The 111775-nt window shown below is 68.3% G+C and carries 109 protein-coding genes and 1 riboswitch (2 of these 110 only partly in view); of the genes, 67 read left to right on the top strand and 42 right to left on the bottom strand.

Going from position 1 to position 111775, the window contains the following annotated elements:
* Together recQ and AC07U0_RS08040 are read right to left on the bottom strand one after the other, a co-directional pair.
* On the bottom strand, positions 1–771 hold the 5' end (the start) of the coding sequence (gene recQ / locus AC07U0_RS08045) for a DNA helicase RecQ (protein ID WP_494719510.1). 1110 nt of this gene lie to the left of the window's left edge; the window shows 771 of its 1881 coding nt (coding positions 1–771); its start codon is at positions 769–771; the stop codon falls past the left edge of the window.
* Between the two features lie 54 nt (positions 772–825).
* Positions 826–1962: a zinc-dependent alcohol dehydrogenase family protein gene (locus AC07U0_RS08040; RefSeq protein ID WP_494719509.1), complete on the bottom strand. Its 1137-nt coding sequence runs from the start codon at positions 1960–1962 to the stop codon at positions 826–828.
* 197 nt (positions 1963–2159) lie between these two features.
* Here AC07U0_RS08040 and AC07U0_RS08035 point away from each other — a divergent pair, with 197 nt between their 5' ends.
* On the top strand, positions 2160–2594 hold the full coding sequence (locus AC07U0_RS08035) for an acyl-CoA thioesterase (RefSeq protein WP_494719508.1): 435 nt from the start codon (positions 2160–2162) through the stop codon (positions 2592–2594).
* A gap of 7 nt (positions 2595–2601) precedes the next feature.
* On the opposite strand, the gene AC07U0_RS08030 is transcribed toward AC07U0_RS08035, so the two are convergent.
* Complete coding sequence (locus AC07U0_RS08030; RefSeq protein ID WP_494719507.1) at positions 2602–2805, bottom strand: hypothetical protein; 204 nt, start codon at positions 2803–2805, stop codon at positions 2602–2604.
* Between the two features lie 251 nt (positions 2806–3056).
* On the opposite strand from AC07U0_RS08030, the gene AC07U0_RS08025 reads away from it, so the two are divergent.
* The 4 genes from AC07U0_RS08025 (at position 3057) to AC07U0_RS08010 (ending at position 6523) form a co-directional block, all read left to right on the top strand.
* On the top strand, positions 3057–3830 hold the full coding sequence (locus tag AC07U0_RS08025; protein ID WP_494719506.1) for a YebC/PmpR family DNA-binding transcriptional regulator: 774 nt from the start codon (positions 3057–3059) through the stop codon (positions 3828–3830).
* Complete coding sequence (locus AC07U0_RS08020; RefSeq protein WP_494719505.1) at positions 3827–4408, top strand: energy transducer TonB; 582 nt, start codon at positions 3827–3829, stop codon at positions 4406–4408. The genes AC07U0_RS08025 and AC07U0_RS08020 overlap by 4 nt, the downstream gene beginning before the upstream one ends.
* Before the next feature lie 183 nt (positions 4409–4591).
* Positions 4592–5935 carry a hypothetical protein gene (locus tag AC07U0_RS08015; protein ID WP_494719504.1) on the top strand — a complete coding sequence of 448 codons (1344 nt, stop codon included), beginning with the start codon at positions 4592–4594 and terminating at the stop codon, positions 5933–5935.
* A 69-nt stretch (positions 5936–6004) separates the two neighbouring features.
* Positions 6005–6523: a hemerythrin domain-containing protein gene (locus AC07U0_RS08010; RefSeq protein ID WP_494719503.1), complete on the top strand. Its 519-nt coding sequence runs from the start codon at positions 6005–6007 to the stop codon at positions 6521–6523.
* Positions 6524–6535: 12 nt separating this feature from the next.
* Here AC07U0_RS08010 and AC07U0_RS08005 read toward each other — a convergent pair whose 3' ends face one another.
* Positions 6536–8218, bottom strand: a complete 1683-nt coding sequence (locus AC07U0_RS08005) for a M20/M25/M40 family metallo-hydrolase (protein WP_494719502.1) — start codon at positions 8216–8218, stop codon at positions 6536–6538.
* Between the two features lie 101 nt (positions 8219–8319).
* On the opposite strand from AC07U0_RS08005, the gene ruvC reads away from it, so the two are divergent.
* The 19 genes from ruvC to folP all read left to right on the top strand — a co-directional run bounded on the left by ruvC (position 8320) and on the right by folP (position 24713).
* Positions 8320–8850 (top strand): crossover junction endodeoxyribonuclease RuvC, encoded by a 531-nt coding sequence (gene ruvC / locus AC07U0_RS08000; protein ID WP_494719501.1) that lies wholly within the window; start codon positions 8320–8322, stop codon positions 8848–8850.
* Positions 8847–9464, top strand: coding sequence for a Holliday junction branch migration protein RuvA (gene ruvA / locus AC07U0_RS07995; RefSeq protein WP_494719500.1), 618 nt, complete (start codon positions 8847–8849; stop codon positions 9462–9464). The genes ruvC and ruvA overlap by 4 nt, the downstream gene beginning before the upstream one ends.
* Positions 9461–10495 (top strand): Holliday junction branch migration DNA helicase RuvB, encoded by a 1035-nt coding sequence (gene ruvB, locus AC07U0_RS07990; RefSeq protein WP_494719499.1) that lies wholly within the window; start codon positions 9461–9463, stop codon positions 10493–10495. The genes ruvA and ruvB overlap by 4 nt, the downstream gene beginning before the upstream one ends.
* Entirely contained in the window at positions 10492–11379 is an 888-nt protein-coding gene (locus AC07U0_RS07985) for an FtsW/RodA/SpoVE family cell cycle protein (protein WP_494719498.1), read from the top strand. Before ruvB ends, AC07U0_RS07985 begins: the two co-directional genes overlap by 4 nt.
* Positions 11380–11433: 54 nt before the next feature.
* Entirely contained in the window at positions 11434–11814 is a 381-nt protein-coding gene (locus AC07U0_RS07980) for a hypothetical protein (RefSeq protein ID WP_494719497.1), read from the top strand.
* The gene (gene ybgC / locus AC07U0_RS07975; protein ID WP_494719496.1) at positions 11811–12257 is read left to right on the top strand and encodes a tol-pal system-associated acyl-CoA thioesterase; all 447 of its coding nucleotides are present in this window, start codon (positions 11811–11813) and stop codon (positions 12255–12257) included. Before AC07U0_RS07980 ends, ybgC begins: the two co-directional genes overlap by 4 nt.
* Positions 12258–12426: 169 nt before the next feature.
* On the top strand, positions 12427–13197 hold the full coding sequence (gene tolQ / locus AC07U0_RS07970) for a protein TolQ (RefSeq protein ID WP_494719495.1): 771 nt from the start codon (positions 12427–12429) through the stop codon (positions 13195–13197).
* Between the two features lies 1 nt (position 13198).
* On the top strand, positions 13199–13657 hold the full coding sequence (gene tolR / locus AC07U0_RS07965) for a protein TolR (protein ID WP_492948727.1): 459 nt from the start codon (positions 13199–13201) through the stop codon (positions 13655–13657).
* A gap of 1 nt (position 13658) precedes the next feature.
* Complete coding sequence (tolA, locus tag AC07U0_RS07960) at positions 13659–14483, top strand: cell envelope integrity protein TolA (RefSeq protein ID WP_494719494.1); 825 nt, start codon at positions 13659–13661, stop codon at positions 14481–14483.
* 115 nt (positions 14484–14598) lie between these two features.
* Complete coding sequence (tolB, locus tag AC07U0_RS07955; RefSeq protein ID WP_494719493.1) at positions 14599–15972, top strand: Tol-Pal system beta propeller repeat protein TolB; 1374 nt, start codon at positions 14599–14601, stop codon at positions 15970–15972.
* 166 nt (positions 15973–16138) lie between these two features.
* Complete coding sequence (gene pal, locus AC07U0_RS07950) at positions 16139–16693, top strand: peptidoglycan-associated lipoprotein Pal (RefSeq protein WP_494719492.1); 555 nt, start codon at positions 16139–16141, stop codon at positions 16691–16693.
* 114 nt (positions 16694–16807) lie between these two features.
* Positions 16808–17650: a tol-pal system YbgF family protein gene (locus AC07U0_RS07945; protein WP_494719491.1), complete on the top strand. Its 843-nt coding sequence runs from the start codon at positions 16808–16810 to the stop codon at positions 17648–17650.
* A gap of 5 nt (positions 17651–17655) precedes the next feature.
* The gene (gene tilS / locus AC07U0_RS07940; RefSeq protein WP_494719490.1) at positions 17656–18993 is read left to right on the top strand and encodes a tRNA lysidine(34) synthetase TilS; all 1338 of its coding nucleotides are present in this window, start codon (positions 17656–17658) and stop codon (positions 18991–18993) included.
* Positions 18994–19021: 28 nt separating this feature from the next.
* Positions 19022–20962 carry an ATP-dependent zinc metalloprotease FtsH gene (gene ftsH, locus AC07U0_RS07935; protein ID WP_494719489.1) on the top strand — a complete coding sequence of 647 codons (1941 nt, stop codon included), beginning with the start codon at positions 19022–19024 and terminating at the stop codon, positions 20960–20962.
* Positions 20963–21076: 114 nt separating this feature from the next.
* Complete coding sequence (locus AC07U0_RS07930) at positions 21077–22297, top strand: acyltransferase family protein (protein ID WP_494719488.1); 1221 nt, start codon at positions 21077–21079, stop codon at positions 22295–22297.
* A 75-nt stretch (positions 22298–22372) separates the two neighbouring features.
* Positions 22373–23005 carry a hypothetical protein gene (locus tag AC07U0_RS07925; protein WP_494719487.1) on the top strand — a complete coding sequence of 211 codons (633 nt, stop codon included), beginning with the start codon at positions 22373–22375 and terminating at the stop codon, positions 23003–23005.
* A gap of 3 nt (positions 23006–23008) precedes the next feature.
* Positions 23009–23311, top strand: coding sequence for a winged helix-turn-helix domain-containing protein (locus AC07U0_RS07920; protein WP_494719486.1), 303 nt, complete (start codon positions 23009–23011; stop codon positions 23309–23311).
* Positions 23311–23910 carry a YdeI/OmpD-associated family protein gene (locus tag AC07U0_RS07915; protein ID WP_494719485.1) on the top strand — a complete coding sequence of 200 codons (600 nt, stop codon included), beginning with the start codon at positions 23311–23313 and terminating at the stop codon, positions 23908–23910. The genes AC07U0_RS07920 and AC07U0_RS07915 overlap by 1 nt, the downstream gene beginning before the upstream one ends.
* On the top strand, positions 23907–24713 hold the full coding sequence (gene folP, locus AC07U0_RS07910; protein ID WP_494719484.1) for a dihydropteroate synthase: 807 nt from the start codon (positions 23907–23909) through the stop codon (positions 24711–24713). Before AC07U0_RS07915 ends, folP begins: the two co-directional genes overlap by 4 nt.
* Here folP and AC07U0_RS07905 read toward each other — a convergent pair.
* From AC07U0_RS07905 to AC07U0_RS07885, 5 genes are read right to left on the bottom strand one after another with little or no spacing between them, the layout of a single operon-like run.
* A complete protein-coding gene (locus tag AC07U0_RS07905; protein WP_494719483.1) occupies positions 24697–25077 on the bottom strand; it encodes a VOC family protein in 381 nt (126 codons plus the stop codon). The two genes, folP and AC07U0_RS07905, sit on opposite strands and share 17 nt — an antisense overlap.
* 3 nt (positions 25078–25080) lie before the next feature.
* Positions 25081–25524, bottom strand: a complete 444-nt coding sequence (locus AC07U0_RS07900) for an SRPBCC family protein (protein WP_494719482.1) — start codon at positions 25522–25524, stop codon at positions 25081–25083.
* Positions 25521–25988 carry an SRPBCC domain-containing protein gene (locus tag AC07U0_RS07895; RefSeq protein WP_494719481.1) on the bottom strand — a complete coding sequence of 156 codons (468 nt, stop codon included), beginning with the start codon at positions 25986–25988 and terminating at the stop codon, positions 25521–25523. Before AC07U0_RS07895 ends, AC07U0_RS07900 begins: the two co-directional genes overlap by 4 nt.
* A complete protein-coding gene (locus tag AC07U0_RS07890) occupies positions 25985–26581 on the bottom strand; it encodes an SRPBCC family protein (RefSeq protein ID WP_494719480.1) in 597 nt (198 codons plus the stop codon). Before AC07U0_RS07890 ends, AC07U0_RS07895 begins: the two co-directional genes overlap by 4 nt.
* Complete coding sequence (locus AC07U0_RS07885; protein ID WP_494719479.1) at positions 26578–26889, bottom strand: ArsR/SmtB family transcription factor; 312 nt, start codon at positions 26887–26889, stop codon at positions 26578–26580. Before AC07U0_RS07885 ends, AC07U0_RS07890 begins: the two co-directional genes overlap by 4 nt.
* 82 nt (positions 26890–26971) lie before the next feature.
* On the opposite strand from AC07U0_RS07885, the gene thiD reads away from it, so the two are divergent.
* The 3 genes from thiD to AC07U0_RS07870 are packed head-to-tail and all read left to right on the top strand — an operon-like array spanning position 26972 to position 29185.
* Positions 26972–27799 (top strand): bifunctional hydroxymethylpyrimidine kinase/phosphomethylpyrimidine kinase, encoded by an 828-nt coding sequence (gene thiD / locus AC07U0_RS07880; RefSeq protein WP_494719478.1) that lies wholly within the window; start codon positions 26972–26974, stop codon positions 27797–27799.
* The gene (locus AC07U0_RS07875; RefSeq protein ID WP_494719477.1) at positions 27796–28368 is read left to right on the top strand and encodes a nucleotidyltransferase family protein; all 573 of its coding nucleotides are present in this window, start codon (positions 27796–27798) and stop codon (positions 28366–28368) included. The genes thiD and AC07U0_RS07875 overlap by 4 nt, the downstream gene beginning before the upstream one ends.
* 4 nt (positions 28369–28372) lie before the next feature.
* Positions 28373–29185, top strand: coding sequence for a PhzF family phenazine biosynthesis protein (locus AC07U0_RS07870; RefSeq protein WP_494719476.1), 813 nt, complete (start codon positions 28373–28375; stop codon positions 29183–29185).
* A gap of 65 nt (positions 29186–29250) precedes the next feature.
* On the opposite strand, the gene AC07U0_RS07865 is transcribed toward AC07U0_RS07870, so the two are convergent.
* Positions 29251–29646, bottom strand: a complete 396-nt coding sequence (locus tag AC07U0_RS07865; RefSeq protein ID WP_494719475.1) for a hypothetical protein — start codon at positions 29644–29646, stop codon at positions 29251–29253.
* A gap of 237 nt (positions 29647–29883) precedes the next feature.
* Here AC07U0_RS07865 and AC07U0_RS07860 point away from each other — a divergent pair, with 237 nt between their 5' ends.
* From AC07U0_RS07860 to AC07U0_RS07785, 16 genes are all read left to right on the top strand, one after another.
* Positions 29884–30183: a hypothetical protein gene (locus AC07U0_RS07860; protein WP_494719474.1), complete on the top strand. Its 300-nt coding sequence runs from the start codon at positions 29884–29886 to the stop codon at positions 30181–30183.
* A 26-nt stretch (positions 30184–30209) separates the two neighbouring features.
* Positions 30210–30890: a response regulator transcription factor gene (locus AC07U0_RS07855; RefSeq protein ID WP_207870583.1), complete on the top strand. Its 681-nt coding sequence runs from the start codon at positions 30210–30212 to the stop codon at positions 30888–30890.
* Complete coding sequence (locus AC07U0_RS07850) at positions 30887–32365, top strand: sensor histidine kinase (RefSeq protein WP_494719473.1); 1479 nt, start codon at positions 30887–30889, stop codon at positions 32363–32365. Before AC07U0_RS07855 ends, AC07U0_RS07850 begins: the two co-directional genes overlap by 4 nt.
* A gap of 82 nt (positions 32366–32447) precedes the next feature.
* Entirely contained in the window at positions 32448–33803 is a 1356-nt protein-coding gene (locus AC07U0_RS07845) for a hypothetical protein (RefSeq protein ID WP_494719472.1), read from the top strand.
* 56 nt (positions 33804–33859) lie between these two features.
* Entirely contained in the window at positions 33860–34690 is an 831-nt protein-coding gene (ccmI, locus tag AC07U0_RS07840) for a c-type cytochrome biogenesis protein CcmI (RefSeq protein WP_494719471.1), read from the top strand.
* A 70-nt stretch (positions 34691–34760) separates the two neighbouring features.
* Positions 34761–35243 carry a cytochrome c maturation protein CcmE gene (gene ccmE / locus AC07U0_RS07835; protein WP_494719470.1) on the top strand — a complete coding sequence of 161 codons (483 nt, stop codon included), beginning with the start codon at positions 34761–34763 and terminating at the stop codon, positions 35241–35243.
* Complete coding sequence (locus AC07U0_RS07830; protein ID WP_494719469.1) at positions 35240–37225, top strand: heme lyase CcmF/NrfE family subunit; 1986 nt, start codon at positions 35240–35242, stop codon at positions 37223–37225. Before ccmE ends, AC07U0_RS07830 begins: the two co-directional genes overlap by 4 nt.
* The gene (locus AC07U0_RS07825) at positions 37222–37719 is read left to right on the top strand and encodes a cytochrome c-type biogenesis protein (protein ID WP_494719468.1); all 498 of its coding nucleotides are present in this window, start codon (positions 37222–37224) and stop codon (positions 37717–37719) included. The genes AC07U0_RS07830 and AC07U0_RS07825 overlap by 4 nt, the downstream gene beginning before the upstream one ends.
* A 114-nt stretch (positions 37720–37833) precedes the next feature.
* On the top strand, positions 37834–39399 hold the full coding sequence (locus AC07U0_RS07820) for a Do family serine endopeptidase (RefSeq protein WP_494719467.1): 1566 nt from the start codon (positions 37834–37836) through the stop codon (positions 39397–39399).
* A 67-nt stretch (positions 39400–39466) separates the two neighbouring features.
* Positions 39467–40138, top strand: a complete 672-nt coding sequence (locus tag AC07U0_RS07815) for a response regulator transcription factor (RefSeq protein ID WP_207870588.1) — start codon at positions 39467–39469, stop codon at positions 40136–40138.
* A 9-nt stretch (positions 40139–40147) separates the two neighbouring features.
* Positions 40148–41554, top strand: a complete 1407-nt coding sequence (locus AC07U0_RS07810) for a sensor histidine kinase (protein WP_494719466.1) — start codon at positions 40148–40150, stop codon at positions 41552–41554.
* A complete protein-coding gene (locus tag AC07U0_RS07805; RefSeq protein WP_494719465.1) occupies positions 41551–44454 on the top strand; it encodes a bifunctional [glutamine synthetase] adenylyltransferase/[glutamine synthetase]-adenylyl-L-tyrosine phosphorylase in 2904 nt (967 codons plus the stop codon). Before AC07U0_RS07810 ends, AC07U0_RS07805 begins: the two co-directional genes overlap by 4 nt.
* A gap of 49 nt (positions 44455–44503) precedes the next feature.
* Entirely contained in the window at positions 44504–45178 is a 675-nt protein-coding gene (locus AC07U0_RS07800) for an EF-hand domain-containing protein (RefSeq protein WP_494719464.1), read from the top strand.
* A gap of 65 nt (positions 45179–45243) precedes the next feature.
* Entirely contained in the window at positions 45244–45831 is a 588-nt protein-coding gene (locus tag AC07U0_RS07795; RefSeq protein ID WP_494719463.1) for an RNA polymerase sigma factor, read from the top strand.
* A gap of 5 nt (positions 45832–45836) precedes the next feature.
* Positions 45837–46262, top strand: a complete 426-nt coding sequence (locus AC07U0_RS07790) for a hypothetical protein (protein WP_494719462.1) — start codon at positions 45837–45839, stop codon at positions 46260–46262.
* Positions 46259–46849 carry a periplasmic heavy metal sensor gene (locus AC07U0_RS07785; RefSeq protein ID WP_494719461.1) on the top strand — a complete coding sequence of 197 codons (591 nt, stop codon included), beginning with the start codon at positions 46259–46261 and terminating at the stop codon, positions 46847–46849. Before AC07U0_RS07790 ends, AC07U0_RS07785 begins: the two co-directional genes overlap by 4 nt.
* Before the next feature lie 14 nt (positions 46850–46863).
* On the opposite strand, the gene AC07U0_RS07780 is transcribed toward AC07U0_RS07785, so the two are convergent.
* The 3 genes from AC07U0_RS07780 to AC07U0_RS07770 all read right to left on the bottom strand — a co-directional run bounded on the left by AC07U0_RS07780 (position 46864) and on the right by AC07U0_RS07770 (position 50509).
* A complete protein-coding gene (locus AC07U0_RS07780) occupies positions 46864–49311 on the bottom strand; it encodes a PAS domain-containing sensor histidine kinase (protein ID WP_494719460.1) in 2448 nt (815 codons plus the stop codon).
* A 126-nt stretch (positions 49312–49437) separates the two neighbouring features.
* Positions 49438–50010 carry a hypothetical protein gene (locus AC07U0_RS07775; RefSeq protein WP_494719459.1) on the bottom strand — a complete coding sequence of 191 codons (573 nt, stop codon included), beginning with the start codon at positions 50008–50010 and terminating at the stop codon, positions 49438–49440.
* 85 nt (positions 50011–50095) lie between these two features.
* A complete protein-coding gene (locus AC07U0_RS07770) occupies positions 50096–50509 on the bottom strand; it encodes a CBS domain-containing protein (protein WP_494719458.1) in 414 nt (137 codons plus the stop codon).
* Between the two features lie 108 nt (positions 50510–50617).
* Between AC07U0_RS07770 and amaB the strand changes: the two genes are divergently transcribed.
* Positions 50618–52117 (top strand): L-piperidine-6-carboxylate dehydrogenase, encoded by a 1500-nt coding sequence (amaB, locus tag AC07U0_RS07765; protein WP_494719457.1) that lies wholly within the window; start codon positions 50618–50620, stop codon positions 52115–52117.
* Here the strand turns inward: amaB and AC07U0_RS07760 are convergent, their stop codons facing one another.
* Genes AC07U0_RS07760 through AC07U0_RS07740 form a run of 5 tightly spaced genes read right to left on the bottom strand, consistent with a single transcriptional unit; the run spans position 52118 to position 55393 of the window.
* The gene (locus AC07U0_RS07760) at positions 52118–52606 is read right to left on the bottom strand and encodes a VOC family protein (RefSeq protein WP_494719456.1); all 489 of its coding nucleotides are present in this window, start codon (positions 52604–52606) and stop codon (positions 52118–52120) included.
* 52 nt (positions 52607–52658) lie between these two features.
* Entirely contained in the window at positions 52659–53108 is a 450-nt protein-coding gene (locus tag AC07U0_RS07755) for a DMT family transporter (RefSeq protein ID WP_494719455.1), read from the bottom strand.
* Between the two features lie 57 nt (positions 53109–53165).
* Positions 53166–54008 carry an alpha/beta hydrolase gene (locus tag AC07U0_RS07750; protein WP_494719454.1) on the bottom strand — a complete coding sequence of 281 codons (843 nt, stop codon included), beginning with the start codon at positions 54006–54008 and terminating at the stop codon, positions 53166–53168.
* Between the two features lie 51 nt (positions 54009–54059).
* Positions 54060–54539 carry an NUDIX domain-containing protein gene (locus tag AC07U0_RS07745; RefSeq protein WP_494719453.1) on the bottom strand — a complete coding sequence of 160 codons (480 nt, stop codon included), beginning with the start codon at positions 54537–54539 and terminating at the stop codon, positions 54060–54062.
* Between the two features lie 32 nt (positions 54540–54571).
* Entirely contained in the window at positions 54572–55393 is an 822-nt protein-coding gene (locus tag AC07U0_RS07740; RefSeq protein ID WP_494719452.1) for a sulfotransferase family protein, read from the bottom strand.
* 276 nt (positions 55394–55669) lie between these two features.
* On the opposite strand from AC07U0_RS07740, the gene AC07U0_RS07735 reads away from it, so the two are divergent.
* The 5 genes from AC07U0_RS07735 to AC07U0_RS07715 all read left to right on the top strand — a co-directional run bounded on the left by AC07U0_RS07735 (position 55670) and on the right by AC07U0_RS07715 (position 58681).
* Positions 55670–56431, top strand: a complete 762-nt coding sequence (locus AC07U0_RS07735) for an SDR family oxidoreductase (protein WP_494719451.1) — start codon at positions 55670–55672, stop codon at positions 56429–56431.
* Complete coding sequence (gene folB, locus AC07U0_RS07730) at positions 56428–56829, top strand: dihydroneopterin aldolase (RefSeq protein WP_494719450.1); 402 nt, start codon at positions 56428–56430, stop codon at positions 56827–56829. Before AC07U0_RS07735 ends, folB begins: the two co-directional genes overlap by 4 nt.
* A 125-nt stretch (positions 56830–56954) precedes the next feature.
* On the top strand, positions 56955–57848 hold the full coding sequence (locus AC07U0_RS07725; RefSeq protein WP_494719449.1) for a DUF4870 family protein: 894 nt from the start codon (positions 56955–56957) through the stop codon (positions 57846–57848).
* 16 nt (positions 57849–57864) lie between these two features.
* Complete coding sequence (locus AC07U0_RS07720) at positions 57865–58251, top strand: hypothetical protein (protein ID WP_494719448.1); 387 nt, start codon at positions 57865–57867, stop codon at positions 58249–58251.
* Positions 58252–58393: 142 nt separating this feature from the next.
* Positions 58394–58681, top strand: a complete 288-nt coding sequence (locus AC07U0_RS07715) for a GNAT family N-acetyltransferase (RefSeq protein ID WP_494719447.1) — start codon at positions 58394–58396, stop codon at positions 58679–58681.
* Here the strand turns inward: AC07U0_RS07715 and AC07U0_RS07710 are convergent.
* The gene (locus tag AC07U0_RS07710; protein WP_494719446.1) at positions 58678–59664 is read right to left on the bottom strand and encodes an SDR family oxidoreductase; all 987 of its coding nucleotides are present in this window, start codon (positions 59662–59664) and stop codon (positions 58678–58680) included. The two genes, AC07U0_RS07715 and AC07U0_RS07710, sit on opposite strands and share 4 nt — an antisense overlap.
* A 123-nt stretch (positions 59665–59787) precedes the next feature.
* On the opposite strand from AC07U0_RS07710, the gene AC07U0_RS07705 reads away from it, so the two are divergent.
* Positions 59788–60411, top strand: a complete 624-nt coding sequence (locus AC07U0_RS07705; protein WP_494719445.1) for a DUF4126 domain-containing protein — start codon at positions 59788–59790, stop codon at positions 60409–60411.
* 7 nt (positions 60412–60418) lie between these two features.
* Here AC07U0_RS07705 and AC07U0_RS07700 read toward each other — a convergent pair whose 3' ends face one another.
* Both AC07U0_RS07700 and AC07U0_RS07695 read right to left on the bottom strand, forming a co-directional pair.
* Positions 60419–60739: a hypothetical protein gene (locus tag AC07U0_RS07700; protein ID WP_494719444.1), complete on the bottom strand. Its 321-nt coding sequence runs from the start codon at positions 60737–60739 to the stop codon at positions 60419–60421.
* Between the two features lie 127 nt (positions 60740–60866).
* A complete protein-coding gene (locus AC07U0_RS07695; RefSeq protein WP_494719443.1) occupies positions 60867–62720 on the bottom strand; it encodes a monovalent cation:proton antiporter-2 (CPA2) family protein in 1854 nt (617 codons plus the stop codon).
* 162 nt (positions 62721–62882) lie between these two features.
* Between AC07U0_RS07695 and AC07U0_RS07690 the strand changes: the two genes are divergently transcribed.
* The 3 genes from AC07U0_RS07690 (at position 62883) to AC07U0_RS07680 (ending at position 68059) form a co-directional block, all read left to right on the top strand.
* On the top strand, positions 62883–64823 hold the full coding sequence (locus AC07U0_RS07690; protein WP_494719442.1) for a vWA domain-containing protein: 1941 nt from the start codon (positions 62883–62885) through the stop codon (positions 64821–64823).
* A gap of 187 nt (positions 64824–65010) precedes the next feature.
* On the top strand, positions 65011–67296 hold the full coding sequence (locus AC07U0_RS07685; protein ID WP_494719441.1) for a TonB-dependent receptor: 2286 nt from the start codon (positions 65011–65013) through the stop codon (positions 67294–67296).
* Between the two features lie 79 nt (positions 67297–67375).
* Complete coding sequence (locus tag AC07U0_RS07680) at positions 67376–68059, top strand: Fe2+-dependent dioxygenase (protein WP_494719440.1); 684 nt, start codon at positions 67376–67378, stop codon at positions 68057–68059.
* A gap of 704 nt (positions 68060–68763) precedes the next feature.
* Here the strand turns inward: AC07U0_RS07680 and AC07U0_RS07675 are convergent.
* The 8 genes from AC07U0_RS07675 to AC07U0_RS07640 form a co-directional block, all read right to left on the bottom strand.
* Entirely contained in the window at positions 68764–70122 is a 1359-nt protein-coding gene (locus AC07U0_RS07675) for a sulfite reductase subunit alpha (protein WP_494719439.1), read from the bottom strand.
* Position 70123: 1 nt separating this feature from the next.
* Positions 70124–71116 (bottom strand): FAD:protein FMN transferase, encoded by a 993-nt coding sequence (locus AC07U0_RS07670; RefSeq protein ID WP_494719438.1) that lies wholly within the window; start codon positions 71114–71116, stop codon positions 70124–70126.
* Between the two features lie 98 nt (positions 71117–71214).
* Positions 71215–72129 carry a DUF4198 domain-containing protein gene (locus tag AC07U0_RS07665; RefSeq protein WP_494719437.1) on the bottom strand — a complete coding sequence of 305 codons (915 nt, stop codon included), beginning with the start codon at positions 72127–72129 and terminating at the stop codon, positions 71215–71217.
* 15 nt (positions 72130–72144) lie between these two features.
* A complete protein-coding gene (locus AC07U0_RS07660) occupies positions 72145–72660 on the bottom strand; it encodes a DUF2271 domain-containing protein (protein ID WP_494719436.1) in 516 nt (171 codons plus the stop codon).
* 36 nt (positions 72661–72696) lie between these two features.
* Entirely contained in the window at positions 72697–73386 is a 690-nt protein-coding gene (locus AC07U0_RS07655; protein WP_494719435.1) for a PepSY-associated TM helix domain-containing protein, read from the bottom strand.
* 76 nt (positions 73387–73462) lie between these two features.
* Entirely contained in the window at positions 73463–75511 is a 2049-nt protein-coding gene (locus tag AC07U0_RS07650) for a TonB-dependent receptor (protein ID WP_494719434.1), read from the bottom strand.
* Between the two features lie 47 nt (positions 75512–75558).
* Positions 75559–77175, bottom strand: a complete 1617-nt coding sequence (locus tag AC07U0_RS07645) for an ATP-binding protein (protein ID WP_494719433.1) — start codon at positions 77173–77175, stop codon at positions 75559–75561.
* 109 nt (positions 77176–77284) lie between these two features.
* Positions 77285–78694: a UDP-N-acetylmuramate--L-alanine ligase gene (locus AC07U0_RS07640; protein WP_494719432.1), complete on the bottom strand. Its 1410-nt coding sequence runs from the start codon at positions 78692–78694 to the stop codon at positions 77285–77287.
* Positions 78695–78765: 71 nt separating this feature from the next.
* On the opposite strand from AC07U0_RS07640, the gene AC07U0_RS07635 reads away from it, so the two are divergent.
* From AC07U0_RS07635 to AC07U0_RS07605, 7 genes are all read left to right on the top strand, one after another.
* Positions 78766–79338 carry an isochorismatase family protein gene (locus AC07U0_RS07635; RefSeq protein ID WP_494719431.1) on the top strand — a complete coding sequence of 191 codons (573 nt, stop codon included), beginning with the start codon at positions 78766–78768 and terminating at the stop codon, positions 79336–79338.
* Positions 79335–80165, top strand: a complete 831-nt coding sequence (locus AC07U0_RS07630; protein WP_494719430.1) for an LD-carboxypeptidase — start codon at positions 79335–79337, stop codon at positions 80163–80165. The genes AC07U0_RS07635 and AC07U0_RS07630 overlap by 4 nt, the downstream gene beginning before the upstream one ends.
* A gap of 55 nt (positions 80166–80220) precedes the next feature.
* Positions 80221–81255 (top strand): alpha/beta fold hydrolase, encoded by a 1035-nt coding sequence (locus tag AC07U0_RS07625; protein ID WP_494719429.1) that lies wholly within the window; start codon positions 80221–80223, stop codon positions 81253–81255.
* An 8-nt stretch (positions 81256–81263) separates the two neighbouring features.
* Positions 81264–83771, top strand: a complete 2508-nt coding sequence (locus AC07U0_RS07620) for a spermidine synthase family protein (RefSeq protein WP_494719428.1) — start codon at positions 81264–81266, stop codon at positions 83769–83771.
* A complete protein-coding gene (locus tag AC07U0_RS07615; protein ID WP_494719427.1) occupies positions 83768–84766 on the top strand; it encodes a protein-L-isoaspartate O-methyltransferase family protein in 999 nt (332 codons plus the stop codon). The genes AC07U0_RS07620 and AC07U0_RS07615 overlap by 4 nt, the downstream gene beginning before the upstream one ends.
* 171 nt (positions 84767–84937) lie before the next feature.
* The gene (locus AC07U0_RS07610) at positions 84938–88477 is read left to right on the top strand and encodes a TonB-dependent receptor (protein ID WP_494719426.1); all 3540 of its coding nucleotides are present in this window, start codon (positions 84938–84940) and stop codon (positions 88475–88477) included.
* Positions 88478–88587: 110 nt separating this feature from the next.
* Positions 88588–89121 carry an AAA family ATPase gene (locus AC07U0_RS07605; protein ID WP_494719425.1) on the top strand — a complete coding sequence of 178 codons (534 nt, stop codon included), beginning with the start codon at positions 88588–88590 and terminating at the stop codon, positions 89119–89121.
* Positions 89122–89128: 7 nt separating this feature from the next.
* On the opposite strand, the gene metB is transcribed toward AC07U0_RS07605, so the two are convergent.
* Both metB and metX read right to left on the bottom strand, forming a co-directional pair.
* Positions 89129–90319: a cystathionine gamma-synthase gene (gene metB / locus AC07U0_RS07600; protein WP_494719424.1), complete on the bottom strand. Its 1191-nt coding sequence runs from the start codon at positions 90317–90319 to the stop codon at positions 89129–89131.
* On the bottom strand, positions 90316–91401 hold the full coding sequence (gene metX, locus AC07U0_RS07595) for a homoserine O-succinyltransferase MetX (protein WP_494719423.1): 1086 nt from the start codon (positions 91399–91401) through the stop codon (positions 90316–90318). The genes metB and metX overlap by 4 nt, the downstream gene beginning before the upstream one ends.
* A 67-nt stretch (positions 91402–91468) precedes the next feature.
* Positions 91469–91580: riboswitch (SAM riboswitch) on the bottom strand.
* A 440-nt stretch (positions 91581–92020) separates the two neighbouring features.
* On the opposite strand from metX, the gene AC07U0_RS07590 reads away from it, so the two are divergent.
* Both AC07U0_RS07590 and thrB read left to right on the top strand, forming a co-directional pair.
* The gene (locus AC07U0_RS07590) at positions 92021–93766 is read left to right on the top strand and encodes an amino acid kinase family protein (RefSeq protein ID WP_494719422.1); all 1746 of its coding nucleotides are present in this window, start codon (positions 92021–92023) and stop codon (positions 93764–93766) included.
* A 3-nt stretch (positions 93767–93769) separates the two neighbouring features.
* Positions 93770–94720 carry a homoserine kinase gene (thrB, locus tag AC07U0_RS07585; RefSeq protein ID WP_494719421.1) on the top strand — a complete coding sequence of 317 codons (951 nt, stop codon included), beginning with the start codon at positions 93770–93772 and terminating at the stop codon, positions 94718–94720.
* Here thrB and AC07U0_RS07580 read toward each other — a convergent pair.
* On the bottom strand, positions 94717–95829 hold the full coding sequence (locus AC07U0_RS07580) for a helix-turn-helix domain-containing protein (protein ID WP_494719420.1): 1113 nt from the start codon (positions 95827–95829) through the stop codon (positions 94717–94719). The genes thrB and AC07U0_RS07580 overlap by 4 nt on opposite strands.
* 50 nt (positions 95830–95879) lie before the next feature.
* Complete coding sequence (thrC, locus tag AC07U0_RS07575; protein ID WP_494719419.1) at positions 95880–97283, bottom strand: threonine synthase; 1404 nt, start codon at positions 97281–97283, stop codon at positions 95880–95882.
* Positions 97284–97422: 139 nt separating this feature from the next.
* On the opposite strand from thrC, the gene AC07U0_RS07570 reads away from it, so the two are divergent.
* Positions 97423–98361, top strand: coding sequence for a retropepsin-like aspartic protease (locus tag AC07U0_RS07570; RefSeq protein WP_494719418.1), 939 nt, complete (start codon positions 97423–97425; stop codon positions 98359–98361).
* Here AC07U0_RS07570 and gluQRS read toward each other — a convergent pair.
* On the bottom strand, positions 98358–99212 hold the full coding sequence (gene gluQRS, locus AC07U0_RS07565; protein WP_494719417.1) for a tRNA glutamyl-Q(34) synthetase GluQRS: 855 nt from the start codon (positions 99210–99212) through the stop codon (positions 98358–98360). The two genes, AC07U0_RS07570 and gluQRS, sit on opposite strands and share 4 nt — an antisense overlap.
* An 87-nt stretch (positions 99213–99299) precedes the next feature.
* On the opposite strand from gluQRS, the gene AC07U0_RS07560 reads away from it, so the two are divergent.
* From AC07U0_RS07560 to AC07U0_RS07545, 4 genes are all read left to right on the top strand, one after another.
* On the top strand, positions 99300–99965 hold the full coding sequence (locus AC07U0_RS07560) for a DNA-3-methyladenine glycosylase family protein (RefSeq protein WP_494719416.1): 666 nt from the start codon (positions 99300–99302) through the stop codon (positions 99963–99965).
* Complete coding sequence (locus AC07U0_RS07555; protein WP_494719415.1) at positions 99962–100642, top strand: trimeric intracellular cation channel family protein; 681 nt, start codon at positions 99962–99964, stop codon at positions 100640–100642. Before AC07U0_RS07560 ends, AC07U0_RS07555 begins: the two co-directional genes overlap by 4 nt.
* Before the next feature lie 158 nt (positions 100643–100800).
* On the top strand, positions 100801–101361 hold the full coding sequence (locus AC07U0_RS07550; protein ID WP_494719414.1) for an HNH endonuclease: 561 nt from the start codon (positions 100801–100803) through the stop codon (positions 101359–101361).
* 90 nt (positions 101362–101451) lie between these two features.
* Positions 101452–102024, top strand: coding sequence for a putative colanic acid biosynthesis acetyltransferase (locus AC07U0_RS07545; protein ID WP_494719413.1), 573 nt, complete (start codon positions 101452–101454; stop codon positions 102022–102024).
* Between the two features lie 21 nt (positions 102025–102045).
* Here the strand turns inward: AC07U0_RS07545 and AC07U0_RS07540 are convergent, their stop codons facing one another.
* The 8 genes from AC07U0_RS07540 to AC07U0_RS07505 all read right to left on the bottom strand — a co-directional run.
* Positions 102046–103212: a glycosyltransferase gene (locus tag AC07U0_RS07540; protein ID WP_494719412.1), complete on the bottom strand. Its 1167-nt coding sequence runs from the start codon at positions 103210–103212 to the stop codon at positions 102046–102048.
* Positions 103213–103359: 147 nt separating this feature from the next.
* Complete coding sequence (locus AC07U0_RS07535; protein WP_494719411.1) at positions 103360–104679, bottom strand: lipopolysaccharide biosynthesis protein; 1320 nt, start codon at positions 104677–104679, stop codon at positions 103360–103362.
* The gene (locus AC07U0_RS07530; RefSeq protein ID WP_494719410.1) at positions 104679–106172 is read right to left on the bottom strand and encodes a hypothetical protein; all 1494 of its coding nucleotides are present in this window, start codon (positions 106170–106172) and stop codon (positions 104679–104681) included. The genes AC07U0_RS07535 and AC07U0_RS07530 overlap by 1 nt, the downstream gene beginning before the upstream one ends.
* A 3-nt stretch (positions 106173–106175) precedes the next feature.
* Positions 106176–107117 (bottom strand): GDP-L-fucose synthase family protein, encoded by a 942-nt coding sequence (locus AC07U0_RS07525; protein WP_494719409.1) that lies wholly within the window; start codon positions 107115–107117, stop codon positions 106176–106178.
* A 120-nt stretch (positions 107118–107237) separates the two neighbouring features.
* A complete protein-coding gene (locus tag AC07U0_RS07520; protein ID WP_494719408.1) occupies positions 107238–108011 on the bottom strand; it encodes a class I SAM-dependent methyltransferase in 774 nt (257 codons plus the stop codon).
* A gap of 134 nt (positions 108012–108145) precedes the next feature.
* A complete protein-coding gene (locus AC07U0_RS07515) occupies positions 108146–109375 on the bottom strand; it encodes a glycosyltransferase (RefSeq protein WP_494719407.1) in 1230 nt (409 codons plus the stop codon).
* A gap of 7 nt (positions 109376–109382) precedes the next feature.
* On the bottom strand, positions 109383–110372 hold the full coding sequence (locus AC07U0_RS07510; RefSeq protein WP_494719406.1) for an NAD-dependent epimerase/dehydratase family protein: 990 nt from the start codon (positions 110370–110372) through the stop codon (positions 109383–109385).
* A gap of 302 nt (positions 110373–110674) precedes the next feature.
* On the bottom strand, positions 110675–111775 hold the 3' portion of the coding sequence (locus tag AC07U0_RS07505; protein WP_494719405.1) for a M28 family metallopeptidase. Its footprint extends 273 nt past the window's final position; 1101 of the gene's 1374 nt are visible here — the last part of the coding sequence; the start codon falls outside the window, past its right edge; it ends in the stop codon at positions 110675–110677.

The raw sequence follows: 111775 nt of genomic DNA, 5'->3' as shown, positions 1-111775 counted from the left end.
GCGCGAGCCGCAGTAGACGACGCCCGACTTGCCGCGCCGCTGACGCACCAGATCGATGACGGCGGCGTCGGTGCGGGCGCGCGACGCATTCTCCTTGCGCACGGCCGAGAGCTGCAGGTTCGGGCGGGCGAAGCTGTCGACGAAGACCTCGGCCGCGTCGAGGCGCAGGGAGCGGACGATGTCCTCGCGCGTGCGGGCGTCGGCGGTGGCGGTGACGGCGATGCGCGGCACGCCAGGGAACAGCTCTGCGAGCTTCCCCAGCGTCCGGTAATCGGGACGGAAGTCGTGGCCCCACTGGGACACGCAGTGGGCTTCGTCGATGGCGATCAGCGACAGGGGCAGCTCATGCAGCCGGTCGATCAGGTGCGGCTGGGCCAGACCTTCGGGGGAGACGTAGAGCAGGTCCAGCTCGCCCGCGCGGGCGGCGCGCCAGATGGCCGAGCGATCGTCCATGGAGACGCCGGAATCGAGGCGGGCGGCGGCGACGCCCTGCTGTTTCAGCGCCTCGACCTGATCGGTCATCAGGGCGATCAGGGGGGAGACGACGAGGCCGAGGCCGGGGCGCAGGATGGCCGGGATCTGGTAGCAGACCGACTTGCCGCCGCCGGTCGGCAGGACGGCGAGGACGTCGCGCCCGGCCAAGGCCTCGGCGACGACATCGGCCTGAAGCCCGCGAAAGTCAGGGTGGCCCCAGACGCGGTGCAGCAGCTCGCGCGCGTCATCCATGCCCGCGGATGCAGGTTTGGCGAGGGAGGCGGATTCGGCGGGCATCGGGCGCTTGTGCCCGATCCGTTCCGGGGTGTCACGCCGGGACTGAGCGCGGGATCAGGGCTCGAAGGTGACGATCTGGCGCACGACCTGACCGGCGTGCAGGCGGTCGAAGCCTTCATTGATCTGCTCCAGCGGAATCTTGCCGCTCATCAGCAGGTCCACGGGCAGGCGGCCCTGACGATAGAGGGCGACGTAGCGGGGGATGTCGCGGCTGGGGACGCAGGTGCCGATGTAGGAGCCCTTCAGCGTCCGCTCCTCGCCGACGAGCGACACGACATTGACGGGCAGGGCGGCGTCGGGCGGGGGCAGGCCGGCGGTGACGGTGGTTCCGCCGCGCCGGGTCATGCGCCAGGCGGCGTCGAGCGCCCGGACCGAGCCGGCCATTTCGAAGACGAAGTCGGCGCCGCCGTTGGTGAGCTTGCGCACCTGTTCGACGGCGTCCGGATCGGCGGCGTTGACGGTCTGGACGGGCCCCAGGGTGCGGGCCAGCGCCAGCTTGTCCTCGGACAGGTCCACGGCGACGACCGGCGAGGCGCCCGAGGCCAGGGCGCCGAGCACACTGGCCAGACCCACGCCGCCGAGACCGACGATCACGGCGCTCTGGCCCGCGCGGATTCCCGCCGTATTCACGACAGCGCCCACCCCGGTCAGGACCGCGCAGCCGAACAGGGCGGCCTCATCCAGCGGCAATTCCGGATCGACCCTGACCAGCGACCGGCGCGAGACGACCGCGCGGTCGGCGAAGGCCGAGCAGCCAAGGTGGTGGTTCAGCGCCTCGCCCTCATGGTGGATGCGCTTGCCGCCGGAGAGCAGCTCGCCCTTGCCGTTGGCGACGGCGCCGGGTTCGCACAGGGCCGGGCGGCCCTCGGCGCAGGGGTTGCAGTGGCCGCAGGACGGCATGAAGACCATGACCACATGATCGCCGACGGCGAGATCGGTGATCCCGTCGCCGAGCGCCTCGACGATCCCTGCGGCCTCATGCCCGAGCGCCATGGGCAGGGGGCGAGGGCGGTCGCCGTTGATGACGCTGAGATCGGAGTGGCACAAGCCCGCCGCCTTGATCGCCACCAGCACCTCGCCGGAGCCGGGCGGGTCAAGGGTCACGGTTTCGACCGACAACGGACGACTGTCGGCATAGGGATGGGCGGCGCCCATGGCGCGGAGAACGGCGGCTCGGGTGGTGATCGTCATCTGGCGGCCTCGTGATCGATGACCTCTCGATAGGCGCTTGACGCGACGTCGGCCAAGCCCGAGCGTCGTTCCGCGAACAGCTCCGCTGGCAGGGCGTCCCCCGGTTTGTCCCGCCAGAGGCAAGAAACCCCCTGCGCTCAAGTAGCGAGGCCCCGCGGGCCGAGCGCTGGCGCACTAAAAAAGAGGACGAGGAACCTATGGCGATCCGGGAAGAAGGGCCTCTGGCCGATCGGGCGACTTACAAGGCCTACCACACGGTTTCGACCCGCTGGGCCGACAACGACCAGTACGGCCATATCAACAACGCCAAATTCTATGAGTTCGTCGACTCGGCGGTGAACGCCCATCTGATCATCGCCGACGCCCTGACGGAATCGATCGGCCTGGTGGTCGACAGCGGCTGCCGGTACACCTCGTCCCTGGCCTTTCCGGACGTGATCGAGGTCGGGATCAAGGTCGACCACGTCGGCACCTCGAGCGTGAAATACGGCTTCGCCGTCTTTCGCCGCGGCGTCAGCGTTCCTGCGGCCATCGGTCATTTCGTCCACGTCTACGTCGACGCCGAGACCCGCCGGCCCAAGCCGCTGCCGCCCAAGCTCAAGGCCGTGGTGGACAATCTGAAGGCCGACTGAGGCGGTCTCAGTCCTCGTCGAGGTAGCGCGCCAGCAGCACGGCGCCGGCGGCCGTCACGACGCCGAGCGCGAAGGCGGCGACGATGGAGCCCGTAGCCACGGCGGTCGAGACGGTGACGGGCCGCGCCTCATACCATTCGATGATGTCGGCTTCGTCGAGATCGTCGTCTTCGTAACCGGCGGCTTCGGCGGCGTAATCGGGTCCGGTCATGGGAAAGAGCTCTTCTTTGTGGGCGCTATCGCTCGGCTCGCGGAGCCTCGCTACTTGAGCGCCAGTGCCTGAATGCGTGGTGATGCCTAAATCCGTGTCTGACTTGGCGGTTCCGTGGTTCGCGCGCAACGGGGTCTGTCGTGACAGTCGGTCGCGCATCGGCTAGACGCGCCGGTCAGAACCAACGCCACCGGCGCTCAAGTCGCGAGCGACCGCGTTGCGAGCATAGCGCCCACTACCAAGAGACTTTCATGGCCGGCCATTCCAAGTTCAAGAACATCATGCACCGCAAGGGTCGCGCCGACGCGGTGCGCTCCAAGCTGTTCTCCAAACTGTCGCGCGACATCACCGTGGCGGCCAAGAACGGCATGCCCGATCCGGCCCTGAACCCGCGCCTGCGTCTGGCCATCAACAACGCCAAGGCGGAAAGCCTGCCCAAGGACGTGATCGCCCGCGCCATCAACAAGGCCGCCGGCGGCGACGTCGATACGATGGAAGAGGTCCGCTACGAGGGCCGGGGCCCCGGCGGCGTCGGCATCATCGTCGAGGCCCTGACCGACAACCGTAACCGCGCGGCCTCGAACATCGGTGCGGCTTTCAAGAAGAACGGCGGCGCGCTGAGCGAGATGAACTCGGTCGCCTTCATGTGGGACAAGGTCGGCCAGATCATCTACCCGGCCGAGGCCGGCACCGAGGATGCCGTCATGGAGGCCGCCATCGAGGCCGGCGCCCAGGATGTCGAGAGCGACCTGGTCAAGCCCGACATCTATGAGGACGCGCCGGGCCACACCATCTGGACGACCTTCGAGGACCTGAACGACGTCGCCGAGGCGATGTCCAAGGTGCTGGGCGACGCCAAGTCGACCGCCATCGTCTGGAAGCCCCAGTCGGAAGTGCCGGTAACCGGCGAGGCCGTCGGCACCCTGATGAAGCTGCTCGACGCGCTGGACGCCGAGGACGATGTCTCCTCGGTCTATTCCAACGAGGACATCTCGGACGAAGACCTGGCGAAATACGCCGGGTGACGACGCCGGGGGGCGACATCGCGGAGCGGGAGGCGCCGGAGCCGCAAGGGCCGGGCGCCGCCGCACGACGAGGCTTCGACTGGGTCGGGCTTCTGGCCTGGTGCGGGGCCATCGCCTTTGCCGTGGCTCTGGCCGGGCTGCCGATCCTGGTGCTCCGATTCGGCCCGCTGGGGCATGTGCTGGACAAGTGGTGGAAAACGACCGTCGTCGTCGACCTGCCCGAGGCGAACGAAGAGCCTGTCGCGCCCCTGCCGGGGCAGCCGCCGGAGACGTCGGGCCGCAGGCTGGCCCGTGAGGGCGCGGTCGTCGTCAATCCGGCCTGGATCGTCCATCCTGAGCCGTCCTTTCCGCGTCTCGCCATGGAGAAGGGCGTCAAGGCCGGACGGGTCGAGCTGCAATGCCCGGTGTCGGCCGAGGGTATTATCGAATCCTGCTGGATCCGGAGCGAAACGCCGGCCGGCGTCGGCTTTGGTCAGGCGGCCGTGACGGGCGCCGCCCGCGGGCGCCTCCGGCCCCGGACCATCGATGGCGTTCCCACCGCAGGCATGGTTCGGTTCTCGGTCAATTTCCGCCTGTGATACGGGGAGCGGACTGTCCAGTCCTGCGTCCGATTGTCCCCAGACGCGCGGGGTTCCCCGTATCGACTCGTCGGAAGGCGGAAGTTAACGTTTGGTTGAAGGGGGCGCCGGGAGTCCGATTCGTTTGAAGGCCTTGTCAGGAGGCCGCCTCCCGAAGGTTGTCCACCAATCGGAGTGCAGACGATGCTGTCCAGGATCGACCGGGTTCTGTCGCGTAACGGCAAGGGCGAACGCGCCACTGCGACCAATCAGACCGAAGCCGCCGTGGGCCAGGACGCCGCCGGGGTCATCGGCGAACGGTTCGAAACCATCCAGGACAGCCTCGACCAACTGTCGGACATGGCCCAGAAGTTCGGGACGTTTGAAAGCCTGCTGGTCCAGCTGCGCGATCCGCTGGAAGCCGAGTTCCGCTCGCGCCGCGATAATCACGTCGAGCTGATCAATCTGCGCGTCGCGCACGGCGAGGCCGCCGAGCGTCTGGAAACCGCCAGCGCCGAGGCCCGCAAGCTGGCCGCCGCCCTCAGCGAGGCCGAGGCCAGGGTCGAAGACCTGACCGCCCGCAACGGCGAACAGTCCGCCTCGCTGCAGGAAGCCCGCATCGAGACCGACCGCCTGCGCAGCGACCTGTCGCTGGCCACGTCGAAAGTCGATGCGCTGGAGATCGCCGAGCGCGCAGCGACCCAGCGCATCCGCGAGCTGGAACAGGATCAGGACTCCCTGCGCACCCAGCTGAAGCAGGCCGAGACCCAACGCACCGAGTCCGAGAACGGCCGCGCCCAGACCCAGCGCGACCACGCCCTGGTGCTGGAGGAAAACACCGTCCTGCGCCGCCGCATGGAAGAGGTTTCAGCCGAGGTCGCATCCCTGGCCCGCTCGTCCGCCGCCAGCGAAGGCCTGCTGGCCACCGAACGCGCCCGCGCGGCGTCGGAACAGAGCGAGACGGCCCGCAACATGCGGGTGCTGGAAAACCAGACCGAGACCGCCCGTGCCGAGATCGCTTCGCTGTCGTCGCGTCTGGATACGGCGACCGCCCGCGCCAACGGGCTGGAGGTTCTGAATACCGAACAGGCCTCTCGCCTGAGCGAGCTGCAGGCCGGGTCGCACGGCGCCGAGCGCAAGGGCGAGCAGCTGCAGATCAGCCTGGATCGCGCCCTGGAGCGCATTCGCGGTCTGGAAAGCGAAGTCGAGGACACGCGCCAGCGTCTGGCCGGGATGGAGGTCGCCCGCCTCGCCGCCGTGGATCGCGCCGAGACCCTGACCAAGGCCGCCTCGACCCACGACAAGGCCATCGCCCGCGCCGAGGACCGGATGCTGAAGATCCAGGCCAAGCTGGCGGCGGTTCAGGAAGACCACCACACCAAGGCCGAGGGCTGGCTGCAGCAGATCACCGCCCTGCGCGCGGACGTCGAAGGCGCCCGCGCTGAGGCCGCGATGTCGGCGGCGGCTCTGGATGCAGCCCGTCGCGAGCGCGGCGGCCGTCCGGCGGCGACGGAAAGCCACGGGTCGGTTCAGGCCCTCGTCGGCTGAGACCATCGGGGCGGGAACCGTAGAGCTTGGCCCGGGTTAAAGCCGGGCTCTGACGCAAGGACCCCGCCCATGGACATCACCCAGCTGATCCTCGACGACCACGCCGAGCAACGGCGGCTGTTCGCCATCCTGGAACAGATCGACCCGAAGGACATCGACGCCCTGACCAAGGTCTGGGGCCGGCTGTCGGCCTTTCTGGACGTCCATGCCGAGGCCGAGGAGCGGTTCTTCTATCCCGAGCTTCTGAAGCGCGGCGAAGGCGCCAATGACGCCGAGGACGGCACGGTCGAGGGCGAGACCGAGGACGCCATCGAGGACCACAACAAGCTGCGCGACGCGGTCAAGGCGGCCAACAAACTGACGATCGGCACCGCCGAATGGATCGAGGCGGTCGGCAAGGCCAATATCGTCAACTCAAAGCATATGGGCGAGGAGGAACGTCAGGGCCTGACCGACTTCCGCCGCAACGCCCCGATCACCAAGCGGCATGAGCTGGCCGTCCAGTTCGCCGCCTTCGAGGCCGATCACCTGATGGGCATCAAGCCGGTCAACAAGGACCCCGAGGCCTACATCGAGAAGCACGGCTGAGCCGCGTCTCTCCTATTCCTGCACCGCATAGAGCTTGATCAGCTCGAACAGGAAGTCGCGGCCTTCGTAGAGTGAGCGGACTCGCAGTCGCTCGTTCAGGCCGTGGACGCCGTTGCCATCCGGATCGGTGAACATGCCGGTGACGCCATAGGTCGGGATTCCCGCCGCATTGGTGAAGCGGCCGTCGGTGGCCCCCGTCGACAGGGTCGGGACAACCGGCACACCGGGCCACAGCTTCGCCGCCGCCGCCTTGATCGGATCGAGAATGGCGGGGGTCAGGGGCGGAGCCGGCGCGGTCGGGCTGGGCTCGCCGATGGTCTTGATGGTGATGGCCGGATTGGCGAGGGCCGAGGCGATCTCGGCCTGCGTTTCGGCGATCGAATGGCCGGGCAGGATGCGGCAGTTGACGTTGACCGTGACCTTCTGCGGCTGGGCGTTCGGCGCATGGCCGCCGTTGATCAGGGTCGGGATGCACGTCGTGCGCATCATGGCGTTCCACACCGGATTGGCGGCCCCGAGCCGGGCGGCTGCCGCCGCGTCTGGCACGTGGCTGGCCGTCAGGGCGTGCAGGTCGGCGGCGCTGGCGGGGGTGGTCTCGGCGATGGCGGTGAAATAGGCGCGGGTGACCGGTGACAGCTCAAGCGGGAAGTCATGCTGCACCAGCCGGTCCAGCGCGGCGCCCATGGCCCCGATGGCGTTGTCTTTCCTCGGCCGGGCCGAGTGGCCGCCGGGGTTGGTCAGCTCCAGCGTATAGTCCTGATAGACCTTCTCACCCGCCTGGACGTTCAGGGCGATGCGGTTGGCGTTGGCGTCGAGCTGGCCGCCCGCGCCCTCGTTCAAGGCAAAGCCGGCCTGAAGCATCCCGGGATGGTGCTCGAGCAGCCACTGGACGCCGTTCCAGTTGTCGTTGGTTTCCTCGCCGCAGGTCAGGGCCATCTTGATGGTCCGGCGCGGCTGGAAACCCTGCTGCTTCAACCGGATCAGGCTGTCGACCCAGACGGAGGCCTCGGCCTTGTCGTCCGAAGCGCCGCGCGCATAGAAGAAGCCGTTCTCCTCTACGAGGACGAAGGGATCGCGCTCCCAGTCGGCGCGCCGCGCCTCCACCACATCGATATGGGCCAGCAACAGCATGGCGGGCGCCGAGGCGTCCGTGCCGGGCAGGGTGGCGATCAGGGAGCCGAATTTGGGCTGGTCCTCGGGGATGACGACGCGGGCGTCGGCCTCGGAATAACCGGCGGCGACCATGCGTGCGGCCATGCGCTGGGCGGCCAGGGTGCAACTGCCCTCGGACAGGGTGGTGTTGGTCTCGACCAGCTCCTTGTAGAGGCCACGGAACTCGACCTGATCGGGACGCAGCGCCGGGGTCTGGGGCGTATCGGCCTTGGCGATGGTCACGGTGGCCAGGATGATCAGAAGGGCGGCGAGGCCGAACATCGTCAGGATGATCCGGCTGGTGCGCAACTTTCTCATCTCGTCATAGGCGGCGTCGTCGAGCCAGAAGGTGTTCGGCGCGGCCTCGATGACGGCGTTGCGCTTGATCAGACGCCGCAGGGCGCCGCGCTGGATCAGACGGCCTTCGGCGAGGGCGACGGCCGTCTCGGGCGAGGTCGCATTGGCGTTGCGAAGCGTCTGGACGATGCGTTTCTCGGCCCGCATCGAAGCGGCCACCGCCGCACTGGCGCCTGCACTGCTCATGATCCCCGTCTCCCTGTTTCCGGTGACAGTAGCGGGTCCCTAGGCCAGCGCCAGCATCCAGTCATTGTTCGGTAACTCCGTTTGAGGCATGAACGGAACGAATGACGAACGCGATGATTCAGAACGGCCCCGTCCGCATCCTCGGACTCGACCCCGGCCTGCGCCGGACGGGGTGGGGGGTGATCGTGTCCGAGGGTTCGCGGCTGCGCTGGATCGCCCATGGCGTCGTGGCGCCGGACGAGCGCGCGCCCTTCGCCGAACGGCTGCTGCATCTGCTCGAAGCGGTGGGCGAAATCTGCGCCGCCCACGCCTGCGAAGAGGCGGCGATCGAGGAGGTCTTCGTCAACGTCAACCCGGCCTCGACCCTGAAACTGGGCCATGCCCGGGCGGCGGTCATGTTGGCCCCGGCCCGCTGCGGCCTGCCGGTCGCGGAATATTCGCCCAATCTGATCAAGAAGGCCGTGGTCGGCGCCGGCCATGCCGACAAGGGCCAGATCGCCTTCATGGTGAAGCGGCTGATGCCGGCGTCCGGCGATGTGAAGGCCGATGCGGCCGATGCGCTGGCGGTCGCCATCACCCATGCGCAACTGCGCAAGCGAACCCTGCTCGAAAACCTGAGGGGCGCAGCATGATCGGTCGTCTGAGAGGGGTTCTGGCCGAGGTCGAGGAGGGGCACTGCCTGATCGACTGCGCGGGTGTGGGCTATGTGGTGGCCTGTGGATCTCGGACGCTCGGGCGGCTGCCCGCGCCAGGCGACGAGGCGACCCTGCATGTGCATTCGCAGTGGAGCGAGGATGCGGGACCGCGCCTCTATGGCTTCCTGACCCGTGACGAACGCCGCGCCTTCACCACCATGCTGGCCATCCAGGGCGTGGGCCCCAAGGCGGCCCTGTCGGTGCTGGACGTCCTGCCGCCGGGCGAGCTGGCGAGCGCCGTGGCGCGCGAGGACAAGGCGGCGATCGGCCGGGCCAACGGGGTCGGGCCGAAACTCGCTCTGCGTATCGTCACCGAGCTCAAGGGCAAGCCGCTGGGCGACGTCACCTTCACCCCGACGGCGCCCGGCGTTCACGTCGAGGTCGCGCCACCGACGCCCAGCATCGCCGGCGAGGCCGTCTCGGCCCTGCTGGGTCTGGGCATCGCCGAGGTCAACGCCCGCCGCGCCGTCGATCAGGCCCTGATCCGTCTGGGCGAGGATGCTGATCTGTCAGCCGTGATCCGCGCCGGGCTGCAGGAACTCGGCCGATGACCGACGACCGCATCATCTCGCCCCAGCCCGCGCCCGGCGAGGCCTATGACCGGGCGCTGCGGCCCCAGACGCTGGCCGAGTTCGTCGGGCAGGAGCAGTCGAAGGGCAATCTGAAGGTCTTCATCGACGCCGCCCGAGCACGCGGCGAGGCACTGGACCACGTCCTGCTGTTTGGGCCTCCGGGTCTGGGCAAGACGACCCTGGCGCAGATCGTCTCGAAGGAGCTGGGCGTCGGCTTCCGCGCCACCTCGGGGCCCATTCTGGCCAAGGCCGGAGACCTGGCCGCCATCCTGACCAACCTCGAACCGCGCGACGTCCTGTTCATCGACGAGATCCACCGGCTGGCCCCGCAGGTCGAAGAGATCCTCTATCCGGCGATGGAGGACCATGTGCTGGACCTGATCATCGGCGAGGGGCCGTCGGCGCGTTCGGTGCGCATCGATCTGGCGCCCTTCACCCTGGTCGGGGCGACGACGCGAGCCGGGCTGCTGGCTACGCCTCTGCGCGACCGGTTCGGCATTCCGCTGCGGCTGGAATTCTATACCCCCGAAGAACTGGTGCGGGTCATCACCGGGGCGGCGCGCAAGATGGGCGTCAGCATCGACGACGAGGGCGCGCGAGAGATCGGATCGCGGGCCCGGGGCACGCCGCGTGTCGCCGGTCGTCTGCTGCGCCGGGTGCGCGACTTCGCCGAGGCCGAGGGCGCGAAGACGGTCACGAAACTGGTGGCGGCGCGGGCGCTGGCGCGGCTGGAGATCGACGAGGCAGGGCTGGATTCCAACGACCGCCGCTTCCTCAAGGCCCTGATCGAGCACTATGGCGGCGGGCCGGTCGGGATGGACACCCTGGCCGCCGCCATCGCCGAGGCGCGCGACGCCGTCGAGGATGTGATCGAGCCCTATCTGCTGCAGCAGGGCTTCATCCAGCGCACCCCGCGGGGCCGGATGGCCTGCGCCCGCGCCTACAGCCACCTCGGCCTGACCGAACCGCCGAAGCCGCCGGTTTCGGGCGTGGGTGATCTGTTCGAGTGAGCGGCTCTCCTCTGGATCACGCGCGGTCGGTCGGTGCTGTGGCCGCTCAAGCGGTGGTGACCGCCGTCGTCGGCTTGGTCGCGATCCGGCTGGCGGGCGGTCCGCCCTCGGCCCTGATCATTCAGGCAGGGGCGCTGGCCGTCGGCGCCCTGATCGCCTTGGGGCTGGCCTTCAATCCCTGGCGGCCGGGAGCGAAGGCGGCGGCGGTGCTGATCGGCGTCTGTCTGGCCCTGCTGTTCGCAACGCTGGGAGACGCCGGACCGGGCGTGCATCGCTGGATCGCCCTTGGACCGGTCGTGCTTCAGCCGGCCTCGATCGTCCTGCCGTTCGTGGTCTGGGCTCTGGCCGCCACGCGGACCAACTGGTGGGCGGGAGCCCTGACCGGGGCTTTTGCGGTGGTGCTGGCGATCCAGCCGGACGCGGCCTCGGCGACGGCCTTGCTGCTCGCGCTGATCGCATTGGCTGTGGTGCGAGGCAGGGTCGCGGCGCCCGATGTCACGGCCCTGCTGATGGCGCTGGCGGCCGCCGTCTGGAGTTGGACCCGCGCCGATGCGCTGCCGGCCGTGGCCCATGTCGAGCGCATCGTGCCCGAAGCGTTTGCGGCCAATCCCGCCGTCGGTATCGCGGCGGGTCTGATGTTGATCCTTCTGCCCCTGCCGTTCGCGATCAGGGCTGCGAAGGGCGGAGAACACGCTGTGGCGACCGGTCTCGCGGGCCTGTGGATCGGACTGGTCGCGGGCAATCTGTTCGGCAACTATCCGGCCCCGGTGGTCGGGTACGGCGCCTCCCTTGTTGTCGGTTGGCTGGTGTCGCTGGGCCTGGTCCTGTCGCGCGCCCGGGCCACGCCTGCGCCGAACTGGACGATCGTTTCGCGGGTGCGATAGCGGACGCTTCCCCTCGCCGCCGAACCCCTGCATTCTGGCGGGGTTGGAGGGCGAATGACGCGCAAGCTGTCGGTTCAGAAGGTGATCGGAGGTCTGGGCGTCGTGGTCATCGCGCTCGGCGCGCTGAGCCTGTGGGCGATTTCGCAGGGCGCCCGGCCCGGCTTCGCCCAGGAACCGTCCTCCGAGCGGGTGTTGCGTCAGGCGCGCGAACAACTGGGGCCCCGCGCCGAAATCCGGCTGATCGAGGCCGGAAACGGACGGGTCGTCTGCGGCTATCTGGCGGCGGATCGTGCGGCGCCCGCGACTGGCTTCGTCTCGCGCCCGAACCGCCTGCTGCTCAGTGACGACCCGTTGAAGGGCGAATTCCAGCAGATGGTGAGCCAGGACTGTCCGCAGTTTCCTGCCGCTCCCTCACCGCCCGGACCGACGCCATGAGCCCCGACGCCCCTACCGCAGGCCGCTTCGAGGGCCGGGACCATCTGCTGCCGGTCCGGGTCTATTACGAGGACACCGACTTCACCGGTCTGGTCTATCACGCCAACTATGTCCGCTATTTCGAGCGTGGGCGGTCGGACTTCATGCGGCTGACGGCCAAGGGCCATGCTGAACTGCTGGATGACGCGGAGCCCATGGCATTCGTCGTCGCCGAGATGAACATCAAATATCTGAAGCCCGCGCGGATCGACGACGCCCTGGTGGTGCGCACCACCTATGATGCGGTGAAGGGGCCCCGGCTGATCATCTCCCAGAGCGTAGAACGGGACGGGGAGGTGCTGTGCCGGGCCGAGGTGACGGCCGTCTGCATCCATCTGGACGGACGGCCACGGCGGCCGACCAAGGCTCTCGTCGACAGCGTTACGCCCTGGCTGAAGAGCTGATCCGGCCACTTTCCTGCGCGGATATATGGAAGCCATGCTCACGCACCGGTGAGGGGAGCGTTAGTGACCTTGTCACGTCTGGCCGCTAGAGCCGGACAAGCGCCACACTATGGTCACGCCGGCCCGCACGATAGGCCGGACGCCATTGCCTCCAAGGACCCGCCCGACGATGACAGTCCCCGCCGCCGCAACTGCCGCCGCTGACGCCGGAATGTTGAACCCCGTCACCCTGTTCATGACCGCCGACTGGGTCGTGAAGCTCGTGATGCTGGGTCTCGCCGGGGCCTCGGTCTGGTCCTGGGCTATCATCATCGACAAGGGCTTCCGCTTCACCGCCCTGAACAGCCAGGCCGACACCTTTGAGAAGGCGCTCAGTTCCGGCCGATCGCTGGAGGACGTCGCGGCCGAAGCCGGACCCCAGCCGAACCACGCCCTGCCGCGCATGCTGGTCACGGCCCTGGCCGACTGGCGCGAGACCCGCGCGCGCGGCGCCCTGACGGAACAGCAGGGCAATCTGCTGATCAGCCGTATCGACCGGTCGCTGGATTCGATCATCGCCCGCGAGGGCCAGCGCGTCGAAAACGGTCTGGGCGTGCTGTCGGTGGTCGCCACGGCCTCGCCTTTCATCGGCCTGTTCGGCACGGTCTGGGGCATCATGAACGCCTTCGGGCGCATCGCCTCGGCGGGCAATACCAATCTGACGACGGTGGCCCCGGCCATTTCGGAAGCCCTGTTCGCCACGGCCGTCGGTCTGGCGGCGGCCATCCCGGCCTATATCGCCTACAACAAATTCTCGATCGACGCGGGCAAGTTCTCGGGCCGTCTGGAGAGCTTCGCCGACGATCTGCAGGCCGCCGTGGCCCGCCGTCTGGGCGTGCCGAGCGCCCCGCCGCCGCCGGCCCCGCCGCCGTCCGAATTCTCCATCCGCCGGGCCGACTGACATGGCCATGGGCGGAGGGGCCGGACAGGGCCACGTGCGCGGACGCCGCCGCGCCAAGAAGCGGCCGCTGAGCGAAATCAACGTCACGCCTCTGGTCGACGTCATGCTGGTGCTGCTGATCATCTTCATGATCTCGGCGCCCCTGCTGACGGTCGGGGTGCCGGTCGAGCTGCCCAAGACCGAGGCCAGCGCCGTGCCGACGGACAATACGCCAATCACCCTGTCGATCGACCAGAACGGGGCGATCTTCCTCGACAAGACTCCGACCGAATACGACCAGCTGACGGCGCGTGTCGCCGACGCCGTGGGCGACGCCAAAAAGGACGAAAAACCGATCTTCGTGCGCGCCGACGGCCGGGCGCCCTATCAGGCGGTCGCGCGGGTGATGGCGCGTCTGTCCGCCTCGGGCTTCACCAAGCTGAACCTGATCACCGACACGGCGCCGGATTCCGAAGGCTGACGTGAACAGACCGAGCCCCGCCATTCTGGGATCGATTGCGCTGCATGTCGGCGTGCTGGCGCTCGCCTTCGTGAGTTGGCCGAAGAAAGACCTGCCCGTGCCGATGCCGTCGTCAGTGCCGGTGTCGATCCTGTCTTCGGAGGTCATTGAGGCCGCGCCTGCCGACAATCCGTCCGAGGAACTGATCACCGAGGACGGCGCCAGCGCTCCGACCGAAGCCGTGGAAGCACCGCCGGCGCCCACGCCCGCTCCGACGCCGCCGCCGACGCCCGCGCCGCCGACGCCGCGTATTCCGCCCAAGGTCACGCCGCCAGCCCCGACGCCGCGCCCCACACCGACCCGTCCGACGCCGCCGGCCCCCGCGCGGCCGACGCCGCCCCGCAACACGCCCCCCGCTGCGACACCGCGTCGCAACGAGCCCGCACTGGACCTCGGCGCCCTGCAGCAGGGGCCGCGCCGCCCCAACAACAATCCCGGCCGGCCCTCGACGGGGCAGCAAGGGACGGGTGCGGCGCCCCAGGCGTCGGGACCGCAGCTCAGCGCTTTGGCGCGTCAGATCACGCCGAACTGGAATGTGCGGGTCGTCTGCGACCTGCCGGGCGGCGACGAGATCGTGATCCGGGTGCGGGTCCGGCTTGACGCGACGGGCCGTATCCAGGGTACGCCGGTCGTCGAGGGCGCTCGTAACGATCCGGCGTGGCGGGCGGCCTCCGACAGCCTGCTGCAGGCCTTGAGGGCGACGTCTCCGTTCGACGTGCCGGCGGGCTTCACGCCCCAGGAAATTCCGTTCCGGTTCGAGACCGCGCGCCAATGCCGCAACCTCTGAGCTGTCGGGCGGTTCAAGCTTCGCCAAACGGTCGCCCTATTCCCGGGCAAGCTGGCCGTGGGGGCGACGGTTGCGCTAGATCAGGCGCGCCGCAAGGTAAACGAGGGAGCCGTCCATGCGTCTGAAAACTCTTCTGGTCACCGTCGCCGCAGTGGCGATGTCGGCCCCGATGCTGGTTCAGGCCCAGGTTCCCGGCCAGGGCCCCGCCGCCGCCCCGACCCAGGACGTCGTCGTCGACGAGGGCGTTCTGAAACCCTTCCAGATCGCCATCGCGCCGTTCAGCGGCCCCAATGGTTCGGAAGTCTCCGGCGTTTTGACCGGCGACCTGACCCGCTCCGGCTATTTCGAGGCGATCAATCCGCGCAGCTTCATCGAGACCGGGCTGACGCTGAACAATGCGCCCAACTTCCCGCAGTGGACCCAGATCGGCGCCCAGGCGGTGCTCTACGGATCTGTGACGCCGCGTCCGGACAACCGCAACGACTACGGCTTCCGCCTGTACGATCCGTACCGGCAGTGCCAGCTGGTCAGCTACAACTTCACCGCCACGCCCGAGCAGTGGCGTCGGGTCGCGCACAAGATCGCCGACGTCGTCTATCAGCGCATGACCGGCGAGAGCGGCTTCTTCGACACCCGCATCATCTATGTCGCCGAGAGCGGCACCGAGCTGAACCGCCTGTCGCGGCTCGCGATCGTCGATCAGGACGGCTACAATCCCGTCTTCCTGACCGGGGGCGAGGAGATCATCCTGACGCCGCGCTTCTCGTCCAACCCGGACGAGATCACCTATATGGCGCTGGGCAAGGACTACAGCCGCATCTACCTCTACAATCTGTCGACCGGCCGCCGCGAAAGCCTCGGCGAGTTCGACGGTCAGGCTCTCGCGCCGCGCTATTCGCCCGACGGGTCCAAGGTGGCCTTCTCGATCATCCGGGGCGGCAATACCGACGTCTATGTGATGGATCTGCGCAGCCGTCAGCTCAGCCGCCTGACCTCGGATCCGGGCATCGACACCTCGCCGTCCTTCAGCCCGGACGCGCGCCAGATCGTGTTCAACTCGGACCGGTCGGGCACGCCGCGCCTCTACATCATGAACGCTGACGGCTCGGGCCAGCGGCCGATTTCGCGCGGCGGCGGCAGCTATACGGCCCCGTCCTGGAGCCCGCGCGGCGACCTGATCGCCTTCACCAAGTCGTCGGGCGGCCGGTTCTCGATCGGTGTCATGGGGACGGACGGCTCGGGCGAGCGCAGCCTGTCGTCCAGCTATTTCGAGGAAGGCCCGTCCTGGGCCCCGAACGGCCGCTACATCATGTTCTCGCGCCAGACGCGGGGCGGGAACACCAATCTGTGGATGGTCGACCTTTCGGGCCGGGTGATCGCCCAGTCGGGCTATCAGGGCCGGGGCTCCGACCCCGCCTGGTCGCCGCTGCTGGACGCGGCTCCCGTGAACCTCGGTCGCAGCCAAGGTCCGGACAGCTGCCCGTCCTAGGTTCGGACACCTCCGTCAGGTGAAATCAGTTCACGGGCGGAGCCGAACCCCTCAACAGTGCGTTACCCGAACCAGAAGCGCCACCATTTCGCCACCTGCCCCGCTAAAGGCAGAGCTTGAAGCGCCGATCCGGCGTCCGAGGGCAAAACCAAGGAGACGACCCGCGATGACGACCATGACCAACCTGATCAAGCTGACCGCCGTCGGCCTCGTGATGGCCTCGATGGCCGCCTGTACGCCGAAGCGTCCTGTCGAAACGGCTGTCCCGAACCAGCCGACGGGCCCGAGCAACCCGATCTATCCGGGCACGGGAACCGGCAACATCGGCGGCTCGAACACCGGCGCCGCCCGCCCGGGTTCGGAACAGGACTTCGTCGTCAACGTCGGCGATCGCGTCTATTTCGACCTCGATTCCTATCAGGTCTCGACCGAGGCCTATCCGCGTCTGGACGCCCAGGCCCAGTGGCTGCTGCGCTATCCGCAGATCACCGTCCGGATCGAAGGCAACGCCGACGAACGCGGCACCCGCGAGTACAACTTGGCCCTCGGCGCCCGCCGTGCGGAATCGGTGCGCAACTACCTCGTGCAGCGCGGCGTGCCTGCCGGCCGCATCGACACCATCAGCTTCGGCAAGGAGCGTCCGATTGCTCAAGGTTCGAGCGAGGAATCTTGGGCCCGCAACCGCAACGGCCATACCGCGATCGTCTCCGGCGGGATGTAATCCCCTGAGGATGTGACGACATCGGGGGCGCTCGCGACGCGGGCGCCCCTTTTCGTTCCGGGACGCCCCGGCCCGGCCTTGCGAAGGCCCCGAAACGGTGAAACCACTAGAGCCATGATGAAGCCCTTCCATCGCAATCTTCTGCTCGCCGCCACGGGTCTGTGCATCGTGGGCGGCGGCGTCGCCGTATCCCAGGTCCAGCCCCTGGCGCCCGTCGAATGGGACAATCGCCGTCTCGACACTCTGGACCGCAATGTGCGCCGCCTCGAGCGCGCCGTGACCCAGAGGAACGCCGTCGGCCAGCCCGTTCTGGTCGAGCCCGATCCCGAGGTCGTCGCCCTGCAGGGGCAGGTTGGAGAAATGGACCGCCGTCTGCAGGATCTGGAGGCCAGCCTCCAGCGGCTGACCCGTGACGGCGAACAAACGGCCTTCAAGCTGGACGAGGCGACACGGGACAACGCCGCCCTGCGCACCCGGTTGAACGCCAGCGACGCTCGCATCAAGGCGATCGAGGACCGGGCCGCCGCCGCTGCCGCCGCCGCCGCCGAGGCCGAACAGGCCGGGCGGTCGCCGACCGGCAACGCCGCCGGCGATCTGGCCGCCGCCCGCGCCCTGACCGATGCGGCCGCGCAAGGTCAGGCCTATGAGGTGCTGATCACCAACTGGCCGTCCACGCCCCAGTCGGCCGAGGCCGGCTATCGCCTCGGCGACCTGCGCCGCGCCGGCGACGACATGAACGGCGCGGTTCAGGCCTATGCCGGCGCCCTGAACGGCTGGCCGACGACGCCCTGGGCCGGCGAGACGACGCTGAAACTGGCCCGCGCCCTGGCGTCGACCAACCGCAATCCACAGGCCTGTGCGGCGCTCGGCGAGTTCAACCGGCGCTATGCCGCCGCGGCTTCGGCCCAGCTGAAGACCATCGCCGGTCAGATCCGCACCCAGGCCCGCTGCACCTGACCGCCGTGGCCGCGCCGGACCCAGGTCTGGCGGCGCGGGTCGAGACCCGGCTCGACGCCCGGCTGATGGGTGAGGTGGAGCCTCCCATCGTGCTGGGCCTTTCGGGCGGCGGGGATTCCCTTGCCCTGCTGGAGATCGCCGCCGACTGGGCGGAGCGCAGCGGCCGGCGCCTTGTGGCCGTTACGGTCGATCACGGCCTGAACCCTGACAGCCGCGACTGGAGCCGGTTCTGCGCCGAAGCCTGTGCGCGTCGCGGCGTCGACTGGATCGAACGGCGCTGGGAGGGCGGCAAGCCCGTGACCGGCCTGACGGCGGCGGCGCGGTCGGCGCGGCATCGGCTGATCGCCGAGGCGGCGCGGGCGGCGGGCGCCAGGGTCATCCTTCTGGCCCATACCGCCGACGATATCCTTGAGAGCGACTGGATGCGCTCGCGTCCGGTCGAGGCGGGCGGCTCGACGCTGGGGCGGCTGCGCGAATGGTCGCCGTCGCCGGTCTGGCCCGAGGGGCGTAGCCTGATGCTGCTTCGGCCGCTGCTCGGTGAGCGTCGCGAGGCTCTGCGGGACTTGCTGCGGGGCAGGGGGCTGATCTGGATCGAGGATCCGGCCAATGCCGATGCGCGGTTCGGGCGCAGCCGGGCGAGGCAGGCGCTGGCGGCCGGGGAGGGGACCTCCGACGGCGGAACCGCTCACCCTCCCGTCGCCTGCCGCGCCAGGCCTCTCCCTCTTCCGCTAGGAGAGGGGTTTCAGGTCTGGAGAGGAATTGGGCCGACGGTTCTGGCCGCCGCCCTTCTGTCCGCCTCCGGGACGTCTGCCCCGCCTCACCGTGACAGGCTTGAGCGCCTGATCGTGCGCCTGCAGTCAGGAGAGGACTTCGACGCGAGCCTGGCCGGGGCTCGTATCGAGGCGCACGGCGACAAGATCCTTGTCGGTCGCGAGCCGGGAGAGTTCCGTCGCCGGGCGTCGGACGATGCGCTCCTGACGCCGGGGCGGGCCGCTGTCTGGGACGGGCGATACGAGATCGTGATCGCAGAGGCCGGCTGGACGGTCACGGCCGCGGCAGGGCGACTGAATGGGCTGTCCGACGCCGATCGGACCGTCGTGGCAGGCGTTCCGTCCTGGGCGCGGGGAGCCCTGCCCGTGCTGATCCGGGACGATGGCGCTGGTCTGGTTCTGGCATGGCGCAAGGCCGAGGTCCGGGCCCTGTCGGCGCGCCGTCTGGCGTTGTTCCTCGGGACGATGTCGGGCGAAACGACGCAGGAGGCCGACCTCTTTCGAACGATCCATGGCGAAACGCCGCCCGCTGACCTATTTTCACACAAAGACCACCATCGCGGCTTAGGCTGATCGCCTTGCCGAAGGACCGAGAACGACAATGAACCTGCGTAACCTGGCGATCTGGGGCTTGATCCTGCTGGCGCTTGTGGCGGGATACGCCGCCCTGAGCCAGAGCGGCGGTCCACTCGCCGCGGCCAAGGGCGGCCCGGCCGCCGCCGCCGCGAGCCGGCCGGAGATGATCACCTATTCCAAGCTGGTGAACGAGGTCGGGGCCAAGAACGTCAAGGCGGTCGTGGTCAAGGGCGATCAGATCAACGGCGAGTTCCAGAACGGCTCCCGTTTCATCGCCACCACCCTGCCGCAGAACGAGGCGCTGATCGAGGCGATCCGCGAGTCGGGCGCCCAGGTCGACGTCAAGACCACCCGCCAGTCGTGGTGGCAGGCCCTGCTGATCGGCATCCTGCCCATCCTGCTGCTGGTCGGCGTCTGGGTCTTCTTTATGCGCCAGATGCAGGGCGGGGCGCGCGGCGCCATGGGCTTCGGCAAGTCCAAGGCCAAGCTGCTGACCGAGCACAAGGGCCGCAAGACCTTCGACGACGTCGCCGGTGTGGACGAGGCCAAGGAAGAACTGCAGGAGGTCGTCGACTTCTTGAAGGATCCAGGCAAGTTCCAGCGTCTGGGCGGCAAGATTCCCAAGGGCGCCCTTCTGGTGGGCCCTCCCGGTACGGGCAAGACCCTGCTGGCCCGCGCCGTCGCGGGCGAGGCGGGCGTGCCCTTCTTCTCCATCTCCGGCTCGGACTTCGTCGAGATGTTCGTCGGTGTCGGCGCCAGCCGCGTGCGCGACATGTTCGAACAGGCCAAGAAGAACGCCCCCTGCATCATCTTCATCGACGAGATCGACGCGGTCGGTCGTCACCGCGGCGCCGGTCTGGGCGGCGGCAATGACGAGCGCGAGCAGACCCTGAACCAGCTGCTCGTCGAGATGGACGGCTTCGAGGCCAATGAGGGCATCATCCTGATCGCCGCGACCAACCGTCCCGACGTTCTGGATCCGGCCCTGCTGCGTCCCGGCCGTTTCGACCGTCAGGTCGTGGTGCCCAATCCCGATGTGAACGGTCGCGAGAAGATCCTGCGCGTCCACATGAAGGACGTGCCGCTGGCCGCCGACGTCAACGTCAAGACCCTGGCGCGCGGCACCCCGGGCTTCTCCGGCGCCGACCTGGCCAATCTGGTCAACGAAGCCGCCCTGATGGCCGCCCGCAAGGACCGTCGCATGGTCACCCACCGTGACTTCGAGGACGCCAAGGACAAGGTCATGATGGGCGCCGAGCGCAAATCCATGGCCATGAACGAGGAAGAAAAGCGCCTGACCGCCTATCACGAGGGCGGCCACGCCATCGTGGCCATGAACGTCAAGATGGCCGACCCGGTGCACAAGGCGACCATCGTCCCGCGCGGCCAGGCCTTGGGCATGGTCATGCAGCTGCCGGAAGGCGACCGCTATTCGATGAAGTACCAGCAGATGGTCGATCGCATCGCCATCATGGCCGGCGGCCGCGTCGCCGAGGAGATCATCTTCGGCAAGGAAAACATCACCTCCGGCGCCTCCTCCGACATCACCCAGGCGACCAAGCTGGCCCGCCGCATGGTCACCCAGTGGGGCTTCTCGGACATCCTGGGCACCGTGGCCTATGGCGAGAACGAGCAGGAGGTCTTCCTCGGCCACTCCGTCGCGCGCAGCCAGAACATCAGTGAAGAGACCGCCCGGATCATCGATTCCGAGGTCAAGCGTCTGGTCACCGAAGGCTGGGACGAGGCTCGCCAGATCCTGACCGACAAGGCCGAAGATCTGGAGAAGCTGGCCCAGGCCCTGCTCGAGTACGAGACCCTGTCGGGTCAGGAGATCAAGGACCTGCTGGAGAAGGGCGCCGCGCCGAACCGCGACGAGAACAACTTCCCCAACTCCGGCCCCTCCGTCTCCGTGCCGGTCACTCCGGTCGCCGACGGCGTCACGGTCGACGTCCCTACCGTCCACTAAAGCCTTCCAGAACCCGTCGATGGCTCCAGCCTCGGCGGGTTCTTTCTGATGGACATGTTTGCATTATAAACAAGTCTATGAGATACGACCTCGTCCGAAACGGGAGGGGTCGCCATGTCGGCATCCGAAATCGATCGATCCGAGCGCCTGCATGGCCTCGATGCGTTGCGGGGCGGAGCCCTGCTTCTGGGCGTGGTGCTCCACGCCTCCATGTCCTTCATTCCGGCGCCGATCTGGATCGTCAGTGACGATCAGCAGTCGGTCGGGGCCGGGGTGCTGTTCTTCGCCATCCACATCTTCCGGATGGCGACCTTCTTCCTGCTGGCCGGCCTGTTCGCCCATCTGATGCTGGGGCGACGCGGCGTGGGCGGCTTCCTCAAGGACCGCTTCATCCGCATCGGCGGGCCGCTGGGCGTCTTCTGGACCCCGGTGATGGCGGCGATCATCGCCGTGCTGATCTGGAATGCGATCCGTCAGGCCGCCGGCGCTCCGATGGGCCCCCCGCCTCCGCCGCCGACCTACACCTGGCTGACCATCCCCCTGACCCATCTCTGGTTCCTGTGGGTGTTGATGCTGCTCTATGTCGCCGTCCTGATCCTGCGCGCGCCCTTCGCGATGCTGGACCGCGACAGCGGCTGGGGGCGGACGGTCGACGGGTTGATGAGCGGACTGGCCACGCCCTGGGGCGCGGTTCTCCTCGCCGCGCCTCTGGCGGTCGCCCTGTGGTTCGAGCCGAACTGGGTCCCCTTCTTCGGCATCCCGACGCCCGATCGCGGACTGGTTCCGAACCTGTCCGCCTCGGTCGGCTTCGGCACGGTCTTCGGTTTCGGCTTCCTGCTGGACCGTCGTCGGGATCTGCTGGCGAAGCTACAGGGCTGGGCGCCGGTCAACCTCGGCCTCGCGGTCGGAGCGGGCGCGACCCTGCTCATGCTGGCCGGTGGTCCCGCGCCGTCCATCGTCCCGGTCACCGATCCGGCGACCAAGGCCATGGCCGCGGCGGCGCTCGGCGTCGCCACCTTCGCCTCGGCCTTTGCTGCGGTGGGGCTGGCGCTGAAGTTTTTCTCCGGCCACAGCGCCCTGAGGCGTTACCTCGCCGACGCCTCCTACTGGGTCTACATCGTCCATCTGCCGCTGGTCATGGCCGGACAGGTGCTGATCCAGGACTGGGCCGCGCCCTGGCCGATCAAGCTGACGGTCGTGGTCGCGGGCGTCATCGCCGTCAGCCTCGCCAGCTACGAGCTGCTGATCCGCCACAGCTTCATGGGGCGCTGGCTGAACGGACGGCGCGTGCCCTGGCGGCGCAAGCCCGACGCCGAACTGGCGCCCGCCGAATAGGCGGCTCAAGAACTTGCCAACCCCGGCCGGCGCGTCCATCCGATGGAGGCGCCGGCCGCATCAGGAATCGCCCTCATGTCAGACAAGTCTACGCCCGAAGCCGATCTCGCCTTCCTGCGTTCCGTGGTGACGGGCGGAGGGCCGGGCGGGCATCTGACGCTGGGCGTCGCCTATCTGGCGGGGGGCTTGCTCTACGGCGCCCAGTGCCTGTTCCACATCGGTCAGATCGCCGGCTGGATCCGCTGGCCGGACCTCGCCAATCTCGCTGTTGTCGTCGCGGTGCCGGTAGCCTTCTTCGTCGTCCTGACCTGGGCGATCCTCGAGGACCGCAAGATCCCCAAGCCGGGTCCGATGGTCACCCGCACCCTGAACGCGGCCTTCAGCGCCACTGGCATGGCCAATCTGGCGATCATCATCGTCTTCGGCGTCGGGTCCGCGCGCGATCACGACTTCGCGGTGTGGCTCTACTATGCGGCGGTGATCTTCGCCCTGCAGTCTGCGGCCTGGTTTGTCGCCTTTACCCTGAAGCGGACGCCGTGGATGCTGGCGGTCTCCATCGGCGGCTGGCTGACAGCGGTGGCGCTGGGTCTGACGGTGCGTCAGGCTCCGATCTATCTCGGTATCTGCACGGTCGCCCTGTTCCTGCTGTTCGCTCTGCCCGGCTGGGTCATGCTGCGCGGCGCCCTCAATGCGCGCAAAGCCGCCTGAACCATGGGGCTGAACGATCTCGGACGGATCGACGAGGTCATCCACGGCCGCATGCGGCTGGGGATCATGGTCTATCTGGCCGACGCCGAGGTCGCTGACTTCACCGAGCTGAAGACGGTGCTGGAGGCGACCCAGGGCAATCTTTCTGTCCACATCAAGAAGCTGGAGGAAGCCGGCTATGTCGCCGTCGCCAAGAGCTTCGTGAACAACAAGCCCCTGACCCGGGTCTCGATCACCGACGAGGGCCGTCAGGCCTTCGCCGCCTATCTGGAGGCGTTGGGCGGGCTGATCGGCGGGCGCGGCTGATGGCGGCCGTCGTTGTCGATCCCAAGCACGTCCACGCCTTTGTGGACGAGGCCGCTTTCGAGGCCTGGCTGGCCAGGAACCACGACCGCGAGACCGAGGTCTGGATCCGGATTTACAAGGTGAAGTCCGGCGTGGCCTCGATCACGGTGAAGGAGGCCATCGACGTCTGCCTGTGCTGGGGCTGGATCGACGGGATCAAGAAGAGCTTTGACGAGGCCAGCTTCCTGCAGCGCTACACCCCGCGCGGGAAGAAGAGCGTCTGGAGCCAGGTCAATGTCGACAACGTCGCGCGCCTGACCGAGGCGGGGCGGATGACCGGTCACGGCCAGACGCACATCGAGGCGGCCAAGGCCGATGGCCGCTGGGAGGCCGCCTATCGCATCAAGGGTTCGACCCTGCCTGACGATCTTCTGGCGGCGGTCGAGGTCGTGCCCGAGGCGAAGGCCACGCTTGAGAGCCTCAGCGCCCAGAACCGGTTCGCCCTGATCTTCCGGCTTCAGGCCCTGAAGACCGAGGCGGGAAGGCAGAAGGCCATCGCACGGTTCGTCGACATGCTGGCGCGCGGCGAGACCCCTCATCCGCAAGGAAAAGCCCAATGAGCCGCCCCCAGGTCATGGGCATCGTCAACGTCACGCCCGACAGCTTCTCGGACGGCGGGCGGCTGGCGACGGTGGAGGCGGCTGTGGCGCATGCCTTGTCGCTGGTCGAACAGGGCGCGGACATCCTCGACATCGGCGGGGAGAGCACCCGGCCGGGCGCCGAGCCTGTCAATGTCGCCGAGGAGATCGCCCGCACCCTGCCGGTCATCGCGGGCGTCCGCGCGCATTGGGCCGGACCGATCAGCATCGACACTCTGAAGCCCGAGGTGGCCCGCGCGGCGGTCGGCGCCGGGGCGACGATGTGGAACGACGTCTCGGCCCTGAGCTTTTTGCCCGACAGTCTGGCGACGGCGGCGGCCCTGCGTTGCGACATCGTCCTGATGCATATGCAGGGCGAGCCGCGCACCATGCAGGCGGCGCCCGTCTATGACGACGTGGTCGGAGAGGTCGTCGGTTATCTGGCCGGGCGGGCGAAGGCGGCGGTGAAGGCCGGGGTGGCGCGCGAGAAGATCTGGCTGGATCCCGGCATCGGCTTCGGCAAGACCACGGCCCACAACCTGACCCTGACGGCGCGGCTGGAGGCCTTGGTCGAGCTGGGCTATCCGGTGCTCTACGCCGCCAGCCGCAAGCGGACGATCCTCGGCGTCGACGAGACCGCGACCGATCCCGCCGACCGGCTGGGCGGATCGCTGGCTATGATGCTGGAAGGCGCGCGGCGGGGGGCGAGGATGGTCCGCGTCCACGATGTGCGCGAGACGGTTCAGGCCTTGAAGCTGTGGTCGGCCGTCAGCTCGGCAGGTTGATCTGCCACGACACCCCGAACCGGTCCTGCACCCAGGCGAACCGTTTCGAGAAGCCATAGTTTCCGGCCGGCATCATCGTCTTGCCGCCTGCGCCGAGCGCCTCGGCCAAGGCGTCGACATCGGTTTCAGCCTCCACCGTCAGGAAGGTCGAGGTGGACGGGGTGAAGGTGAAGTCGTGCATCGGCGGGGAATCATTGGCCATGATCTCCAGCCCGGCGATCGTCAGTCGCGCCATGGCCACCTTGCCGTCCGGTCCCTTGTGCAGGGCGGCGATGGCGGCGCCGGGAATGGCGTCAGCGTAGAAGGTCAGGGCCTCCTCGCAATCGCCCTGGAACATCAGGAAGGGGGCGGCGGCGGTGATCATGGGTCAGCTCCGGTTGGCGTCGGCGACGGCCGAGAGGTTGTCGAGGATCATGGACCAGCCGGCGGCCGACCGGTCGGCGTAAGCGGCCCAGGCGGGGGCGAGGTCGTGGCTGAGGACGACGACGCAGCCGTCTCCCTCGGCGGCGAAGGCCACGGTGACACGCGTCGGCTCCTCCGGAGCCTCATCGACCCAGAAATTGAAGACGATGCGGTTGGGTCTTTCGATCTCTACGAACCGGCCGAAGTGGCGGGCAAGGTCTTCGCCGCGCCGCTCGAAGATGGCGAAGGCGCCGCCGACGACGGGGTCATAGTCGGTATTCTCCATCACGCCCTCGGGCGTATGGAATAGCCACAGGCCGACGGTCGCCGGATCGAGAAAGGCGTCGAAGACCCGCTCCGGCGAATGACGGAAGCGCTTCTCGACGTGCACCTCGACCGGCGTGCTCATTCGCTCCAGCCTTCCGCGTGATGGTCGGGATGGCGATCCACGACGAAGCGCGGCTCGATTCCGTACTCGAGCCAGATCTTGGCGCCGCCGAGAACCAGGGCGAAGCCGCCGGTGGAATCCAGAGCTTTGGCGACCCCCTCGGCGTCGTCCGTGAAGCCCCGGTTCTCGACCGTGACCCAGGTGTGGTCTCCGCGCGCTTCGAACAGCCATTCGACCTCGGTCGGGGTGGAGCGGTTGTCCCAATCGATCAGGATGCGACGGTCGGTCTCGACGGCCTTCACGATCACCTCGGTCGAGGCGCCGTACATGGCCCACGTCCAGTCAACCGCGGCGCCGGGCTCAAGCGCGCCGGTGCTGTCGGTGAACCAGAAGCGAGTGGTTACCGCCGGATCGGCGAAGGCCCGAAACACCTCTGCGACCGGGCGGCGGATCAACATACCGGCGCTGGCGATCGGCGCGGTCATGCGGTGCGCCAGTCGTTGGAGTAAGGCTTGTCGTCGCCCGCCTTCGGGTTCTCCAGTCGTGCCTGATAGGCGTCGCGCAGGGCGAACCAGCGGTCCCAGCTCCACGGATGGCGCACGCCTTTGATGGCGTCTTCCAGCCCTTCCATATGGTGCTGCCAGCCGGCGAGGACGTTCTTTCGCCCGCTCTCCCAGGTCGAGGGTACGCGGTGGGCGAGTATCAGGTGGGTGCCGTCGCCGTCGGGCTCCAGCCGCCAGGAGACGACCGAGTCCGGGTTGCTGCCGAAGGTGTGCTCGAACAGGGTGTAGGGCCGCACGGTCAGGACCTCGTTCAACTGGCGGCGCTTCTCCGGCACGTCGGGCATGAAGTCGTTGTCGGGCTGGCGGAAGTTCAGCTCCATCCTGCCACCCGGGACGGTCTCCATGTCCGCCTCGGCCAGCCAGCAGGCGAGGCCTTCCGGCGTGGTCAGGGCCTTCCAGACCCGCTCGGGCGAATGGCGCAGGCGGCGCTCGAAGCCGATGATCCAGCCGTCGCCGTCCTCGCGGATCGTGCCGCCGTCGGGGCCGGGAAGCGTTTCAACGAGAGTATCAGTCATTGCGGAAACTCCTTGTCCAGGTGCGCTTCGAGGGCGTCGAGCTTGTCGGTCCAGAAGCGGCGGTAGGGGGCGAGCCAGGCGTCCAGCTCGGCCAGGGGGGCGGGGTTGAGGCGATAAAGGCGGCGGTTGGCGTCCTTGCGCACGGTCACCAGTCCGGCGGCGCGCAGCACGCCGAGGTGTTTCGACACCGCCGGCTGGCTGATCGGCAGGGCGGCGACGAAGTCCCCGGCGGGACGTTCGCCGTCGCGCAACAGCCCCATGATGGCCATGCGGTTCGGTTCGGACAGGGCGAGAAGGGCGTCGTGCATGTGAATAGCTAATCAGCTATATAGCCATAATGCAATATATGATTTTCTTGCCCTTGGTCTGGGGCTGACGCATCAGGACGGCATGACCGCCGAATCCTTCCAAAAGCCCGCCCAAGCAGGACCGGGGCGCGTCCTGATCATCGCCGGCTCGGACTCGGGCGGCGGGGCCGGGATCCAGGCCGACATCAAGGCCGTGACCATGCTGGGCGCCTATGCGGCGACCGCCATCACGGCCATCACGGTCCAGAATACGCTGGGGGTGACGGGGGTTTTCCCCCTGCCGCTCGATCTGATCGAACAGCAGGCGCGGGCGGTGCTGGACGACATCGGCGCCGATGCGATCAAGACCGGTATGCTGGGCACGGCCGAGACGGTCGAACGCGTCGCCGCCATCCTCGATACGTCGGCCGCCGCCGTGGTCGTCGATCCGGTCATGGTGGCCAAGGGCGGGGCCTCGCTGCTGGCCAATGACGCGGTCGAGGCCGTGAAGTCGCTGATGATCCCGCGCGCGACCCTGCTGACCCCCAATGCGCCGGAGGCCGAGGCCCTGACCGGGCTGACGGTCACCGATCTGGACGGCCAGCGCCGCGCCGGCGAGGCTCTGCTGGCCATGGGGTCGAAGGCCGTGCTGATGAAGGGCGGCCACGTCGATGGGCCGACGGTGATCGACGTCCTGATGACCGCGTCCGGCGAGACCTTGCTGGAGGGGCCGCGCATCGACACCAGCTCGACCCACGGCACCGGCTGCACCCTGGCCAGCGCCTGCGCCGCCGGTCTGGCCAAGGGCCTGCCGCTGGAGGTCGCGGTCGCCGAGGCCTGGGCCTATGTCGCCGAGGCCATCCGCCGTGCGCCCGGCCTGGGTCACGGACACGGACCGCTCGATCACGGCTGGCCGGTGAGGGGACGATGAGCGATCTTGAACAACGGCTGATCGAGATCGTCCGCGGCTATCCCGACCTGATGCGGGTCATGACCACGGTCCGCGACCTCGACCTTCCCGACTGGCTGATCTTCTCCGGCTCGGTCTATCAGAGCGTCTGGAACGCGCAGACGGGCCGCGAACCGGGCTACGGCGTCAACGACTTCGATCTCGGCTATTTCGATCCGGACACCAGCTGGGATGCCGAGGACGTGGTCATCAAGCGCGTCGCCGCCGCCTTCGAGGAGCCGCTGCGCAGCCGGGTTGAGGCCCGCAACCAGTGCCGGGTGCCGATCTGGTTCAAGGGCAAGTTCGGCGAGGACTACCCGCCGATCGCCAATACCGCCGAGGCCCTGCCGCGCTTCGTGGCGCCGGCCTTCGCTGTCGGCGTGCGGCTGGAGGCCGATGACAGCATCACCGCCGTCGCCCCCTTCGGTCTGGAGGACGCCTTCGATCTGATCGTTCGCCCCAATCCTGACCGTCCGCTGGCGAAGGATTGGGCGAAGGTCGCGACCAAGATCAGGACCCGCTGGCCCGAGGTGGTGGTGGTCGAGGGCTGACACGATGCGCCAGTGGACTATCGACGCCTTCGCCGACCGACCCTTCATGGGCAATCCGGCCTGTGTGGTCGAGCCGTTCGAGGTCTGGCCCGCCGACGGCTGGATGCAGGCTCTGGCCATGGAGAACAACCAGTCGGAGACGGCCTTCCTGCGCCAGACGGCTGATCCCGCCCGTTTCGGCCTGCGCTGGTTCACCCCGGCGATGGAGGTCGATCTCTGCGGTCATGCGACCCTTGCCTCCGGCGCGGCCCTGATGACCGAGATCGACCCGGAACTGGCGGCCGTCAGCTTCGATACCCGGTCGGGGCGGCTGGGCGTGCGAAAGGTCGCGGGCGGTTTCGAAATGGATCTTCCGGCCGATCCGCCGCGCCGCACTGGTCCCGTCGAGGGGCTGGCAGAGGCCCTGGGCGTCGCGCCGGTCGAGATCTGGGCGGGCCGCTATCTGGTGGCGCTTTTGACCGACGCGGCGGCGGTGCGGGCGTGCGCACCCGACTATAAGGCCCTGGCGCGGTTGCAGGGCGAGGCCGGGGAGGGCGGTCAGGTCGTGATCGCGGCGATGTCGGATCGGGATGACGTTGATGTCGTCGACCGCTTCTTCGGGCCCGGATGCGGCATCGATGAGGATCCCGCGACCGGCTCCGCTCACTGCATTCTCGCGCCCCTCTATGCCGAGCGGCTGGGGCGTCCGGGCGTCCGCTTCCGGCAGGTCTATCCGGGCCGGGGCGCCCTGTTCGAGACCGAGGTCGCGGGCGACCGTGTGCTGATCCGGGGGCAGGCGATCACCGTGATCGAAAGCCGGCTGCGGCTACAGCCCTGACCTCATAGCGAAAGGGCGCGATCCTTTCGGATCGCGCCCTCTGATTCCAGACCGGATGGTCCGGATTAGCCGCGACGGTTATCCCGGTCGTGGCGCTCGTAGCGGATCTGGGCTTCGAGACGGTCGAAGCGACGGTCCAGATCGGCGCGTTCCCAGCTCGACAGGCCACCGCGGCGGTAGTTCGCCTCCAGACGGGCCAGGCTGTTGAACTCGCTGCGCAGGCGGCTGGCTTCACGACGGCTCAGCGAACCGTTGCGGACGCCCTGGTCGATGCGGCGGTCCAGCTGGACCTGGCGCTGGTTGATCGACTGCCAGTTGCCGTAGCCGGTGGAGACGACGGGCGGGCGGTTCGGGCCGTGGTTCGAGCCGTACGGGCCGTGATAGGACTGGGCGGCGGCGGGGATGGCGGCGGCCGACGTGGCGGCCAGAACCAGGGCGGGGACAATCATCTTCTTGAACATCGGATCACTCCTCGGTGTTTCTGTTCGTCGGGGGCCGGGGTGGCCAGCGATGACTGCAGATAACCACCCCCCGGCTGAGCCCGACCTGAACAGCCCTGGTCAGGTTCGGTTCATGTGCATGACAAATGCGCAAGACGGACTTTGGTGGGATGCGCGAACCCCTTCGACATCGCGGAAAACCGCCTTACAGTGCCGTTCAGGCCTCGTTCAGGGCCATTGACGCATAACGCCTTCATCATGACCCGCGCTCTCGCCATCACCCTGGCTCTTCTTGTCGCCGCCGCGCCCTTCAGCGTTGCGTCCGCGCAGGACCGTGGCCATCGCGGCGACGACCGTGGCCCGCGTCAGGAGCAGTCGCGCGATCAGGGCCGGGAAGGCCGTCAGATCAGCGAGGCCCAGGCCCAGTCCATCGCCCAGTCCCGCGCGCGCGGCGCCCGCTTCGTTGGCTCTCGCGGGATGCAGGGCGGCTCCTATGTCTTCGTCTTCGATGACAATGGGCGGATCTTCCAGATCTCCGTCTCGGCCAGCGGAAATTGAACGTAAGGCTTTCGGGAGCTAACTGAATGCGCATTCTTCTGGTCGAGGACGACGTCGATCTGTCGCGTCAGCTGAAGCAGGCTCTTGGCGACGCCGGCTATGCGGTCGATCACGCCGCCGACGGCGAAGAGGCCCACTTCCTCGGCGACACCGAACCCTATGACGTCGTGGTGCTGGACCTCGGCCTGCCCAAGATCGACGGCGTCTCGGTGCTCGAGCGCTGGCGCCGTGACGGCAAGACCACCCCGGTGCTGATCCTGACGGCGCGCGGCGCCTGGTCGGACAAGGTGTCGGGCTTCGACGCCGGCGCCGACGACTATTTGACCAAGCCCTTCCACACTGAGGAACTACTGGCGCGTCTGCGCGCCCTGCTGCGCCGCTCGGCGGGCATCGCCTCGGCGACCCTGTCGTGCGGCGGCCTGCGTCTGGACCCGCGCGCGGCCCGGGCCACCGTCAACGGCGAGCCCCTGCGCCTGACCTCGCTGGAGTACCGCCTGCTGCACTATATGATGATGCATCAGGGTCGGGTCATCAGCCGGACCGAGCTGGTCGAGCACCTCTACGATCAGGACTTCGACCGCGATTCCAACACCATCGAGGTCTTCATCGGCCGGGTGCGCAAGAAGGTCGGGTCTGACCGGATCGAGACCGTGCGCGGCCTCGGCTATCGCCTGACGCCGCTTGCCGGCGAATCCGAAGCGGCGTGAGCGAAACGCCTGCTGAACCCTCCGTAGAGCCCTCGAAGCCGTCGATCTTCGAGGACTGGGGCCGCTGGTTCGGCCGCCCCGGCCGCAGCCTGACGCGTCGTCTGATCCTGCTGGCCTGCGGCTGGATTGCGCTTGCCCTGATCCTGACCGGCGGGGTCCTGACCAGCCAATATCAGGAAAGCGCCCTGCGCCGGCTCGGCTATATGCTGGGCGACACCATCGATGAAGTTGTGCTGGCCACGACCGCCACACCCGGCGGCGGTGTTCATGTCGACGAAATCAAGGACGCCCCCACGCTCCGGGGCCTGTCCGGCAAATACTGGATGATCGCCGAGTTCGACGAACAGGGCGGCCTGCGCGTCGTCGAGCGGTCGCCTTCGCTGGCGGGCGAGACCCTGTTCATCGACCCCGAACTGCCGTCGCGGCTGAAGTCCGAGTTCGGCATCCTGATCACCTACAACGATCTGAACGGGGTGTTGCGGCCGTCGCACAGCCAGCCGCTGCGGGTCGCGGCCAGTCTGAAGTCGATCCCCGACCGCGCCGCGCCCCTGGTCTTCATGGCCGGCATTGACCGGTCCGACATCGACCTCGATACGCGCCAGTTCGCCACCTTCACCTGGACGGCGTTGCTTATCCTCGGCCTCGGGCTGGTGATCGCTGTCTTCCTGCAGGTCCAGATCGGCCTGCGCCCCCTGTTCGGGCTCAGGAACGAGATCGCCAATGTCCGCAAGGGCAAGGCGGCGCGCATCGAACGCTCCTACCCCGTTGAAATCGCGCCCCTGGCTGAGCAGGTAAACCAGCTTCTGGATCACAATCAGGAGGTCGTGGAGCGTCAGCGGACCCACGTCGGCAACCTGGCTCACGCCCTGAAGACCCCGCTGTCGGTGATGCTGGCCGAGGCCTCGGACCCCCAGAGCGACCGCGACAGGCTCGGCGACCTCGTGCGTCGCCAGACCGAGGTGATGAAGGGCCAGGTCGATCACCATCTGCGCCGCGCTCGCGCCGCCGCCCGCGCCGCCCATGGCCTGGGCGAACGCACCCCCGTGGGCGAGGTCATCGACGAACTGGCGGTGATGCTGGAGCGAGTCTTCCAGTCCAAGGACGTCGAGATCGACTGGCGTGCGCCCGACGAACTGGGCTTCCTCGGCGAGCGTCAGGACCTGCAGGAAATCCTCGGCAACCTGATCGAGAACGCCTGCAAATGGTGCAAGCGCCGGGTCCGGGTCTCGGCCGGTCCCAGCGGTCTGGGCCAGATGATCGTGGTGGTCGAGGACGACGGCCCCGGCCTGCCCGAGGACCAGCGCGAGACGGCCATGAAGCGCGGCCAGCGGATGGACGAAGGCGCGCCCGGCTCGGGTCTGGGCCTGTCGATCGTCGACGACCTGACCCGCGCCTACGGCGGCCGGCTGACGTTGTCGTCCAGCGATCTGGGCGGGTTGAAAGCCATCCTTGAGTTGCCCGCGGCTGAGGCCTAACCCGTTAAGGTTCCTACGTAATCCGTTAACCCGCTAACCCTATTCTGGACGCGTACAGGCGTTTACGTGGGGTAGAGGCTGGATGACCGAACTTTCGGTCGCGCATCGCATGGCTCTGGCCCAGGTGGTCGAAGGCGTTCCTGACCGGACGCTGCGCCAGCTGACGCTCGCCGTCTCGGGCATGCCGGGCGGCAAGGCGCGCGCGCTCGAAGAGATGCTGGCCGCCGAAACCATCGATCGCGTGCGTCGCGCCCGGGGATTCGCCGCCCTGACGCCCCTGTTCCGTCCGCGCGCCGACGGGGTGGAGGCCACCACCTTCCCGCCGGGCGTCCTGCCACGTCTGTGGAAGATCGCCTCGAGCCGCGAACCCAATATCCTGCCGCTGCTGGATGACGACGACGAGCGCGAGGCCGCCCGGACCGCTGCCGTCTGCGCCCGGCTGTGCGCCACGGCCGCGGCCGCCGTGCGCGACCGCCCCGACGACGTCTGGCCCCTGTCGCTCGGCGATCCCGCCGCACGGGAACAGGGGCTGGAGGATCTGGCCCATTGCTGTGACTTCGGCGGACTGGTCTATCGCGCCCTGCCGTCGCTCCAGGCCTGGGTTGGCCGCCCGGACGGAGACCAGGTCGCCGAGTTGAGGCTTCTGGTTCGCGACGCTTCCGAAATGTTGCCGGACGGCGCAGAGCGGCTGATGGACATTCTGTTCGCCCACCTGGCCGACGCCTCGCTGATCCTCAGGCTGATGGTCCACACCTCCACCGCTGCGGCGCGCGGGGCTTTCCTGTCCGAGAGCGAACTGGCGGTCTTCGTCGACCGGCTGGTCGTCGGGATGGAGGCGCGCTGCGCCCGCATCGTCGCCTTCAAGCCCGGGGGCGCGATCGAGGGCCTTTGCGCCGATCTCCAGTGGTGCGCCGACGTCCTGAAAGAGCTCGAAGCCACGGTCCAGGTCGACCGTGAGGGAGACTGGGGCAAGCGGTTGCGCGAGGTGCGCGTCCGCGTCGGCAAGCGGTTGGGCGAACTGCTCAGCGGCGTGAGCAAGCTGGTCGACAAGGCTGTGCCCATGCACAAGGTCCAGACCTCGGGCCGGATGACCCGCAATGCGCCCAATCTGGAGGTCGTGCTGGATCCCGCGATCGTGCAGGCGGCCCATGACGCGGTGAAGATGGTGGGCATGGTCCGCAATCTGGCCGGACCGTTCGGCTGCGAAGCCCAGCGCTCGGCGCTGATCCAGAGCCTGACGGTCCAGTTGAGCAGCTATGCCGACCTGATCATCGAGGACGTCAACGCCGGCGATGCGCCGGACGAGACGGCGGCCATCGACCGGGCCGGTATGGCGGCCGACTTCCTCGAACAGATCGCCGCCTTGACCGAGGCGCGGGCCATCCGCCGCCGTACGGCCGTCGCGGGCGGTCCGGCGACGATGAAACTCTCCGCCTGAATCTGCGGCTCTCTGTGCCTCTCGCCGCCGGTCGTGCGATCCGCTAGACCGGCTCCATGACGGCCTTCTGGATCATGACCGCACTGGCGACTGCGATGGCGGCGCTGCTGGTGCTGACCGGCGCGCGGCGCGGCGTGGACGCCGTGGTCGATGTCGAACCGGACGCGGCGGCGCGTGAGCTGGCCGAGCTGGACCGGTTGAAATCCCGCGGCTTGCTGACCGAAGAGGCCTGGATCGCCGCTCGCGCCGAGGCCGGCCGTCGCCTTCTGGCCACCCGTAGCGGGCCGGTCGAACTGCGCGCCCGGCCAAGTGACCGGCGCTGGGTTCTGGGCGGAGTCGCCCTGACGGCTGTCGCGGCGCTCGGCCTCTACTGGGGAATCGGCAAGCCGGGTTATGGCGACCAGACCTACGACCGCCGCGTCGACGCCTGGGGCGCCTCGGCCGAGCCGCTGGAGGCCGAACAGGTGGCGGCGGTCCTGACCCGCGAGGCGAAGCTGCGCCCCGACGACCGCCAGATCCTGACCATGCTGGGCGCGGCCCGTTTCGCCGCCGAGGACCCGGTCGGCGCGGCCTCGGCCTTCCGTCGGGCCCTGGCCCTGAACCCCGACGATCCCCGCACCTGGTCGCGACTGGGCGAGAGCCTGGTCCGGTCGCAGGACGGGGCGGTCGGCGCCGACGCCGAGGCGGCATTCCGGGAAGCCCTGAGACGCGATCCGGGCCAGTTGGGGGCTCTCTACTTCCTCGGCGACGCGGCCCTGACGCGCGGCGACCGGGCGGGAGCGCTGACGCTCTGGACCCCGTTGATCAAGGCTCTGGACCCGGCCGATCCGCGCCGCGCCGAGCTGGAGAAACGTCTGGCTGCGGGCGGTACAGGCGCGGCCCGATGACCTCTTTCGGCCCCTGCCGCGCCCCGCTATACGGCCGCGAGTTTTCCTCCGCGCGCGGACCCTCCCGGACATGAGCTGGCTTCCCCGATCACCGAAGGCGCGCCGTCGCCTGTGGGTCGTGGCGGCCGTGGCCCCGATCCTCGCCCTCGCCGTCGGCTTGTCCCTGTGGGCGATGAACGACAGCGTGACCTTCTTCTTCACCCCCTCGGAAGTGACCGCCGAAAAGGCTCCGGCCGGCCGCGACATCCGTCTGGGCGGTCTGGTCGAGGCCGGCAGCGTGCAGCGCCACGGCGCCGATGTCAGTTTCGCCGTCACCGACAATATGGCCACGACCCGGGTGATCTATCACGGCGACCTGCCAGACCTGTTCCGCGAAGGGCAGGGGATCGTGGCGCAGGGGGCGTTCCAACCGGACCGCACCTTCGTCGCCCATCAGGTCCTCGCCAAGCACGACGAGAAATACATGCCGCGCGAAGTGGCCGACAAGCTGAAGGCCAAGGGCGAATGGCGTCCGGCGCCCTCCACGGCCTCCACTGGAAACGCCGCCCTGTGATCAGCGAATTCGGCGCCTACGCCCTGATCCTGGCCCTCGTTCTGGCGGTGCTGCAGACCGCCATGGCGACGGCCGGACGCATCCGTCGTTCGCCCGTTCTGGCCGGCGCGGCGCAGGGCGCGGCCATCGCCTCGGCCTGTCTGGTGGCGCTGGCCTTCGCGGCCCTGATCTTCGCCTTCATGACGAGTGACTTCTCGGTCGCCAACGTCGCCAACAACAGCCACACCGACAAGCCGATGCTCTACAAGGTCGCCGGCGCCTGGGGCAGCCATGAGGGCTCTCTGGTCCTGTGGTGTCTCGTCATGACCGGCTTCGGCGCCGCCCTTGCACGGGCGAGCGGCCTGCCGTTCGGGCTCAAGACCTCGGCGGTCGGGGTGCAGGGCGCGCTGGGCAGTCTGTTTCTTGCCTTCGCCGTCTTCACCTCCAATCCGTTCGCCCGTCTGGACCCGGCGCCGTTCCAGGGCGCGTCCCTGAATCCCCTGCTTCAGGACCCGGCGCTCGCCTTCCATCCGCCGCTTCTTTACGCGGGCTATGTCGGCTTCTCGGTGACCTTCTCACTGGCGGTCGCAGCCCTGATCGAAGGCCGCGTCGATCCGGCCTGGGGCCGCTGGGTTCGGCCCTGGGCCCTCGCGTCCTGGGTGCTGCTGACTATCGGCATCACCCTCGGCTCCTTCTGGGCCTATTACGAACTCGGCTGGGGCGGCTGGTGGTTCTGGGACCCGGTCGAGAACGCCAGCTTCATGCCCTGGCTGGCGGGCGCGGCTCTGTTGCACTCGGCGGTGGTCACCGAGCGGCGCGGAGCCTTGGCGGGCTGGACGGTCTTTCTCGCCCTTCTGGCCTTCACCTTCTCCATGCTGGGCGCCTTCCTCGTGCGCTCCGGCGTCCTGACCAGCGTTCACGCCTTCGCCGTCGATCCGGAGCGGGGGCTGATGCTGCTGGGCATTCTCGGCGTCACGGCCGGCGCCGCCTTCGCCCTGTTCGCCTGGCGGGCGCCGAAGCTGACCGGAGGCGGCCTGTTCGCCCCGATCAGCCGTGAAGGCGCGCTGGTGCTCAACAATCTGTTCCTGACGGCGGCGGCGGCTACGGTTCTGCTGGGGACTCTCTATCCCCTGATCCTGCAGGCCGCGACGGGCGCCACCATCTCGGTCGGCCCGCCCTATTTCGCCCTGACCTTCACCCCCCTGATGGTGGTCGCCTTCTTGATCCTGCCCGCCGGGCCGTTGCTGGCGTGGAAGCGCGGCGACCTTAAGGGCGCGGGGCAACGGCTGGCGGTGGCGGCGGGTCTGGCGCTGCTCTGTGCGCTGGCCGGCTGGACGGCGTTCGAGCCCCGCAAGGCGATGGCCGCGGGCGGGATCGCCATCGGCGCCTGGTTGATCCTCGGCGCCTTGGCCGAGGTGGTCGAGCGGGTGCGGCTGTTCCGCGTTCCCCTGGCCGAGGTCGGGCGCCGGGCAAAGGCCCTGCCCCTCGGCGCCTGGGGCATGACCCTGGCCCACGCGGGGCTCGGCCTGTTCGTTCTCGGCGCCGTGATCGAGACCGGCTTCAAGGTCGAGGCCGCCGCGCCTCTGGGTCTCGACGGCAGTGTGACCGCAGGCCGCTACTCCGTGCGGCTGGACGACGTCCGCATCGTCGAGGGGCCCAACTATCTGGCCGAGCAGGGCCATCTGACCGTGACGCCGACCGACGGTGGTCCAGAGCGGACCGTCATCGCCGAGCGCCGCTTCTTCCCCGCCGGCGGCCAGACCACGACCGAGGTCGGGCTCGATTTCCGCGGTCTGGACGACGTCTATGTCGTGCTGGGCGAGCGCCGGTCGACGCCTCAGGCCGCCCGCGCCTGGACCGTTCGGGTCTACTGGAACCCGTGGGCGCGGTTGATCTTCGTCGGGCCTCTGGTCATGGCTCTCGGCGGGGTCCTGTCCCTGCTCGATCGTCGTCTCCGCATCGGAGTCGCGGGACGCAAAAAGGCCGTGGAGAGCGCCGCGTGAGAACCGCCGCGATCGCCTTCGTTTTCGCACTTCTCGCCAGCCCCGTTCTGGCTGAGCCCGCTGCCGCGCCCGACCAGCCGCTGCCATCCCCTCCGCAGGAGGCCCGGGCCCAGGCCCTGTTTCAGGACATTCGCTGCGTCGTCTGCCAGCACGAATCCATCGCCGACAGCCCCGCCGGTATCGCCGCCGACATGCGCCGCCTCGTCCGAGAGGAGATCGCCTCGGGGGCCACGGACGAATCGATCCGCGAGGACCTGGTCCGCCGCTGGGGCGACTACATCCTGTTCAGGCCGCCGGTGAAGGCCGCGACCTGGCTGCTGTGGTTTGGGCCCCTGATGTTGGTGCTCGTCGCGGGTGCGGCCTTCATCGCCCTGTCGTTGCGCAAGAAGCCCGTGACGGCCCCGCTTTCGCCCGATGAGGAACGGCGTCTGGAGGAACTTCTCCACACGGAAGGAGTTCGCCCCGATCCTGACGCAACTTCGTCCCACGACTGACGTCGGGCGCGATCAACGATCCGTTCGGCGGCGTTGTGGCTTCGGCTGGAACGGGCCTATATCTCAACGCGAAACGGTCTCCACACGAGACCGAAAGAGGATCGCAAGACGACGATGCTGAAGCGGAAAGAGTTCATTCTGGGGGCTGCGGCCGGCCTGATCGTTGCGGCGGGCGCCACCGCCGGCGGCGTCATTTCATGGCCCGGCGCGCATGCCGAGACCCGTCCTGGGCAGCTGGTGGCATCGGCGGGGGCAGCGGGCCTCGCCTTCGCCCCGCCGCAGGGCGCGCCCCTCAGCTTCGCCGACATCGTCCAGCAGGTCGCCCCGGCCGTGGTCCAGATCGAGGTCGAGACCCCGGTTGAACGGCCGCAGGGCATTCAGGGCTTCCAGATCCCGGGCCTGCCCGGTCTGGTCATTCCCGGCCCCGGTCAGCAGCAACAGCAGGCCGAGCCTGATGCCGAGCCGCAACTGGCCCAGGGCGCCGGCTCCGGCTTCTTCATCTCGCGTGACGGCTATATCGTCACCAACAACCACGTCGTAGCCAACGCCAAGTCGATCAAGGTCAAGATGACCGACGGCCGGACGCTGGACGCCACCCTGGTCGGTCGCGACGAAAGTACCGACCTCGCCGTGATCAAGGTCGACGGTTCGGACTTCAATTTCGTGAGCTTCGAGGAACAGGCCGATCCGCGCGTCGGCGACTGGGTCGTGGCGGTCGGCAATCCGTTCGGTCTCGGCGGCACGGCGACGGCCGGCATCGTTTCGGCCCGCGGCCGCGACCTGCAGGACCGCTCCAGCGCCTATGTCGACTATCTGCAGATCGACGCCGCCATCAACCGGGGCAACTCGGGCGGCCCGACCTTCGACATCTACGGCCGCGTCATCGGCGTGAACTCGGCGATCTTCTCGCCGACCGGCGGCTCGGTCGGCATCGGCTTCGCCATCCCGGCGGCCACGGCCAAGAGCGTCACCGACCAACTGATCCGCAGCGGCGCCATCGAGCGTGGCTATATCGGTGTCCAAATCAGCAACCTGTCCGACGATCTCAAGGCCGCGGTCGGTCTGCCGGCCGACGCCAAGGGGGCGATGGTCCAGGCCGTCACTGAGGGCGGACCCGCCGAGCGCGGCGGCGTGCGTGAAGGCGACGTGATCATTTCGGTCAATGGGCAGGCGGTCGAGACCAGCAATGCCCTGACCCGCGCCGTCGGCGCCGTCTCGGTGGGCAGCGATCTGCGCATCGAGCTGTTCCGTGACGGCCGTCGTCAGACGGTGACGGTCAAATCGGCCAAGCGTCCGTCCGAATCGGAGCTTTATCCCGAGGACGATGAAGGCAATCCGCGCGCGCCGACGCCGGGGCCGACCGCACCATCCGGCCTGACGGTCGAGGGTATCAACCTCTCGCCCCTGACCCCTGCGCTGAAGCGTCGCTATTCCCTCGCCGATGACGTCACCACGGGTCTGGTGGTCACTGAGGTGGCGCCGCGCTCCAAGGCCGGCGAGCTCGGCATGCCCGCCGGCACGGTGATCACCAAGGCCTTCGGCCGCAACGTGAACACCCCGCAGGACTTCAAGGCCGCAGTCGACGCCGCCCGCGCCGCCGGCCGCACCCACGTGCTTCTGACCGTGGTTGTGAGCGGCTCGTCGCGCCTCGTGCCCCTGGAACTGTCCAAGGGTGAATAAGGCTTAACTGACAGGATCGTCACGGATGCGCTAACGTCCGTGACGATTCTGAATTCAGGAGGGCTTCATGCGTGTTCTGGTGGTCGAGGATGACGCCGAGGCGGCGACCGCGATGGTTCGCGGCCTGACCGAGGCCGGGCACGAGGTGTCCCACGCCATCGACGGCGCCTATGGCCTGCTTGAGGCCCAGCGCGGCGGCTATGACGTCTATGTCGTGGACCGGATGATGCCGCGCCTTGACGGCATCGGCATGGTCGAGACCCTGCGCAAGGACGGCGACCAGACTCCGGTCCTGTTCCTGTCGGCGCTGGGCGAGGTCGAGGACCGGATCACGGGCCTCAAGGCCGGCGGCGACGACTATCTGGTCAAGCCCTATGCCTTCGGCGAGCTGATCGCCCGGGTCGAGGCCCTGGCCCGCCGTCGCGAGACCGGCGGCGTCCAGACCGTGCTCAAGGTCGGCGACCTGGAGATGAACCTGATCGCCCGCACCGTGCATCGCGGAACGACCGAGATCGATCTGCAGCCGCGCGAGTTCCAGCTGCTTGAGTTCCTGATGCGCCACGCCAACCAGTCGGTGACCCGCACCATGCTGCTGGAGAAGGTCTGGGAATATCATTTCGACCCCCAGACCAACGTCATCGACGTCCACATCAGCCGCCTGCGGTCCAAGATCGACAAGGGCTTCGACAAGGCCATGCTGCAGACCGTGCGTGGGGCGGGATACCGGCTGGAGGCGTAAGACGCCTCGATGAAGCTGCCGTCCCTCTTTCGCCGTACGCCCTTTCGGCTGACGCTGCTGTTCCTGGCGCTGTTCGCCGCGGCGGCCAGCGCCATCCTGGCCTATGTCTATTTCGCCTCGGCGTCCGAGGCGCGTGCGCGTTCGCAGAAGGACGTGGTGGTCGAGTTGACGGCGTTGCAGGCCATCTATCGCACGAGAGGCGTCGACGCCCTGAACCAGGCCCTGGTCGAGCGCATCGTGCGGGGCGGGCCCTATCTTTATGTCCTGATCGACGCCAGGGGCGAGCAGATCAGCAGCAACCTGTCGAAATCGCCTGTCGATCCGAAGCAGCCCGCCGCCGCCGGCGAATGGGAGCCCTTCCCCCTGACCTCCACCGACGCCGAAGGCCGCGTCCAGAAGCGTCAGGGCATCGGGCAGGAGGTCCTGCTGTCGGGCAAGGAGCGGCTGTTCGTCGGCGAGGACATCGGCGACATCGAGGAATCCCTGTCGCGCCTGACCCAGGCCTTGTGGATGGCCATGGGCGGGGTGCTACTGCTCGGCGCCACCGGCGGCCTGATCATCAGCCGCAATGTCGAACGGTCGATGGGGCGGTTGAACACTGTCGTGGCGGCTGTTCGCGACGGGGACCTGAAGGCGCGGGCGCAGGTCCGTGCATCGGGCGACGAGTTGGACGAATTGGGTCGCGGCCTGAACGGGATGCTGGACCGGCTGGAGTCCTCGATGGCCTCGATCCGCCACGCCGGCGACGCCATCGCCCACGACCTGCGTTCGCCCCTGACCCGGATGCGGGCCAAGCTGGAGGTCGCGCTGATCGATGCCGAGGCGGGCAAGGTCTCGGGCGTGGAGGCGCTGGAAATCGCCCTGACCGAGGCCGACCACCTGCTCAAGACCTTCAACACCGTCCTCGCCATTGCGCGACTGCAGGCGGGCGGGGCGCCGGACCCACAGGTCTTCGACGCCGCCGACCTGGCCGCCGACATGGCCGAGCTCTATGAGCCCGCCGCCGAGGACAAGGGGCTGGAGTTTTCCGCCGAGATCGAGCGCGGCCTGATGATCGAGGGCAACCAGCCCTTCCTCGCCCAGGCCTTGGCCAACGTCATCGACAACGCCATCAAATACACCCCGACCGGCGGGGCGGTGATGCTGCGCGCGCGTCGGCGGTCATCGGGCGAGATCGAATATTCCGTCACCGACACGGGTCCGGGCGTGCCGGCCGAGGACCGCGAGCGGGTAGTCCAGCGCTTCGTGCGACTCGACAACAGCCGCAGCGAAGCGGGCTCGGGTCTGGGCCTGTCGCTGGTCTCGGCCGTGCTGGAGGCCCACGCCGGGCGGGTCCAGCTGGACGAAGGTCCGGGCGCCTATGGCGGCTTCGGGCCGGGCCTGCGCGTCGCCCTCGTCCTGCAGCCGGCGCCGTGACCGATCCTGTCCTCGGCGACCGCATCGGCCCTTGTGGTCCGGTCGTGGACGCCGCCGCTGCTGCACGCTGGCTGGAGCGGCTCAGGCCCGCGGCGGAGGAGGGCGGCTGGAGCGCCTGTCTGGACCACGCCTGGCCCGCTCTGGCGCCTGTCTTCGCCGCCTCACCCTATCTGGCCGGACTGGCGCGGCGGGCGCCCGAACGGCTGCGCGCGACGCTGGAGACCGTGCCCGAGGCCCGGCTGGAAGCCATTCTCGCCGAGACCCTCGCCCTGACCGGGCCGCCTGACGAGGTCAGGGCGCCGCTGCGGGGATTGAAGGCCGATCTGCACCTGCTGACGGCGCTCGCCGACCTCGGTGGGGTCTGGGACCTGACCGCCGTCACCGCCGCCCTGTCGCGCTTTGCGGACGCGGTGACGCACACCGCCCTGGTCTCGGTCGCGGGCGAACAGCGAGCCAAAGGCAAGCTGATCTCGGCGGCCGACGATCCCGCCGGCCCCGTTCCCGGCCTGTTCGGTCTGGCCATGGGCAAGCACGGCGCCTTCGAGCTGAACTATTCCAGCGACATCGACATCTCGCTCTTCTTCGATCCCGACCGGCTGGCGCCCGCGCTCGCGCCCGGCGTGGAAGCCCAGCCCTTCGTCGACCGTCTGGCCCAGGCGACGGCGACCTTGCTGCAGGAGCGGACCGCGGACGGATACGTCTTCCGTGTCGATCTCAGGCTACGGCCCGACCCCTCCTCGACCCCGCCGGTCGTGGCCGTGCCCATGGCCCTGTCCTATTACGAATCCGTTGGCCAGAACTGGGAGCGGGCCGCCTTCATCAAGGCCCGGGCGATCTGCGGTGACCCGGAGGCGGGGGCGGAGTTTCTTGAGGCGCTCGTCCCCTTCGTCTGGCGGCGCAGTCTCGACTATCAGGCCGTGCTCGATATCCAGTCGATCAAGCGCCAGATCCACGCCCACAAGACTGGAGACGGCCTGGTCGCCATGGGCGCCAATCTGAAACTGGGCCGGGGCGGCATCCGCGAGATCGAATTCTACGCCCAGACCCAGCAGTTGATCCTCGGCGGTCGCGACAAATCCCTGCGCGCGCGCCGCACCGACGAGGCCCTGGCGGCGCTGGCGGCGGCGGGACATATCCCGACCGAGGTCGCCGTCGACCTGACCGCCGCCTATGCCGAGCTCAGGGCCCTGGAGCACCGGGTCCAGATGCTGGACGACGAACAAACCCACACCCTGCCGGTCGACGCCGACCGCCGCATCGCCGTGGCGGCCCTGTCCGGAGAGACCAGCCTGGCCGAGTTCGACCGTGGTGTGGAGGTCTTGCTGCTGGGCGTGAACCGCACCTATGGCCAGCTGTTTGAGGGGGAAGAGGACCTGTCGTCCCCTTGGGGCAGTCTGGTCTTCACTGGCGTCGACAACGATCCGGAGACGCTGGAGACCCTTAAGCGCATGGGCTTTTCCGAGCGCGCCACCGTCGCCGACACGATCCGCAGCTGGCACCACGGCCGCATCCCGGCGACGCGGTCGGCGCGCGGGCGCGAGCTGTTCACCCGGCTGGCGCCGCGCCTCCTGACCGCTGTGGCCCGGACCGGTTCGCCGGACGCCGCCTTCAAGCGGTTCGCGGTCTTCTTCTCGGCCATGAATTCCGGAGTTCAGGTCCAGGCCCTGTTTCTGAACCAGCCCGAGCTGTTCGGCCTGATCGTCGGGGTGATGGCCTTCGCGCCTCGGCTGGCGCGGACGCTGGGCCGCTATCCGGCGGCGCTCGACTCCATGCTGGACGCCCGGTTCCAGATCCCGGTCGGGCCCAACACCGGCCTGTTTGCCCAGATGGAGGCCGAGGCGCGCGAGGCGGGGGATTTCGAGGGGGCGATGAACGTGGTGCGCCGCCTGCACCGCGAACAGGCCTTCCGTATCGGCATCCAGACCCTGACAGGGCGGGTCGGCCCGGGCGCGGCGGGGCGCGCTTTCACCAATCTGGCCGATGCGGTCATGGGAACGCTGGCCGAGGCGGCGCTGGTCGAGACCGTGCGGATGGGCGGGGCGATGTCGGGCGCGGTCGCGGTCATCGCGCTGGGCAAGGCGGGATCGCGCGAGATGACGGCGGGTTCCGACCTCGACCTGATGACCGTGTATGAGGCGCCGCCCGAGGCCGTTTCCGAGGGCAAGGGCTGGACCGCCGACGTCTTCAACGTCCGCTTCACCCAGAAGCTGATCACGGCCCTGTCCACCCATACCGCCGAGGGCGGTCTCTATGAGGTCGACATGCGCCTGCGGCCCTCGGGCTCCAAGGGGCCGGTGTCGGTCCGGCTCTCGGCCTTCGAGGAGTATTACGCCGCCGAGGCTGACACCTGGGAGTTCATGGCCCTGACCCGCGCCCGGGTGGCTTGGGCGAGCGACGAGGGTTTCGGTCGGCGGGTGACCGAGGCCATCGAGGCGGCGCTGCGCCGCCCGCGCCCCGGCGTTGACGTGGCCCGCGACATTCGCAGCATGCGCGACCTGATGGACCGGGAGCGGCGGGCACAGGGGTTCTGGGACCTGAAGCTGTCGCGCGGCGGTCTGGTCGACGCCGAGTTCGTGGGCCAGTTCCGTCAGCTGACGGCGGCGCCGCAGGGCGGTCCCCTGTCGGTCTCGACCGTGGTCCAGCTGGGCGAGGATACGCCCATGGCCGAGGCCTGGCGGCTGCAGCAGCGGATCGGACAGCTGTTCGCCTGCGCCTTCGACGAGCGGCCTGACCCGGAGGAGGAACCCCTGGCCTTCCGCCAGCGTCTGGCCGAGGGGGCGGGGGCGCCCGATTTCGAGACCCTGATGGCGCGGCTGAAAGAAGTTCGGGCCGAGGCGCGCGCGGCCTTCGACAGGGCCCTGCCGCCCGTCAGCGACGGAGAGTCGTCTCCCTCGCGTTGAAGCTTTCGACGGGGGTCATCCGGGCGTTCAGCCCAGACGGAGACGACGTATGAAGAAGACCATCATCGCCGGCGGACTGGCCGCCGCTTCCCTGGCCGTTCTGGTCGGCGCGGCAGCCCCGGCCCCGCAAACGGCCGCTCCGGCGACGACGGTCGCCACGACCGCGCCCGCCGCGCGTCACGCGCGCATGGAAGCGCGCCGCGCCCAACCGGTCAGCCAGGCCGAGTTCGTTCAGGCCCGCGTCAGCCGTCTGACCGCGCTCGATACGAACCACGACGGCACGGTCACGGCCGAGGAAATGCGCGCCGCCGGTCAGGCCCGCCGCGCCGAACAGGCGACGCGGCGTTTCGACCGCCTCGACGCCGACAAGAACGGCCAGATCAGCCGCGCCGAGTTCGACGCCGCCCGTCCCGGACACGGCGCCCATCGCGGCCCTCGCGGTGAGCATGGCGGCTCGCGCATGGCCCATCGCCGCGGCGGCGAAGGTCATGGCCCGGGTCAGCGCGTCGCCCAACATGGCCCCATCGTCATCGCCGACGTCCAGACCAGGCTGACCGAAGGCTTCGCCCGGCTCGACACTGACCATGATGGCGTCCTGAGCCCGGCCGAGCGTCAGGCCGGCCGCGCCGTGATGCGTGAGCGCTTCCAGGAGCGCCGCGTTAACCGACAAAACCGTGCGCCTGCCGTCACTTCGGCGTCGCCCTCGGCCCCGGCTTCGGAGTAAGACCGTGTCGGGGAAGGCCGTGATGGTTCGGTCGGCCCGCTCTGTGAGCAAGGGAGCAGGCCGGCTTGGCATCGATCGTCGACCCCGACGAGGAACTGGTTCGCCGCGTGGGTCAGGGCGACCCGGCGGCGATCCAGGCCATGGTCGCGCGCAAGCTTCCGCGCATGCTCGCCTTGGCGCAGCGGATGCTGGGCGATCCGGTCGAGGCCGAGGACGTGGCCCAGGAGGCCATGTTGCGGGCCTGGAAGCAGGCGCCGCGCTGGCGACCGGGCAAGGCCAAGTTCGACACCTGGCTGCACCGTGTGGGTCTGAACCTCTGCTACGACCGGCTGCGGCGACGGCGCGAGGTGCCGACCGAGACGCCGCCCGACCGGCCGGACGACGGTCCGGCGCCCGATCGGGGCCTTCTGGCCGCCGAGCTGGGCGTTCGGGTCGATGCGGCCCTGAGGCGACTGCCCGAGCGGCAACGCGAGGCCATCGTCTTGTGTCACTACCAGGAGCTGTCCAATATCGAGGCGGCCGACCTGATGACGATCAGCGTGGAAGCGCTGGAGAGTTTGCTGTCGCGGGGCCGAAGGGCGCTGCGGCAGGCGTTGGCGGATATGGCGCCCAATGCCGAGAGGCACACCGGTGGACGGGGGGCTGAAGGATGACGACGATGAACGCCGAAAGGCTGAAACAACTGGCCGAAGCCTACGGCGCCGACAAGCGGCGCTGGCCGGAGGCCGAGCGCAAGGCGGCGGAGACCCTGATCGCCTCTGACGGGCCGTGGGCCGAACGGATGCTGTTCGAGGCGCGTCAGACGGACGCCGCGCTCGACGCCTCGGCGCGGCCGATGGTGTCCAACGCCCTGCGCGACCGGGTCATCGCCTCGGCCATGGCCGCCGGTCTGTCGCCGCGCAAGGCGCGTCTGGTCTGGGACCGTCTGGTCATCTGGTTCGGCGCCGGCTGGGCCGCCGCGGCCTGCGCGGGCGTGATCGCCGGCGCCAGCCTGACGCCCCACCTGACCGCCGACGCCCAGGCCGACGCGGTCCTCTATCAATCCAGCCTGTCGGGCGTGGACGACACGGAGGTTCTGGGGTGAGCCTTCTGAATTCGCCGCGCGCCCTGAAGATCGCCCTGGCCGCCTCCGTCGCCCTGAACCTGTTCGCCATCGCGGGCGGGGTCACCCTGTGGGTGACCAAGACCAAGGCCGAGGACAAGATCGAGGCGGCCCAGACGCCGGGCCGTCAGAGCAGCTTCAGGGACATTCTCGCGGGGATGGAGCCCGAGACGCGCGACCGGGTGCGGTCGACCTTCCGCGCCTCGGCCATGGCGGCCCGGCCGGACTTTGAGGCCTCGCGCGCGGCGCGGCGCCAGGCGGTTGAACTGATGCGCGGCCCCAATCCCGACGCCGCCGCCGCCAATGCCCTGCTGGACCAGTCGCGCGCCGCCGAGATGCGCGGCCGGGCCCGGCTGGAGCACGACGCCACCGCTGTTCTGGCGACCCTGGATCCGGACGACCGTCAGGCCCTGGCCGTCATCCTGATGCGCCGGGTCAAGTCCGGCGGCGGCGCGCCGGATCCGCACAAGGGTGGTCCTGATGGGGGCCGTCCTGATGGTGGACGTCCGGACGGTGATCACGATCGCGGTCCCGGCGATCGCTCCGGTCCGCCGCACGAGCAGCACTAGCTTCCGGGGACGCCTCAGGCCGCCTGGGCTTGTGGCGCTTCCGTTCCGGTCTCGGCCGGGCGAACTTCCGGCAGATCGAAGCTGACCACGGTGCCGGCGCCCGGCTCGCTGTCCATGGCCATGACGCCATGGTGCATCTCGATCAGCGACTTTGTCAGAGCCAGGCCCAGGCCGGTGCCTTGCGTGGTCTTGGAGTGCTGACCCTCGACCTGTTCGAACGGGCGGGCGAGACGGCCCAGATCCTCGGCGGCGATGCCGATGCCGGTGTCGGCCACAGCCACCCTCTGGCGGCCCGCGCCATGCTGCGCCACCGAGACGGTGATCGAACCGCCCTCGGGCGTGAACTTCACGGCGTTGGAGATCAGGTTCAGCATCACCTGCTTCAGGCCGCGCTGGTCGGCGTCGATGTCGGGCAGGTCCTGGGCCTCGAGCACCAGCACCAGGCCGGAGTCCTCGGCCTTGCCGCGCATCAGGCGGATGGCGTCCTCGCAGACCTCCTTCAGCGACACCTTCTCATAGTGCAGCGTCATCTTGCCGGCCTCGATCTTGGCCATGTCGAGGATGTCGTTGATCAGGCTGAGCAGGTGCTGGCCCGAGCGCAGGATGTCGGAGGCATAGCCCTTGTATCGCGCGTCGCCGACGGGGCCGAACATCTCGCCGGCCATGATCTCCGAGAAGCCGTTGATGGCGTTCAGCGGGGTGCGGAGTTCGTGGGACATATTGGCCAGGAACTCGGACTTGGCCTGGTTGGCGGCCTCGGCCCGGGTCATGGCGATTTCGTATTTGCGGGCCAGCAGGCTGAGCTTCTCCTGGCTCGACTCCAGCTGGTCGACCATCAGGCGCAGACTGTCGGCGGCGCGCTGGGTCTCGGCTTCCTGCTTCTTGATCAGGGTCAGGTCGGTGGCGGTGACCACGGTGCCGCCGTCGGAGGTGTAGCGCTCGGCCAGCCGCAGCCAGCGGCCGTCGTGCATCTCGACCTCACGCATGCCGGCGCCGAGATCCGAGGACGGATGGTCGGCCTTGATGGCCAGGCCGGCGATACGGTTCAGCTCGTCCTTCATGGCCCCGCGACGCACGGCCTCGGGCGCAAGGCCGAAGGCGTCGGAGAAGGCCTGGTTGCACAGGATCAGCCGGCCGTGGCGGTCGAACAGGGAGAAGGCGTCCGACACGCTCTCAATGCCGTCGCGCAGGCGGCTTTCGGCCGACTGGGCCTGGGCCTTGGCGCGCCGGGCCTCGGTAATGTCCAGGGCGACGCCGAGGATGTTGATGAAGCCGCCTTCGTCGCGTTCCCCGCGCGCCTGACCCCGGGCGTCGATCCAGCGGATCGTGCTGTTGGCGCCGGTGACGGGGAAGGTGGTTTCGAAGGCGCCGAAGGTCGCGGCCTGACGCAGGGCGTGTTCGACCAGCTCGCGGTATTTGGGGTGGACCCGACCCAGCACGGTCGCGGCCGGGACAACCCCGCCCTCGGGCAGGCCCAGAAGGGTGGCCATATAGTCGGACAGAGTGACCTCTTCGGCCTCGAGATCCCATTCCCAGACGCCGCAGCGGGCGGCTTCGACGGCGACACGGAAGCGGTGCTCGGTCTCGGCCCAGTCACGGGTGGCGCGTCTTTGCCGCCAGCCCTGGGCCAACATCAGGGCTCCCACCAGAGCGCCGAGGCCGAGCGGGGCCAGGAGCACCCAGATGTCGCCGAGCAGGCCGCCGCCGGATGACACAGGCTGGGCCGCGACGGCCAGCAAGCCGGTCGTGCCGACGGGGGCGGCGACGAGGCTCAGCGGCTTGCCGCCAGCGGGCGTCGCGGTGATGGGGGCGGTCGCCGCCTTCAGGGCCGCATGGTTGAGGGCGGGAATGGCGGCGCCGGGTGTCGCAGAGGCCGCGTCGTCTTCAGGCGTCGACAGATAGAGAGCCTGGCCGCCTTCGACTTGCGACGGAGCAGGCAGGGGGATGCGAGCGACGATCCGCATCGTCCCGGCGGGTTTGCCGGTCAGGAGGGCGCGACGGTCGGCGCCGAGGCGAAGGGCTGGCGTATGGGCGCCGGACGCGAGCGGTTCGGCGAAGCTTTCGGCCTGGGCGCCGCTGGCGGCCTGGACGTCGCCGGTCGCCGAGACGATGGCGAAGGCCGTGTCGGGCGCGGCGAGGCGCGCGGCCTCGGCGGCGTCCAGCGGCCGATCGGGACGGGCGGCCAGGGCGGAGGCGCCGATGGTCAGGCCGGCGCGGGCGGCGGCGATCCGGCCGTCCATCTGCGAAGCGAACAGTTCGGCGTTCTGTTGCTGGCTGGCGATGCGCAGGGCGTCCGCCTCGCGCTCGGGCCGGGCGGTCTGGCGCGCGATCAGCAGGACATAGGCGGCGATGACAAGGGTGAGGCCCAGAAGCAGGATCCGGGTGCGGCTGGCCGCACGCCCGCCGCCCTGATCGGATGATCGGCGGCCCGGTCCCTGAATGCGGCGCTCATTGCCCCGCAAGGCGCTCTCCCGGACTTGATGCTTGCGCTAACGACCCTTGGTCTGCTTGAGCGCGGAGCGATTCGACGAAGTCTGGAATCTAGGCTGCGTCGCGGAATCCTGTCGAGCTATGGTTAATACGTAGACTCACGCCGCCTGTGCGCGAATCTTTGGCGCAACAGTTTCGGGCGGGGTGGCCAGCACATCGGTCACGCTCTTGAGGATGTCGCGGGCCTGACGCGCGAGGGCCAGGCTCTCCGGCGGGGCGTCGTCGGGGCTTTCCGCGACCGCGTCGATCAGCGACTGGGCCAGGCTCATGAGGCGCGGCGCGGCTGCGATCAGCCGGGCCTGGAACTCGATCCGATCGGGATCGCGGTCATATTCGGCGCCCGGTACGCGCCAGCCGCCCCAGTCGGCGGGATCGGTGACCACGACCGGATAGGTGCCCGGGAAGGGATGATGCGGCGTGTCCTCGGCCAGCTGCCACTTGTTGCGGGCGCGCAGCAGACGCCAGTCGCCGATGTCATCGACCGACTCGTCCTCGACGGGCAGCAGCAGCTCGTGGGCGAGGAACTCGCGGCCGAGGCCGATCTCATAGGTGACCCGAACGGGCTCGTCGAAGCCCTTGGCCCAGACGGGCTGGACCTTTTCGATGTGAGCCCATGCACCCACGCATTCGACCCAGACCTTCTGGCCCTTCTGGAATTGTGCGCGCGCCATGCCGTTTCTCCGATATCCGGCGGACATCGTGAGGCCTCACCGCTTGACGCGCGGTTTCCTAAAAGGGTGAAGAGGACGTGAAGGATCAGCCAGGCTGGGAGATGGTTTCCAGCGTCTCGCCCGCATATTTCTCCTTCACACGGGTCGAAAGGTCGCCCAGCGAGACTACACCGACCAGCCGTTCGTGTTTGTCGACCACCGGCAGACGACGGATCTTGTCACCGCCCATGGCGTCGAGCGCCGTCTTGAGGTCGGCGGTGTCCAGAGCGGTGATTACCTCGGTGGTCATGACCTCCGAAACCGGGGTCGCGGGGCCCAGCCCCTTGCCCACGGCGCGGACGGCGATGTCGCGATCGGTGACCGTCCCGACCAGCCGTTCGCCGTCGGCGACGGGAATGAAGCCGAAATCGCCCGAGGTCATGCGGGCGGCCACGTCCTGAATGGTGTCGCCGGGGCGGGCGACCTGGACGTCCTTGCTCATCACATCGCGGATCTTCATCGGGCAATTCCTTCTGCTGACCGCGACAGAACCCCGGGGATGAAGGCCGGTTCCGCTTTCGCCTTCGGCCCGCGAGCGGTAAGGGCATCCGCCCGAAGGAGACGCCTCATGCCCGCCGCCGCAGACGCCAAAGCCATCCTGACCCGCCTCGGCGTCTCAGACGCCGTCTGGAACGGCGACCTGCCGACCCGCTCGCCGATCGACGGCTCGAGCGCCGGTGCGCTCGTCCAGGCAACGCCGGATCAGGTCGAGGCCGCCGTCGCCCGCTCGGTCGAGGCCTTCAAGGCCTGGCGCCGCGTGCCCGCCCCGCGCCGGGGCGAGCTGGTCCGCCTGCTGGGCGAGGAACTGCGCGCCGCCAAGACCGATCTGGCCATGCTGGTCACGCTGGAGGCCGGCAAGATCGTGTCTGAAGGTCTCGGCGAGGCCCAGGAGATGATCGACATCTGCGACTTCGCCGTCGGCCTGTCGCGCCAGCTCTATGGCCTGACCCTGCCCAGCGAACGCCCCGGCCACCACATGCGCGAGACCTGGCAGCCGCTGGGCCCGGTCGCCGTCGTCACCGCCTTCAACTTCCCCATCGCCGTCTGGGCCTGGAACGCCGCCCTTGCCCTCGTCTGTGGCGATCCGGTGATCTGGAAGCCGTCGGAGAAAACGCCCCTGACGGCGCTCGGCGTCCAGGCGGTGTTCGAGCGCGCGGTGGCCCGATTCGGGGACGCGCCTGAGGGCCTCAGCCAACTCCTCATCGGCGGGCGTGAAATTGGCGAGGCCCTGTCGGCTGATCCGCGCGTGCCGCTCGTTTCGGCGACGGGGTCGACGCGGATGGGCAAGGCCGTCGCGCAAACCGTGGCGGGTCGTCTCGGCCGGTCTTTGCTGGAGCTCGGCGGCAACAACGCCATGATCGTCACCCCCAGCGCCGATCTGGAAATGGCCGTTCGCGCCATCGCCTTCTCGGCCGTCGGCACGGCGGGCCAGCGCTGCACCAGCCTGCGCCGCCTGATCGTGCATGAGAGTGTCGCCGAAGCCCTGACCACGCGTCTGGCCAAGGCCTATGCGACCCTGCCGGTCGGAGATCCGCGCAAGGACGGCGTCCTAGTCGGTCCCCTGATCGACGAATCGGCGGTCAAAGGCTTCCAGACGGCGCTGGCGGACGCCGTGGCCCAGGGCGGTGAAGTCCTGGTCGGCGGGACCCGCGTCGAGGACGGCGCGACCTATGTCACCCCCGCCATCGTCCGCATGCCGGCCCAGACGGCGGTGGTCGAGCATGAGACCTTCGCCCCCATCCTCTATGTCCTGACGTGGAGCGACTTCGACGAAGCTGTCGAGCTTCAGAACGCCGTGCCGCAGGGCCTGTCGTCCTGCGTCTTCACCGACAGCGTGCGCGAGGCCGAGGCCTTCCTGTCGGCCTGGGGCTCGGACTGCGGCATCGCCAACGTCAACATCGGCCCATCGGGCGCCGAGATCGGCGGAGCCTTCGGCGGCGAGAAGGAGACCGGCGGCGGCCGCGAAAGCGGCTCGGACGCCTGGAAGGCCTATATGCGCCGCCAGACCCAGACGGTGAATTTCTCAGCCGACCTGCCTCTGGCCCAGGGCGTCAGGTTCGACGTCTGATCAGGCGCCGTCGTAGGCGGCCTGAAGTTTCGCCACGTCCAGCTTGACCATCTTCAGCATGGCCACGGCCGTCCGCCCGGCGGCGGCGCGGTCGCTCGACGACTGCAGCTCGTTCAGGACGATCGGCACGATCTGCCAGCAGACGCCGAACCGGTCCCTCAACCAGCCGCACTGTTCGGGTGAGCCGCCGTCCGCCTGAAGCGCGTCCCAGTAGTGGTCGATCTCGGCCTGATCCGCGCAGTTCACGGTGAAGGAAATGGCGTGGTTGAAGTCGTCCAGCTTGCCGGCGTCCATGGCCGTGAACGACTGGCCGGCGAGGGTGAACTCCACCACCTTCACCGATCCCGGGGGGCCGCTGGGCGTCTCGACCTCCAGCGTCCAGACCCGGTCGATGCGGGAGTTGGGGAAGGCGGAGACATAGAGGTTCGCGGCCTCCTCGGCCTCCTTCACGAACCAGAAGGACGGGGCGATCTTGCTGAGCGTGGGCATTTCGGGGCTCCCTGATCTTATGCCGTACTGAAGCCCCGACGGCCGGATCGGTTCAGAACCGGCGCACCATCACCACGCCGATGAAGACCAGGGCCACACCCGCCAGACGGCCGATGCCGATCGGATGGCGCGGCACGCCCAAGGCGCCGAAATGGTCGAGGATCAGGCTGAGCAGCAGCTGGCCCGCGACCATCAGGGTGATGGTCAGGGCGGCGCCCAGACGCGGCACGCCCCAGGCGGCGGTGATCACGAAGACGCAGCCGTAGAGGCCGCCAAACCAGGCCCAGGCGGGCAGGGCCTTCGCCGCCGCGAGGTCGGGTTTGGTGTGCAGGGCCGCCGCCAGGATGCCCAGCGCCAACGTCCCGATGGCGAAAGACATAAAGGCCGCATTGACCGGCGAGGCGAGGGCGACAGCCAGCCGGGCGTTGGTCGGCGCCTGCAGGGCGGTCGCGCCCCCGGCGATGACGATGGCCAGCAGGATCATGGCGGAGTTGAAGCTCATCCTGCTGAGCTAACACGCTATTTCGAGGACGGGCAGGGGGCTTGTGCGGTGGTCTCGTCAGGAATGATCGGCGATGAAGCGGGCGCCGCGTTCCCCCTCCGGATCGTTCTCGACGCCGAAGCTGCGGTTGATGGTCATATGGGTCTCGCCGGGGGCGGCGATGACCTCGGCCTGGCCCCCGACCCGGGTCAGGGCGGCAGCAAGGGCCTGGCTCTGGGCGGCCGAATCGGCGCGACTGGCGACGTGGAAGATCAGGAAGGGCGGCAAGGCCTGACCCGACTGGATGCGCAGGGTCGGCGACAGTTCAGCGCGGGCGGGGCTGCCCTCGGGACCGAAGGCGTTGTCGTACATCTGGTCCAGCGCCCGGCCGACCACGCCGCGCCCGCGCGGGCCGGTGGCGTCGTACCCGGCGCCGTCCAGCAGGATCACCCCGCCCAGATCGGAGGGCTTCATGCCATGGGCGCCCAGATAGACGGGATCGACGCCGACCAGGGCCGCCAGATGGGCGCCCGCCGAATGGCCCAGCAGGAAGATCGGACGGCCGGGCAGGCGGCGATGCAGATCCGCGACCGCGGCCGCGACATCCTGCGCCTCTTCCCGTGCGCCGACGTCCGGGACCAGCCGGTAGCTGGTCGAAGCCAAGGTCAGGCCGTGACGCCGCGCATAGTCGGGCAGGGCGTTGACCATGGAGTTCTCGCCGCGCTTCCAGCCGCCGCCGTGGACGAACATCAGGATCGGCCCTGTGTCCGGCCCCGGATAGAGGTCGTAGCTCTGAAGCGGATCGGACCCGTAGGCATTCGCCGTCGGGGCGGCCTGCCGGGCGAGGCCAGGCGCGGCGGCTGCAAGGGCGGCTCCGGTCAGTGAAAGGGCGATCAGGCGGCGGCGGTCGAGCATCGGCATCGTCGTCTCCACGAGCCCCGAAGCTTCAACGTAACCATGCCCCGGATTCCGTCACCAGCTTTCGGGGGCCGAAACCCCGCCGAAGATTTCGGTCAGCCTCGCACGGGTCGAACGGTGAGCGTCGTCGGGCAGGGCGTCAGGGGCGAACCAACCGATCTCGGCGATCTCGCCGTGGCTGGTGCGGTCTTCCATGGTGAAGGCGTCGATGGCGAAGACCACCACGTGGTCACCGGGGAAATAGGCCTCGTTGGAATGGATCGACAGCAGGCGGGGCGGGGCGGTGGCGATCAGCCCCGCCTCCTCGCGCATCTCGCGCACCACGGCAGCTTGCGTCGTCTCGCCCTTGTCGACGCCGCCGCCGGGGAGCCACCAGCCCAGGACATAGGTGTGCTTGACCAGAAGGACCCGCCCCTCGGCGTCGATAGCGACCCCGCGCACGCCCAGGGTCATGCCGCGCGTCAGGCGCGAGAAGGCGAAGAACAGGGGGCGGGTGTAGGGCTCGACGACGGCGCGCCACGGCTTTCTGGACATCGGGCGACCTTTGCACGACCGACCCTTCGAGCCTAGCGGGCGGAGGCCATCGGCAGGGCGTTGCGAGCCAGATAGAGGAAGGCGTCGCGAATGCGGGGCAGGCGCTCGCTGATGGTTCGGCGCAGACCCAGCCGCTCGGGGTGGATACTCGGCGTCAGGTCGGCCTCGACGGGCCTGAGTGTGGTCAGCCAGTGGCGGTCGCGCTCATAGCCCAGGGCGATCAACTCCTCGGTCATGTCGCCGTGCCGGGCGATCTGGCCCTTGATCCGCTCGGGCCTCAGCCGCCAGGCGCCGAGGCTCTCGGGCGTCACGGGCCGGATCGACCGCATGGCCGGCGCCCATTCGGCGCTCGGGTCACGCACCACCTCATGATAGCGCGAGAAGGGGTGTTTCAGCCTCAGAAAGGGCATGGCCGCCATCAGCTCGGCCTGAACGACATCGGGTTCAGTGACCAGCCGGTGATAGTCCACGACGTGGAACCGCTCCTTGCCCCGCGCCCTCTCCGCCGCCCGGGCGCTGCGCCGCCAGACGCGCAGATTGGTGAAGTAGCGGCCGGGCCAGCCGCCGTGCTCGCTGGTGATCACATCGCGCGGATCGCGGGCCACATAGACGGCGTGCAGCCGGGCATCGAGGTTCAGCATGGCGGCGGTGAAGGCCACCTCGTCCGGGCATTTGGTGCAGACGATCCGGCGGTCGCGCGGCGCAGGGCGACGCAAACGCAGCTCTTCCTTCACTCCGCCGTCGATGTCGAAACAGGCCAGGAAGAGGACGTGCAACAGGGTGGTGCCGCTGCGGGGCGCGCCGGTGATGTGGATGCGGCGGCCTTCGTCGGGCGTGGGGCGGGCGGATGTCATGGGCGGGGGTCTCCATGGCGAAGCGCGACGGCCTCGGATGGAGCTTTCCTGCATGGGCGGTGAGGCCTCAGTTCGATCTTCAGATAACAGCGTTGCAACGCGCCGAAGCCGAACGGCAGCCCCTCATCTTCGCGGGGCGCCGGTCTGCGGCTTGAACCGGCGCCCCCGGCCCGGTATCACCCGATCTGAACAGGAGCATTTCCATGCTGGCTCTCGGCATCATTCTCGGCTTCGTCGTCCTGCTGGGCGTCATCAACTTCATCGAGTTCGGTCGGGTTGACTAAGGCCCGCGCCGCCCTCGTCACGGGTGGCGGCAAGCGCATCGGCCGGGCCATCTGTCTGGCGCTGGCCAAGGCCGGCCACGACGTCGCGGTCCATTATCGCAGTGATCCCGAAGAGGCCGAGGCCGTCGCCGAATCGGTGCGCGCCCTGGGTCGTCGCGCGATCATCCTGAAGGCCGATCTGACTGACGAGGATCAGGTGCGCGCCATGATCCCCGCCGCCGTCGACGCGCTCGGCCCCCTGTCCGTCCTGGTCAACAACGCCTCCGTCTTCGAGAACGACGCGGTCGGCGGCCTGTCGCGCGAGACCTGGGACAAGCACCTCGACACCAATCTGCGCGCGCCCGTGGTCTTGGCCGAAGCCTTCGCCCCACAGGCGCCGGACGGTTCGGTTATCGTCAACCTGCTCGACCAGCGGGTCCTCAAGCCCGATCCACGCTTCTTCTCCTACGCCCTGTCGCGCAACGGCCTGTGGTGGGCGACGCGCACCCTCGCCCAGGCCTTGGCCCCGCGCATCCGCGTCAATGGCGTCGGGCCGGGCCCGACCCTGCCCTCGATCCATCAGTCCGAAGCTGACTTCGCCGCCGAGGCCGCCGGCACCCTGCTGCAAAGGCCGGGCAGCCCCGAGGCCGTCGCCGCCGCCGTCGTCTGGCTGGTTGAAGCCGATATGGTCACGGGCCAGATGATCGCCGTCGACGGCGGCCAGCATCTGGCCTGGCAGACCCCCGACATCCTCGAGTCCGAGTATCCCCAATGAGTGCAGAGCTGTCTGGCGTCTCCGCTTTTCCCTCCACCGACACCATCCGGCGAGAGGGCCTGACCGTTTTCGTGCGCGGCCTGACCATCGAGGCGGGGATCGGAGTCTATGATCACGAACAGGGGCGGCTCCAGACCCTGGTCATCGACGTGACCCTGGACATGGGGCCGCACGCTGTCGAACGGCTGGCGGACACCATAAACTACGAGACCATCGCCCAGGCGGCGCGCGATATCGCCGCCGAGGGCCATATCGGTCTGGTCGAGAGCTTCGCCGAACGTTTGGCCCTGGCCTGTCTTCAGGATGGTCGGGTGCGCCGGGTCACGGTGCGGGTCGAGAAGCCGGGCGCGCTGCAGGGCGCGGTCGCCCCCGGCTGCGAACTGACCTGGGTCCGCTGAGGGCGGCGCCTTCGCCGCCAACCCCTTGAAGCGGTTGCGCTGAAGCTCGGCGAGCGCCATTGTCCGGCCGATGAGGCCCGGCTCCACCGGACCCATTGGCGTCGACGCCCGAACGGAGATTTTCGATGGCCGAACCCGGCGATCCGCATTCGCCCCAGGACGGCGCGCAGCAAGACGGGGCGCCGCAAGGCCCCGAGGACGCCGACCTGTTTCGCGACGAGCCCGCGCCTGCGCCGATCGCGACCCAGCGTCCGACCTGGGCCGCGCCGGTCCGCCCGGCGCCCGAGCCGGAAGAAGATCCGCACGCCCACGACGACCTGATCGGCTTCACCAGCCCGGCCTCGCTGGTGGGGGCCGAGCGTTCGACGCCCGAGCCTGAGCCGGAACCCGTGATCGAACCGGAAGCGGCCGCGCCGGAGCCGGACGTCAGCCCGATTCCGGATCCGGAATCCCTGATCCTGGCCCCGGGGCTCACGACGCCGAAGGCCGAGCCCAGGGTTCATGACACCATTCTGGAGCCGACCTCGTCCTGGTCGGTCGACACCCCGCTGGCGGTCGAGACGGTCGCCCCCGCGTCGCTGAGCCCGGTGTTCAGCCGCCCCGCGCCTGCGGCGCCGCCGGCGTCCGGAGCCGCGCGGACCTTCGGACGCGCCGACGCAAAAGGCGGCCGCAATGGAGGCAATGAGCCGCTCGAGGGCGCCACCGGCCTCTATACGATCTATGCCCTGATCCTGTTCGCGGTGCCGACCTTCGGCGTGGCGGCGGTCATCGGCCTGTTGATGGTCTGGATGCGGCCGAAGCCGGAACAGCCCCTGGCGCGCAGCCACTTCGAGTTCCAGACCCGCACCCTGTGGATCGCCGCCATCGCCGCCGCCGTCGGCGTTGTGCTGATTGCCGTGAACCTTGGGGTGTTCGTTCTCGTTGCCATGGCGATGTGGGTGATCGTGCGCGGCGCCTGGGGGATTCTGACCCTCGCGGCGGGCAAGCCGGTCGCGAACCCACGCACCTGGACGATCTGAACCGAAGGAACGCTACATGACCGACGCCCAACCCCGTCTGGACAGCGGCCATGAATCGGAGGGCAAGCCCGCGGCGATCATCGCCTGGGCTCTCTACATCCTGTCGATCCCCAGCGCGAACCTCCTTGTCATCGTCGGTCTGATCGTCGCCTATGCCGGGCGTGGGACCGCCACAGGCCTGGCGCGCCAGCATATCGACGCCCAGATCGCCCTGTTCTGGTCGGTCTTCTGGTGGACTGTGGCTCTTTGGATCGGGATCGCCGTCAGCATTCCGCTGCTCGTCATCGGGATCGGTATCCTGACCATGGCGGCCTGCGGCCTTGCCCTGCTCATTCTGCACATCTGGTTCACGGTGAAGGCCATTCTCGGCCTGATCAACCTGATGTCCGACAAGGCGCCTTGATCCGGGCGCTGGCAACGGCGACTGGCGCCGTTGCCAGCGCCGTTGCAGGCGCGCATCAATCGCAAAAGTTCGGTCGCGGCGCCGGAACACTCGCGCCTGCTGTCGGTTGCCGAACCAAAGCACAACGCCGGGAGGCGCCTCCATGACCGATTTTCGCGACGTGCCCGCCGAGCAGCGTTTCGAGCAGGGCTTTACCGATCCCGACGGCGCGCTGCGCGTCGTATGGGCGGACTACTCGATCCAGGGCGACCGGCGCGCCATCCTGCATGTCGAGGCCGAGCCCGAGCTGCGCGGATCCGGCGCGGCGGGCCAGTTCATGCAGAGCCTGGCTGATCACGCCCGCGCAGAGGGTATGAAGCTTGCGCCGCGCTGCAGCTATGCGGTGATCTGGTTCAAACGCCACCCAGACTACGACGACGTTCTCGCCTAGCCCCCGCCGTAGCCGCCGATGATCGGCAGCACCTCGCCGGTGATGAAACTCGACATCTGGGGCGATGCCAGGAAGACATAGGCCGGCGCGATTTCCTCGGGCTGGGCCGGCCGCTTCATCACCGTCTGCGATCCGAATTTCGAGACGTCTCCAGCCTCCTTGTCGGCCGGATTGAGCGGTGTCCAGACCGGCCCGGGCGCGACGACATTCACCCGGATGCCGCGCGGCGCCAGATGGGTCCCCAGAGACCGGGCGAAGGCGTGGATGCCGCCCTTGGTCAGGGAGTAGTCGAGCAGGTCCTTGTTTCCCATGATGCCGGTCACCGACCCGGTCATAACGATGGCCCCGCCGTTTTTCATGTACGGCACGGCGGCCTGGGTCAGGTTGAAATAGCCATAGAGATTGGTCTTCAGGGTCCGGTCGAAATGCTCGAACGTCAGGTCTTCAAAGGCTTCGACATGCTCCTGGAAGGCCGCGTTGGGCACCACGACGTCGATGCGTCCGAAGGCGTCCAGCGTCGCCTTGACCGCCATCTTCGAAAAGGCCGGATCGGCGACGTCGCCCTGCAGGACGATGGCCTTGCGCCCCTCGGCCTCGACGGCCGCGCGGGTCGTCTCGGCATCGGCGGCCTCGTCCAGATGGCAGATGGCGACATTACAGCCCTCACGCGCGAACAGGACGGCGACCGAGCGGCCGATGCCGGAATCCGCGCCGGTGATCAGGGCGGCGAACCCTTCGAGCTTGCCCGAGCCCTTCCAGAACGGGGCGTCGTACATCGGGGCGGGGTCGAGCGCGGCCTCGTCGCCGGGCTTGGGCTGATGCTGTTTTGGAAAGGGCGGTTCGGGATAGACGCGGGCGCCGGCCTGGACCGCGCTGTCCTTCCTGTCATCGCCGCCGCTCCCGGCCTTCGCATCGATCCCGGACTGGATCGCGCGCTCGTCGTCGGCGACCTCCTTGGCGGCGGGGGTGAAGCGGTCGTCCATGGCGGCTCTCCTGTGAGGGTGCGGAGGTAGCGACCCGGCGGCGAGCTTGTTCCGAACAGCCAAGTTCGGGCGCAGGATGATCCGCCGGCCGCTTTACGCGTTGCGCTGGAAGGAGGGCCGCCGATGCCGCATCTTGATCCCGCCGCCCTCGGCCCTGCCGCGGGCCTGATGCAAACCTGGGTGCTGCCGGTCCTGCTGGGACTGGGTCTCGCCTCGGCGACGGGGTTGAGGACGTTTCTGCCGCTGTTGATGCTGGCCCTTGCGGCGCGCTTCGGCCTGTTCGGGATTACCCTCAACGAACATCTGGCCTGGGTCGGCTCGATCCCGGCCATCGCGGCTCTTGGTGTGGCGGCGGTGGCGGAGTTTGCGGGCGACAAGATCCCGGTGGTCGATCACGCCCTGACCGTCATGGGGGCCTTCGTCCGCCCGATCGCCGGCGCCGTCGCCGCGGCCAGCGTCTTCGCGGGTCTGGACCCGACCACGGCCGCGATCGCGGGGATCATCGTGGGCGCGCCGACCGCCTTCGCCTTCAACGCGGTGCAGGGTGGAACGCGGCTGACCTCGACGGCGACCACCGGCGGCCTGGGCAATCCGGTGCTGTCCTTCATCGAGGACGTGCTCAGTTTCCTTATGGTGCTGGTCGCCTTCCTGGCGCCGGTGATCGTGCCGATCGTTCTGATCGTCTTCGCCGTTCTGCTGTTCCGGCTGGCCAGGCGCCTGCGCGAACGGCCGGCCAGAGCGAGATGATCCGACCTTAGAGGGTGCGGGCGACGATGGTGCGGATGGTCTCGGCCTTGACCGGAAGATCGCTGTGCAGCCGCGAAGCGATCTCGCGGGCGCCGACCGGATAGGCGTCGCCGCCGTCCGCGATCTCCTTGGCCATTTCGGCGGCCTGGATCAGGATTTTCTCGAACGCCTCAACCTGTTCCACGGCCAGGGCGCGGGCCTCGGTCTGGAGGCGCTTGACCCGTTCGGCGGTGGTCTCTGGCGTTCGCATCATTTCGTAGATGGCGCTCTCCGCCTCGACGAGACGCAGATTGGGCGTGACGGGCGGCTTTGACTTTGCGGTCGGCATGACTTGGTTCCCTCAGCTGAAGGAAAAAGTCGCGGAGAAGGTCCCTCGTTCCCCGTAATTCATCCGTTCACCAATATGTCCGGGCCACTGTGGCGGCGGCGCATCACGGCGCTCGGCGAACGTGCCGTCAGATCCGTTCCCGGTCGTCCTCGTGTTCGTCGTCCAGGACCTCGGCGGCCTGTTCGTTGAGCGCCTGACCCTCACGCCGCGGCTTGACGTAGGGCGCCGGCTGCGGGGTCGAGGTGTTGTTGCGCCACAGGGACCGGCCAGCCGTAAGCCCGCCCGCGACCTGAAGTGTCAGCCGTTCCTCGTCGCGGCGGCGCACGTCCTCGATTGTCTCGCGCGCCTCGTCCTCCGAGAAGCCGAGATCCTTGAGCACATGCTCGCCGAAGGCCAGGGCGGATTCGAAAGTCTCGCGGATGTGGAACTCCACCCCGGCCTTGATCAGCCGGATCGAATGGCCACGGTCATAGGCGCGCACGAACAGTTTGGTCAGGGGAAACTCGGCCTTGACCAGTTCGACGATGCGGTCGGCCGTTTCGGGCTTGTCGACGCAGACCAGAATGGTTTCGGCCGAACCGGCGCCCGAGGCGCGCAGCACGTCAAGCCGGGCGCCGTCGCCGTAATAGACCTTGAAGCCGAAATTGCCCGCGGCCTGGATCATCTCGACGTCGACATCGACGATGGAGACGTCCACGTCGCGCGCCAGAAGCGGCTGGGCCACGACCTGGGCGAACCGACCGAAGCCGATGATCAGGACACGCTCGCGCAGGCCCTCGGCCTTGTCGATGCCTTCCAGCGACACGACGTCCTTCGGCTTGAACCGGTCGGCCAGCAGCATCCGCACCGGGGTCAGGGCCATGGACAGGATGACCACGGCGGACAGGATGGCGGCGGTGCGGGTATCGAACAGGCCGGCGGCCAGGGCTGCGCCATAGAGGACGAAGGCGAACTCTCCGCCCTCGCCCATCAGGGCCGCCCGCTTCAGGGCCTCGCCGTGGCCCGACTTGATGCGGGCGATCGTGTAAACGCCGGCCATCTTGGCGAACATGAAGGCGGCGACCCCGCCCAGGATCACCGGCCAGTCGCGGATGACGACGCCGAGGTCCAGCGACATGCCGACGCTGAGGAAGAACAGGCCCAGCAGGATGCCGCGGAACGGCTCAACGTCAGCCTCCAGCTGGTGGCGGAAGGTCGATTCCGACAGCAGCACCCCGGCCAGGAAGGCGCCCATGGCCATCGACAGTCCGCCCAGGTCCATGGCCCAGGCGGCGCCCAGGACGACCAGAAGGGCCCCTGCCGTCATCACCTCGCGGCCGCCGTAACGGGCCAGAAGGCGGAAGGCCGGATTGAGCAGCCAACGCCCGATCACATAGACGGCGGCGACGGCGGCGATGGCGAAGCCGATGGTCAGCCAGATCGGCTGGGGGTTCTCGATGGCGGTCCCGAACATGCCGCCGAACACTGCGACCAGGGCCAGCAGGGGGACGATGGACAGGTCCTCGAACAGCAGGATGGAGACCACCCGTTGCCCGGGCGGATCGGACTGTTCGTTCCGCTCTTCCAGCAGCTGCATGACGATGGCGGTGGAGGAAAGGGCGAAGCCGGCGCCGGCAATGATTGCGGCGGGAACGGCCAGACCGGCCAGAAGGGCGGCGCCGGTCAGAAGGGCGGCGCAGGTCAGAACCTGAAGGGAGCCCAGGCCGAAGATTTCCTTCCTCAGGCTCCACAGCCGGGCCGGACGCATCTCCAGCCCGATGATGAACAGGAACATCACGACGCCCAGTTCAGCGACGTGCAGCACGGCCTCGGCGTCCTCGATCAGCCGGAAGCCGAACGGGCCGATGACCAGACCAGCGGCGAGGTAGCCCAGCACCGCGCCCAGTCCGAACCGTTTGAACAGGGGCACGGCGACCACGGCGGCGGCCAGCAGGGCCACCGCGTGACCCAGTCCCATTCCGCCGCCCGTCGGATCCGCCATATCGTCTGCCCTGCCTGCCGAGCTTCCATAGTGGGGGTTCAGGCGAAGGATTGCCATTGCGACACAGTCGATGCGCGCCTTTTTTGGTCCGCGCCCCGGCCACAATTTCACCGAACGTCAGTCGGCCTCATGCAACCAACGATATAACCGGAGGAGGACGCCATGCTCTCGACTGTGCTCAAACAGGGGGTGGCCGCCGTCGTCGGCCTGTCGCTCGCCGCGCCGGTGGGGGGAGGGGCGGTGTCCGCGCCCGCGCCTGTCCCCGTTGTCGATGGAGAGGCGACGCCCGCCGCCTGCGCGCCGCTGGGCTTCAACCTCATCCGGGGCCCGCAGTATCCGCCTCCGTCGCGCCCGGTTATCGCTCATGCGGCGCCGCCCCCGATCACCCTGCCGATCGAGCCGACGAAGAAGGAGGATCGGGTCGAATATCAGGGGGCGCCGGTGATCGTGCCCGGACCGCCGCCTCCGCCCGCGCCGCCCCCTCCGCCGCCGCCGGCTCCGTCGCGCCCGGGGGTGATCACCACCGACGCGGCCGGGCGGGTCAATTCCGTGGACGGCGTCGCCGTAACGGGCAGCCGGATCCCGTCCGGATCGGGCTATGCCTATGCGCCCGGCGCGCCCCCGCAGCCTTATGTCCCGCCGCCGCCTTCGGCCGTGAGCACCGAACGCTATCCGGACGCCACGCCCAATCCGGTGCATCGGGTCGCCGATGAGCCGGTCTCGACCTTCTCCATCGATGTGGACACGGCCGCCTATTCCAACGTCCGCCGCTTCATAGCGAACGGCGCACCGCCGCCGCGCGACGCCGTTCGGGTCGAGGAGATGATCAACTATTTCGACTACGGCTACGCCCGACCGACCAATCGCGCCGAACCCTTCGCCGTGACAACGGCGGTCGCCGCCTCGCCCTGGTCGCCGGGACGCCAGATCGTTCATATTGGCCTGCAGGGCTATGAGCTGCCGGCCGGCGAGCGGAAGCCGCTCAACCTGACCTTCATGGTCGACGTCTCCGGCTCGATGAACTCGCCCGACAAGCTGGCGCTGGCGCAGCAGGCGATGAACCTGATCATCGACCGGCTCCGGCCTGAGGACCGGGTGGCGGTCACCTATTATGCCTCCGCGGTCGGCACGGCAGTCGGGCCGACCTCGGGCGCCGAGAAGCTGAAGCTGCGCTGCGCCGTCGCGTCCCTGTCCAGCGGCGGCGGCACCGCCGGGGCGCAAGGGCTGACCAACGCCTATGACCAGGCCCAGGCCGCCTTCGGAGCGGACAAGGTCAACCGCATCCTGATGTTCACCGACGGCGACTTCAACGTCGGGGTCACCGACAACAAGCGGCTGGAGGACTATGTCGCCGACAAGCGGGCGACGGGGATCTATCTGTCGGTCTATGGCTTCGGGCGCGGCAACTATCAGGATGCCCGGATGCAGACCATCGCCCAGGCCGGCAACGGGACCGCCGCCTATGTCGATGATCTGAACGAGGCGCGTCGCCTCTTCGGGCCGCAGTTCGACAAGGGCGCCTTCCCCATCGCCGATGATGTGAAGATCCAGGTCGAGTTCAATCCGGGCCGGGTCTCCGAATACCGGCTGATCGGCTATGAGACCCGGCTCCTGAACGAGGAGGACTTCAACAACGATCGCATCGACGCGGGCGAGGTCGGATCCGGCGCCTCGGTCACGGCCCTGTATGAGATCACCCCCGTCGGCGGTCCGTCGCAGATCCCCGAGCGCCGCTATGAGGGCAATCGCCCGACACCTGCGCTTCAGTGGGGCGCCGGCGATCCGGACGGTGAGGTCGGCTTCGTCCAGGTCCGCTACAAGCTGCCGGGTCAGCCGACGTCGCGTCTGATCCAGCATGTCGTGTCCTATGCCGCAGGGGGCCGGGTTTCGGCCCAGCCACCGGAAAGCACCCGCTGGGCCCTGGCAGTCGCCGCCTTCGGCCAGCGTCTGCGCGGCGACCCGTGGATGGCGGCCAACTACGATTGGGCCTCGATCCTCGACCAGGCCCAGGGCGCACGGGGCGACGACCCGTACGGCGATCGGGCAGAGTTCGTGCAGATGATCCGCGCAGCGGACAGTCTGTCGGCCAGAGGCCAACCCTAGGAGCGTTTCTTCCCCTTTTACGAGAGTGTCGGAGGCGGTCTGTTTCGCCTCCGACACAATTGTTCCCGCATAAATGCGATTTATTCGCAATTGAGGTTGAACCTTGGCCGGAACTTGATATTGCGAGCCCATCGCAATGCGACCGCATCGCAAAATCATGTTCAATCAAGCCGGATCTCCTCCCCCGATGACCGACAACCGCGCCTCGACGCTTCGCGCCCTTCTGTTCGCCTCCAGCGCCGCCGGCATGCTCTGCGCCGCGCCCGCCTTCGCCGCCGAAGAAGGTCCGATGTCGACCGCGCCGGTCACCGGCACCGCCGACCAGCAGTCGACCGCGGTCGGCGACATTGACGTCCACGGCCAGCGCCGCCGCGCCGAGCCGGAATCCTCGAAATACGTCGCTCCGCTCGTCGACACGCCGCGCAGCGTCACGGTCATCCCCCAGCAGGTCATCGAACAGATCGGCGCGACCTCGCTGCAGGACCTGCTGCGCACCTCGCCCGGCATCAGCTTCGGCGCCGGCGAAGGCGGCCAGCCCCTGGCCGACCGTCCGTTCATCCGCGGCCAGTCCTCGGGCAACAACATCTTCGTCGACGGCATCCGCGACTCGGGCGGCCAGCAGCGCGAGGTCTTCAACCTCGAGCAGGTCGAGGTCATCAAGGGTCCGGACTCGGCCTATTCCGGGCGCGGCTCGGGCGGCGGTTCGATCAACCTGTCGTCCAAGTCGCCCAAGCTGGTGGACTTCACCAACGTCTCGCTCGGCGGCGGCACCGACGGCTACTGGCGCGGCACGATCGACCAGAACTGGCGTATCAGCGACAACGCCGCCTTCCGGATCAACATCCTGTCGGCCTCGGGCGACATCGCGAACCGTAACGCGGTCGACTACGACAAGCTGGGCGTCGCGGCCTCCTTCGGCGTCGGCATCGACACCGCCACCACCGCGACCCTGAGCTTCAACTATCTCGACAGCGACCAGATGCCCGACTACGGCATCCCGCTCTACACCAAGAAGGGCGGCGCCACGGCTCCGCGTCCGAATGCTGCAGGCATTCTGGATGTCCCCTACGACACCTTCTACGGCCTGACCGCCCGCGACTACCTGACCAATACCGTCAAAAGCGCCACCCTGGTCCTGTCGCACCAGCTGACGCCGAACCTGACCATTCGCAACAGCACCCGCTACGCGGAGACCCTGAACGACTATGTCGTGACCAACCCCGGCGACGGCGGCAACGCCGTTCTCGTCGGGAGCACCTGGTGGATGAAGCGCGGTCTGAAGTCGCGCTGGAACCCGGTCGACACGACCGCCAACGTCACGGAACTGTTCGGCACGTTCAACACGGGCGGCCTCAAGCACAGCTTCAGCGTCGGCGCCGAGTTCACTCATGAGGTCAACGACAATGCGTCGTGGACGGTCACGTCCCTGACGGGCACGGCCTGTCCGGCGCCTTTGACCGGCGTGGACTGCGCCCCGCTCTACAACCCGAACCCTTCTGATCCCTGGACCGGCACCAAGGTGCTGGGCGCCATCACCTCGAACACCACCGACACCAAGGCCGTCTACGGCTTCGACTCGATCGAGCTGGGCGACAAATGGCTGGTGAACCTCGGCCTGCGCTGGGACGACTATTCAGTCGACGGTGTCGCCTCGACCGGTCTGGCCGTGCCGGAAGCGTCGTGGGACTTCGTCAACTACCAGATCGGCGTAGTCTACAAGCCGACGCGCCACACCAGCGTCTATGCGTCCTACTCGACTTCCTCGACCCCGCCGACCCTCAGCGGAGGCGACGGCAACTCCAGCGCCACCACGGCGCAGGCCATTCTCGATCCGGAAGACACCACCAGCTATGAGCTGGGCGCCAAGGCCAGCCTGTTCCGCGACCAGCTTCAGCTCAGCGCCGCGGCCTTCCACCTGAGCCGCAAGAATGCCAACGTCGTGGTCGGCCCGGCCTCGACCGACCTGGCCCAGGTCGGTGAGATCCAGGTCGATGGTCTGGAACTCGGCATCTCGGGCAACATCACCCCGCTGTGGCAGATGTTCGGCGGCTATACCTACCAGCACTCGGAACTGGTGAAGGGCGCCTGCACGGTCAATACCGCCGTGCCGCCCGTCTGCGTGCCGAGCCCGCTGGAAGGCCAGGCTCTGGCCAACACGCCCGAGCACAATGTCAGCCTGTTCACCACCTATCGGCTGCTGCCGAAGTTCACGATCGGCGGCGGCGTCTACTACGTCTCCGACTCGAACGGCGGCAATCAGGGCGGCGCCGGCGGCGGCGCGAATGCGATCTACGCTCCGGCTCACACCCGCGTTGACGCCTTCGCCTCCTACGACCTGACCGACCGCGCCACCCTGCAGCTGAACGTGCAGAACGCGACGGACGAAGAGTACATCCTGCGCACCAACGGCGTGCACCACGCCGACCCGGCGCCGGGTCGTTCGGCCACCCTCGCCCTGAACGTCCGCTTCTAACGGACGATCCAGATCAAAGCTTGAGGGGCCCCGTTGCAGCTATGCAGCGGGGCTCTTCGGCCTTTAAGAGACATTCCTCATGCTGCTCCACATCCCCGAGGTCTTCACCAAGGACGAGGTCGCCGTGCTGCGCCAGCGGCTGGACGCGGGCCCGTGGACCGACGGCAACGCCACCTCGGGTCACCAGTCGGCCCTGGCCAAGCGCAACATGCAGCTGCCCGAGACGTCGGAGGTCGCCATCGAGATCGGGCTGATCGTCCGTCAGGCGCTCGAAGCCAATCCGATGTTCGTTTCGGCCGCCCTGCCGCACACCCTCTATCCGCCCCTGTTCAACCGCTATGAGGGCGGTCAGGCCTTCGGCGTCCACGTCGACAACGCCATCCGCCAGCAGGGCCGGGCCGGGGTCCGCATCCGCAGCGACCTGTCGGCGACGCTCTTCCTGTCCGAGCCCGAGGACTATGACGGCGGCGAGCTGATGATCGAGGAGAACTACGGCTCCCAGTCGGTCAAGCTGCCGGCCGGGGATCTGGTCCTCTATCCGTCCAAGAGCCTGCACCGGGTGACCCCGGTGACGCGCGGCGCCCGGGTGTCGAGCTTCATGTGGCTGCAGTCGCTGGTTCGCGACGACGCCGCGCGCGAGACCCTGTTCCAGCTCGATGTCGCCACCCAGCGCGTCAACATCGAAAAGGGACCGCAGGATCAGGCGGTCCTCGAACTGACCGGCGTCTATCACAACCTGCTGAGGCGCTGGGCGGAGGTTTAGGCCTCACGCGGATCGGCCCCTCCACCGCTTCGCGGTCCCCCTACCCACTGCGTGGGGAGGAGACGTGCGTCATCGCCCTCACGCGCCATAGCGCTGAAGTGGGGAAGCGGCGGAGCGCGGGCGATCTCGCCCGGGTACCGTTGACGACGCCCCTCGCGGATCGCCGCCTCCAAGGGGGAGTTTCGGCGTGGTCGCCCGTGCTCCGCTCGACCGGTTCTCGCAAGCGCCGCGGTGGAGGGAAGCTCTTCAGCCGGGAGCGGCGGGGTCCCATTTGCCCGCCGCCTCAGGTTTACCCGGTTCGTCCCCGTTCCGCATGGCTCAGCCCACGACAGGCGAAGGGCGCCAGGAACGCCCTCCGGACCCGGGGCTCTCCATGCCCCGGCAACCCCGCGATCGACCCCGTCGCACGTCCGGCTCCCGGGCCCGGGACGCCTTCCCCTCGCGACGGGACAGGGGAGATTATACGGCGGGTTTGGGGTGTGCTGGATCGATTGGGTCGAGAAAGGCGGAAAGCCAGGCGGGGCTTGGGATTGGGTGCCCCGATTGTGATGGCTGGGCGGATCGGACGCCCATAGTCCTCCCCCATCGGGGGAGGGGGACCGCGACGCGGTGGAGGGGGCCAGCAGCGGACACCGCAACTGGCTTGAGCCCCCTCCGTCCCCTCGCAAGCGCTCGGAGCCACCTCCCCCGATGGGGGAGGATCGCTAGTAGACGTCCCGCCGGTACCGCCCGGCCTCGGACAGGGCGATCACCCGATCCGCGCCCAAGGCCTCTTCCAGCGCGGTATGGACGCCGGAGGCCATGCCTTCCAGAGAGCCGCAGACATAGATGGCTGCGCCCCGGTCGATCCAGCGGCGCAGTTCGTCGGCCTGTTCGGTGATGACGGCCTGGACATAGCGGCCGTCGCCTTCGTCGCGCGAGAAGGTGCGGTCCAGACGGGTCAGGACGCCCGAGGCCAGCCAGGCCTTCAGTTCGGCGTCATGGAAGGCGTCGTGGGCGGCGGTGCGCTCGCCGAACATCAGCCAAGTCTCACCCGCCGAACGCGCCTTCAGATGGCCGCGCAGGCCCGCCAGACCTGTGCCGTTGCCGATCAGGATCATCGGGGTCGAGGCGGCCGGGCCGTGGAAGCTGCGGTTCACGCGAACGCGCAGGGCGACCTCGTCGCCAATCCCCGCCTGACCCGTCAACCAGCCCGAGGCCAGACCCGGCGTGCCGTCGGGATGGCGCATCAGCCGTACGAGCAGCTCGAGCCGGCCGTCGGCGGGCAGGGAGGCGATGGAGTATTCGCGCGCCGCGGGGCGGTCGCCTTCCGGCGCAGGGACGCCGATCTCGACGATGTCGCCAGCCGACCAGTCGGGCGTGTGTTCGATCGGTTCGAAGGCCAGGTGGAAGGCCTCGCCGCCGGGGCTGCCCGGGTTGAGCAGGCGGCGCTCGACCAGTTTCCAGCGGTCATAGGACGGCGGGGTCCAGTCGGGCTCGGCGTTGGAGCCGGTGACGGCGTTCAGCTGATGCTGCCAGTGGCGGATGGCCTCGGGATCGGCGTCGTCGACCTCGACCAGATCGAACAGGGGCGTGGCGCCCGAGCGCATCAGCCAGCCGTCCACGACATGGGCGAAGCCGCAGTAGTCCTTGTAGCTCCGGTCCCCGAGCGCCAGCATCCCATAGGTCAGGTCGGGCAGGGCGGCGTCGCGGTCCAGAACACGACGGAGCACCCGGCCGGCGCTGTCGGGGGCGTCGCCCTCGCCGGTGGTGGCGATGACGAACAGGGCGCGCTTCGCCGCCGTCAGCATGTCGAGTTCAAGGTCGGCGAAAGAGACGACGCGAGCGCCTTGCCCGGCCTCCGTCAGGGCGCGGGCGGTCATCAGGGCCAGCTCCTCGGCGAAACCGGTCTGGCTGGCGTAGGCGATCAGGGTGGCGTCGGAACCGCCGCCGCCGAAGGCCTCGGTGCGGGCGCGGTCGGCGCGGCGCGCACGGGCGCTGGCGACGGCGACCGCCACACAGACGATCAGCCAGAGCACGACCGCGACGGACGCCGCGATCCAGTGGACGGGATCGGTCGACACGTCAGGCTTCCTTCGGCTCGTCTTCGAGCATGGCGGCGTAGAGCGGGGTCATCCGCTCGATCGGCCCACGCGGGGTGCGTTCGACGAAATGGGCGGCCAGACCATAGGCCTCGGCGAACTCGGGACCGTCATAGGGGCCCATGACGGTCAGGGCCGTGGCGAAGGCGTCGGCCTTCATCGCCGAAGGATGGACCACGGTGACCGAGGCCAGACCGTTGTCGATCGGGCGGCCGGTGCGGCCGTCGACGGTGTGGGAATAGCGGCGATCGTCGTGGGTGAAGGCCTTGCGGTAATCGCCGGAGGTCGCCAGGGCGATATCGACGAGAGCGATCAGGGTGCGGGGCGCGGGACTGCCCGGCGGCTGTTCGATCTCGACCCACCAGGGCTGGCCGTCCGGCTTGACCCCGGCGCCGCGCAACTCGCCGCCGATCTCGATCAGGTGGGAGGTCGCGCCCATGGCGGTCAGGCGCCCGGAGACGCGGTCGACGGCGTGGCCCTTGGCGATACCGGAGAAGTCGAGCTTCATGCCCCCCGCCTGAACGGCGGCGCGGGCGTCGCGATTCAGGCGCAGCTTCTGCCAGCCGGACAGGCCCTGGGCCGCATCGATCTCTTCGTCAGAGGGCAGGGGGGCGTCGGCCGGGCGCGGTCCGGGCGGGCCGAAACCCCATAGATCCACGAGGGCGCCGAGCGTCGGGTCGACCGCGCCATTGGTGTCGTCGGCAATGTCCATCGCCGCGTCGAGCAGGGTCCAGAAAGGCTGGGACAGGGCCCAGGTCCCGGCGGGGGCGCCGTTGAACCGGCTGATCTCGCTGGAGGGCTCCCACGGGCTGAAGACAGCGATGACGGCGTCCAGCTCCTGACGGATGGCGGCGTCCAGCGCCTCCTTGTCCACGCCGGGAGGCGCGACGACCCGGGCTGACCAGCCGGTGCCCATGGTCTCGCCGCCGAGGCTCCAGACGGTATCGCCCGGCGGGCGGGACGGCGGGGCGGCCATCGGCGGGATCAGGACGCGGTTGTCCTGACCGTCCTCTTCAGACGGCGAACCGTCGCCGATCAGGATCGGCGGCGGCGCTCCCTTGGACCCCTTGAAGGTCAGGGCAGGACTTCCACGACGGCCGTGTAGGCGGCCGAGGGCGTCGGCGGGCCGGCCATACCCCGACCGCCGCCGGGACCACCGGCCGGGGCGCCTTCAGGACGGGGACCTTCAGCGCGGGGGCCTTCCGGACGGGGACCTTCGCCGCCTTCACGCTGGGGGGCGCCGCCCGGACGGTTGACTGTGTTGATCCAGTACATCCCGGCCTCGGGCCAGGTGACCGAGAATTTGCCGTCGGCGCCGGTCTTGACGGCGATGTCTTCCGGGGCGTCGCGATACTTCAGGCCGCCGCGCACGATGGTCACGTCGGCATTGGCCAGCGGGGCGCCGTCCTTGAGCAGCTGGAAGGTCGCGGCCTCGCCCACGGCAAGCTCCGACGGGTGGGTGGTGGGGACCATCTCGATGCCCTGGCCGGTCGGCTGGAACACGGTGGTGGTCGGCTCGCCCAGGGTGACGAAGGTCTCCAGACGGTTGGAGTTGATCGCCGAGACCACGTCGGTCGCGCCCGCGGGGATGTTGGCGGTCAGTTCGGTCGCCGGACCACGCCAGCGGCCGGGCGTGCCGTTGAGGGTCCAGGTGGCGTTGGCCGTCTGGGACACGCTGCCGACGCGATAGGTGCCGGGCTGGGTCAGGTGAACGTCGAAGGTCGAGCGCCACTGGCCCTGCATCGGGTGCTCGAGCGGGACATTGGAGCCGTCCGGCGCCGTGGCGCGCAGATTGTCGAGGCGCATGGCGGCGTGGTCGGCGTCGAACACGCCGTTGGAGATGCCGGCGTCGAAGCCCACCCAGCCGTCCGTGCCCGACAGGGTCGTGGTCGAGGGCAGGATCCAGGCGCGGTGGGCCTGGGCCGACAAGGGCGCGGCGAGGGCGGCAAGCAGGGCGACGACGGCGGCGCCGGCTTTAAAGCGGTTCATGTCTGTGACTTCCTCTTAGCGGCTGACGGCGACGGAGACGGCGCCCAGTTCGGTGGTCCCGGCGACGCGGCCGGTGTTCGCTCCGCCCCAGCGGAAGGGCACGCGCACGACCTCGCGGCCGCCCTGTTCGCGGGCCGCCTCGACGACGACGTTGTACTGGCCGGCGGCGACGCCGGCGAGGCGGGCGGCCGGGATGGTGATGGTCTGCCGGCCGGGCGCGCGGGTGGCGCCGGAGACGCCGTCAGCCGGCATGCGCATGGCGCGGCCGCCCTTGCGCCACCAGGTGCGTAGGTCCTTCAGCCAGTTCTGGCCCTCGTTGTCCGGCTTCACCTGCTCGTACCAGACGGCGAGGGTGCGCACGGTGCTCTGGTCGGCCGGGTTCTCGATCCACACGGCGACATAGGGGCGGTGATAGGCGGCGACCGGCAGGCGGGGGATCTCGATGGTCACGGTCAGGTCGGCGGCCATGGCCGGAGCGGCGACGGCGGAGGCCGCGGTGACGGCGAGGGCGGCGGCGGGCAGGAGGCGCATCGTTTTACTCGGTCAATTAGAAGGGATCGGGGAGGATCAGTGGACGAAGATCAGGGCGATGATGACGGGGATCAGCAGACCCAGACCCACGAGGGGCCAGGTCATGGGACGGCTGCGCGAATGCAGCCACAGAAGGGTCAGGCCGGTCAGCGCGAAGACGATGCAGGCGGCGGCGAAGACGTCGATGAACCAGTACCAGACCGATCCGGTGTTCCGGCCCTTGTGCAGATCGTTGATGTAGGCGACCCAGCCCTGAGAGGTGACTTCGTACTGGGCCTCACCCGTTGCACGGTCGATGGTCAGCCATCCGTCGCCGCCGGGCATGGCCAGTGCCACATAGACCTCGTCGGCGGTGGTCTCGGTCGGCTTGCCGCCGATATTGGCCTTGAAGGTCTGGGCCGCCCAGCGCGCTACGGCGGGCGGGACGGGGGCGGCGGTCTCCTCCGGCATCTCGGTCAGACGGGTCAGCAACGGGGCGGGCAGGGTCCCGGTCTGATCGGAGACGACCGGGGTCGCCTTGATCTGGGCCGCGTGGTTCAGGGTGATGCCGGTCACGGCGAACAGGATCATCCCGGCCAGGGCCAGGCCCGCCGAGATCCAGTGCCAGGTGTGCAACTGCTTCAGCCAGAAGGCGCGCGCCTTGTTGATCGCCGGCGGCTTGGCGCGGGCGGTCTCGGCGGTCTTCTCAGGCGTTTTGGAACGCGGGTTTGCGGCGGCTTCGGTCACGCCGTGGCTGTGCCATATCTTGCGAACGATTTGCAATAGATGCGGATGCGAAACCGATCTCCTGCGGCGCTTTTCCTTACCAGTTCAGACTGATCCCGGCGCGCAGGGTCCGGGGCGGGCCGTAGCCGGCAACGCCGTCGGCGGTCTGCGACACCTCGATATCCTTATCGAACAGATTGTCGGCGACGGCATAGAGGGTCACGCCGTCGCGCAGGGCGTAGTCGGCGCGGGCGTCGAGGGTCAGGGCGGCGTCCAGCGTTCGGCTGTTGAGATCGTCGTCGAAGCGGGCGCTTTCATAGCGGGCGCGGCTGGACAGGGTCAGGCGATCCGTGGCGCGCCAGTCGATCCCGACGGTCGCGCTCCACTCCGGCGCCTGGGCGGGACGCAGGCCGGTCAACTGGGGGGCTGAGGTCTCGCCATCGAGCTCGGCGTCGGTCCAGGAGACGGCGGCGGTCAGGGTGATCCGGTCGAGGCGCCGTTCGGCGTTGAGCTCGACACCCGTCGCCTCGATGGTCCCGGCGTTCTGGCGCTGGCGCAGGACGCCGCCCGCGGGCACGAAGCCGCCGCGCGGCAGGGCGGCGATGACGCCGGGCCCGGTCCCGATCGTGACGTTGACGATGGCGTCCTCGATCCGGTTCCAGAACAGGGTCGCGCCGAAGCGGGTCGTCTCGCGATCCCACGACAGGCCGGTCTCGATCCCTTGCAGCCGTTCGGGCTCCAGATCGGGATTGGATTCGGTGATGTCGTTGCCGACGCGGAACGGGCGGTGCAACTCATTGATCGTCGCGGGCCGGAAGCCGGAATAGGCGGCGGCGCGGGCGGTCCAGCCGGAACCGAGATCGCGCCGGACAGCCAGACGCGCCGAGGTCACCTCTCCGGACCGATCGGCATAGGTCTCGTCCAGCAGGGCGGCGCCGGTGGCCCGGTCGAGCTCCAGCCGGTGGCCGTCGGCGTTCTTCCACTGATCAAGGCGAAGGCCACCGGCGACCAGCCAGGGGCCGCCGGACCACGAGCCCTCGGCATAGCCGCCGACGACCGAGGTCTCGCCCCCCGCATAGCGGTCGCGGGTGAAACGGTTGAGAGGGGCGGACCAGCTGAACCGCTCCTGGGTCTCGCCCTCGGCATAGCGGGCGTCGGCGCCCAGCTCCCACTCCAGCCGCCCGCCGAACAGGTCGAGGGCGCTCTGGCGCAGGGCGAGGTTGGCGCCCCAGCCCGTGGCCGGCGTCGCATACTGGTCATTGGCCGGAGTGGTGGTCGAGCGGTCCGCCGCGACGGAGGCGGAGGAGTTGGAAAAGTCGCTCTCACGCCGCCAGACCTGCGCCCGCCATCCGAGCGCGCCCTTCGACGGCGTGCGGCTCAGGGTCGCCGAATAGCCCTGACCGCTGGCCGAGGAGCGGGTGTTCAGCAGCCCCGATCCGCGATCTTCATCATAGGCGGAGGCGCGTAAGGAAAGGGCGGTCAGGTCATCGAGGCCGACGTCGGCGCGCAGGGCGGCGCTCTTCGTGTCGAGATCCAGAGGCGTGTCGGCCGCGCCCGCCGCCGCGCCGCGCACGGGGACATAGCCGTCAGAGTGATCCAGCAGGACCGAGCCGGTGATGGCGACGCGGCCGTTCTTAAGTGTGGTCGCCGTCGCCAGCCTACGGCCGCCGTCCTCGCCGACCGAGGCGTCCAGCATTCCGCCTTCGCCGTCGCGCTCCCTCAGGGCGATGACCCCGGTCAGGGCCCCCGCGCCATAAGGGCCAGCCCCTGCGCCGCGCACAATGTCGAGGCTCTCGAGGCTCTCCGGCGCCACCTGCGACCAGATCACCCAGCCGCCGAAGGGATCGTTCAGGGGTACGCCGTCCAGCGTCACCAGCGTCCGCCCCGCGCCCGACGGGGCGATGGCGCGCAGGCTGATGCCCTGGGTCGTCGGATTGGCGCCGAGGCTGGAAGTGCGGCGGAACAGGGAGACGGCGGGGACCGTCGCCAGGGCTTCGTCCAGACGTGTCGAGCGGTCCAGAGTTTCCTGATCCAGCCGGATCACCGAGAAGGCGGCCTCGCCCGCGGCGGGCGGCAGTCGGGCGGCGGTGACCACCACCTCGGGAAGTTCGACGGGTTCAGGCGGCGGGGGAGAGATCTGGAACATCGAGCGTTACAATACCCGACTTCCGCTCCGGTTGCGCCGCCTATGGCTCAGGCGGCTTCAACCTGTATTTCAGCCTCGTCCACCCCGTCTGAAAGGGCGAGGCGGATAGCGTTCAGCAGGGCGTCGGCCTGGATCGGCTTCTGGGCCACGCCATTCATCCCGGCGGCCAGATAGAGGCGCTCATCCTTCGGATCGGCGTTGGCGGTCAGGGCCAGGATCGGAATACAGGCCTCGGCGCCCGGCAGGTCGCGGATCGCCCGCGCCGCCTCGACCCCGTCCATGACCGGCATCTTGATGTCCATCAGGACCAGATCGAAGCGTTCGGCCTGAACCCGCTCGACCGCCTCGCGCCCGTTCTCGGCCGTGGCGGTGGTGCAGCCGAACAGCTCCAACATCTTGCCGGCCACGAAGCGGTTGGTGGCGTTGTCGTCGACGATAAGGACGTGGAGGGTCTCGTGCGGCGTCGGCTCGGCGATCTTCTCGCGAGGGGCGCGCATCTCCGGCCCGGCCTCGGGCAGGGCGACGGTGAAGCGGAAGCGGGCTCCACCCTGTGGCGAGCGATCCACGGCGATGCTCCCGCCCAGTCGCTCGACGATCTGGCGGCAGATGGCGAGGCCCAGCCCGGCGCCGGCGCCCTCGCGCCCGGCCTGACCGGTGTTGAACGGATCGAAGATGGTCGCCGCAGCGGCTTCCGACACGCCCGGGCCGCTGTCGTCGACCACGCCGGTGACGACCAGATCGCCGGCGTGCGCGGCGCTCTCGATGCGCACCTCGACCTCGCCGTTCTGCGTGAACTTCAGGGCGTTGCCGATCAGGTTGTTGAACAGCTGCTTCAGCCGCATCTCGTCGCCGACGATCCAGTCGCCGGCGGCCGTGTCACAGACCACCGACAGGGCCAGGCCCTTCTCGTCGGCGCGGGGGCTCCACAGGGCCAGGAGGTCCTCGCCGAGGCGGTTCAGATCCACCGGCGCGGTTTCGAAGCTCATCAGACCGGCGTCGGCGCGCGACATGTCCAGCGCATCGGTCAGCAGGCGCAGCAGGCTCTGACCCGAGTCCAGAATGGTGCGGACATAGGGGCGCATCTTCGCCTGGGTCAGCTCCCGCTCCATCAGGGCGGCGACGCCCAGAACCCCGTTCAGGGGCGTGCGAATCTCGTGGCTCATGACTGCCAGGAATTCGGACTTGGCGCGGCTGGAGGCGCGGGCCTCCTGTTCGGCGCGGCCCAGATCGCGGACGAGGGCGCTCATCTCCTCGGCGCGCTTGCGATGGATGACGGCGCCGGCCTGCAGCACATGAACGCCGGCCCCGACCCCGACGTAGCGGCCGCCCGAGGTGACGATGAAACCGTTCAGAAGCCCGCCCAGATCCGAGGCGTCCAGGCTCTGGAACAGGATGGCGGCGTCGGCCTGGGCGTCCAGGATTCGAGGCCTTTCGCTCATCAGGCTGGAGGCCGGGCGACGGGCATAGAGGGCGCGGCCGAACTCGGCGGCCATCCTCAGTGTGAAGGCGTTGCGCTCGATCAGGCCGACGGGACGGTCGTCCGCATCGACGACAGCGATGACGAGGGTGTTGGGCTCCGACTGGAACCGATCGAAGATCTGCGCGCCCGGGGTGTCCGGAGACACGGCCGCCACCGCGCTGATGAAATCCCCGATCCGGGCCATACAAAACTCCCCCTGCTCGAAGGGGCGTTTAGGCGCAGGAATTTAACGCCAGCTTTGCCGGAAATGAAGGTTTTTAGATCATGTCGTGACAGGTGTTCCGGGTCCGGAGCTAAAGTCGCGCCAGAAGCTCCGCCGCGAACTCCGACAGGGTGTCGTCGCGCGCGCCCATGACGATGATCCGGTCGCCCGCCTTCGCCAGTTCGACAATGCGGTCGCCACAGGCGGCGCGGTCGTGCAGGGCCTCGGCGTTGCGACCCAGTCCCCGGACTCCGGCGGCGATGTCTTCCGATCCGACGCTGCGGTCGGTGGTGCCGCCGTAATAGACCGGCTCGGGCATGACCAGCACATCGTCTTCGCGCATCAAGCCGGCGAAACCCTCGATGAACTCATGCTTCATCAGCTTCAGCGGCCCGAAGCCGTGCGGCTGGAACAGGATCAGCAGCCGCCCGTCGAAGGCGTGCAGGGTCTTCAGGGTGGCGGCGATCTTGTCGGGGTTGTGGGCGAAGTCGTCGATGACGGTGACGCCGTTCTTCGTGCCGACGACCTCCATCCGGCGGCGGATGCCGGCGAAGCTTTCCAGCGCCTTCACCGCCTCATCCAGAGGCACGCCGAGCGCCCGCACCGCGCCGAGGGCCGCCAGGGCATTGGCGACATTGTGGGCGCCGGGGACGTTGAGGGTGGCCGTCAACCGGGCGCCGCTCGACCGCTCGGCGAGGTCAAAGGTCATCCCCGTCGGCAGGGGCTTGAGGTTATGGGCCGAAAGGTCGGCGTCTTCGTTGCCCAAGGCGAAGGTGACGACGGCGTTGGCGCGTCCGTCATCGACCATGGTCTGGGCCAGGGCCGCAGTCTCGACGTTGTCGAGGTTGAGCACGGCCGTCTTCGCCCGGCCGGTGAAGCCGCCGAACAGATCGCGCAGCTCCTCCATCGACTTGTGATCCAGCGAGATGTTGGAGACCACGGCGACGGTCGGATCATAGCGGGCGATGGAGCCGTCCGACTCATCCACCTCGGCGACGAACAGGTCGGGTCCGCCGATCAGGGCGCTGGCGAAGGGATGGTCCGCGTCGGCGAAATTCTTCATCACCGCGCCGTTCATGACCGTGGGCGCGCGACCCGCCGAATGCAGGATCCAGGCGACCATGCCGGTGATGGTCGACTTGCCGCTGGTGCCCGCGACCCCGACGGAGGTTGGGGCGGTGTTGAACAGTTGCGAGAGAAGCTGCGGCCGGGTGACGATGGTCGCGCCCGCGCGTTTGGCGGCCCCGATGTCCGGCACCGTGTCCTCGATCGCGCCGGTCGCCACCACGATCTGTTCAGGCCGGGTCACGCCCGATCCGTCCTGTGGGTGCAGGGTTACGCCGTGGGCGCGCAGCCAGTCGAACTTGGCGGGGGTGCGGCCCTGATCCAGCGCCCGGTCCGAGCCCTCGATGGCGTTTCCCTGCGCCTGGACGATCATGGCCAGAGGCAACATGCCGGAGCCGCCGATTCCGCAGAAGAAGTAGGAGACGTCGTGGGTCATCAGGTCTTAGAACAGGACTTGGCCGCAAACCGCCAGCGGGTTCGCGACCGGAATGAGTTTTCGGAGGCTTCGTGACGCTTGAAATCGATCCGGGCAAGACCGCCCTCGTCCTCATCGACCTTCAGGCCGGAATCCTCGCCAATACACTCGCCCCCTATGACAGCGAGACGGTGGTCGAAAACGGCCTGACCCTGGCCAGGGCCGTCAATGCGGCGGGCGGCGTGGTGGTGGCGGTCAACGTCAGCTTCGGCCCCGGCCGGATCAACGGCCCGCAGGGGCTGATCGACAACCCGGTCTCCACCGATCCGGTCCCGGCCAACTATACGGAGATCGTCCCCGGGCTTCTGGCCCTCGCCGACATCACGATCACCAAGCGCCAGTGGGGCGCCCTGCACGGCACCGAGCTCGACACCCTGCTGCGCAGACGCGGGATCGACACGATCATCGTCGGCGGGGTGGCGACCAATTTCGGGGTCGAGACGACCGTGCGCGAGGGTTGGTCGCACGGCTATTCTGTGATCGTCGCCGAGGACGCCTCGACCACCTTCTCGGCCGCCATGCAGGATTTTCCGATGAAGCTGGTCTTCCCCCGCATCGCCCGGGTGCGGTCCGTGGCGCAGATCGTCGAGGCGCTCTCCGCATGATGGCCAATACCTTCAAGATCGGCGTCGTCTGCGTCAGCTCCCGGTTCGCGAAGGAGCGTGCCGAGCAGGTCGAGGCCTGGATGGCCGAGCACCATCCCGAGGGCGACATCGCCGTCACCTTCCACCCCGCCTGCTTCATGAAGCACGGCCATTTCGCAGGCGACGACCGGGCGCGGGCCGACGCCTTCGTCGAATACGCCAACGACCCGCGCTTCGACGCCATCTGGTTCGCGCGCGGCGGCTATGGCTCCTGCCGCATCGTCGAGGACGTCATTCCGCGCCTGAACGACGTCGCGCGGACCAAGCGTTACATGGGTTATTCCGACGTCGGGACCCTGCTGGCGGGGATGTACAAGGCCGGGTTCAAGCATCTGGCCCACGGGCCGATGGCCTCGGATTCGGTGCGCCATGACGCCACCGCCGAACGCGCCCTGGCCTGGCTGGTCAAGGGCGACGAAAAGGGGCTGGAACCATCGCTGGCCGTCGACAGGAAGAAGGCTGTCGCCTTCAACCTGACCATCATCGACCAGCTGGTGGGCACGCCGCTGGAGCCCGATCTGACCGACCACGTCCTGATGATCGAGGAGGTGTCGGAGGCGCTGTATCGCGTCGACCGGATGATGTTTCACCTGACCAGCCAGCCGTCGATCCGTAAGGTCGCGGGCATCCGGCTGGGCCGGGTCTCGGACGTGACGCCCAACGATCCCGACTTCGGCCTGACGGCGCAGGAGATCGTCCGCTACTGGTGTCACCGGTCCGGCATTCCCTTCCTCGGTAAGGCGGACATCGGCCACGACGGCGACAACAAGGTTGTGCCCTTCGGTTAAAGCTCGCGTCGCGAGCGAGAATGATGCGTGGCGGACACGCCCCCTCGCGTCGTTAATGGCTGTTAAGAAACAGCTATCGACACCGGCGAATTGTCAGGGCCAGATGCGGGCGATGGAGCCCTTTGGCGCACCACTGCTGACGGCCTGGACGCGTGCGGCCGCCGCCGGCGCGGTGTGGCTGGTCGTCTCGGGTTTTACGGCAGGTCCGGAGATGGCGTCGGGGGGCGCCGCTTCGGTCCCGGGGATAGGGGCTGTCGAGAGCCGGAGCTTCATCACCAGCGACGGGGCTCGCCTTCATTATCTGGAGGCGGGTCCCGGATCTGACTCTCTTTCAGGCGGACCACCCACCGTCGTCTTCGTGCCGGGGTGGACCATGCCGGGGTGGATTTTCGAACACCAGATCGACGCCCTGAAGGACCGCTTCCACGTGCTTGCGCTCGATCCGCGCGGTCAGGGCGAGAGCGAGGTCACGGCCTTCGGCTACAGCTACGAGCGGCGCGGGCGCGATATCGGCGAGCTGATCGACCACGCGGCCGGTGGTCCTGTGGTTCTTGTGGGCTGGTCGCTGGGCGTGCTTGACAGCCTGGCCTACGTCGCGGGGCAGGGGGACGGGCGGATCGCCGGTCTGGTCCTGATCGACAATTCCGTGGGCGAGGAGCCGGCGCCGGTCGCGCGGCCCGGAGCGGGAAGTCCGGCGGATCGCGCGGACCTTCCCGAAGACGAACGCCGTCGCCGCCGCGCCGCCTTCGTCGCCTCCATGTTCGCCCATGATCCGGGGGCGGACTATCGTGCGCGCCTGACCGATCAGGCCTTGCGCATGAGCCAGGCCGACGAGCGCCGTCTGCTGGCCTATGACGTGCCCCGCAGCTACTGGCGAGCCGCCCTGCATTCGACCGACAAGCCGGTCCTCTACGTCGTGCGGCCCCGACTGAGAGCCCAGGGCGAGAATCTGGTTCGCACCCATGCAGATGCGCGCATGGAAGTGTTCGAGACCGCCGGTCACGCCCTGTTCGTCGATGAGGCCGACCGCTTCGACGCCCTGCTGATCGAGTTTCTGGATCACCGTGGCCGGCCGGGAACCGTCCATTGAAGGCGCCCGTGAACACCCGCGCGGCCCTGATGCCCCTGTTCCTGATCGCGCTCGGCGTGGTCGGGATCGAGAACGCCCTGACCCGCTACTTCGCCGTCGCGAAATGGTCGGAGTACGGCTACTGGATCATCTCCATCGTCATGGCGGGTTTCGCGCTTTCGGGGGTCTTTGTCGCCCTGTTCCGCGACACGGTGGCGAAGTCGGGCGTGGTGCTGAGAGCCGTCCTGCCCGCCGCCATGATCCTGGCCGCCGCCTTCGGCTTCCAGATGATGACGGCCAATCCGTTCAATCCGCTGCAGCTGCAGAACCCGACCACCTGGCCGGATCAGGTGCGGAATATCGGCCTCTATTATGCGGCCCTGCTGCCCTTCTTCTTTCTCGCCGGCCTCTACATCTCCCTGATCTTCGTGCTCAATCACCGGGAGATCGGGCGGGTCTACGGCTACGATCTGATCGGCGCAGGCCTCGGTTCGGCCGTGGCTCTGGGCCTGATGTTCGTGGTCCATCCCTTCCTGCTGGCGCCGGTTCTGCTGATTCCGCTGGCGCTGGGGCCGTGGTTCCAGCCGGGCCGCAGCCGCTGGGTCGGCGGGCTGCTGGCGCTCGCGGCCCTGGTCGGCGGCGAATATGTGCTCTTCACCGGCACGCCCCCGGCGTTCAGCGAGTTCAAGGCCATCTACGCCCCGATGAATACGCCGGGCGCCAGGGTCGTCGCCGAGATCCGCGCGCCGCGCGGCCACTACCTCCTGCTCGACGACTTCACCGAACGGGTCGACGCCGATGTGTCGAACAACGCCGGACTGATGGGCATCCCGGGGCCGCAGCCGACCTATGGTCTGTATCGCGACGGCAATCGCATCGCCTCCCTGCCCAAGGCGTTCGGCCGCGACGCAGCCTATGCGCCCAGCGCGCTGAGCGCCGCCCCCTATGTGCTGCGGCCCCATGCCGAGACCCTGCTGGTCGGCCTGTCGGGCGGCTTCCGCATCGCCGAGGCCAAGGCGCTCGGCGCCGCCAATATCGACGGCGTCGAGGGCGAGCCGGTGCTGAAGGATGCCCTGATCCAAGGTCTCGGTCCGTCGCCGGCCATGGCCTCCGACCCGAGCGTGCGTCTGCTCGACGGCGGCCCGATCGCGGCGGCCTGGCGGGCGGGACCGAACCGCTATGACGTCATCGACGTCTCGGCCGATTTCGTCGACGCCGCGCCCGCCAATGTCACCGGCGTGACCGAAGAGGCGATGCACGCCTATCTGGCGGCGCTCAGGCCCGGCGGGATGGTGTCGATCTCCGTCTCCATCCGCGACTTCCCCGTCTATGCCCTGCGCGTCGTCGCGACGGCGCGTGAGGCCTTGCTCGCGACCGGCGTCGCCGATCCTTCGGCCCACGTCATGATCTACCGCTCGGCCTGGAACGCGCGAATCCTGATCAGCTCGACGCCGTGGTCGGCGAAGGATATCGCGGCGCTCAAGGCCTTCTGCGCCGCCCGGTCGTTCGACGTGTCCTGGGCGCCCGGGATGGATGTCGCCGCGGCCCGCGCCAGCCTGTTCAACGACCTGCCGAGCGTCTCGTTCGAGACCGGCCAGATGACCTCGACCGGCCCTGACGACGCCATCGCCAATGAGGTCGGCGCCGTGCTGGCGGGCCGCGCCTCAGCCTCCAGCGGCGCCTTCCACATCCGTCCCGCGACGCTGGATCGTCCGGCCTTCTATTCGTCGCTGCGGATCGAACACCCACAGACCCTGATCAAGCGTCTGGAGGTCCTGCCGCAGGCGGAGATCGGGGCGCTGGTGAACGTCGCCGTCCTCGGTCAGGCCATCCTGATCGCCCTTCTGGTGCTGGCCGCTCCGGCGCTGTTCGTGCGCAGGAAGGGGATGGCGAAGGAGCCGCGCAGGCTGTGGCCCGTGCTGTATTTCCCGGCGCTCGGCCTCGGCTTCCTCTTCATCGAGATCCTGCTGATCGACCGGGCGGCCTTCTACCTGAACGACTATTCTTCGGCCTTCGCGCTCGTCCTGACCTCGATGCTGATCTTCTCAGGGCTCGGCAGCATGATCGCGGGCAAGGTCGGCGCCCTGCCCAAGGTCGCCTCGGGCATCGGGCTGATCGTGGTTCTGGTCTGGATCGCCGCCATGCTGATCGGCGGCGAGGACTATCTGATGCGGACGCTGGACCAGCCTCTATGGATGCGCGCGGGCGCGGTGGTGCTGGCCGCCGCCCCCGTGTCGCTGGCGCTTGGCATGCCCTTCCCGCTGGGGCTGATTTCGGTCGGCGACGGCCGGGCCCTGCCCTGGGCCTGGGGGCTGAACGGCGCCTTCTCGGTGGTCGCCACGCCCCTGGCCAATCTGATGAGCCGCGATGTCGGCTTCTCGTCCCTGCTGATCGCCGCCGCCGGTCTCTACGTCCTCGCCTTCATGGCCCTGCCGTTCGGCGTTCCGGCTGTACGGCCGGTGATGAAGAGCGCGCCGCAACCCTCTCTCAATCCGTCGGGCCTCGACCCGGCCTCGCCCGTGGAAAGCCCCGCATGACGACCCTGATGGACCGCCGCGCCCTTCTGGCTGCCGGGCTCGCCGCCCTGCCTCTGGCCGCCTGCGACGACAAGGCGATGAAGGATGTGCAGGCCCGGCTGAATCCAACGCAGGGGAGCGCTGAAACGGCCCCTGCCGCAGCCCCGACGGCCACGGCTCCGGCGCCCGGAGCGGGTCCGGTCGCCTCGACCGTGGTCAACGGCGTCAAGGCGGCGTCCAGCCCCTGGACCTTCGCCGCCTTCCAGGCCGCGATGGAGGCCTCGGGCCGGCCCAGCGCGATCACCGAAGCCCAGTGGACCGAAATCCAGACCCGCAAGCCCGCGGCCATCGCCCGGATCAAGACCTACCTCGAAGGCCGCTTCAACGGCGTCGCCGATCCGAATGTTCTGGCTGCCTTCGAGGCCGTGCCGCGCGAATATTTCCACTACGCCTACGCGCAAGCAGCCTCGACGGCCTGGCAGGCCTATGAGACCGATCCCAAGCCCTGGGCTATCGGCCACGGCTCGGTCCTCTCGGACTATCTGGGGCAGGCCTATATGACCCAGCTGGCGGCGCCCAAGCCGACGGATGTGACGCTGGAGATCGGCACCGGTTCGGGCTTCCAGTCGTCCCTGCTCAGCCGCGTGGTGCGCGACGCCTACACCATCGAGATCATTGAGCCGATCGGCCGGGCGGTGGACAAGATCTTCGCCCCGCTCGGCTATTCCAACGTCCACGGCAAGGTTGGCGACGGCTATTTCGGCTGGCCCGAGGTCACCGAAGGCTTCGACACCATCATGCTGACCTGCGTGGCCCAGTACGCTCCGCCCGAGCTGTTCCGTCAGCTCAAGCCCGGCGGCAAGCTGATTATCCCGATCGGTCAGCCCTTCCGCCGCGGTCAGGTCCTCTATGTCTACACCAAGGACGCCGAGGGGCGGGTCCACAGCCGCCGCGACGTCGGGGTGTTCTTCATTCCGATGACCGGGGCGATGCAGGCGCGACCGAAGCCGGGCTGACATCTGCAGGGTACGGATGATCCGGCCCGAAACCGGCCGTGTTTCATCGCTGCAACATCTCCCGGCGATGTCAAACCGTCATCTGACTGAGCGGAATCCGTCGACGAAGCGCGCCTAGATCACCCCATCCGCGACACCTTGTCGCCATGGATGTCTCCGGGGGGATCTCAAATGTCTTTGTCCAGAATGCTCGCGGGCGGTTCCGCCCTGGCGGTGCTCGCGCTCGCCGCCGCGCCGGCCTACGCCCAGCAGACGACCGCTGCGGTGCGCGGCGTGGTGGCCGACGCCAACGGCGCGCCCCTGTCCGGTGCGACCGTCACCGTGACCCACGTCCCGACCGGCGCCGAGCAGGTCATCGTCACCAATGCCGAAGGCGGCTTTGACGTGCGCGGCCTGCGCGTCGGCGGACCGTACCGCATCATGGCGGTCGCTCCCCGTTTCGCTTCCCAGACCATCGAGGACCTGTCGCTGAACGTCGGTGACGCCCAGCGCGTGCGCCTGACGCTCGCCCCCGTCGACGAACTGTCCGAGGTCGTGGTCACGGGCGCCCGCCGCGCCACCACGACCCAGCTGGCCAACGTCGGCTCGCGCACCACCGTCGACCGCGAAGGCATTGAATCGGTCGTTTCGGTCCGTCGCGACATCCGCGACATCGGCCGCCGCGACCCGCTGGCCAGCCTCGATTTCGTGGCCCGCAGCACCGGCCCCTCGGGCGGTCTCTACATCGCCGGCTCGTCGCCGCGCGCCAACCGCATCACCATCGACGGCGTGCGCTCGCAGGACAGCTACGGCCTGAACACCGGCGGCCTGTCGACCAACCGCGGCCCGGTCTCGTTCGAAGCGCTGGAGCAGATGTCGATCCAGGCCGTGCCCTTCGACGTCGAGGACGGCGACTTCACCGGCGGCGCCCTGAACCTGATCCTGCGTTCAGGCTCCAACCAGTTCCACGGCTCGGCCTTCTACAACTACCGCTCGACCGACCTCGCCGGCGACACCCTGCCGATCGTCGGCTTCACCAACGGCGATGTGCTGGCGGTTCCGCTGCAGGGCGAGCGCAAGGTCGTCAACACGATCGACGAGGATAACTACGGCTTCTTCCTGTCGGGTCCGATCATCCCCGATCACCTGTTCTTCGCGGCCTCGTACGAGAAGTTCACCAGCTTCGACACCACCGGCACGGGGCCGCTGGGCGCCGGCTTCGCCAACACCTTCAACCGCATCCCGGGCGTCTCGACCGGGACGGGCGCCAGCCAGGCGGACATCGACGCGGTCCTGGCCAACTGGAACGGCTATGCCGCCTCGACCCTGCTGAAGCCGGGCACCGTCGCCCAGGTCGAGCCGATCATCGACGAGAAATATTCGCTGAAGCTCGACTATGACATCATCGACGGCCAGCGGCTCTCGGCGACCTACCGCCATGCCGAAAGCTCGGTCTGGAAGCGCAGCCCCTCCACCACCTCGATCAGCCTGGACACCAACTGGTACGTCCAGCCCGAGGTCGAGGACAACTATTCGATCCAGCTGAACTCGCGCTGGAACAATGTCTTCTCGACCGAAGGCCGCGTCGCCTACCGGGAATACACCCGCGGCCAGATGCCGCCGGAAGGCCAGGGCTTCGCCAATATCTCGATCTGTACCGACCCGACCAACCCGGTCGGCGGGGCGACCTTCTCCTGCACCTCGGGCACGCCGTCGATCAACTTCGGTCCCGACCAGTTCCGTCAGGCCAACGTCCTGGCGACCAAGGAATACGCCGGATCCTTCATCGGCAACTTCACGGGCATCGCCGGCCACACGATCAAGGGCGGCTACCAGTACCGCAAGGTCGACATCTACAACCTGTTCGTCCAGCAGGCCCGGGGCGTCTACTACTTCGACTCGGTCGCGGACTTCGCCGCCGGCCGCGCCAACCAGCTGTCGTATGGCAATGCGCTGAGCGGCAATACGACCGACGCCGCAGCGGTCCTCAACTACTCGATCCACTCCCTGCTGCTGCAGGACACCTGGGACATCACCGACCGGTTGACGCTGAACTACGGCCTTCGCTGGGACAGCTACGTCTCTGACGTGAAGCCGACGCTGAACGCCAACTTCGTCACCCGCTACGGCTATAACAACCAGCAGAGCTACGACGGCATCGACGTTCTGATGCCGCGCGTCTCGGCCAAGTACAACGGCGATACCTTCGAACTGTCGGGCGGCTTCGGCCTGGTCTCGGGCGGCGTGCCGGACGTCTTCCTCGGCAACAGCTACGGCGCGACGACCGGCGCCCTGACCAACTCCTTCGCCATTCGTCGTCAGGCGGACGGCACCTATTTCGACACCGCCTCCTCGACCGTCATCTCCCAGGCCCAGGGCGACGCCCTGCTGAACCTGAACAAGGCTGACGGGTCCTTCATCACCACCCCCTCGGCGACGGCCAACGCCATCCTGACCGCCGACAGCGCCGCGCGCCGCAACGCCTTCACCAACTCCCTGGCCCCCGGGTTCGAGATGCCCTCGGACTGGAAGGCCAACCTGTCCTACAAGACCACCGTCTGGGGCTTCGACCTCGGCTTCGACGCCGTGGTCAGCCGCTCGGAAAACAACGTCGCCTTCCGCGACATCCGTTCACGCCTGCTGACGGTCAACGGCGTGCAGCAGCTGACCCCGGACGGCCGCCTGCGCTACGACGGCCTGCAGATCGCCGGCGCCACCCCGGCCGACGTCCTGGCCAACCGCGCGGCGGCGGGCCTGCCGGTCGCCACCAACCCGGACCTGGCCAACCTCGGTCTGTTCGGCGACATCCAGGCCTATAACCCCGATCAGAAGGCCTGGAGCCGCACCGCCGCCTTCTCAATCGGTCGCGACTTCGGCGAGCTGAAGGCCTGGGTCTCCTACGCCCTTCAGGAGGGTTCGCAGTACGGCGGCATCTCCGAGTTCGGCACCACCGCCGGCGGCAACGGCACCTCGGGCGCCTACTACACGGACCAGAGCTTCGACCGGGACCCGAACGCCCCGGCGCGCGGCGATGCGAACAATCTGATCGAACGGGCCTTCAAGCTGAACCTGGCCTACAAGGCCGAGTTCTTCCCGGGCTGGGTCTCGCGCTTCACCCTGTTCGGCGAGCGTCACACCGGCCGTCCGATCAGCTTCCTGATGAGCGACCCGCTGGGCAACCGGAACCCGACCTTCGGCGTCAGCCGCGACGACGCCCTGGCCTATATTCCGAACCTGAACAATCCGGACCCGACCAACCCGCTGCACTTCGTCGATCCGAACGGCGTCAACGTCTTCTTCGACAGCCAGGTCTCGGTCGATCGTCTGAAGGCGGTGGTCAACCAGTTCGGCCTGCCCATGGGCGGCATCCTGAAGCGGGGCATCGGCCGCAACCCGGATGTCGAGCGCTTCGACTTCCAGTTCGCCCAGGAAATCCCCAGCCCGGTCCGCGGCAACAGCCTGCTGTTCACCGTCGACATCGCCAACCTGGGCAATCTGCTGAACAACAACTGGGGCGTGGTGAAGGAGTATTCCAACAGCCGCTCGGGCGCCGTCATCGTCAACGCCCAGTGCGCCTCGGCCACGGGCGCCGCGACGCCGGCCACCAGCGCGGTCTGCGCCGCGTATCGCTACAGCTACCAGACCGCCAATGCGACCACGGCCGCCACGCCGACGGTCGATCAGGCCGCCAGCCTGTGGTCGGTGGTCCTGGGCTTCAAGTACCGCTTCTGACGACGCCTGCCTTTCCCGACCTGAAGGGGCCGTTCCGCAAGGGGCGGCCCCGATCTTTTTCGGCCCGGCTCCGACTGGCCATCGGCGGCGGATGACGCCACCTTGGCGGCATGACCCTCGACGACCTTGGTCCGCGCATCATCATCCTGGGGCCGTCGAACAGCGGAAAATCCACGCTGGCCGAGGCTATCGCGCGGGCGCGGGGACTGGAGGCCGTGCATCTCGACCAGCTGCATCACCAGCCGGGCACGGACTGGGTCCAGCGGCCGAAGGACGAGTTCGTGCGCCTGCATGCCGAGGCCATCGCGGGGGAGCGCTGGGTCATGGACGGCAACTATTCCCGCCTGCTTCCGGCGCGGCTGGAGAGGGCCACGGGGGTCATCCGGCTGGAGCTGCCGACGGCGGTCAGCCTGTATCGTTACGCACGCCGGAGCTGGTTCGAACGGGGCAGGGTGGGGGCGCTCGACGGCGGGCGGGACAGCGTGAAGTGGGTGATGATCCACCACATCGCCGTCACCACGCGGAGGAACCGCGAGCGGGATCGTCTCGCCTTCGAGGGTTTCGACCTGCCGAAGATCCGGCTGGCGACGCCCGCCGCGCTGAACGAATTCTACCGCGCTAACGGCCTTTCACGGGCGGGCTGACGCGGCCCTAGGCGGCTTCGGCCTGTTCGACCGAGACGGCGTCCAGGGCCTGGACCAGGTCGGCGATCAGATCGTCCTGATGCTCCAGCCCCACCGACAGGCGCAGCAGGCCATCGGTGATGCCGGCGATGACGCGGGCTTCCGGCGTCATGGCGGCGTGGGTCATGGTCGCCGGGTGGGCGATCAGGCTTTCGACCCCGCCCAGCGATTCCGCCAGGGTGAAGGTCTCCAGCGTCTCGACCAGGGTGCGCACGGCCTCGACGCCGCCGACCAGTTCGAAGCTGAGCATGGCGCCCGGGCCCTGCTGCTGGCGCGCGGCGAGCGCGTGGTTCGGGTGCGACTTCAGGCCGGGATAGTGGACGGCCTTCACCGAGGGGTGGGCTTCCAGCAGGGCGGCGACGTGGCCGGCCGTTTCCTGTTGGCGCTCGATGCGCGTGAACAGGGTGCGGATGCCGCGCATCGTCAGATAGGCGTCGAAGGCGCCACCGGTCACGCCGCGGCAGTTGGCCCACCAGGCGAGCTCGGCATGATCGGCCGGATCAGCCGAGATCACCGCCCCGCCGACGACGTCGGAATGACCGTTGATGTACTTCGTGGTCGAGTGGACGACGATGTCGGCGCCCAGTTCGATGGGGCGCTGCAGGGCGGGCGACAGGAAGGTGTTGTCGGCGACCACCTTGGCGCCCACAGCGTGGGCGCGCACGCAGATGTCGGCGACATCGACGACGCGCAGCAGGGGGTTGGACGGGGTTTCGACCAGCACCAGTTTCGGGTTCAGGGCGAGGGCGGCTTCCAGCGCGGCGGGATCGCCCTGATCCACCCACAGGACCTCGAAATGGCCCTTCTTCGCATGGGCGCACAGCAGGCGGTGGGTGCCGCCGTAGCAGTCGTGCGGGGCGATCAGCAGGTCTCCGGGCGACAGCAGGGAGAGCGGCAGATCGACCGCGGCCATGCCCGTGGCGGTGACCACGCAGCCGGCGCCGCCCTCCAGTTCGGCCAGGGTGTCGGCCAGGACGTCGCGGGTCGGATTGCCCGAGCGGGCGTAGTCGTATTTCCGCTTCTGGTCGAAGCCGGCGAAGGAGTAGTTCGAGGACAGATAGAGCGGCGGCATGACCGCGCCGTGCGCCGAATCCTGATCCACGCCCGAGCGGGCGCAGATGGTGCGGATGTCTTTTGCGGTACGGGTCGGACGGGTCACTGGTCGATATCCTTGAGGGCGGAGCGGAGGATGTCGCCGACGAGGGCGTCCTCCTTCAGGAAGGCGTCGTGGCCGTACAGGGACGGAGCCTCGACCAGACGCCACAGGGTGGGCAGGCGGGCCGCGAGTTCGCGGATGTCGTCGATCGGCACCAGCCGGTCAGAGGTGAAGCCGACCAGGGTGACGGGGGTGGTGATGGCCTCGGGCGTGACCGAATGGCGGTCCAGCGAGTCGGACATCGACAGCCAGCGCGAGGGGGTGGTGTGGGTGCGGTAGGCGACGCCGCGCGCGGTCAGATATTCGCACACCGGATAGGCCTGGCCGGCGGCGAGGGGGGCGGTGGTTTCGAACCGCTCGGAGAATTCCTCGGCGGTGCGATAGGTGGTCATGGCCAGTTCGCGGGCCAGGGCGACGCCGTCCTCGGGCCGGCCGGCCTCGACCGCCAGCTTCAGGATGCGGCGCTGGATGCCGCGCCAGGCCGTGGCCTGCGGATGGGCGCGATGGGCGGCGGAGACGACGATCAGCTGTTCGGCCCAGCGCGGAAACAGTTCGCCGAAGGCCAGGGCGATCATGCCGCCGTAGGAGCAGCCGATTACGGCGGCGACGGTCTCGGCGCCCAGATGGTCCAGCAGCAGGCCCAGCAGGCGAGCCTGATCCTGGGTGGTGATGGTGACGGGCTCTTCACCGGCGTCCTGCGTCCCGGGGGCATAGTCGAAGGCCAGAACCTGGCAGCGGCGCAGATCGATGGGCCCGCCGGCGGTGACCGCGTCCGACCACCAGCCCAGGCCGTTGGTCTCGGTGCGGTGCACGAAACGACCCGCCGAGATGCCGCCGGCGACGACGACCAGGGGCGCGCCCTCACGGCCGTGCAGACGGCCGGTGACGGTGGTCTGGTTCAGGCGCTGGCCGGACTGCAGGCGGAAGTCGGCGGGGATTTCGACGCTGATGTCGACGGCGTTGCCCTGACGGATGCGGCGCAGCTCCGGCACGAAGGCGCGGGGCTTGACGTCCAGACGCACATCGCCGTCGGCGCTACAAAAGGGTTCGGTGGTTTCGGTATCGAAGGCCATCGTCTTCCGCATCAGTCCCGCTCAGCAAGGACCCGATGCGATGACAGATGCGTGGATGCGCCGCCGTAAACCGACGCTCCACTCATCTCTCGCGACCCCGAAAGGCCTCGCAGGAGTTGGCACCGTTCGGACGGAATCCGGTGGTTGCCCCGACGTCAAAGGGCCTATCCCTCGGTCGGTCTTGATGAGTGGATTTATCGTGAGGCAAAACAGGGGTTCAGGTCAAGCGGAAAAATCCACCGCATACCCACACGACGGGTCACTCCCTGTGCCGCGTTATACTCGTCGTAACCCGACTATGCGCAAAAAACTTCCAACACAGGGTTGACGGCTGGCGTTTAGCCCGACACCCTTGGGCCAACTTATTCGCAAGGTTTCACCCCGTGTCCCGTTCTGGCCTCATCGCCATTTCGATTAGCACCGCCGCCGCAGTGACGGCGCGGACGGGTACGCCTGCGCTCACCACCACCGGCGGTATGACCATCACCGGCCCTTTCAGGGCGGGAAAAGGTTAGCGCACGTCGAACCCGACAAGCACCAACCCAGACCCGCCCGGACCCCCGGGCGGGTTTTTTCTTACCCGATCCCAACCCCGATTTTTCCGCACCACCCTCCGCTGCCGAGACCGAAAATGTCCCATCTCTCCGTCGTCCAGAAGTCCGACCCGCTCAAACCCGCCGCCGAACAGGGCGCCGCGCTCGATGTCGTGGTGCTCAAGTTCGGCTCCTCCATCCTGCGTTCCCAGGCCGATGCCCCGGCGGTGGCTTCGGAGGTCTATGGCCACGTTCGCGCCGGCCGGAAGGTGGTAGCGGTGGTCTCTGCCTTCGGCGGCCAGACCGACAGGCTTCTGGCCGACGCCCGCCTGCTGGGGCTCGACCACGAGAACGATCTGCTGCCCGGCTATGTGGCGCTCGGCGAGGAACAGGCGGCGGCCCTGACGGCCATCGCCTGCGACCGGATCGGTCTGGACGCGGTCGCCTTGTCCGTGCGGGAACTGGGCATCGTGGCCGAAGGACCGGCGGAGCACGCCCATCCCTGCGACCTCAAGAGCGGCGCCCTGCTGCGGGCCCTTGGCGATCATCAGGTGGTGGTGGTCCCGGGCTTCGGCGCGGTGCGGCCGGACAACAAGGTGGCGCTGCTGGGACGCGGCGGCTCGGACATGACGGCGGTCTTCCTCGCGGCCGAACTGGGGCTGAAGCGGGTGCGGCTGGTCAAGGATGTGGACGGTCTTTACGACCGCGACCCCGCCGCCGCCTCGGGCAAGCCGCTGCGCTATCGCCGCGCGTCCTGGGACGATGCGCGTCGTCACGGCGGCGCTTTGGTTCAGCATGACGCCATCGATCTGGGCCAGCAGCGTGGCGTCGAGATCGAGGTCGCGGGTCTGGCGCGCGCCGGCGGCACGGTGGTCGGTGATCATTCCGCCCCTCCCGGACCCTCGGTGCCCGACGCTCCGATCCGCGTCGCCATCGCCGGCTGCGGCGTTGTCGGCGGCGGCCTTCTGGCCCGTCTGATCGGCGATCCCCGCTATCAGGTCACCGGCGTTCTGGTGCGCGATCCGAAGAAGCCGCGCGACGTCGCCGCCCCGTCCGATCTGTTCACCGCCGACCGCGCCGCCTTCCTGGCGCAGAAGCCCGATCTGCTGGTCGAGGCCCTCTCGGAAGGCGAGGCCGGTCACGACCTGATCCGCGAGGCCCTTCAGGCCGGGATCGACGTCGCCAGCGCCAACAAACAGGCCATCAGCCGCGACCCCGCCGGGCTTCAGGCCCTGGCCGACGAGCACAAGGCCCTGCTGGTCTATTCGGCCGCGGTCGGCGGCGGTGCCCCGATGATCGAGACCCTGCGCGCGGCGCGCGAGGCCGGGCCTGTCGCCCGGTTCGAGGCGGTGCTCAACGGCACGGTCAACTTCATGCTGGATCGGCTCAGCGCGGGCGCCGACTTCGCTGACGCCCTGGCCGACGCCCGGGTGGCGGGCTTCGCCGAGGAAGATCCGTCCTCGGATCTGGAAGGCCGCGACGCCGCCGCCAAGGTCCGGCTGCTGTCTTTCGAGGCCTTCGGCGAAACGCCGGCCGACGGGACGATCACCTGCGATATCCTGTCGGATGCCTTCCGTCCGACGGGTTCGCCGGTGCGCCAGATCGGCGCCTGCCGTAAGTCCGACGCCGGCCTCGACGCGACGGTCCTGCTCAACCGGGAGCTTGAGGATCCGCTGTTCCTCGGCCTTCGCGGCGAACGCAATGCGCTCAAGGTCTATGGTGAGGACGGCCGGGTCTGGTCGTGCAAGGGACGCGGCGCGGGGCGCTGGCCGACGACGGAAAGCGTGCTGGCCGACGTCGCCGACATCGTACGCGCGCGACACGCCGCTCTCGGGTATCATTAGGTCATGGCGGTCTTCACTCCGGTTTCGGACGATCAGGCGCGGGCCTTCGTCGGCGGCTATCCGGCTGCGGGCGAGTTCGTGTCGCTGCACGCCATCGCCGAGGGGGTGGAGAACACCAACTACCGGCTGGAGACCACGACGGGTCGTTTCGTCCTGACCCTGTTCGAGGGCCGGACCGACGCCGCCTCGCTGCCATTCTGCCTCGGTCTGACCGATCATCTGGGTGCTGCCGGCTATCCGGCGGCGCGCCCGCTCCGGGACGTGTCGGGGGCGTGGATCGGTGCGCTGAACGGACGCCCGGCGGCGGTGGTCGAATGGCTGTCGGGCGCGTGGTTGCGCGATCCGTCTGCGGATGAGGTCGCCCGGGCCGGAGCGGCGCTGGCCCGCCTTCATCTGTCGACCCGACGCTTCGCCGGCCGCCGCGCCAATCCGGTCGGCCCGGCGGTCTGGAAGGCCTTGCTGGAGCGCTCGGCCTCGGGCGCGACGACGGCCGAGGATCGGCAACTGGTCGCCGACTGCCGTCAGGCGCTGGACCGGATCGGCGATCCGTTCACGGACGACCTGCCCTCGGGCGCGATCCATGCCGACTATTTCCCCGACAATGTCCTGTTCGAAAACGGTCAGGTCTCGGGCGTCATCGACGTCTATTTCGGCTGCGATGGTCCTTTCGCCTATGACCTGGCCATCGCCCTGACGGCCTGGGGCTTCGACGGCGACGGGCGCGAGATTTCCGGTGCGGTCGAGGCCTTCCGGCGCGGCTATGAATCTGTGCGTCTGCTGACCTGGGCGGAGGAGAAGGCCCTGCCTCTGCTCGGCGAGGCGGCGGCGCTGCGCTTCACCCTGACCCGTCTGCACGACCGCATCTTCCACGATCCGACCAAGCTGGTGACGCCCAAGGACCCGGCGGCCTTCTTCCGGCGCATGGCCTACTGGCGGGTGCCGGAAGCGGTCTAGGCCGCCTCGCCGCGGCGCAGCCAGTCAACGACGATGTCGTGGGCCGCGCCGTCCAGATAGCCGTCTTCATTGGCTGCCAGTGGCGCGCCGCGCCCGACGAAACCAACCGGCGCCACCTCCGTGGGCGGGAAGCCGAAGCGGTCGCGGAAGGCGCGGTCGAAGCGTGGGCGCGAGCCGAAGCCATAGCGCCTTCCGATCTCCTCGACATTGGCCAGACGACCGCCGCCGTTGACGCGCAGATCGGCATAGGCCCGGTCCAGCCGCCGATGCAGCACATAGGTCTGGACCCCGCCCATGTCGCCAAAGGCGCGGTACAGGGCGCTGCGCGACACCCCGATGGCCAGGGCGACCGTGTTGACGTTCAGGGTCGGATCGGCGGCGCGGGCGTCGAACACCTGCATCGCACGCTGGCGGATGGTGCGGTGGATGCTCTCCAGATGCACCGGCGACACCGGCCCGGATTGGCCCAGGAACCGTTCGGCGATGACGAAGGTGGCCTCGATGGCCGCCCCGCCTTCTTCCTCGGTCAGATCGCCGGCGACCTCGACCAGGGTCTTCAGGTGCGAGGCCACCAAGCGCCCGCCGGGGCTGTTCGGCGGCAGGACCAGGCCGTGTATCTTGCGTCCCAGAAGCCAGGACGGCACCGAGGTCCGGGGCGTGACCAGATTGATCGTGTCGATGGTGTCGGCCTTTGAGGCCGAGGGGCGCGACAGGTCGCGGAACTGCACCGAGCCGGCTGGAGCGAGGGTTTCGCGCCCGTCGCAGTCGCCCCGCGTGTCCGTCAGGTTGACGATGATGCTGATGTGGTCGAGGCCCGAGCGCCGGATCTCGCTGGCGGTGCGCGTCAGGGTCTGGGGGACCGAGCGGCCGCGTGCGAAGGTCGCCGCGCCGAACCGCCAGGCCGTGGTCTGGCTGCGGAAACCGACGCGTCCGTTATCGGCGACGCCGGACACGTCGTAGAGTTCGGAGATTGTCGCACGGTAGCTCTCATAGGCGTCGGGCTGTTTCTCCGACGAAATGGCCCAGGCGACGCTGAGCGCCTTGTCCGGCTTTACTGAACTCTCTGACACTGCCGCCACCGCCGATGCGCCCCACGCGCGATTCACCATCGGTATCCGACATTGTGTGATTTGTCGAAAGACTTAAGCGTGGCAGTTGCTTAGGGGCGGAATCCCTTCACCGCGGCCAGCGCGGCCTCGGGCGTGGCCTCGATGACGGTCAGTCGTTCCGGACGGTCGCCCAGTTCGCGGATGACGCGCGGCGGGTCGGGATCGAAGCCGACCACGGGGGCGACGTCCTTGCCGAACTTGGCGGCGTGGGCGGTCGACAGGGCGACGACGGGACCAGAACCGTTCAACTGACGCCGGGCGGCGGACAGGGCCACGGCCGTGTGCGGACAGACGACCTTGCCCCAGGTCTTATAGGCATAGGCGATCTCGGCGCGGGTGGTCTCCTCATCAACCGAGACGGCGGAGACTTCGGCGCGCAGGGCGGTCAGCAGGTCGGCGGGCAGGGTCGTCTGGCCCTCGCGGGCGAAGGCCTCGAACACAGCGCGGGTGGCGGCGGGATCGCGGCCCGAGGCCTCGAACACCAGCCGTTCGAAGTTCGACGGCGCCTGGACGTCCATGGAGACCGAGGCCGTCTCCACCGCCGCGCGACGGGCATAGAGGCCGTCGTTGATGGCGCGGGCCAGGGCGTCGTTCTGGTTCACCGCCGCGACAAAGCCGGCGACCGGCAGGCCCATTTTTCGCGCCGCGATGCCGGCGAAGGCGTCGCCGAAATTGCCCGTCGGGACGACGAAGGTCGGGGCTCGGCTCTCGCCCGCCGCAGCCAGCTGCATCGAGGCCGAGATGTAGTAGGGGATCTGCCCCGCCAGCCGCGCCCAGTTGATCGAATTGACCGAAGAGAAGCGCCCGCGCTCGCGCAGGGACTCCTCGGACAGCAGACCCTTCACCAGCCGCTGGCAGTCGTCGAAGTCGCCGCGGATGGCCAGGTTCAGGACGTTGTCGGCCTCGACGGTCGTCATCTGGCGACGCTGCACGGCCGAGACGCGGTCGAGCGGATGCAGGACGATCAGGTCGATCCCGGCCTTGTTCGCGAAGGCGTTGACGGCGGCGGCCCCGGTGTCGCCGCTGGTCGCCGTGACGAGGGTCAGTCGCTCGCCCGAGGCAGCCAGGGCCTCCGCCGACAGGGCGGCGGCCAGCTGCATGGCCAAGTCCTTGAAGGCTGCCGTTGGCCCGTGCCAGAGCTCCAGCATCCACAGATCGTCCGTGAGCTGAACCAGGGGCGTCACGGACGGATCGTCGAAGCCCGCGACCAGCGTCTGCAGGGCCCGGTCCAGCGCCCCCTCGGGCAGGGCGTCGCCGATATAGGGCGCCATCGCCGCCTTCGCGATGTGCACATAGGACTGACCCGGCGCCGTCGCGCTCGCCGAAAGCGTCGGCCAGGCCGAGGGCATGTAGAGGCCGCCGTCGGGGGCCATGCCGCGCAGCAGGGCGTCGGCGAAATCGGTCGGGGTCGTGTCCCCACGGGTCGAGATGTAGCGGGCGGCGGCGTCGGTCATGATGCAATGGTCGTACCCAGCCGAAGCGCCGCCGTCACCCGCATTTCGCCTGAAAGCGCCGACCATATTTGCTGAAGGAGGTTTGTGGGCTGGCGTGGGCCTCGCGAACCCGCCATGTCTGGGTCATGAGGTCGGCTGAATGAACCGAAGGGATCTTCTGATCCGGCTGGGCGCTGTGGGAGCCACGGTCGGCGCCGCCTGGTGGTTCCGCGACAATGTGCTGTGGCGTCGGCCCGAGATCGCCCTTCCGGCCCAGCCCGAATGGCTGCCGTTCGTCGAGCGGCGGGCCAATGTGCCCACGGTGGAGGTCCGGCTGAACGGTCGGACCGTCCGCGCCCTGATCGACAGCGGCGCCCAGTATTCGGTGGTCGACCGCGACTGGCTGAAAACGCTCGGCGCGGTGAAGACCTTCGACATGCCGATCCTCGCCTACGGCGTCGGCGGCCAGGCCCAGATCGGCAAGGGGGTAACGCTGGACATCGCCGTCGGCGGCGCGCGCATCGGCAAGCTCAGGGCCGCCATTCTCGACCTTGGGCAGCTCGCGTCCGACGAAGGTCTGGGGACGCCGCTGATCCTGGGTCAGGATGTGCTCGGGGAGATCATTCTGGACCTTGATCCCGAGCGTCGCCGCGTGCGTTTCCTGCCGCGCGAGGCCATGCCCCCGGCCGATGTCCGGCCTGTCGGGGTCCAGCGCGCGGGCAAGGCGCTGCGGACGACGGTGACGGTGGAGGGGACGAAGGTCGAGGCGGTGATCGACACCGGCTCCTCCGCCCTGCTGGCGCTCAGCCGTTCGTCGGCGGCCTCGGCGCGGCTGTTCGACGGGCGCGAGCAGCGGCGGGGCTCCAGCCTGGTTCTGGGCGGCGCCATGGCCTCGACCCTCGTCGAGGTCCACAGCCTGACGTTCGCGGACCAGACCTATGAGAAGGCCGAGACGGCGGTTTTCGGCGACGTCGCCCTGCCGGGCTTCCCGGACGCCCTGATCGGGATGGAGGCCTTCGTCGGCCGTCGCGCCCTGCTCGATCTCGGCGGCGGCCGGATGTGGGCCTCGCGCGAACTCGACCTGACCGTCGGGCGCTAGAGGCCGACTTCGGCGCGCAGGGCCTCGGCCGTGACGCCGGAGGCGCGGAGCTCCGCCAGGGTGACCGATTTGTCCCGCTTGGCGTAGCGTTTGCCGTCGGGACCCAGCAGCAGCGGATGATGGCGATAGACCGGCGTCGGCAGGTCAAGCAGGGCCTGCAGCACCCGCTGGACCGAGGTCACCTCGATCAGGTCCTCGCCGCGGATGACATGGGTCACCCCCTGCAGGGCGTCGTCCAGAACGGCGGCGATGATGTAGCCCGCGCCGATGTCCTTTCGCCCGACCACCATGTCGCCCAGCCGTTCGGGTTCGGCATGACGGACGCCGGGCCTGACCCGCTCCTCGACCCAGGTCAGGGCGTGCAGATCGCCCAGCCGGTCGCGCGCCGCATCCAGCGACAGCCGCCAGGCGAAGGCCTCGCCCCGCCCCAGCCGCTCCGCCTCGTCGTCGGCGGAAGACGGGCCATAGCTGAAGGCATGGGGGTCGTTGGGATCGTCGGCATGGGGCGCGACTCCGGCCAAAGCCATCAACTCCTTGCGGGTGCGGAAGCAACGATACAGAACGCCCATGTTCCGCAGCCGCTCGAGGGCGGCGTCGTATTCAGTCCGATGTTCCGACTGTCGGCGCACCGGTTCCTCCCAGTCGATCCCCAGCCAGGCCAGGTCTTCCAGCACGGCCGCCTCATACTCCGGGCGGCAGCGGGTGAAGTCGGTGTCCTCGATGCGCAGCAGGAAGCGGCCCCCGGCTTGCTGGGCCGCCGACCAGGCGGTCAGGGCCGAGAAGGCGTGGCCCTTGTGCAGATAGCCCGTGGGCGAGGGGGCGAAGCGTGTGACGAACATCGGGTCGGGCATCGGCCTACGATAGCGGCTTCCGGACCTCGTCGTCACTGGCGGACGCGCGGACGTTGCCGCTAAAGCGGACAGGCCCCACAAGGACGCATGCCCGACGCTCAGACGCCAGACCAGATCGCCGCCGCCCGCCTCGCCCTGATCGCGCTGGATCCGACCCTTGCCCGCGCCCATGCCGGTGTTCCCGTTTTCGAGTGGCGCACCCGGGTGGGCGGCTTCGAGGGTCTGTTCCGGATGATTGTCGAGCAGCAGGTCTCGCTCGCCTCGGCTGCTGCGATCTGGAAGCGGACTGTCGAGGGCCTGGAGGGCGTGGTCACGCCCGAGGCGGTGCTGGCGCGCGATATCGAAACACTCAGATCCTTCGGCCTGTCGGGCCAGAAGGCGCGCTATGCCCATGAGATCGCCAGCGCCCAGACCGAGGGGCGTATCGACTTCGATCATCTGGGTCGATTGTCCGACGCCGAGGCGACGGCGGCGCTGGTGGCGATCAAGGGTGTCGGCCGCTGGACCGCCGAGACCTTCCTGATGTTCTGCGAGGGCCGCACCGACGTCTTCCCCGCTGGCGATATCGCCCTGCAGGAGGCGATGCGCTGGGCTGACGGGATCGCCCTTCGCCCCACCGAGAAACAGGCCTATATCCGGGCCGAACGCTGGGCGCCGCACCGGAGCGTGGCCGCGCATCTGCTGTGGGGCTGGTATGGGGCGGTCAAGCGCGGCGAGATCGCGCTGGATGCGCAGGACGGGGAGGGGAGATGACGCCGCTGGTCGACGCCGAGACGGCGAAGGTCCTTGCCGACCCGCAACGGCTGCTGTCCGTGCTGGACTTCGCGGGCGTCGCCGTTTTCGCCGCCACCGGCGCCCTGGCCGCCGCGCGGGAGAAGCACGATCTGGTCACCTTCGCCTTCTTCGCCGCCATCACCGGGGTGGGCGGCGGGACCATGCGCGACCTGCTGCTCGGTCTGCCGGTCTTCTGGGTTCAGGACTGGCGCTATGTTGGCATCTGTATCGCGGCCTCGGTGGCGATCTGGCTGATCGGCCGGCGCGACTGGCGCTTCCGCGCCCTGCTGTGGCTCGATGCGATCGGCCTGGGCGCCTATGGGGTTCTGGGCGCCGCCAAGGCCGAGGCGGTCGGCGCCGCGCCGCTGATCTGCATCGTCATGGGTGCGCTGACGGCCTGTTTCGGCGGAATCGTGCGCGACCTGCTGGCCGGCCAGCCGTCGATCCTGCTGCGGCGCGAGATCACGATCTCGGCCGCGCTGCTGGCCGCGACCGTCTATGTGGTGCTGAGAGCCGACGTTCTGGGGATGTCGGATCTGTCGCCCTGGCCGGCGGCGATCGTGGCGGCCCTTTGCGGCTTCGGTCTCCGCGCGGGCGCCCTGCAATGGGGCTGGAGCCTGCCGGGTTTCCCTGATCGTCCGCGTAAGGCCGGTTGAAGGCGAGTCGAGAGCTGGGGGAAATCGTGATCGTTCCGCCGTCGGAACGTCATGGCGGCGTCGTCGAATCGGGCCTAGGCTAGAGGTACAGATAAGGAAGGAGATCACGTCTTCAGTCCTGTCGCCTCACACCCCCCTCAGCTCAGCGGGAGGGCCTGATGCAGGTCCTGACCCGACCGCCGTCCGGTTTTCCGGCGCTGGTGCTGAACGCTGATTTCCGCCCCCTGTCCTACTACCCGCTGTCGCTCTGGCCGTGGGAAGAGGCGGTGAAAGCCGTCTATCAGGACCGCGTGGACGTGGTGTCTCTCTACGACAAGGTGGTCCGCAGCCCCTCCATGGAGATGCAGCTGCCCAGCGTGATCGCGCTGAAAAGCTATGTCGATCAGGACCGCAGTCCCGCCTTCACTCGCTTCAACGTCTTCCTGCGCGACGGCTTCACCTGTCAGTACTGCTCGGAGACGACCGAGCTGACCTTCGACCACGTCATTCCCCGCTCACAGGGCGGCCGCACGACCTGGGAGAACATCGTCGCGGCCTGTTCGCCCTGCAATCTGCGCAAGGGCGGCCGCACCCCGCGTCAGGCCCAGATGCCGATCCGCCGCGAACCGATCCGGCCCAACGCCTGGCAGCTTCAGGACGCCGGCCGTCGCTTCCCGCCCCACTATTTGCACCAGAGCTGGCTCGACTATCTGTACTGGGACATCGAGCTGGAGCCGTAGCGGCTTCTTTACAGTCCGGATATAGCTTGGGTTTCTTCACCCTGCCGGCTTCCGGGCTCCGCGCCCGGCCGTCCCTGAACGCGAGCTGATATGACGGACGGAATGGTTCAGGACCTGTCGCGCTTTCGACAGCCGGCGGATTTCCGGGGGCGGTCGGCGGTCGTGGTCCAGCTGTGGTGGATCGTGCAGGCGACCCTCTTCGCCTGGTCGCCCCAGTTTCTCTACGGCTGGCGCAATTGGCTGCTGCGCCTGTTCGGCGCCCGGATCGGGCAAGGCGTCATCATTCGCCCGAGCGTTCGCACCACCTATCCCTGGAAGCTGACGATCGGGGATCACAGCTGGGTCGGCGACTATGCCGAGCTCTACACCCTGGGTGAGATCACCATCGGGGCCAATGCGGTGGTCTCCCAGTACAGCTATCTGTGCACCGGGTCGCACGACATGAGCGCGGTTGCGTTCGATATCTTCGCCAAGCCTATCGTGGTCGAGGACCAGGCCTGGATTGCGGCCGGCGTCTTTGTTCACCCGGGCGTGACGGTCGGAAAGGGCGCGGTCGTCGCCTCGCGATCGGTCGTCAATCGCGATGTGCCAGCCGGCCGCATCTTCGGCGGACATCCGGCGGTCGATATGGGCGCGAGACGAAAGGCGGATCCGCAGGGATGATCTGAGCCCCTGACGTCGACCTCAGAAATAGGTCTCGATCATCCGCAGCAGGTTGGGCGCCGAGACCGCCATATCGAAATTCCCGGTGAAAACGGCGCGCCCGGCCTCGCCCATCTTCGCACGATCGGCGCCTGACAGGGCGTGCCAGCCCCGGAGCAGGGCCTCGGCCCCGTCCACGGTGTCGGGTTCGACCAGCCCGCCGCCGCCGGCCTTGATCTCACGCCAGATATTGACCTTGTCGCTGATCAGAACCGGCTTGCCGCAGGCCAGGGCCTCGGCGACGACGATGCCGAAATTCTCCTGGTGCGACGGCAGGATGAAGGCTTCGGCGCCATAGTAGGCGCCCCATTTGGCGTCACCTTGCAGCATGCCCGGCCAGTGCAGCCGATCGGTGATCCCCAGGGCCTCGGCTCGTGCTTTCAGGGTCGCGACCCAGCCGGTCTGGTCAGGACCGGCGACCACGATCTGCAGATCGGGCTGGAGGGCGGCGGTACGGGCGAAGGCCTCGATCAGCAGGTCGACGCCCTTCTTGGGATGGATGCGGCTGAGGAACAGAAGGTAGGGCCGGCCCTTCAGGTCCGGCGTCTTTTCAGCGAAGGCCGTGGCCTGGGCGGGGGTTTTCACCGGCGCCGTGGCGGTGCCGTAGCCGACCACCTGTTCCTTGTAGTCCGCACCCCAGAACTCGCCGCGGGCCAGCAGCTTTTCTTCCTCGGTCGTGAACAGGACGGCCTTGGCGCCCTTGGTCAGGGGCCCCTCGCAAAACTGCCAGAAGCCCTGTTTGGCCAGGTTCTTGAGCGGATAGGTCTGCCGGAACCACGGGTCCATCATCCCGTGGGTGAAGACGAAATAGGGGGTTTGGGCGTGCGGCAGCACGCGCGAGGCTCCGAAGGTGGCATAGTTCCACAGGCCGTTGACGATGACGGCGTCATAGTCGCCGACGTGAGCCTTCAGCCAGGGCACCATGTCTGGCGAATAGCCGTAGTGTCCGAGGAAGCCGCCCTTGGCCTTGCGACCGCCCATGGCGTGGACCTTGATCGGGCTGGACGCGACCCAGGGGTCATCCGGGTGGTCCAGCGACAGGACCTCGCGCAGGCCGAGATCTCGCGTCGCCCCGTCCTGGCGGAACACGCCCTCGATCGGGCCCCCACTGACCGGGTTCACCGAATTGATGATGTGCAGCAGGCGCATTCGATGGGAACCCGATGGTTCAGGTGTCATGGGTCGCTGTCTTCTACGCAAGGGAGGGAGGGTTCACCGAACTAACTTTAGTTATAGGCGTCAAGGGCTTGAGGCTGTGTCGCGGCGTCTCGACCGACGGTTGTGGCGCGGATGCCCCTATGCCGTCTCCGGTGCGGCGGCGGTGACCGTGACAGGGCTGGCTTCGGACCATCTGTGCCTCGCCAGACGCCAGGCCGCGACCGCGGTCATGATCAGGTGCACCACAACCAGGGCGATGGCGATATTGATCGCGCTGGCGATCGGAATGACGATCAGCGAGGCGACGACCAGGGTGGCGGCCAGGGTTGCGGACACCATCTTGTGGGCGTTGATGGCCGACAGGGGCGTGAACAGGCTCGTCCAGACCATCTCGAAGGCCGTCGCCAGGCCCAGGGTCCACAGCAGGGCGGTCGAGAAATTCAGCTGGCCGTGGGAGATCAGGCGCACACCCAGCTCTCCAAGGAAGATCACGCACAACCCGTAGGCCGCGAGACCCGCCAGGGTCAGGGCGGCGTGGATCCTGAGCAGATGGCGATAGCGACTCCGGTCGCTGTGACCGAAGGCGAAGCTGTATTCCGGCTGCAGGGCGAAACTCAGCATGTTCGACCCGGCGGTGCCCAGACGGGCTACGGTGCGGGTGACCGAAAACAGGGCGACCGTCGCGGGGGCGGCCACGGCCCCCAGGATCAGCAACGGTCCCTGAATCATCAGGGCGTTGGACACCGGCACCAGCATATAGGTCAGGGAGGGGCCGGCCATTTCCTTCAGGCGGCTCCGCGTGGCGTGCTTCAGACCGATCGCCAGCCAGGGCGTGTTGCGACGGACCCAGACCGCGAGCAGGACCAGAGACAGCAGCCGCGAAAACATTCCGGCCAGGGCCGCGCCCGCAAGGCCCGCGCCCGACAGGGCCGCGCCGGCGATGGCGGCGGCTTCGAACAGGCGCGCGCAGGCTGCGAACATCGTCTCCGTCGCGGGACGGCCCTCGCACCGCACCCCGGCGGACAGCAGCAGGAAGAACTGATAGGCGATCACCGAGACCGTCTGGGTACCCAGCACCCCGCGCGCCTGTTCCAGGCTTTCGGAACCCAGGTTGAACCATGCGCCGATGGGGGCCACGGCCAACAGCAGGGCCGCCGCGGCCACGAGGACGCAGCCGGCGATGAGGAGAAGGCCCAGAATGCTCTGGAAGGTCTCCATCGCTCCGGCGCGATCGCCCGCCGAGACCCGGATCGACATGTCGTTCTTGGCGATGAAGGTGAAGCCGAAGTCACTGAAGTTCAGATAGGCGGGCAGGGCCGTGAGCAGGACCCACACCCCGTACCGCTCGATCCCCCAGGCCAGGATCAGGATCGGCACCGATCCGAACTGCACCCCCAGCGTCACCGCCTGACTGAAGATCTGGGCGGAGAAGTTTTTGGTCAGGCGAGAGGGAAGCATCAGTTCCGGCGGCCGAGCGGCTGCGGGGCTACGTGTTGGGGATATCTGGGGCCGCCGGCCTGACGTGAGCGCAGCTCACGTGTCAGCAGCATCAGCATCGCCATTGTGACGATGACGATGGGTATGTCACGCAGCATCATCCCGATCGTTGCGCTGGGGTCCTGCTCCGGAGCGAGGACGCAGACCACGATCATCGCGACCGTCCAGGGATTGTTGTTGATCTGCCCTCCGATCACGCCAAGGAGCCAGAACAGCAACAGGGGCACAACGATTCCCAGAGAGATCAGACCGACCACGCCTCCAACGGCCCAAGCGGTTGCTGTCAGGCCAACCACGGGGCGGCCCATGACGCCAGCCTGTCGGAACCCGTAGGCCCAGGCCACTTCGTCACCCAAGGCGCCTGCGCTCTTTTCGACAAAGGCGCTGGGCAGGGTGTTTTCGAAAACCTTTCTGACAAAGGTCGGCCAGCCGAGCCGGCCCGGTTCCCCCACGCGGGTGACCTGGTCAATGGGAAGAGGCATGGTGAAACGGTCAACGCCGATCGTCGAGGGATAGACGTAGCTTCCCGAAGATCGATAGTTCCGTTCGAACCCGCGGGTAACGCGGTCGTTGATCTGGTTGATCCTGCCCCAGTCGTAGTTGTTCTGCTTCAGAATCTTGGCTGTCAGATCGATACGTTCCGAAATCGTCTTCTGGGAGGATTCCGATCGGGTGATGTGGATCAGCGGCGAAACGATAAACTGGGTGAAGAAGAGAAAGGCTACGCCTGCGACGATGTACTGGGGCCGAACGCGGACGTTGTAGGCAACGATGACGAGCGCGACGATGAGCCCGGCATCGAGAACGTATTTCTTCACATTGCCAATCAGCGAAAGGCCGAAGATGCAGACGAACATGAGGATAGCGATCGTCATGTTTGAGCCGCGATTTTTGCCGCCTGCTGTCAAGGCGCACTGGGCGGTGAACCCCATGACCAGCAGGAAGTAGAAGACGCCGAAGCCCCCGAAGCCTTCTACCGTGTTCACCCCGTTGACCAGTTTCGGGCGGAAGATGGTGTGCAGCACCATAAGCGCGAACCCCACCACAAATCCGAAGCCGGCGATGAAGCGAAGGAAGGAGGGGCTCGAAAACTCCCTCTCCATTGCGACCATCACGGCAAGCCGCGCGGGGAAGGTTCGATAGATGGCGTAGGCGATCGTGATGCAGACGTGCCCCCCCAGCAGGACCAGAGCCGTGTCATACGGGGCCAGCAGGTTCTGTTGGACAGGCTGCAGCAGCAGGGTCTTGATCGGCAGGGTGAAGCCGGCCGCGTACAAACAGTAGGCGAAATAGATCAGGCTCGGCAGGTTCTGTCCGCCCGGAGCGACGACCACCAGGCCTGTCGCGGCGACCAGATAGAGGGCCAGAACAAGCAGAGGGTTGCCGCCCAGTCCGAACTGCACAAAGGCGCAGATCGTGATGATCAGAAAATAGATGATCCCGAACTTTTTCACGTCTTACAGGCCCTTGAATGCGGCGTAGGTGGCTGCGATGCCGTCGCGGAGGTCGATCGTCGGCGTCCAGCCCATGGCCTTGAGTTTTTCGCCGCTCATGAGTCTGCGCATAATGCCGTCCGGCTTCGTGGTGTCGGTGACGATGTCGCCGGAGAAGCCGACAACCTCGCACACAAGTCTGGCCAGATCGATAATGGCGATATCCTCTCCCGACCCGATATTGACCGGTTCGGCGTCGGAATAACGGTTCATCAGGAAGACGCAGGCGTCGGCGCAGTCGTCGGCGCTGAGCAGTTCGCGTCGCGGTGTCCCGGAGCCCCAGATGACCATATGATCGGCGTCGGCGGTCTTCGCCTCGTGCGCCTTGCGGATCAGGGCGGGCAGGACGTGGCTGGAGTTGGGATCGAAGCTGGCGCCCGAGCCGTACATGTTCGTCGGCAGGCCCGAGATGAAGTCGCAACCGTGCTGCCGGCGATAGGCCTGGGCCAGTTTGACGCCGGCGATCTTGGCGGTCGCATACCATTCGTGGGTCGGGTCCAGCGGGCCGGTCAGCAGGGCCTCTTCCCGGATCGGCTGGGGCGCATCCCTGGGGTAGAGGGCGCTGGAGCCCAGCATCAACATCTTGCCGACCCCGCCCCTGTGCGCCGCCTCGGCCATGTTGGCCGCGATCATCAGGTTGTCGTAGAGGAAGTCGGCGGGAAGGCTCTGGTTGGCCAGAACACCGCCGACCTTGCCCGCCGTCAGGAAGACGGCGTCCGGCCTGTGGCGATCGACGAAGGCGCGGACTTGATCGGGCGATCTCAGGTCCAGCTCGGCGCGCGTGGCGGTGACGATTTCACAGTTTTCGGACGCCAGCCGACGGACGATGGCCGCCCCGACCATGCCGCCATGCCCGGCGACCCAGACGCGTTTTCCCGCGAGGGGATAGATGATCTCAGGCGGCATTGTGGCTTGGTCGCTCGGGGAGGGCGTTCGGGTATTTTGCGGGTGAACCGCGCAAACCTTGTCAGGGAAGGGAGGCGGGCTATCCGTCAGGCTTCTATGCCGGATAGCCCGGTTCGGGGCTCACCTTTTCTTCAAACAGACGAGAAGGACGGGGCGGAACAGGGACGGCATGATCCGGCTGGCGCGTTCGGCGATCTCGAAGAGAAATTTCCGCGACGCCAGATACATGAACTCGGTGTCGAGCGTGGTGGTGTAGTTCTCCCAGTCCGACTCCCGGAACAGCTTCCGGATCGCCCCCGGCGTATTCACCCGATACCGGGTCGGAAAGACGTCGACGGACTTTCGTTCCGGCTGCAGGCGCTTCAGGACCCGCGTGTGCAAGGCGTTGGGAACGGCCGAAGCCGCCAGGGCGATCAGGCCGTTCCGGTTCGGTGTCCGCCCGAAGAACCAGCCGCCGGGTTTGAGCAGGCGCTTGATCTCCGCGGCGAAAAGCGCGCCGTCATCGACATGTTCGAGAACCCAGTCGCTGAAGATCAGGTCGAAACTGGCGTCCGGATAGGGCAGGGGGTCTCCCGGAACGAAAACCGCCGCCTCGTCCAGCATCGGGTTTTCCATGACGGCGGGATCGACATCGACGCCGACAACACGGGCCACCCGCCCCTTGAAGTTCAGGAGGTTGCGTTTGTACGTCCAGCGGGTTTCCCCCTGGGCCCCGCGTCCGGCGCCGAAGTCCAGGATATGAAATTCGGGTCTCAGAACAGAGTTTATCAGGGAGTAGAACAGAAATGTGGAATCTCGCCGACTGAACCCTCCGATCAGGGACTCTGGCGTTCTTCTGCCAATATTACGCTCGCCTACTGGAAGATCGGCACTTGACTCGAAACTAATCGTCATCACGTCTCCTTTCCGCTTGTCGGTAACCTATTCTATGGCATGACCCATGTCGGCGCGGGTCGCGATGGCGACCTTGTTTGTGAAGTGGTGATCGTCGGCGCCCCGGAGCGGATGTCTCGAGCGCTCGCGGGTCATCAGGCTGCGTGAGCCCTGGCCGGGTCGGTGCGGCCGCCGCGGCGATGGGCGATGGCGGCGTCGAAGATCTTTTCGAAGCGGGCGGCGACCTTCGTGATGTCGAAATTCGCCTCGGCATAGGCGCGGCCCGCGGCGCCGGCGACGCGCGCCTTTTCCGGGTCCTGCGAATAGGACAATGCGGCGGCGACGAAGCCTTCTTCATCGGACGGATCGACCACCGTCCCGGCGCCGGTCTCGGCGACGATCCGGGCGGCGAGATTGCCGGCGGGGGCCGCCAGAACGATCGGCTTTCCGGCGCAGAGATAGGAGAGAATCTTGGAGGGCACCGAGAACTCGCCCGCGTCGTTCTCGATCACGGCCAGCAGCACATCGGCCGAACCCAGAACCTCATCGAAGACGTTGAACGGCTGCAGCGGCAGGCAGGTCAGGGCCGGGGTGGTTTCCGCCTCGCGTTTGACCTGATCGGCGCCGACGCCGGCGGAGACCAGCAGGACCTCGGCCTCATCGCCCACGGCGCGGCCCAGGGCCGTGATCAGCGCGGGATTGTGCTTGAGCGCCAGGGTGCCCGAATAGAGGAAGCGCGGCTTGTCGCCGAGGCCGTGTTCCCTGGCCCAGTCGGTGTCGCGCGACAGGACGTCGATCCCTGCGATGGCGCCCCAGTTCGGAATGACCGTGACCCGGTCGCCGTTGACGCCCCAGGAGTCCGTGTACGGACGGAAGGCTTCGGTGATGTGGACCACCTGGTCGGCCGCGCGCAGATGGCGCTTGTCCAGCTCCATATAGTAGTCGCCGACCAGATCGCCGACGACCGGAAGTCGCGAGGACAGCAGGCGTTTGGCGGCCAGGCCGTTGAAGTCCTGCACCCAGTAGACGAAGGCCGTGTCCAGTGACTTCAGTCCGACGGTCAGACCCTGGACCACGTCGGTTGGGGCGTTGCCGCAGATGATGACGTCGGGACGCGTCTTGCGCACGTGCTCGGCCAGGGCCTTGCCGTAGGCGACGTCGCCCGAGCGGCGCTGGATGAAGTTGGATTTCGAATAGGGGATGTCGCCGCCCAGGGGCGAGAAGCTCAGCCCCTCCGCGTCGGAGGGGCCAATCTCGAAATCGCCCTTGGGGCCGATGTCGCCCACGAAATAGGCGTGGTCGACGCGATGGCCGCGCCGCGCCAGTTCACGGGACAGTTCCGCCTGAAACGGGTGCCCCGCGAAATCGTGGACGAGGATATGCATGGTCGCCTTAAGCCGCCTTGGCGTAGTTGTGACGGCGCTTCACCTGCTCGAGGATCCAGGCATAGGTCTTTTCCATGCCGGTCTGCAGCGACTGGCTCGGCTCCCAGTCCAGCTTTTCGCGGATCAGGCGGTTGTCGGAGTTGCGACCGCGTACGCCCACCGGGCCGGGGATGTTCTCGATCGACAGGTCCTTCTCGCCGATGGCGATGACCATGCGGACCAGGTCGTTGATGGCGATCATTTCTTCCGAGCCGATATTGACCGGACCTTCGAAATTGGACCGCAGCAGGCGGATGGTGCCCTCGATGCATTCATCGACATAGAGGAAGGAGCGGGTCTGCAGGCCGTCGCCCCAGACCGGCAGGACGTCGCCGTCCTTGGCCATGGCCACCTTGCGGCAGGTCGCGGCCGGAGCCTTCTCCTTGCCGCCGTCCCAGGTGCCTTCCGGGCCGAAGATGTTGTGGTAGCGCGCGACCCGGCATTCCATGCCGAAATTGCGGTTGTAGGCGAGGTAGAGGCGTTCCGAGAACAGCTTCTCCCAGCCGTATTCGCTGTCCGGATTGGCCGGATAGGCGCTGGATTCTTCGCAGTTGGGGTTGTCCGGGTCTTCCTGGTTGTGGGCCGGGTACATACAGGCCGACGACGAGTAGAAGACGCGCTTGATGTTGCGCTTGTGGCAGGCGTCCAGGACGTTCAGGTTGATCGTCGCGGAGTTGTGCATGATGTCGGCGTCGTTCTCGCCGGTGAAGATATAGCCGGCTCCGCCCATGTCGGCGGCCAGCTGATAGACTTCATCGAACTTGCGATCGACCACTGCGCGCACGACGCTTTGCTCGCGCAGGTCGCCGATGACGAAATCGTCGGCTTCGGTCTCGGCGTATTCGTTGAACTTGAGATCAACGCCGCGAACCCAGAAGCCTTCTTTCTTGAGGCGCTTGACGAGGTGGCCCCCGATAAAGCCGCCCGCTCCGCACACCAGTGCCGTCTTGATCGCCATCAGAAATTCGCCCCGAAAAACATAAGCCCATGCGGCTTTGACGAGTTCGCCAAGCGCCACGCAACGCTCATCACTCGTGACGAGAGAATTAACCTCGGCATTCGGGGGAGCCAAGTTACCTCAGAACCCCCGTTCCGACGTTAACCTTATCTGGCCGCCATTAAGCTTCAGAAAGTCTCAAGCCAACAAGCAATGATGAAATTGCTTATAGCTCCGTAGTTTACAATTGGCCAGCCCTTGTTCGCATATGCAGCATGAATTGATCGCAGCGTTTTGCGAAGGAAAGGATTTTCGTTAACGGTCTAGCGCGGCTCCGGACGCCCGCCGGGCGCCCATTCCGGCGTGAAGTCGCTGGACGCCATCCAGCGCAGGGGCTCGATCAGCGACTGGATCGCCCGGGTCATGAACGGCAGGTCCAAATGGGCGATATCGTCGTCAGGGCTGTGATAGGTGGGGGTCACGGCCCAGCCCGAGACGGTGTGGGCGACGATGCCCTTGAGCGCCAGCGAGTAGTTGTCCGAGCGCTGGAAGAAGTTCTGTTCCGGATACAGATCGGGCGCGACGAGGGCGCCCTTCTCTCTCAATGCCGTTCCAAGATTGGAACGGTCGAAGCCGGTCATCATCATCACGCCGGGCTCCATTTTCGGATCCTGGGCGCCGATCATCTCGATCTCGAGGTTGGCGACGATGTCGGTCAGGGGCACGGGCGGATGCTCGCCGAAATAGGTCGAGCCCAGGCCGCCGATCTCTTCCGAGCCATAGGCGACGAACAGGATGCCGCGCCGGTGCGCCTCGCCCGAGGCGAGGGCGTGGGCCAGCTCCAGCACCGCCGTCGTGCCCGAGGCGTCGTCATTGGCGCCGTGCATGATGGTCCCGTCGGGCCGCACGCCGAGGTGATCCAGATGGGCCGAGATCAGCAGCACGCCGGCGGTCGGGTCGCTGCCGGGCAGGAAGCCGATGGCGTTGGTGGTGACGCCCTCGACGCTGCGGATCGCGCCCGGATCGATGGACACGGTCGTTCCGGCCGCGGCCGCCAGGCGGTCGTAGTCGGCGGCCGAGACCAGCACAGCGTCGATCTGGCTCTGCCGGGGGGAGGCCTCGGTCAGGCGTGTGGAGGGGCGGGGAGGGCGGCTGGCGGCGCGGCTCTTCAGGAAGTCGGTCTCGCGAATGATCACGAGATTGGCTCCCTTGCCGGCTGCCGCGTTGATCCAGGCGGGAGCGCCATTGCCTTCGGGCGGCGCGATCAGCAGGACTTCTGCGGCCGGGAAGGCGGCCGGATCGGCGCCGCCCAGGGTCAGGGCGCCGGCGTTGGCGCGTCCGGAGCCGAGCAGGACCGTCAGGTTGGCGCCTTGTGTCAGGGTCACGCCGCCGGCGGTCAGGGTGGTGTGGCTGCTGGGGCTTGT

It is taken from the genome of Brevundimonas sp. GW821-FHT02A10, assembly GCF_059422025.1.
This window is presented reverse-complemented; position numbering and strand designations above follow the sequence as displayed.

What these genes read in the sequence shown, in the direction of transcription:
- AC07U0_RS07550 (WP_494719414.1), top strand. Translation starts at nt 100,801, where the DNA reads ATGCAGGTCCTGACCCGACCGCCGTCCGGTTTTCCGGCGCTGGTGCTG.
- AC07U0_RS07685 (WP_494719441.1), top strand. Translation starts at nt 65,011, where the DNA reads ATGACCGACAACCGCGCCTCGACGCTTCGCGCCCTTCTGTTCGCCTCC.
- AC07U0_RS07690 (WP_494719442.1), top strand. Translation starts at nt 62,883, where the DNA reads ATGCTCTCGACTGTGCTCAAACAGGGGGTGGCCGCCGTCGTCGGCCTG.
- AC07U0_RS07640 (WP_494719432.1), bottom strand. Translation starts at nt 78,694, where the DNA reads ATGACCCACGACGTCTCCTACTTCTTCTGCGGAATCGGCGGCTCCGGC.
- AC07U0_RS07775 (WP_494719459.1), bottom strand. Translation starts at nt 50,010, where the DNA reads ATGGCGCGCGCACAATTCCAGAAGGGCCAGAAGGTCTGGGTCGAATGC.
- AC07U0_RS07520 (WP_494719408.1), bottom strand. Translation starts at nt 108,011, where the DNA reads ATGACGATTAGTTTCGAGTCAAGTGCCGATCTTCCAGTAGGCGAGCGT.
- AC07U0_RS07815 (WP_207870588.1), top strand. Translation starts at nt 39,467, where the DNA reads ATGCGTGTTCTGGTGGTCGAGGATGACGCCGAGGCGGCGACCGCGATG.
- ruvB (WP_494719499.1), top strand. Translation starts at nt 9,461, where the DNA reads ATGACCGACGACCGCATCATCTCGCCCCAGCCCGCGCCCGGCGAGGCC.
- AC07U0_RS07925 (WP_494719487.1), top strand. Translation starts at nt 22,373, where the DNA reads ATGTCAGACAAGTCTACGCCCGAAGCCGATCTCGCCTTCCTGCGTTCC.
- AC07U0_RS07770 (WP_494719458.1), bottom strand. Translation starts at nt 50,509, where the DNA reads ATGAAGATCCGCGATGTGATGAGCAAGGACGTCCAGGTCGCCCGCCCC.
- AC07U0_RS07560 (WP_494719416.1), top strand. Translation starts at nt 99,300, where the DNA reads ATGCCCGACGCTCAGACGCCAGACCAGATCGCCGCCGCCCGCCTCGCC.
- AC07U0_RS07800 (WP_494719464.1), top strand. Translation starts at nt 44,504, where the DNA reads ATGAAGAAGACCATCATCGCCGGCGGACTGGCCGCCGCTTCCCTGGCC.
- AC07U0_RS07790 (WP_494719462.1), top strand. Translation starts at nt 45,837, where the DNA reads ATGAACGCCGAAAGGCTGAAACAACTGGCCGAAGCCTACGGCGCCGAC.
- AC07U0_RS07820 (WP_494719467.1), top strand. Translation starts at nt 37,834, where the DNA reads ATGCTGAAGCGGAAAGAGTTCATTCTGGGGGCTGCGGCCGGCCTGATC.
- AC07U0_RS07845 (WP_494719472.1), top strand. Translation starts at nt 32,448, where the DNA reads ATGACCGAACTTTCGGTCGCGCATCGCATGGCTCTGGCCCAGGTGGTC.
- AC07U0_RS07615 (WP_494719427.1), top strand. Translation starts at nt 83,768, where the DNA reads ATGACGACCCTGATGGACCGCCGCGCCCTTCTGGCTGCCGGGCTCGCC.
- AC07U0_RS08015 (WP_494719504.1), top strand. Translation starts at nt 4,592, where the DNA reads ATGCTGTCCAGGATCGACCGGGTTCTGTCGCGTAACGGCAAGGGCGAA.
- AC07U0_RS07920 (WP_494719486.1), top strand. Translation starts at nt 23,009, where the DNA reads ATGGGGCTGAACGATCTCGGACGGATCGACGAGGTCATCCACGGCCGC.
- AC07U0_RS07570 (WP_494719418.1), top strand. Translation starts at nt 97,423, where the DNA reads ATGAACCGAAGGGATCTTCTGATCCGGCTGGGCGCTGTGGGAGCCACG.
- AC07U0_RS08010 (WP_494719503.1), top strand. Translation starts at nt 6,005, where the DNA reads ATGGACATCACCCAGCTGATCCTCGACGACCACGCCGAGCAACGGCGG.
- AC07U0_RS07710 (WP_494719446.1), bottom strand. Translation starts at nt 59,664, where the DNA reads ATGGACGACCGCTTCACCCCCGCCGCCAAGGAGGTCGCCGACGACGAG.
- AC07U0_RS07695 (WP_494719443.1), bottom strand. Translation starts at nt 62,720, where the DNA reads ATGGCGGATCCGACGGGCGGCGGAATGGGACTGGGTCACGCGGTGGCC.
- AC07U0_RS07755 (WP_494719455.1), bottom strand. Translation starts at nt 53,108, where the DNA reads ATGAGCTTCAACTCCGCCATGATCCTGCTGGCCATCGTCATCGCCGGG.
- AC07U0_RS07670 (WP_494719438.1), bottom strand. Translation starts at nt 71,116, where the DNA reads ATGGCCGCCCCGCCGTCCCGCCCGCCGGGCGATACCGTCTGGAGCCTC.
- AC07U0_RS07900 (WP_494719482.1), bottom strand. Translation starts at nt 25,524, where the DNA reads ATGAGCACGCCGGTCGAGGTGCACGTCGAGAAGCGCTTCCGTCATTCG.
- AC07U0_RS07515 (WP_494719407.1), bottom strand. Translation starts at nt 109,375, where the DNA reads ATGCATATCCTCGTCCACGATTTCGCGGGGCACCCGTTTCAGGCGGAA.
- AC07U0_RS07810 (WP_494719466.1), top strand. Translation starts at nt 40,148, where the DNA reads ATGAAGCTGCCGTCCCTCTTTCGCCGTACGCCCTTTCGGCTGACGCTG.
- AC07U0_RS07540 (WP_494719412.1), bottom strand. Translation starts at nt 103,212, where the DNA reads ATGCGCCTGCTGCACATCATCAATTCGGTGAACCCGGTCAGTGGGGGC.
- AC07U0_RS08005 (WP_494719502.1), bottom strand. Translation starts at nt 8,218, where the DNA reads ATGAGCAGTGCAGGCGCCAGTGCGGCGGTGGCCGCTTCGATGCGGGCC.
- AC07U0_RS07725 (WP_494719449.1), top strand. Translation starts at nt 56,955, where the DNA reads ATGGCCGAACCCGGCGATCCGCATTCGCCCCAGGACGGCGCGCAGCAA.
- AC07U0_RS07860 (WP_494719474.1), top strand. Translation starts at nt 29,884, where the DNA reads ATGACCCGCGCTCTCGCCATCACCCTGGCTCTTCTTGTCGCCGCCGCG.
- AC07U0_RS07555 (WP_494719415.1), top strand. Translation starts at nt 99,962, where the DNA reads ATGACGCCGCTGGTCGACGCCGAGACGGCGAAGGTCCTTGCCGACCCG.
- folB (WP_494719450.1), top strand. Translation starts at nt 56,428, where the DNA reads ATGAGTGCAGAGCTGTCTGGCGTCTCCGCTTTTCCCTCCACCGACACC.
- AC07U0_RS07630 (WP_494719430.1), top strand. Translation starts at nt 79,335, where the DNA reads ATGATGGCCAATACCTTCAAGATCGGCGTCGTCTGCGTCAGCTCCCGG.
- gluQRS (WP_494719417.1), bottom strand. Translation starts at nt 99,212, where the DNA reads ATGCCCGACCCGATGTTCGTCACACGCTTCGCCCCCTCGCCCACGGGC.
- ccmE (WP_494719470.1), top strand. Translation starts at nt 34,761, where the DNA reads ATGAGCTGGCTTCCCCGATCACCGAAGGCGCGCCGTCGCCTGTGGGTC.
- metX (WP_494719423.1), bottom strand. Translation starts at nt 91,401, where the DNA reads ATGCGGAAGACGATGGCCTTCGATACCGAAACCACCGAACCCTTTTGT.
- AC07U0_RS07895 (WP_494719481.1), bottom strand. Translation starts at nt 25,988, where the DNA reads ATGACCGCGCCGATCGCCAGCGCCGGTATGTTGATCCGCCGCCCGGTC.
- folP (WP_494719484.1), top strand. Translation starts at nt 23,907, where the DNA reads ATGAGCCGCCCCCAGGTCATGGGCATCGTCAACGTCACGCCCGACAGC.
- thrB (WP_494719421.1), top strand. Translation starts at nt 93,770, where the DNA reads ATGGCGGTCTTCACTCCGGTTTCGGACGATCAGGCGCGGGCCTTCGTC.
- AC07U0_RS07875 (WP_494719477.1), top strand. Translation starts at nt 27,796, where the DNA reads ATGAGCGATCTTGAACAACGGCTGATCGAGATCGTCCGCGGCTATCCC.
- ccmI (WP_494719471.1), top strand. Translation starts at nt 33,860, where the DNA reads ATGACGGCCTTCTGGATCATGACCGCACTGGCGACTGCGATGGCGGCG.
- AC07U0_RS07865 (WP_494719475.1), bottom strand. Translation starts at nt 29,646, where the DNA reads ATGTTCAAGAAGATGATTGTCCCCGCCCTGGTTCTGGCCGCCACGTCG.
- AC07U0_RS07545 (WP_494719413.1), top strand. Translation starts at nt 101,452, where the DNA reads ATGACGGACGGAATGGTTCAGGACCTGTCGCGCTTTCGACAGCCGGCG.
- ruvA (WP_494719500.1), top strand. Translation starts at nt 8,847, where the DNA reads ATGATCGGTCGTCTGAGAGGGGTTCTGGCCGAGGTCGAGGAGGGGCAC.
- tolB (WP_494719493.1), top strand. Translation starts at nt 14,599, where the DNA reads ATGCGTCTGAAAACTCTTCTGGTCACCGTCGCCGCAGTGGCGATGTCG.
- AC07U0_RS07535 (WP_494719411.1), bottom strand. Translation starts at nt 104,679, where the DNA reads ATGCTTCCCTCTCGCCTGACCAAAAACTTCTCCGCCCAGATCTTCAGT.
- ybgC (WP_494719496.1), top strand. Translation starts at nt 11,811, where the DNA reads ATGAGCCCCGACGCCCCTACCGCAGGCCGCTTCGAGGGCCGGGACCAT.
- ruvC (WP_494719501.1), top strand. Translation starts at nt 8,320, where the DNA reads ATGACGAACGCGATGATTCAGAACGGCCCCGTCCGCATCCTCGGACTC.
- AC07U0_RS08025 (WP_494719506.1), top strand. Translation starts at nt 3,057, where the DNA reads ATGGCCGGCCATTCCAAGTTCAAGAACATCATGCACCGCAAGGGTCGC.
- AC07U0_RS07855 (WP_207870583.1), top strand. Translation starts at nt 30,210, where the DNA reads ATGCGCATTCTTCTGGTCGAGGACGACGTCGATCTGTCGCGTCAGCTG.
- AC07U0_RS07700 (WP_494719444.1), bottom strand. Translation starts at nt 60,739, where the DNA reads ATGCCGACCGCAAAGTCAAAGCCGCCCGTCACGCCCAATCTGCGTCTC.
- AC07U0_RS07605 (WP_494719425.1), top strand. Translation starts at nt 88,588, where the DNA reads ATGACCCTCGACGACCTTGGTCCGCGCATCATCATCCTGGGGCCGTCG.
- AC07U0_RS08030 (WP_494719507.1), bottom strand. Translation starts at nt 2,805, where the DNA reads ATGACCGGACCCGATTACGCCGCCGAAGCCGCCGGTTACGAAGACGAC.
- AC07U0_RS07580 (WP_494719420.1), bottom strand. Translation starts at nt 95,829, where the DNA reads ATGGTGAATCGCGCGTGGGGCGCATCGGCGGTGGCGGCAGTGTCAGAG.
- tolQ (WP_494719495.1), top strand. Translation starts at nt 12,427, where the DNA reads ATGACAGTCCCCGCCGCCGCAACTGCCGCCGCTGACGCCGGAATGTTG.
- thiD (WP_494719478.1), top strand. Translation starts at nt 26,972, where the DNA reads ATGACCGCCGAATCCTTCCAAAAGCCCGCCCAAGCAGGACCGGGGCGC.
- AC07U0_RS07750 (WP_494719454.1), bottom strand. Translation starts at nt 54,008, where the DNA reads ATGCCGATGCTCGACCGCCGCCGCCTGATCGCCCTTTCACTGACCGGA.
- AC07U0_RS07650 (WP_494719434.1), bottom strand. Translation starts at nt 75,511, where the DNA reads ATGTTCCAGATCTCTCCCCCGCCGCCTGAACCCGTCGAACTTCCCGAG.
- AC07U0_RS07660 (WP_494719436.1), bottom strand. Translation starts at nt 72,660, where the DNA reads ATGCGCCTCCTGCCCGCCGCCGCCCTCGCCGTCACCGCGGCCTCCGCC.
- amaB (WP_494719457.1), top strand. Translation starts at nt 50,618, where the DNA reads ATGCCCGCCGCCGCAGACGCCAAAGCCATCCTGACCCGCCTCGGCGTC.
- AC07U0_RS07625 (WP_494719429.1), top strand. Translation starts at nt 80,221, where the DNA reads ATGGCTGTTAAGAAACAGCTATCGACACCGGCGAATTGTCAGGGCCAG.
- AC07U0_RS07905 (WP_494719483.1), bottom strand. Translation starts at nt 25,077, where the DNA reads ATGATCACCGCCGCCGCCCCCTTCCTGATGTTCCAGGGCGATTGCGAG.
- AC07U0_RS07665 (WP_494719437.1), bottom strand. Translation starts at nt 72,129, where the DNA reads ATGAACCGCTTTAAAGCCGGCGCCGCCGTCGTCGCCCTGCTTGCCGCC.
- AC07U0_RS07510 (WP_494719406.1), bottom strand. Translation starts at nt 110,372, where the DNA reads ATGGCGATCAAGACGGCACTGGTGTGCGGAGCGGGCGGCTTTATCGGG.
- AC07U0_RS07525 (WP_494719409.1), bottom strand. Translation starts at nt 107,117, where the DNA reads ATGCCGCCTGAGATCATCTATCCCCTCGCGGGAAAACGCGTCTGGGTC.
- AC07U0_RS07740 (WP_494719452.1), bottom strand. Translation starts at nt 55,393, where the DNA reads ATGACATCCGCCCGCCCCACGCCCGACGAAGGCCGCCGCATCCACATC.
- AC07U0_RS07715 (WP_494719447.1), top strand. Translation starts at nt 58,394, where the DNA reads ATGACCGATTTTCGCGACGTGCCCGCCGAGCAGCGTTTCGAGCAGGGC.
- AC07U0_RS08035 (WP_494719508.1), top strand. Translation starts at nt 2,160, where the DNA reads ATGGCGATCCGGGAAGAAGGGCCTCTGGCCGATCGGGCGACTTACAAG.
- AC07U0_RS07760 (WP_494719456.1), bottom strand. Translation starts at nt 52,606, where the DNA reads ATGCCCACGCTCAGCAAGATCGCCCCGTCCTTCTGGTTCGTGAAGGAG.
- AC07U0_RS07720 (WP_494719448.1), top strand. Translation starts at nt 57,865, where the DNA reads ATGACCGACGCCCAACCCCGTCTGGACAGCGGCCATGAATCGGAGGGC.
- AC07U0_RS07745 (WP_494719453.1), bottom strand. Translation starts at nt 54,539, where the DNA reads ATGTCCAGAAAGCCGTGGCGCGCCGTCGTCGAGCCCTACACCCGCCCC.
- tolR (WP_492948727.1), top strand. Translation starts at nt 13,199, where the DNA reads ATGGCCATGGGCGGAGGGGCCGGACAGGGCCACGTGCGCGGACGCCGC.
- AC07U0_RS07705 (WP_494719445.1), top strand. Translation starts at nt 59,788, where the DNA reads ATGCCGCATCTTGATCCCGCCGCCCTCGGCCCTGCCGCGGGCCTGATG.
- ftsH (WP_494719489.1), top strand. Translation starts at nt 19,022, where the DNA reads ATGAACCTGCGTAACCTGGCGATCTGGGGCTTGATCCTGCTGGCGCTT.
- AC07U0_RS07945 (WP_494719491.1), top strand. Translation starts at nt 16,808, where the DNA reads ATGATGAAGCCCTTCCATCGCAATCTTCTGCTCGCCGCCACGGGTCTG.
- AC07U0_RS08040 (WP_494719509.1), bottom strand. Translation starts at nt 1,962, where the DNA reads ATGACGATCACCACCCGAGCCGCCGTTCTCCGCGCCATGGGCGCCGCC.
- AC07U0_RS07870 (WP_494719476.1), top strand. Translation starts at nt 28,373, where the DNA reads ATGCGCCAGTGGACTATCGACGCCTTCGCCGACCGACCCTTCATGGGC.
- AC07U0_RS07890 (WP_494719480.1), bottom strand. Translation starts at nt 26,581, where the DNA reads ATGACTGATACTCTCGTTGAAACGCTTCCCGGCCCCGACGGCGGCACG.
- AC07U0_RS07885 (WP_494719479.1), bottom strand. Translation starts at nt 26,889, where the DNA reads ATGCACGACGCCCTTCTCGCCCTGTCCGAACCGAACCGCATGGCCATC.
- AC07U0_RS07980 (WP_494719497.1), top strand. Translation starts at nt 11,434, where the DNA reads ATGACGCGCAAGCTGTCGGTTCAGAAGGTGATCGGAGGTCTGGGCGTC.
- AC07U0_RS07915 (WP_494719485.1), top strand. Translation starts at nt 23,311, where the DNA reads ATGGCGGCCGTCGTTGTCGATCCCAAGCACGTCCACGCCTTTGTGGAC.
- AC07U0_RS07610 (WP_494719426.1), top strand. Translation starts at nt 84,938, where the DNA reads ATGTCTTTGTCCAGAATGCTCGCGGGCGGTTCCGCCCTGGCGGTGCTC.
- AC07U0_RS07930 (WP_494719488.1), top strand. Translation starts at nt 21,077, where the DNA reads ATGTCGGCATCCGAAATCGATCGATCCGAGCGCCTGCATGGCCTCGAT.
- AC07U0_RS07680 (WP_494719440.1), top strand. Translation starts at nt 67,376, where the DNA reads ATGCTGCTCCACATCCCCGAGGTCTTCACCAAGGACGAGGTCGCCGTG.
- pal (WP_494719492.1), top strand. Translation starts at nt 16,139, where the DNA reads ATGACGACCATGACCAACCTGATCAAGCTGACCGCCGTCGGCCTCGTG.
- thrC (WP_494719419.1), bottom strand. Translation starts at nt 97,283, where the DNA reads ATGACCGACGCCGCCGCCCGCTACATCTCGACCCGTGGGGACACGACC.
- AC07U0_RS07590 (WP_494719422.1), top strand. Translation starts at nt 92,021, where the DNA reads ATGTCCCATCTCTCCGTCGTCCAGAAGTCCGACCCGCTCAAACCCGCC.
- AC07U0_RS07645 (WP_494719433.1), bottom strand. Translation starts at nt 77,175, where the DNA reads ATGGCCCGGATCGGGGATTTCATCAGCGCGGTGGCGGCCGTGTCTCCG.